The organism is Oerskovia jenensis (genome assembly GCF_016907235.1).
In the GTDB taxonomy this organism is placed as follows: Bacteria; Actinomycetota; Actinomycetes; order Actinomycetales; family Cellulomonadaceae; genus Oerskovia; species Oerskovia jenensis.
The window spans coordinates 1-115,343 of sequence record NZ_JAFBBO010000001.1 but is presented as its reverse complement, the minus strand read 5'-3'; the positions used below and the strand labels follow the sequence as shown (position 1 = coordinate 115,343).

103 protein-coding genes (1 of these 103 running past the window's edge) are annotated in these 115,343 nt (G+C 71.8%); 46 read left to right on the top strand and 57 right to left on the bottom strand.

What is annotated here, in order from left to right; all coding sequences use genetic code 11:
• The 5 genes from JOD49_RS00515 to JOD49_RS00495 all read right to left on the bottom strand — a co-directional run.
• On the bottom strand, positions 1-1,650 hold the 5' portion of the coding sequence (locus tag JOD49_RS00515) for an HAD-IC family P-type ATPase (RefSeq protein ID WP_307822285.1). Its footprint begins 852 nt before the window's first position; 1,650 of the gene's 2,502 nt are visible here — the first part of the coding sequence; its start codon is at positions 1,648-1,650; the stop codon falls past the left edge of the window.
• Positions 1,651-1,716: 66 nt separating this feature from the next.
• On the bottom strand, positions 1,717-2,733 hold the full coding sequence (locus tag JOD49_RS00510; protein WP_205305508.1) for a magnesium and cobalt transport protein CorA: 1,017 nt from the start codon (positions 2,731-2,733) through the stop codon (positions 1,717-1,719).
• An 83-nt stretch (positions 2,734-2,816) separates the two neighbouring features.
• Positions 2,817-3,953, bottom strand: coding sequence for a glycosyltransferase (locus JOD49_RS00505; RefSeq protein ID WP_205305507.1), 1,137 nt, complete (start codon positions 3,951-3,953; stop codon positions 2,817-2,819).
• A gap of 247 nt (positions 3,954-4,200) precedes the next feature.
• Positions 4,201-5,478: a class I SAM-dependent RNA methyltransferase gene (locus tag JOD49_RS00500; protein WP_205305506.1), complete on the bottom strand. Its 1,278-nt coding sequence runs from the start codon at positions 5,476-5,478 to the stop codon at positions 4,201-4,203.
• A 125-nt stretch (positions 5,479-5,603) separates the two neighbouring features.
• Positions 5,604-7,616, bottom strand: a complete 2,013-nt coding sequence (locus JOD49_RS00495; RefSeq protein ID WP_205305505.1) for an APC family permease — start codon at positions 7,614-7,616, stop codon at positions 5,604-5,606.
• A 160-nt stretch (positions 7,617-7,776) separates the two neighbouring features.
• On the opposite strand from JOD49_RS00495, the gene JOD49_RS00490 reads away from it, so the two are divergent.
• Positions 7,777-8,430 (top strand): potassium channel family protein, encoded by a 654-nt coding sequence (locus tag JOD49_RS00490; protein WP_205308703.1) that lies wholly within the window; start codon positions 7,777-7,779, stop codon positions 8,428-8,430.
• Positions 8,430-9,149: a potassium channel family protein gene (locus tag JOD49_RS00485; RefSeq protein ID WP_205305504.1), complete on the top strand. Its 720-nt coding sequence runs from the start codon at positions 8,430-8,432 to the stop codon at positions 9,147-9,149. Before JOD49_RS00490 ends, JOD49_RS00485 begins: the two co-directional genes overlap by 1 nt.
• Before the next feature lie 58 nt (positions 9,150-9,207).
• Here the strand turns inward: JOD49_RS00485 and JOD49_RS00480 are convergent, their stop codons facing one another.
• The 4 genes from JOD49_RS00480 to dut all read right to left on the bottom strand — a co-directional run bounded on the left by JOD49_RS00480 (position 9,208) and on the right by dut (position 11,939).
• Positions 9,208-10,122, bottom strand: coding sequence for a DUF3159 domain-containing protein (locus tag JOD49_RS00480; RefSeq protein WP_205305503.1), 915 nt, complete (start codon positions 10,120-10,122; stop codon positions 9,208-9,210).
• A 34-nt stretch (positions 10,123-10,156) separates the two neighbouring features.
• Complete coding sequence (locus tag JOD49_RS00475) at positions 10,157-10,525, bottom strand: OB-fold nucleic acid binding domain-containing protein (protein WP_138824289.1); 369 nt, start codon at positions 10,523-10,525, stop codon at positions 10,157-10,159.
• 2 nt (positions 10,526-10,527) lie between these two features.
• Entirely contained in the window at positions 10,528-11,286 is a 759-nt protein-coding gene (locus JOD49_RS00470) for a DUF3710 domain-containing protein (protein ID WP_205305502.1), read from the bottom strand.
• Positions 11,287-11,435: 149 nt separating this feature from the next.
• Positions 11,436-11,939, bottom strand: coding sequence for a dUTP diphosphatase (gene dut / locus JOD49_RS00465; RefSeq protein ID WP_307822665.1), 504 nt, complete (start codon positions 11,937-11,939; stop codon positions 11,436-11,438).
• A 153-nt stretch (positions 11,940-12,092) separates the two neighbouring features.
• Between dut and JOD49_RS00460 the strand changes: the two genes are divergently transcribed.
• Positions 12,093-12,623 carry a DUF3093 domain-containing protein gene (locus JOD49_RS00460; protein ID WP_205305501.1) on the top strand — a complete coding sequence of 177 codons (531 nt, stop codon included), beginning with the start codon at positions 12,093-12,095 and terminating at the stop codon, positions 12,621-12,623.
• A gap of 71 nt (positions 12,624-12,694) precedes the next feature.
• Here the strand turns inward: JOD49_RS00460 and JOD49_RS00455 are convergent, their stop codons facing one another.
• From JOD49_RS00455 to JOD49_RS00445, 3 genes are all read right to left on the bottom strand, one after another.
• Positions 12,695-12,994 (bottom strand): DUF4193 domain-containing protein, encoded by a 300-nt coding sequence (locus JOD49_RS00455; RefSeq protein WP_030152516.1) that lies wholly within the window; start codon positions 12,992-12,994, stop codon positions 12,695-12,697.
• A gap of 239 nt (positions 12,995-13,233) precedes the next feature.
• Entirely contained in the window at positions 13,234-14,091 is an 858-nt protein-coding gene (locus JOD49_RS00450) for an inositol monophosphatase family protein (RefSeq protein ID WP_307822284.1), read from the bottom strand.
• A 3-nt stretch (positions 14,092-14,094) separates the two neighbouring features.
• Positions 14,095-14,745 (bottom strand): trimeric intracellular cation channel family protein, encoded by a 651-nt coding sequence (locus JOD49_RS00445; protein WP_307822283.1) that lies wholly within the window; start codon positions 14,743-14,745, stop codon positions 14,095-14,097.
• A 133-nt stretch (positions 14,746-14,878) separates the two neighbouring features.
• Here JOD49_RS00445 and sepH point away from each other — a divergent pair, with 133 nt between their 5' ends.
• Complete coding sequence (gene sepH, locus JOD49_RS00440; protein WP_205305499.1) at positions 14,879-16,207, top strand: septation protein SepH; 1,329 nt, start codon at positions 14,879-14,881, stop codon at positions 16,205-16,207.
• Between the two features lie 40 nt (positions 16,208-16,247).
• Here sepH and JOD49_RS00435 read toward each other — a convergent pair whose 3' ends face one another.
• The 4 genes from JOD49_RS00435 to JOD49_RS00420 all read right to left on the bottom strand — a co-directional run bounded on the left by JOD49_RS00435 (position 16,248) and on the right by JOD49_RS00420 (position 21,865).
• Positions 16,248-16,916 (bottom strand): thymidine kinase, encoded by a 669-nt coding sequence (locus JOD49_RS00435; protein ID WP_205305497.1) that lies wholly within the window; start codon positions 16,914-16,916, stop codon positions 16,248-16,250.
• Between the two features lie 82 nt (positions 16,917-16,998).
• Positions 16,999-18,171 carry an alkaline phosphatase family protein gene (locus JOD49_RS00430; protein WP_205305496.1) on the bottom strand — a complete coding sequence of 391 codons (1,173 nt, stop codon included), beginning with the start codon at positions 18,169-18,171 and terminating at the stop codon, positions 16,999-17,001.
• Positions 18,168-18,767, bottom strand: coding sequence for a DUF5998 family protein (locus tag JOD49_RS00425; protein WP_205305495.1), 600 nt, complete (start codon positions 18,765-18,767; stop codon positions 18,168-18,170). Before JOD49_RS00425 ends, JOD49_RS00430 begins: the two co-directional genes overlap by 4 nt.
• A 98-nt stretch (positions 18,768-18,865) precedes the next feature.
• Positions 18,866-21,865, bottom strand: coding sequence for a GNAT family N-acetyltransferase (locus JOD49_RS00420; RefSeq protein ID WP_307822282.1), 3,000 nt, complete (start codon positions 21,863-21,865; stop codon positions 18,866-18,868).
• Between the two features lie 181 nt (positions 21,866-22,046).
• Between JOD49_RS00420 and JOD49_RS00415 the strand changes: the two genes are divergently transcribed.
• Positions 22,047-24,530, top strand: coding sequence for a DNA gyrase/topoisomerase IV subunit A (locus tag JOD49_RS00415; RefSeq protein ID WP_205305494.1), 2,484 nt, complete (start codon positions 22,047-22,049; stop codon positions 24,528-24,530).
• A gap of 228 nt (positions 24,531-24,758) precedes the next feature.
• Here JOD49_RS00415 and JOD49_RS20640 read toward each other — a convergent pair whose 3' ends face one another.
• The 3 genes from JOD49_RS20640 to JOD49_RS00400 form a co-directional block, all read right to left on the bottom strand.
• Positions 24,759-27,746 carry an RNA 2'-phosphotransferase gene (locus JOD49_RS20640; protein WP_205305493.1) on the bottom strand — a complete coding sequence of 996 codons (2,988 nt, stop codon included), beginning with the start codon at positions 27,744-27,746 and terminating at the stop codon, positions 24,759-24,761.
• Between the two features lie 234 nt (positions 27,747-27,980).
• On the bottom strand, positions 27,981-28,718 hold the full coding sequence (locus JOD49_RS00405) for a lysoplasmalogenase family protein (RefSeq protein ID WP_307822281.1): 738 nt from the start codon (positions 28,716-28,718) through the stop codon (positions 27,981-27,983).
• Positions 28,719-28,808: 90 nt separating this feature from the next.
• Entirely contained in the window at positions 28,809-29,903 is a 1,095-nt protein-coding gene (locus JOD49_RS00400; protein ID WP_205305492.1) for a GNAT family N-acetyltransferase, read from the bottom strand.
• Between the two features lie 92 nt (positions 29,904-29,995).
• On the opposite strand from JOD49_RS00400, the gene metH reads away from it, so the two are divergent.
• Entirely contained in the window at positions 29,996-33,574 is a 3,579-nt protein-coding gene (metH, locus tag JOD49_RS00395; protein ID WP_205305491.1) for a methionine synthase, read from the top strand.
• A 90-nt stretch (positions 33,575-33,664) separates the two neighbouring features.
• On the opposite strand, the gene JOD49_RS00390 is transcribed toward metH, so the two are convergent.
• From JOD49_RS00390 to JOD49_RS00380, 3 genes are all read right to left on the bottom strand, one after another.
• The gene (locus JOD49_RS00390) at positions 33,665-34,474 is read right to left on the bottom strand and encodes a carboxypeptidase regulatory-like domain-containing protein (RefSeq protein WP_205305490.1); all 810 of its coding nucleotides are present in this window, start codon (positions 34,472-34,474) and stop codon (positions 33,665-33,667) included.
• Between the two features lie 486 nt (positions 34,475-34,960).
• A complete protein-coding gene (locus JOD49_RS00385) occupies positions 34,961-35,725 on the bottom strand; it encodes a hypothetical protein (RefSeq protein WP_205305489.1) in 765 nt (254 codons plus the stop codon).
• 146 nt (positions 35,726-35,871) lie between these two features.
• On the bottom strand, positions 35,872-36,441 hold the full coding sequence (locus JOD49_RS00380) for a 3'-5' exonuclease (protein WP_205305488.1): 570 nt from the start codon (positions 36,439-36,441) through the stop codon (positions 35,872-35,874).
• Between the two features lie 87 nt (positions 36,442-36,528).
• On the opposite strand from JOD49_RS00380, the gene JOD49_RS00375 reads away from it, so the two are divergent.
• From JOD49_RS00375 to JOD49_RS00360, 4 genes are all read left to right on the top strand, one after another.
• On the top strand, positions 36,529-37,065 hold the full coding sequence (locus JOD49_RS00375; protein ID WP_205305487.1) for a hypothetical protein: 537 nt from the start codon (positions 36,529-36,531) through the stop codon (positions 37,063-37,065).
• A 232-nt stretch (positions 37,066-37,297) separates the two neighbouring features.
• The gene (locus JOD49_RS00370; RefSeq protein WP_205305486.1) at positions 37,298-37,975 is read left to right on the top strand and encodes a dihydrofolate reductase family protein; all 678 of its coding nucleotides are present in this window, start codon (positions 37,298-37,300) and stop codon (positions 37,973-37,975) included.
• Entirely contained in the window at positions 37,972-38,412 is a 441-nt protein-coding gene (locus JOD49_RS00365; protein WP_205305485.1) for a VOC family protein, read from the top strand. Before JOD49_RS00370 ends, JOD49_RS00365 begins: the two co-directional genes overlap by 4 nt.
• A gap of 173 nt (positions 38,413-38,585) precedes the next feature.
• A complete protein-coding gene (locus tag JOD49_RS00360; protein ID WP_205305484.1) occupies positions 38,586-38,963 on the top strand; it encodes a VOC family protein in 378 nt (125 codons plus the stop codon).
• A gap of 90 nt (positions 38,964-39,053) precedes the next feature.
• Here JOD49_RS00360 and JOD49_RS00355 read toward each other — a convergent pair whose 3' ends face one another.
• From JOD49_RS00355 to JOD49_RS00345, 3 genes are read right to left on the bottom strand one after another with little or no spacing between them, the layout of a single operon-like run.
• Positions 39,054-39,629: a DUF6580 family putative transport protein gene (locus JOD49_RS00355; protein ID WP_205305483.1), complete on the bottom strand. Its 576-nt coding sequence runs from the start codon at positions 39,627-39,629 to the stop codon at positions 39,054-39,056.
• Positions 39,608-40,045, bottom strand: a complete 438-nt coding sequence (locus JOD49_RS20635; RefSeq protein WP_205305482.1) for a DUF4430 domain-containing protein — start codon at positions 40,043-40,045, stop codon at positions 39,608-39,610. The genes JOD49_RS00355 and JOD49_RS20635 overlap by 22 nt, the downstream gene beginning before the upstream one ends.
• A 58-nt stretch (positions 40,046-40,103) precedes the next feature.
• Positions 40,104-42,230 (bottom strand): DNA gyrase/topoisomerase IV subunit B, encoded by a 2,127-nt coding sequence (locus tag JOD49_RS00345; RefSeq protein ID WP_205305481.1) that lies wholly within the window; start codon positions 42,228-42,230, stop codon positions 40,104-40,106.
• Positions 42,231-42,396: 166 nt separating this feature from the next.
• Here JOD49_RS00345 and JOD49_RS00340 point away from each other — a divergent pair, with 166 nt between their 5' ends.
• Complete coding sequence (locus JOD49_RS00340) at positions 42,397-42,603, top strand: DUF7455 domain-containing protein (protein ID WP_030152534.1); 207 nt, start codon at positions 42,397-42,399, stop codon at positions 42,601-42,603.
• 1,149 nt (positions 42,604-43,752) lie between these two features.
• On the opposite strand, the gene JOD49_RS00335 is transcribed toward JOD49_RS00340, so the two are convergent.
• The 3 genes from JOD49_RS00335 to JOD49_RS00325 form a co-directional block, all read right to left on the bottom strand.
• Positions 43,753-45,309 (bottom strand): RNA polymerase sigma factor, encoded by a 1,557-nt coding sequence (locus JOD49_RS00335; protein ID WP_205305480.1) that lies wholly within the window; start codon positions 45,307-45,309, stop codon positions 43,753-43,755.
• Positions 45,310-45,745: 436 nt separating this feature from the next.
• The gene (locus tag JOD49_RS00330; RefSeq protein WP_205305479.1) at positions 45,746-46,141 is read right to left on the bottom strand and encodes a universal stress protein; all 396 of its coding nucleotides are present in this window, start codon (positions 46,139-46,141) and stop codon (positions 45,746-45,748) included.
• 116 nt (positions 46,142-46,257) lie between these two features.
• A complete protein-coding gene (locus tag JOD49_RS00325; RefSeq protein ID WP_205305478.1) occupies positions 46,258-47,448 on the bottom strand; it encodes a DUF4192 domain-containing protein in 1,191 nt (396 codons plus the stop codon).
• A 110-nt stretch (positions 47,449-47,558) separates the two neighbouring features.
• Here JOD49_RS00325 and JOD49_RS00320 point away from each other — a divergent pair, with 110 nt between their 5' ends.
• Positions 47,559-48,137, top strand: coding sequence for a hypothetical protein (locus tag JOD49_RS00320; RefSeq protein ID WP_205305477.1), 579 nt, complete (start codon positions 47,559-47,561; stop codon positions 48,135-48,137).
• 14 nt (positions 48,138-48,151) lie between these two features.
• The gene (locus JOD49_RS00315; protein WP_205305476.1) at positions 48,152-49,276 is read left to right on the top strand and encodes a polyprenyl synthetase family protein; all 1,125 of its coding nucleotides are present in this window, start codon (positions 48,152-48,154) and stop codon (positions 49,274-49,276) included.
• Between the two features lie 162 nt (positions 49,277-49,438).
• Here the strand turns inward: JOD49_RS00315 and JOD49_RS00310 are convergent, their stop codons facing one another.
• A complete protein-coding gene (locus JOD49_RS00310; RefSeq protein WP_205305475.1) occupies positions 49,439-49,858 on the bottom strand; it encodes an Rv2175c family DNA-binding protein in 420 nt (139 codons plus the stop codon).
• Between the two features lie 127 nt (positions 49,859-49,985).
• Here JOD49_RS00310 and pknB point away from each other — a divergent pair, with 127 nt between their 5' ends.
• Positions 49,986-52,004 carry a Stk1 family PASTA domain-containing Ser/Thr kinase gene (pknB, locus tag JOD49_RS00305; RefSeq protein ID WP_205305474.1) on the top strand — a complete coding sequence of 673 codons (2,019 nt, stop codon included), beginning with the start codon at positions 49,986-49,988 and terminating at the stop codon, positions 52,002-52,004.
• A gap of 262 nt (positions 52,005-52,266) precedes the next feature.
• Here the strand turns inward: pknB and JOD49_RS00300 are convergent, their stop codons facing one another.
• From JOD49_RS00300 to JOD49_RS00290, 3 genes are all read right to left on the bottom strand, one after another.
• Entirely contained in the window at positions 52,267-53,619 is a 1,353-nt protein-coding gene (locus tag JOD49_RS00300; RefSeq protein WP_205305473.1) for a class II 3-deoxy-7-phosphoheptulonate synthase, read from the bottom strand.
• Between the two features lie 7 nt (positions 53,620-53,626).
• Positions 53,627-54,865: a pyrophosphate--fructose-6-phosphate 1-phosphotransferase gene (locus JOD49_RS00295; protein ID WP_205305472.1), complete on the bottom strand. Its 1,239-nt coding sequence runs from the start codon at positions 54,863-54,865 to the stop codon at positions 53,627-53,629.
• Positions 54,866-54,953: 88 nt separating this feature from the next.
• Positions 54,954-55,745, bottom strand: a complete 792-nt coding sequence (locus JOD49_RS00290; protein ID WP_239525112.1) for a lysophospholipid acyltransferase family protein — start codon at positions 55,743-55,745, stop codon at positions 54,954-54,956.
• 60 nt (positions 55,746-55,805) lie between these two features.
• On the opposite strand from JOD49_RS00290, the gene JOD49_RS00285 reads away from it, so the two are divergent.
• A complete protein-coding gene (locus JOD49_RS00285) occupies positions 55,806-56,378 on the top strand; it encodes a hypothetical protein (RefSeq protein ID WP_205305471.1) in 573 nt (190 codons plus the stop codon).
• Between the two features lie 237 nt (positions 56,379-56,615).
• Here JOD49_RS00285 and JOD49_RS00280 read toward each other — a convergent pair whose 3' ends face one another.
• The gene (locus JOD49_RS00280; RefSeq protein ID WP_138824257.1) at positions 56,616-57,563 is read right to left on the bottom strand and encodes an ROK family glucokinase; all 948 of its coding nucleotides are present in this window, start codon (positions 57,561-57,563) and stop codon (positions 56,616-56,618) included.
• A 261-nt stretch (positions 57,564-57,824) separates the two neighbouring features.
• On the opposite strand from JOD49_RS00280, the gene JOD49_RS00275 reads away from it, so the two are divergent.
• Entirely contained in the window at positions 57,825-59,636 is a 1,812-nt protein-coding gene (locus tag JOD49_RS00275; protein WP_205305470.1) for an AMP-dependent synthetase/ligase, read from the top strand.
• A 176-nt stretch (positions 59,637-59,812) separates the two neighbouring features.
• Here JOD49_RS00275 and JOD49_RS00270 read toward each other — a convergent pair whose 3' ends face one another.
• Entirely contained in the window at positions 59,813-61,492 is a 1,680-nt protein-coding gene (locus JOD49_RS00270; RefSeq protein WP_205305469.1) for an NYN domain-containing protein, read from the bottom strand.
• Between the two features lie 129 nt (positions 61,493-61,621).
• On the opposite strand from JOD49_RS00270, the gene JOD49_RS00265 reads away from it, so the two are divergent.
• Together JOD49_RS00265 and JOD49_RS00260 are read left to right on the top strand one after the other, a co-directional pair.
• Positions 61,622-63,472, top strand: a complete 1,851-nt coding sequence (locus JOD49_RS00265) for a DEDD exonuclease domain-containing protein (protein ID WP_205305468.1) — start codon at positions 61,622-61,624, stop codon at positions 63,470-63,472.
• On the top strand, positions 63,466-63,747 hold the full coding sequence (locus tag JOD49_RS00260; protein ID WP_138824253.1) for an Lrp/AsnC family transcriptional regulator: 282 nt from the start codon (positions 63,466-63,468) through the stop codon (positions 63,745-63,747). Before JOD49_RS00265 ends, JOD49_RS00260 begins: the two co-directional genes overlap by 7 nt.
• An 81-nt stretch (positions 63,748-63,828) precedes the next feature.
• Here JOD49_RS00260 and trpD read toward each other — a convergent pair whose 3' ends face one another.
• Both trpD and JOD49_RS00250 read right to left on the bottom strand, forming a co-directional pair.
• Positions 63,829-64,887 (bottom strand): anthranilate phosphoribosyltransferase, encoded by a 1,059-nt coding sequence (trpD, locus tag JOD49_RS00255; RefSeq protein ID WP_205308697.1) that lies wholly within the window; start codon positions 64,885-64,887, stop codon positions 63,829-63,831.
• 83 nt (positions 64,888-64,970) lie between these two features.
• The gene (locus JOD49_RS00250; RefSeq protein ID WP_239525111.1) at positions 64,971-65,429 is read right to left on the bottom strand and encodes a hypothetical protein; all 459 of its coding nucleotides are present in this window, start codon (positions 65,427-65,429) and stop codon (positions 64,971-64,973) included.
• A 336-nt stretch (positions 65,430-65,765) separates the two neighbouring features.
• Between JOD49_RS00250 and ctaE the strand changes: the two genes are divergently transcribed.
• The 6 genes from ctaE (at position 65,766) to JOD49_RS00220 (ending at position 72,008) form a co-directional block, all read left to right on the top strand.
• Positions 65,766-66,416: an aa3-type cytochrome oxidase subunit III gene (gene ctaE, locus JOD49_RS00245; RefSeq protein WP_205305467.1), complete on the top strand. Its 651-nt coding sequence runs from the start codon at positions 65,766-65,768 to the stop codon at positions 66,414-66,416.
• 81 nt (positions 66,417-66,497) lie between these two features.
• Complete coding sequence (qcrC, locus tag JOD49_RS00240; RefSeq protein WP_205305466.1) at positions 66,498-67,277, top strand: cytochrome bc1 complex diheme cytochrome c subunit; 780 nt, start codon at positions 66,498-66,500, stop codon at positions 67,275-67,277.
• A complete protein-coding gene (gene qcrA, locus JOD49_RS00235) occupies positions 67,274-68,305 on the top strand; it encodes a cytochrome bc1 complex Rieske iron-sulfur subunit (protein ID WP_307822280.1) in 1,032 nt (343 codons plus the stop codon). Before qcrC ends, qcrA begins: the two co-directional genes overlap by 4 nt.
• Positions 68,302-70,014 (top strand): cytochrome bc1 complex cytochrome b subunit, encoded by a 1,713-nt coding sequence (qcrB, locus tag JOD49_RS00230; protein WP_307822279.1) that lies wholly within the window; start codon positions 68,302-68,304, stop codon positions 70,012-70,014. The genes qcrA and qcrB overlap by 4 nt, the downstream gene beginning before the upstream one ends.
• Before the next feature lie 176 nt (positions 70,015-70,190).
• The gene (locus JOD49_RS00225; protein WP_205305465.1) at positions 70,191-70,817 is read left to right on the top strand and encodes a superoxide dismutase; all 627 of its coding nucleotides are present in this window, start codon (positions 70,191-70,193) and stop codon (positions 70,815-70,817) included.
• Between the two features lie 327 nt (positions 70,818-71,144).
• The gene (locus JOD49_RS00220; protein WP_205305464.1) at positions 71,145-72,008 is read left to right on the top strand and encodes a hypothetical protein; all 864 of its coding nucleotides are present in this window, start codon (positions 71,145-71,147) and stop codon (positions 72,006-72,008) included.
• A 192-nt stretch (positions 72,009-72,200) separates the two neighbouring features.
• Here JOD49_RS00220 and JOD49_RS00215 read toward each other — a convergent pair whose 3' ends face one another.
• The 3 genes from JOD49_RS00215 to ctaC are packed head-to-tail and all read right to left on the bottom strand — an operon-like array spanning position 72,201 to position 75,324.
• A complete protein-coding gene (locus JOD49_RS00215) occupies positions 72,201-72,599 on the bottom strand; it encodes a cytochrome c oxidase subunit 4 (protein WP_205305463.1) in 399 nt (132 codons plus the stop codon).
• The gene (gene ctaD / locus JOD49_RS00210) at positions 72,596-74,413 is read right to left on the bottom strand and encodes an aa3-type cytochrome oxidase subunit I (RefSeq protein ID WP_205305462.1); all 1,818 of its coding nucleotides are present in this window, start codon (positions 74,411-74,413) and stop codon (positions 72,596-72,598) included. Before ctaD ends, JOD49_RS00215 begins: the two co-directional genes overlap by 4 nt.
• Positions 74,413-75,324, bottom strand: coding sequence for an aa3-type cytochrome oxidase subunit II (ctaC, locus tag JOD49_RS00205; RefSeq protein WP_205305461.1), 912 nt, complete (start codon positions 75,322-75,324; stop codon positions 74,413-74,415). Before ctaC ends, ctaD begins: the two co-directional genes overlap by 1 nt.
• Before the next feature lie 341 nt (positions 75,325-75,665).
• On the opposite strand from ctaC, the gene JOD49_RS00200 reads away from it, so the two are divergent.
• Both JOD49_RS00200 and JOD49_RS00195 read left to right on the top strand, forming a co-directional pair.
• The gene (locus JOD49_RS00200) at positions 75,666-76,832 is read left to right on the top strand and encodes a cysteine desulfurase family protein (RefSeq protein WP_307822278.1); all 1,167 of its coding nucleotides are present in this window, start codon (positions 75,666-75,668) and stop codon (positions 76,830-76,832) included.
• Positions 76,829-77,137, top strand: a complete 309-nt coding sequence (locus JOD49_RS00195; protein ID WP_205305459.1) for a sulfurtransferase TusA family protein — start codon at positions 76,829-76,831, stop codon at positions 77,135-77,137. The genes JOD49_RS00200 and JOD49_RS00195 overlap by 4 nt, the downstream gene beginning before the upstream one ends.
• 106 nt (positions 77,138-77,243) lie before the next feature.
• On the opposite strand, the gene JOD49_RS00190 is transcribed toward JOD49_RS00195, so the two are convergent.
• Entirely contained in the window at positions 77,244-77,594 is a 351-nt protein-coding gene (locus JOD49_RS00190; RefSeq protein ID WP_030153043.1) for a HesB/IscA family protein, read from the bottom strand.
• A 156-nt stretch (positions 77,595-77,750) separates the two neighbouring features.
• Positions 77,751-78,971 carry a glycerate kinase gene (locus tag JOD49_RS00185; RefSeq protein ID WP_205305458.1) on the bottom strand — a complete coding sequence of 407 codons (1,221 nt, stop codon included), beginning with the start codon at positions 78,969-78,971 and terminating at the stop codon, positions 77,751-77,753.
• 185 nt (positions 78,972-79,156) lie between these two features.
• Here JOD49_RS00185 and nadA point away from each other — a divergent pair, with 185 nt between their 5' ends.
• Entirely contained in the window at positions 79,157-80,356 is a 1,200-nt protein-coding gene (gene nadA / locus JOD49_RS00180; protein WP_205305457.1) for a quinolinate synthase NadA, read from the top strand.
• 77 nt (positions 80,357-80,433) lie between these two features.
• Positions 80,434-81,021 (top strand): DJ-1/PfpI family protein, encoded by a 588-nt coding sequence (locus tag JOD49_RS00175; protein ID WP_205305456.1) that lies wholly within the window; start codon positions 80,434-80,436, stop codon positions 81,019-81,021.
• A gap of 20 nt (positions 81,022-81,041) precedes the next feature.
• Here the strand turns inward: JOD49_RS00175 and JOD49_RS20440 are convergent, their stop codons facing one another.
• Positions 81,042-81,455, bottom strand: coding sequence for a DUF3817 domain-containing protein (locus tag JOD49_RS20440; protein WP_307822277.1), 414 nt, complete (start codon positions 81,453-81,455; stop codon positions 81,042-81,044).
• 205 nt (positions 81,456-81,660) lie between these two features.
• Between JOD49_RS20440 and JOD49_RS00165 the strand changes: the two genes are divergently transcribed.
• Together JOD49_RS00165 and JOD49_RS00160 are read left to right on the top strand one after the other, a co-directional pair.
• A complete protein-coding gene (locus JOD49_RS00165; protein ID WP_205305454.1) occupies positions 81,661-82,185 on the top strand; it encodes an acyl-CoA thioesterase in 525 nt (174 codons plus the stop codon).
• Positions 82,186-82,211: 26 nt separating this feature from the next.
• Positions 82,212-82,538, top strand: a complete 327-nt coding sequence (locus JOD49_RS00160) for an antibiotic biosynthesis monooxygenase family protein (protein WP_205305453.1) — start codon at positions 82,212-82,214, stop codon at positions 82,536-82,538.
• On the opposite strand, the gene JOD49_RS00155 is transcribed toward JOD49_RS00160, so the two are convergent.
• From JOD49_RS00155 to JOD49_RS00140, 4 genes are all read right to left on the bottom strand, one after another.
• On the bottom strand, positions 82,510-83,334 hold the full coding sequence (locus JOD49_RS00155) for a DUF8817 family protein (RefSeq protein WP_205305452.1): 825 nt from the start codon (positions 83,332-83,334) through the stop codon (positions 82,510-82,512). The genes JOD49_RS00160 and JOD49_RS00155 overlap by 29 nt on opposite strands.
• Before the next feature lie 110 nt (positions 83,335-83,444).
• Positions 83,445-83,855, bottom strand: coding sequence for a VOC family protein (locus JOD49_RS00150; RefSeq protein WP_205305451.1), 411 nt, complete (start codon positions 83,853-83,855; stop codon positions 83,445-83,447).
• An 85-nt stretch (positions 83,856-83,940) separates the two neighbouring features.
• A complete protein-coding gene (locus JOD49_RS00145) occupies positions 83,941-84,366 on the bottom strand; it encodes a helix-turn-helix transcriptional regulator (protein ID WP_205305450.1) in 426 nt (141 codons plus the stop codon).
• A gap of 95 nt (positions 84,367-84,461) precedes the next feature.
• Positions 84,462-85,862, bottom strand: a complete 1,401-nt coding sequence (locus tag JOD49_RS00140; RefSeq protein ID WP_205305449.1) for a dipeptidase — start codon at positions 85,860-85,862, stop codon at positions 84,462-84,464.
• An 85-nt stretch (positions 85,863-85,947) separates the two neighbouring features.
• On the opposite strand from JOD49_RS00140, the gene JOD49_RS00135 reads away from it, so the two are divergent.
• The 3 genes from JOD49_RS00135 to JOD49_RS00125 all read left to right on the top strand — a co-directional run bounded on the left by JOD49_RS00135 (position 85,948) and on the right by JOD49_RS00125 (position 88,676).
• A complete protein-coding gene (locus JOD49_RS00135; RefSeq protein ID WP_205305448.1) occupies positions 85,948-86,550 on the top strand; it encodes a DUF3043 domain-containing protein in 603 nt (200 codons plus the stop codon).
• A 69-nt stretch (positions 86,551-86,619) separates the two neighbouring features.
• On the top strand, positions 86,620-87,624 hold the full coding sequence (locus JOD49_RS00130; RefSeq protein ID WP_205305447.1) for an aldo/keto reductase family protein: 1,005 nt from the start codon (positions 86,620-86,622) through the stop codon (positions 87,622-87,624).
• Between the two features lie 212 nt (positions 87,625-87,836).
• Complete coding sequence (locus tag JOD49_RS00125) at positions 87,837-88,676, top strand: siderophore-interacting protein (protein ID WP_205305446.1); 840 nt, start codon at positions 87,837-87,839, stop codon at positions 88,674-88,676.
• Positions 88,677-88,919: 243 nt separating this feature from the next.
• Here the strand turns inward: JOD49_RS00125 and yczE are convergent, their stop codons facing one another.
• Positions 88,920-89,675, bottom strand: coding sequence for a membrane protein YczE (gene yczE / locus JOD49_RS00120; protein ID WP_205305445.1), 756 nt, complete (start codon positions 89,673-89,675; stop codon positions 88,920-88,922).
• Between the two features lie 61 nt (positions 89,676-89,736).
• Here yczE and yczR point away from each other — a divergent pair, with 61 nt between their 5' ends.
• The gene (gene yczR / locus JOD49_RS00115) at positions 89,737-91,239 is read left to right on the top strand and encodes a MocR-like transcription factor YczR (protein WP_205305444.1); all 1,503 of its coding nucleotides are present in this window, start codon (positions 89,737-89,739) and stop codon (positions 91,237-91,239) included.
• A 138-nt stretch (positions 91,240-91,377) separates the two neighbouring features.
• Here yczR and JOD49_RS00110 read toward each other — a convergent pair whose 3' ends face one another.
• The 5 genes from JOD49_RS00110 to JOD49_RS00090 form a co-directional block, all read right to left on the bottom strand.
• Positions 91,378-92,190, bottom strand: coding sequence for a 2-phosphosulfolactate phosphatase (locus JOD49_RS00110; RefSeq protein ID WP_307822276.1), 813 nt, complete (start codon positions 92,188-92,190; stop codon positions 91,378-91,380).
• Positions 92,191-92,258: 68 nt separating this feature from the next.
• Positions 92,259-92,468: a hypothetical protein gene (locus JOD49_RS00105; RefSeq protein ID WP_205305443.1), complete on the bottom strand. Its 210-nt coding sequence runs from the start codon at positions 92,466-92,468 to the stop codon at positions 92,259-92,261.
• Positions 92,465-93,562: a quinone-dependent dihydroorotate dehydrogenase gene (locus tag JOD49_RS00100; protein ID WP_205305442.1), complete on the bottom strand. Its 1,098-nt coding sequence runs from the start codon at positions 93,560-93,562 to the stop codon at positions 92,465-92,467. Before JOD49_RS00100 ends, JOD49_RS00105 begins: the two co-directional genes overlap by 4 nt.
• Complete coding sequence (locus JOD49_RS00095) at positions 93,559-94,074, bottom strand: hypothetical protein (RefSeq protein WP_372441174.1); 516 nt, start codon at positions 94,072-94,074, stop codon at positions 93,559-93,561. Before JOD49_RS00095 ends, JOD49_RS00100 begins: the two co-directional genes overlap by 4 nt.
• Before the next feature lie 11 nt (positions 94,075-94,085).
• Positions 94,086-94,442, bottom strand: a complete 357-nt coding sequence (locus tag JOD49_RS00090) for a hypothetical protein (RefSeq protein WP_138824228.1) — start codon at positions 94,440-94,442, stop codon at positions 94,086-94,088.
• Positions 94,443-94,537: 95 nt separating this feature from the next.
• On the opposite strand from JOD49_RS00090, the gene JOD49_RS00085 reads away from it, so the two are divergent.
• The gene (locus JOD49_RS00085; RefSeq protein ID WP_205305441.1) at positions 94,538-96,043 is read left to right on the top strand and encodes a leucyl aminopeptidase; all 1,506 of its coding nucleotides are present in this window, start codon (positions 94,538-94,540) and stop codon (positions 96,041-96,043) included.
• A gap of 304 nt (positions 96,044-96,347) precedes the next feature.
• Here the strand turns inward: JOD49_RS00085 and JOD49_RS00080 are convergent, their stop codons facing one another.
• Positions 96,348-96,692 carry an oxidoreductase gene (locus tag JOD49_RS00080; RefSeq protein ID WP_205305440.1) on the bottom strand — a complete coding sequence of 115 codons (345 nt, stop codon included), beginning with the start codon at positions 96,690-96,692 and terminating at the stop codon, positions 96,348-96,350.
• A 252-nt stretch (positions 96,693-96,944) separates the two neighbouring features.
• On the opposite strand from JOD49_RS00080, the gene lpdA reads away from it, so the two are divergent.
• The 3 genes from lpdA (at position 96,945) to JOD49_RS00065 (ending at position 101,156) form a co-directional block, all read left to right on the top strand.
• Positions 96,945-98,327 (top strand): dihydrolipoyl dehydrogenase, encoded by a 1,383-nt coding sequence (gene lpdA / locus JOD49_RS00075; protein ID WP_205305439.1) that lies wholly within the window; start codon positions 96,945-96,947, stop codon positions 98,325-98,327.
• A gap of 28 nt (positions 98,328-98,355) precedes the next feature.
• Entirely contained in the window at positions 98,356-100,134 is a 1,779-nt protein-coding gene (gene sucB / locus JOD49_RS00070; RefSeq protein WP_205305438.1) for a 2-oxoglutarate dehydrogenase, E2 component, dihydrolipoamide succinyltransferase, read from the top strand.
• Positions 100,135-100,265: 131 nt separating this feature from the next.
• The gene (locus JOD49_RS00065; protein WP_205305437.1) at positions 100,266-101,156 is read left to right on the top strand and encodes a TIGR01777 family oxidoreductase; all 891 of its coding nucleotides are present in this window, start codon (positions 100,266-100,268) and stop codon (positions 101,154-101,156) included.
• 75 nt (positions 101,157-101,231) lie between these two features.
• Here JOD49_RS00065 and JOD49_RS00060 read toward each other — a convergent pair whose 3' ends face one another.
• Both JOD49_RS00060 and JOD49_RS00055 read right to left on the bottom strand, forming a co-directional pair.
• The gene (locus JOD49_RS00060) at positions 101,232-102,851 is read right to left on the bottom strand and encodes a hypothetical protein (RefSeq protein WP_205305436.1); all 1,620 of its coding nucleotides are present in this window, start codon (positions 102,849-102,851) and stop codon (positions 101,232-101,234) included.
• 159 nt (positions 102,852-103,010) lie between these two features.
• On the bottom strand, positions 103,011-104,069 hold the full coding sequence (locus JOD49_RS00055; protein WP_205305435.1) for a Gfo/Idh/MocA family protein: 1,059 nt from the start codon (positions 104,067-104,069) through the stop codon (positions 103,011-103,013).
• Between the two features lie 111 nt (positions 104,070-104,180).
• Here JOD49_RS00055 and JOD49_RS00050 point away from each other — a divergent pair, with 111 nt between their 5' ends.
• The gene (locus JOD49_RS00050) at positions 104,181-104,909 is read left to right on the top strand and encodes an HNH endonuclease family protein (protein ID WP_239525109.1); all 729 of its coding nucleotides are present in this window, start codon (positions 104,181-104,183) and stop codon (positions 104,907-104,909) included.
• A 117-nt stretch (positions 104,910-105,026) separates the two neighbouring features.
• On the opposite strand, the gene JOD49_RS00045 is transcribed toward JOD49_RS00050, so the two are convergent.
• Positions 105,027-107,324, bottom strand: a complete 2,298-nt coding sequence (locus JOD49_RS00045; RefSeq protein WP_205305433.1) for an MMPL family transporter — start codon at positions 107,322-107,324, stop codon at positions 105,027-105,029.
• Between the two features lie 51 nt (positions 107,325-107,375).
• Here JOD49_RS00045 and JOD49_RS00040 point away from each other — a divergent pair, with 51 nt between their 5' ends.
• From JOD49_RS00040 to JOD49_RS00015, 6 genes are all read left to right on the top strand, one after another.
• Positions 107,376-107,813: a MarR family winged helix-turn-helix transcriptional regulator gene (locus JOD49_RS00040; protein ID WP_246857616.1), complete on the top strand. Its 438-nt coding sequence runs from the start codon at positions 107,376-107,378 to the stop codon at positions 107,811-107,813.
• Positions 107,814-107,822: 9 nt separating this feature from the next.
• Positions 107,823-108,524, top strand: coding sequence for a lipoyl(octanoyl) transferase LipB (gene lipB / locus JOD49_RS00035; protein ID WP_205305432.1), 702 nt, complete (start codon positions 107,823-107,825; stop codon positions 108,522-108,524).
• A gap of 134 nt (positions 108,525-108,658) precedes the next feature.
• The gene (locus JOD49_RS00030; RefSeq protein ID WP_205305431.1) at positions 108,659-110,017 is read left to right on the top strand and encodes an MFS transporter; all 1,359 of its coding nucleotides are present in this window, start codon (positions 108,659-108,661) and stop codon (positions 110,015-110,017) included.
• A gap of 64 nt (positions 110,018-110,081) precedes the next feature.
• Complete coding sequence (gene lipA, locus JOD49_RS00025; RefSeq protein WP_205305430.1) at positions 110,082-111,083, top strand: lipoyl synthase; 1,002 nt, start codon at positions 110,082-110,084, stop codon at positions 111,081-111,083.
• A 143-nt stretch (positions 111,084-111,226) separates the two neighbouring features.
• Positions 111,227-111,958, top strand: a complete 732-nt coding sequence (locus tag JOD49_RS00020) for a DUF4191 domain-containing protein (protein WP_205305429.1) — start codon at positions 111,227-111,229, stop codon at positions 111,956-111,958.
• 110 nt (positions 111,959-112,068) lie between these two features.
• Positions 112,069-112,710, top strand: coding sequence for a class I SAM-dependent methyltransferase (locus tag JOD49_RS00015; protein ID WP_205305428.1), 642 nt, complete (start codon positions 112,069-112,071; stop codon positions 112,708-112,710).
• Positions 112,711-112,760: 50 nt separating this feature from the next.
• Here the strand turns inward: JOD49_RS00015 and JOD49_RS00010 are convergent, their stop codons facing one another.
• A complete protein-coding gene (locus JOD49_RS00010) occupies positions 112,761-113,201 on the bottom strand; it encodes an RDD family protein (RefSeq protein WP_205305427.1) in 441 nt (146 codons plus the stop codon).
• A gap of 237 nt (positions 113,202-113,438) precedes the next feature.
• Between JOD49_RS00010 and glnA the strand changes: the two genes are divergently transcribed.
• The gene (gene glnA / locus JOD49_RS00005) at positions 113,439-114,863 is read left to right on the top strand and encodes a type I glutamate--ammonia ligase (RefSeq protein WP_205305426.1); all 1,425 of its coding nucleotides are present in this window, start codon (positions 113,439-113,441) and stop codon (positions 114,861-114,863) included.
• Positions 114,864-115,343 lie beyond the last annotated feature (480 nt).

Below are 115,343 nucleotides of genomic sequence, written 5' to 3'. Positions count from 1 at the left end.
CTCGGCGAGGCGGCCCGGGTCCGTGGGCAGGTCGCGCGCGTCGAAACCCTCGACCGGGACGCCCGGCCCGTGCAGGGCGACCTTCGTCGCGATGGCCGCGACCGTGTCCGGGTTGTCTCCCGAGATGACCTTGGCCCGCGTGCCCTGGCGACGGAAGTACTCAAGGGTCTGCGCCGCGTCCGGGCGGATGCGCTCCCCCAGCACGGCGAGCAGCGCGGGGGCGAGGTCGGCCGGGAGGGGCGCCTCCGCCGTCGGGAGCGCTCCCGGGGCGTGGGCGAGAAGCACCACGCGTGCCCCCGTGCCCGCAGACTCCCGCACCTCGGCGAGCGCGGCCGCCGCCGGGGCGTCGGTGCGCCCCGCGAGCAGGATCTCGGGGGCGCCCAGGACGAACGCTCCCGCGTCGGTGCGGACCGCGCTCCACTTGCGCGCCGACGAGAACGGGACGGTGTCGCGCACGGCTGCGGGCTCGGTGTCCGTGAGGCCCTCCGCGAGCGCCGTGGAGGTCGCGTTGCCGTCCGGGTCGGCGGCGAGCGCCGCGAGCGCCGCGCGAGCTCCCTCGACGGCGGCCAGGGGCCGCAACGCGGTCAGGGCGACGTGCCCGTCCGTGAGGGTGCCCGTCTTGTCGAGGCACAGGACGTCGACGCGCGCGAGGATCTCGACCGCGGGCAGCTCCTGGACGAGGACCTGCTGGCGAGCGAGCAGCGTGGCCGCGATCGCGAAGTTGAGCGAGGTCAGCAGGACCAGGCCCTCGGGGATCATCCCGACGACGCCCGCGACCGCGGCGACGACGCCGTCGCGCCACGTCCCGTCCGCGATCGACTCGCGCACGCCGCCCGTGTAGTAGAGCTGGCTCCAGAACAGCAGGAGCGAGACGGGCACGATCCCGATCGAGACGACCCGCAGGATCTTGTTCACGCCCTCGCGCAGCTCCGAGCGCACGACCGAGAACTTCTTGGCCTCGGACGTGATGCGCTGCGCGTACCCTTCCTCGCCCACGCGCACCACGCGGCACACCGCGGCTCCCGCGACGACCGCCGAACCGGAGAGCACCTCGTCACCGACGGCCTTGTGCACGGGGCGCGACTCCCCCGTCAGCATGGACTCGTCGACCTCGAGCCCCGTGACGTCGAGGACCTGGGCGTCGGCCGGGACCTGGTCCCCCGTCCCGACGAGCAGCACGTCGTCCAGGACCACGTCGTCGAGCGCGACGTCCTGCTCGACGCCGTCGCGCCGCACGCGCGCGGACGGCGCGGTGAGGATCGAGAGCCGGTCGAGCGTGCGCTTGGCGCGGTACTCGGTCACGATCCCGATCGCCGCGTTCACGACGACCACGAACCCGAAGACCGCGTCGGGCCAGCGGCCCGTCAGGAGCACGAGCGTCACGGCGACCGCGAGGATCAGGTTGAACAGCGTGAAGACGTTCGAGCGCAGGATCGCCGCCAGGGAGCGGGAGGTCGCGCGCGAGGTGCGGTTGGTCTGCCCGGCCTCGACCCGCGCGGCGACCTCCCCCGCGCTCAGCCCGGGTCCGGCGACGGGCTGCGTCGCCGCGGTGACGCCGCTCGCCGGTCGCGTCCCCCGGCCCGACGACGCAGCGCCCGCCGGACCGTCAGGTCCGGTCGCGGAGGAGGCGTCGTCGGCGAGACTGCTCACCCGTCGATTGTGCCCGTCGGTGGTGCTTTCGCCCTGTCGAAGCCGTGCCGGGCCCGGCCGGGGCCGTCACAACCACTTGTGCCGCTTGAAGATCAGGTAGAGCGCGAACCCCATGGCGACCATCGCCGCGACGGCCGCCGGGTACCCGAGGCCCCAGCCGAGCTCGGGCATGCGCTCGAAGTTCATGCCGTAGATCGTGCCGACGAGCGTGGGCGCGAAGAGGATCGCGGCCCAGGAGGAGATCTTCTTGACCTCCTCGCCCTGCGCGAGGCTCGTCTCGGACAGCCTGCGCATCTCCTCGTTCTGGTGCTGCGCGACGAGCGTGGCCTGGACCATGAGCGCGTTCTGGAGCAGCACGCGGAACGAGTCGGCCTGCTCCGCGAGGCGGAGCGAGTGGTCGAGCACGTCCCGCAGGTTGCGTTGGAGCTCGATGTCGACGCCGTACTTCTCGAAGCCGCGCTCGAGCGCCTGGAGGATGCCGACGACCGGGTGCGTGGCCCGCTGGAAGGAGATGACCTCGCGCGAGAGCTCGTAGATGCGTCGCGAGACGGCCGGGTCGCCGCTGAAGAGCTGGTCCTCGATCTCGTCGATGTCGTTCTGCAGCCCCTCGACCACCGGGGCGTACTCGTCGACGACCTGGTCGAGCACGGCGTACAGGATGGCTTCGGGCCCGAGGCGCAGGAGCTCGGGCGTGGCCTCGAGGCGACGGCGGACCGCACCCACGTCCGGGGACTCCGCGTGGCGGACCGTCACGACGTAGTCGGGCCCGACGAAGACGTGCAGCTCGCCGAACTCGACCCGCTCCTCGGCGTCCAGGTACCGGGCGGGCCGCAGCACCACGAAGAGGTTGTCGTCGTAGCGTTCGAGCTTGGGCCGCTGATGGGCCGCGATCGCGTCGTCGACCGCGAGATGGTGCAACGAGAACTCGTCCGCGACCGCGCGGATCTCGGTCTCGCTCGGCCGGTAGAGGCCGATCCACGCGAGCCCGTGCCGTTCACGCAGCGTCTCGAAGGTCTCGTCGAAGCTCGACGGGTTGGCCGTGCGCAGCCCGTCGACGTAGACCGCGTTGTCGACGATGCCCATGCTGGCCTTCCTCCGGTCGGTCGCGTCCGAGCGGAGCGCGGCGACCATCATGGCAGGTCGGGGCCCACGGGCCGGCCGGGCGGCTACTGGTCGTCGTCGGAGGCCGTGCTCGTCGGTTCCTCGATCAGCGGGGCGACGCGCTCGGGGACGTTCGTGCGTGGCCGGTAGACGACCTGGGCGTGGAAGACGAAGCGCAGGAGGAACGCGACCACCAGGGTCAGTGCCTGGGCCAGGACCGGTGGCATGCCGGTCAGGACCACGAGCCAGTGCAGGAACGGCAGCCGCACGGCGGCCTCGATCCCGTTGAACGTGAAGGACTGCGCCGCGCGCTTCCACACGCTGCGCCCCTCCGAGCGCAGGTCGTGGAACACGAAGTGCTCGAGCAGCAGGAAGTTGGTGACGATGGTGACCGCGGCCGAGACCACCGCGGCAGGCATGTAGTGCACCCCGAACTGCTCCAGGCCCCACATGATCGCCAGGTTCATGACCGCACCGAACGCTCCGACGAGCGCGAACGTCGAGAGCCGCCCGAACCGCAACGCCGTGAGCTGTTGCAGGTACCGCAGCCCGTTCGCGAGCGTCGCCTTGGACTCGCCGGCGAACCGCTCCCCGAACACGAACGGCTCCTCGACGACCTCGACCTTGTTGCGGGCCAGGATCTCCAGGAGGATCTTGAACCCTCGGGGACGCAGCCCCGCCAGGTCGATCGACGCGGTGCGCACCGCGAAGAACCCCGTCATCGGGTCCGTCACGTTGCGCAGCCGCAGGGGGAACATCGACCTCGCCAGCAGGGAGGACGCGGTCGACACGAGGTGACGCCACCGGCCGTCGAGCCCGCCCGCATCACCGCCCCCGACGTAGCGCGAGGCGACGACGACGTCGGCCGCGGTCTCCCTGGCCGTCTCCAGGAGCACCGGGACCATCTCCGGGGGATGCTGCAGGTCCCCGTCCATGACCACGACCCACTCGCCCCGCGCAGCACGCAGGCCCTCGACCACGGCCCCGCTCAGACCCCCGTCCGGCTCCTGCCGGTGCAGCAGCCGCACCGGCAGCCGCGAGGTCGTGGCCACGCGTCGGATCTCGTCGGGCGTGTCGTCCCTCGAGTCGTCGACGAACAGCACCTCCGCGTCGAGACCCTCGACCGCGTCGCCGAGACGACGCACGAGCTCGCGCACGTTCGGACCCTCGTTGAACGTCGGAACCACCACGGTGACCTGCATGCGCCCTCTTCTGCTCATCAGGCCGGCGGGACCCGGCACGTCCACCCATCGTCTCCCGAGATGTGCCCGGACGACAGGCGAACGCCCGTCGCCCCCGAGCCCTTCGTGCGGCGCTCGTGCGTCGTCCGTGCGGCGACGAGCCGAGGCGGGCACCACGCGGACCGGCCGCGCGCGCGACGTCGTACGGACGTCTCGGCGGTCCGTCCGCACGAAGGTACAGGTCAGAGGCCGACGACGCCCCCAGGGCTCACCGGGTCAGGACGGCGATCGCCTCGACGTGGTGGGTGTGCGGGAACAGGTCGTACCCGGTGACCGACTCGACCGAGTAGCCGTGCTTCGCGAAGTAGGCGATGTCGCGGGCCAGGGCCGCGGGGTCGCACGCGACGTAGACCACGCGGGGGGCCTGGAGCGCGGCGACGGCGTCGACGACCTTGCGACCGGCGCCCGTGCGCGGGGGGTCGAGGACCACGACGTCGGCCGTGGGAGCCGCGTGGTCCTTGGCCGCGAGCACCTTCTCGACCGGTCCGTGGTGGAGCTCGACCTGCGGCTTCTCGAACGCGTTGCGGCGAGCATCCTTGACGGCGCGCTCGTCGCCCTCGATCGCCACGACGCGCCCGGTCTCGCCGACGGCGTCGGCCAACGGCAGCGTGAAGAGTCCGGCGCCCGAGTACAGGTCGACCACGGTCGCCTCGTCGAGCGGTCCGGCGGCCCGCAGCACGGCCTCCGCGAGCAGCGCGGGTGCCTCGCGGTGGACCTGCCAGAAGCCGTCGGCGGCCACGCGGAACGAGTGCTCGGTCCCGGCGACCGTGACGGTCTCGGTCACGGCGCGACGTGCGTGGGGGCGACGGTCGATGTGGCCCGAGTGCCACACGACGCCGTCGACCAGAAGGATCGGGTCGGCGCCGCCTGCGGGGGCGACGAGCTCGAGCGTGGTCCCCGGACGCCAGCGGCGCGTGAAGACCTCCTCGGCCTCGGCGAGCGCGGCGACCTCGGGGGTCGCGAGCGGCATCTCGTCGAGCGCGACGACGTCGTGCGAGCGGAACACGCGCATGCCCGCACGGCCCTGGTCGTCCGCGACGAGGTCGATGCGGGTGCGGTAGCCGAGGCCACCCCGCTCGTCGTCCCCGGGCGCACCCTCAACCTCTACCTGAAGGTCAAGGCCGGCGAGGCGCTTGAGCTGCTCCTGGAGGACGGCGGCCTTCCACCGGCGCTGCGCCGGCAGCGAGACGTGCGAGAGCTCGCCACCGCCCGCTCCCCCGGGTCCGGCTGCGGGCCAGGCCGCGGGGACCCGGTCCTCGGAGGCGTCGAGGATCTCGACGGCGTCGGCGCGCCAGAACTTCGCGTCCTGCCCGTCGTCGGTGATCCGGGCCAGCACCCGCTCGCCCGGCAGCGCGTGCCGGACGAAGATAACGCGCCCGTCGAGTCGCGCGACGCAGTGGCCGCCGTGCGCGACAGGTCCCACCTCGAGCTCGACCAGAGGTTGAGACTCGGGGGCGGTGGACGTGGGGTTCAGGGTTTCAGACACCCCCCTAGTATCCCGGACGCGAACCGCTCCGGGCTCCGGACCGTTCACCGACGGGGCGTGGGACCGCACACGTTCGGTCACCGGCAGCGCCCCGGTCCAGCAGCCACGACCGCGCCGGGGGCCCCTCAGTACCGGCGGTTGATCCGCTGCTGGGCCGCGAAGTTCTCCTTCTCGAGCCCCGTCTGCCCCTTGGTCGACGAGAGCTGCCACGGCACGGAGGCCACGACGACCCCCGGGGTGAACAGCAACCGGCCCTTGAGCCGCAGCGCGCTCTGGTTGTGCAGCAGGTGCTCCCACCAGTGCCCCACGACGTACTCGGGGATGTAGACCACGACGAGGTCGCGCGGGCTCTCCCGCCGGATCGAGCGCACGTAGGACAGGATCGGCCGGGTGATCTCGCGGTACGGCGAGTCGAGGACGCGCAGCGGGACCGGGAGGTCGAGCGCCTCCCACTCCGCGGTGAACTCGGCGACCTCCTCGGGGTCCACGCCGACCGTCACGGCCTCCAGGACCGAGGGCCGCGACGCGCGGGCGTAGGCGAGCGCGCGCATGGTCGGCTTGTGCAGCTTGGAGACCAGGACGAGCGCGTGGACGCGGCTCGGCAGCGCGCGCGCCGCCGCGGGGTCCTCACCGAGCGTGAGCTCCTCGCTCACCGAGTCGTAGTGCTTGCGGATCGCCCGCATGAGCACGAACACCACGCCCATCGCGAGGATCGCGATCCACGCACCGTGCGTGAACTTGGTCAGCAGGACGATGATCAGGACCGTGCCCGTCATGCCGAAGCCGATCGCGTTGACGACACGGGACCGCTTCATCTTGGTGCGGAAGCGCGGGTCCGGGGTCGTGCGCAGCTCCCTGGTCCAGTGCTTGATCATGCCGAGCTGCGAGAGCGTGAAGGACACGAAGACGCCGACGATGTAGAGCTGGATCAGGCGCGTGACCTGCGCGTCGAAAGCCCAGATCAGGGCGATCGCCGCGACCGCGAGGGTCACGATCCCGTTCGAGAACGCGAGCCGGTCGCCGCGCGTGTGGAGCTGCCGCGGGAGGTACCCGTCCTTGGCCAGGATCGAGCCGAGCACGGGGAACCCGTTGAACGCCGTGTTCGCCGCGAAGACGAGGATGAGCCCGGTGACCGCGGCCACCAGGTAGAAGGCGATCGGGAAGCCCTGGAAGATGGCCTGGGCGAGCTGGCCGATGACCGGGTCCTGCACGAAGTCGTCCGGGACGGGCTGACCGTTGATCGTGAGCTGCTCGGCCGGGTTCTCGGCGAAGTGCACGCCCGTCTTCTGCGCGAGGAAGAGGATCGCCATGATCATGACCGCGGAGATCGTGCCGAGCAGTGCGAGCGTGGTCGCCGCGTTGCGGGACTTGGGCTTCTTGAAGGCCGGCACGCCGTTGCTGATGGCCTCGACACCCGTGAGCGCGGCACAGCCCGACGCGAAGGCGCGCGCCACGAGGAACGCCCCCGCGAGCCCGGTCAGGCCCTGGTCGAAGTGGCTCTCCGCGACGAGCTGGTAGGACGCACTCTCGGCCATGGGCAGGGTTCCCGTGGCGTACCGGACGAAGCCCACCACGGCCGTCATGCCGATCGCGAACATGAACAGGTACACCGGGATCGCGAAGAACGACCCCGACTCCTTGACCCCACGAAGGTTGACGAGCGCCAGCAGGATGACGAGCGTGATCGCGAACGCAGCCTCGTGGCCCCGCAGGAACGGCATGGCCGCGGCCGCGTACTGGGCCCCCGAGGAGATCGACACGGCCACCGTGAGGACGTAGTCGACCATGAGCGCCGAGGCGACCCCCACACCCGCCGTGGGGCCGAGGTTGACCGTGGCGACCTCGTAGTCGCCGCCGCCCGACGGGTAGGCGTGCACGTTCTGGCGGTACGACGCGACCACCGTCAGCAGGACCACGACGACCGCGAGACCCACCCACGGGGAGATCGTCGTGGCCGCGAGGCCCGCGATCGACAGGGTCAGGAGGATCTCGTCGGGGGCGTACGCCACCGAGGAGAGCGCGTCCGAGGCGAAGACCGGGAGCGCGATGCGCTTCGGCAGCAGGGTGTGCCCCAAGTCGTCGCTGCGGACAGGGCGTCCGAGCAACAGGCGTTTGGCGGCATCAGCGATATCCGACACGTTGGCCCATGCTAGGCCCTCTCGGCACCCTTGACCCCTCCACCGCCCCGACGGATCTCGACGAGAGCGTCCCGTCGCGTCCCGGACCCACCGCCCCGCCCGCGCCGGTACCGGCCGGGGACGGGCGCGCGGTAGCGTTTCGTCCGTGCACTTCGTGATCATGGGATGTGGCCGTGTCGGCGCCACCCTCGCCCAGTCTCTCGAGAACCGCGGCCACTCGGTGGCCGTGGTCGACCAGAACCCCGACGCCTTCCGACGGCTGTCCTCGGAGTTCTCCGGCAAGAAGGTGACGGGTCTGGGCTTCGACCGGGACACCCTGATCCAGGCGGGGATCGAGGACGCGTACGCGTTCGCCGCGGTCTCCGACGGGGACAACTCCAACATCCTCGCCGCGCGCGTGGTCCGCGAGACCTACGGCGTCGACAACGTCGTGGCCCGGATCTACGACCCGCACCGCGCCGAGATCTACCAGCGCCTCGGCATCCCGACCGTGGCCACGGTCCGGTGGACCTCCGACCAGGTGCTGCGCAGGATGCTCCCCCTCGGCGCGACCGACGAGTACCGCGACCCCTCCGGGCAGGTCAGGCTCGCGCAGACCGACTTCCACCCCGAGTGGGCCGGGCGGTCCGTGGCGACGATCGAGTCGGTGACCGGGGCGCGCGTCGCGTTCCTGGGCCGGTTCGGCGAGGGCGTCCTCGCGACCCCCGGCACGGTCCTGCAGGAGAACGACGTGCTGCACGTGCTCATGCGTGCCGCGGACGCACCGACGGTCGAGCGTCTCCTCACGCACGCCCCCAAGATCGAGGAGAACTGATGCACGTCGTCATCGTCGGAGCAGGCTCGGTCGGCCGCTCGATCGCCCGCGAGCTGCTCAGCCACGACCACGAGGTCATGATCATCGACAAGCAGCCGGCCGCGATGCGGGTCGCGCAGGTCGCCGACGCCGACTGGCTCCTCGCGGACGCGTGCGAGCTCTCGACCCTCGCAGAAGCCAAGGTCGACGAGTGCGACGTCATCGTCGCGGCCACGGGTGACGACAAGGTCAACCTCGTGGTCTCGCTCCTGGCCAAGACCGAGTTCGGGGTCCCGCGGACCGTCGCGCGCGTCAACAACCCCAAGAACGAGTGGATGTTCGACGAGTCCTGGGGCGTCGACGTCGCGGTCTCGACCCCCCGCATCATGACGTCCATGGTCGAGGAGGCCGTCGCGGTCGGCGACCTGGTCCGGATCTTCACGTTCCACCAGTCGGGCGCTGACATCCTCGAGCTCACGCTGCCCCCCGACTCGCCGCTCATCGGTACCCGCGTCGGCCAGGTGCCCTGGCCCCAGGACACCGTGCTCGCGGCGATCGTCCGGGGGACCCAGCCCATCGCCCCGAGCATCGACGACACCCTCGAGGTGGGCGACGAGCTGCTCATCGTCACGGGCCGCGACGTCGACGAGGCCGAGCTCCTGCGGGTCCTGATCCATCCGTCCCCGGACGAGGACACCGGGATCGTCGACGAGACGACCGGCCTGCCCGTCCGAGGGTGACCGACGGCCCCTACCGTGACTGCGGCCTCCGTGCTGCGGGCACGGTAGGGCCGCGGACTCACCCGTTCGCGGGGACCGGCTCCGCCACGTGCGGGCGGCGGACCAGCAGCCAGGTCAGCCAGAGGGTCAGCGCCCACAGGGGAATGCCCATCACGAGGCGGGCCGTGCCCAGCCAGGCGACGGCGTCCTCGCCGGCCAGGAACAGCGGGACCTGGACGGCGAGGCGCAGCGCGAACATCCCGACCCACAGCCACGTCGCCAGCGCGTAGCGCCGCATGAGCGCCGCGTCCTGACGCCAGCGCTGGGACCAGGCCCGGAACGCGCCGGGAGCCGGCTCGTCCTGGTCGCCTCCAGCACTGCCGGCGCCGTCCTCGGCACGCTCCCCCGGGGCGACGTGCGCGGCCGAGGTCGTGGCGCCGTCGGGCACGTCGCTCGCCGCGACCGCGGCCTTGACCTTGTCCCCGTCCGTCCACCCGCTGCGCAGCGCCTCGACCACGAGGCCCACCACGGGCCACCGCACGAGCACCGAGACCGCCATCGCGACCAGGTAGGCCGCGTTCGTGAGCAGCCCCGCCGCGTAGTAGTTCTGCGCCTCGCCCGAACGCCACGCCCACAGGACGCCGATCGCTACGCCCAGGAAGCCGCCGAACGCCTGCGTGATGGGCGTGCGCTGGACCAGACGGGCCGCCACGGCCACGAGCGCGACCGCGACCGACGCGATGAGCGCAGGCCGCAGCGTGTTGCCCGTCGCGATGAACACGACCACGAACACGAGCCCGGGAGCCATGGACTCCACGAGACCGCGCACCCCGCCGATGGTCTCGGCGAGCGAGAACGACTCCCCCGCCAGGGCGCGCACGCCGCGGGCCGCCCCCTCGTCCGGAGGGACGACGTCGTCGATCGCCTCGGCGACCTCCTCGACCTCCAGGGCGGGGTCCACCGGGCCGCGCTCACGGGTGGGCTCGTGCGTCATGTCGTCTCTCTCGCCTGCGGGAAGGGTCACGGACTCACTCGCCTGCGCGGGGACGCAGCTCGTAGCGGGGGTTGAACATGGTGCGACGGCCCGCGATCTCGCAGACCAGACCCTCGACGCGCACGCGCCGACCGGGCTCGACGCCCGCAATGCGGCGACGACCGAGCCAGACCAGGTCGAGCGAGCCCGACCCGTCGTAGAGCTCGGCCTCGACCGTGGGGACGCCCTCCCGCGGGCGCAGGATGACCGAGCGCATCACGCCCGAGACGGTCGCGCGCTTGCGGTTCGCGAGGTCGGAGACGGCCGAGCAGCCGACCTGGCTGGCCGAGTCGTGACGCTCCTCGTCCGCGGCGATCTCCTCCTGGGAGGCCAGCACGGAATGCAGTGCCTGGCGCAGCGTCATGGTCAGCGCCTCTCGGTGATCTCCGGCCCGCGCGTGAGCGGGTCGAAGGCGGGGAGCGAGGGAGCCGCCCCCTCCGGTGCGGCCGCGGGCCGCGGTGCCTGGCCCGGCAGGTGCATCGCGAGGAGGTCTCGCGGCGGACGGGCGTTCTGGTCACGGACGACGACGATGTTCGCGAAGACCGACTCGAGCAGCCGGGCCGCCTCCGGGTCCGCCGCGGCCTTGCCCGTTAGGACCCCCCGCAGGAACCAGCGCGGGCCGTCGACCCCGACGAACCGGGCCGCGCGGAAGCCCTGCTGACCGTCCGGGCCCGTGGCCGGGAGCTTCGCGAGCAGCTCGCGACCGAACGTGCCGGGGATGTCGTCGACCGTCCCGCCCTGCTGGCGCACGGACTCCGCGATCTCCTCACGGATCTCGTCCCAGATGCCCATGGTCTTGGGAGCCGCGAACGCCTGGATCTGCAGCGCGGAGCCGTTGACCGCCACGGCGGCCCCCGTGATCTTCTGCGTCTTCTTGTCGACCTCCATGCGCAGCTCCATGCCGGGGACGCCCGGCAGCCAGATGGCGCCGAGGTCCGCGCGGGCACCGAGCTCGCTCACCTGCGAGGAGTCGAACGGCCCGCGAGCACCCACCGGGGGCGCGACCGAGACCTGGGGTTCCTGGGTACCGACCGCCTCTGCTGCGCTCTCCTCGGTCCCGGAGACCTCGGCGGCGACCGCCTCGTCGCTCGACTTCTGCGACGCACTACGCCGGAACAAACCCACGGACGTTCTCCTTCAGCTCTTCGCCGCGTCGACCATCGAGCACGACTGGTTCGGGACGGCAGAACCGGCCCCTGCTCCTACCACCCTAGACCGCTGCGTCACACCTGTGACCGTCCTCGGCCACAGGCGAACACCCTGCTGCGCAGGGCTCACTGCGCGGCGACCCACCCGCCGCTGGAACCGAACCCGCCCTCGCCGCGGTGCGAACCGGGCAACCGCTCGGCCTGCAGGAAGCGCGCGTGCTCGACCTTCTGGATCACGAGCTGCGCGATGCGGTCGCCCCGGTGGAGCACGACCGGGACCTGAGGGTCCGTGTTGTGCAGGATCACCTTGATCTCACCGCGGTAGCCCGCGTCGACGGTGCCGGGCGCGTTGACGATCGTCAGGCCGTGCCGGGCCGCGAGGCCCGAGCGGGGGTGGACGAACGCGGCGTACCCGTCGGGCAGCGCGATCGCGAGCCCGGTCGGGACGGTCGCCCGGCCCTGCGGTGCGATCTCCACGTCCACCGTCGTCACGAGGTCCGCACCGGCGTCACCCGGGTGGGCGTAGGCGGGGACCGGGGTCACGTCGTCGAGGAGCTGGACCAGCACCTCGACGTCGCCCGGTCGGGCGGGCACGGGAGCGAGGGCGGTCGGGGCCGCCTGTTCGTCGATGGGCACCCGCAGAGCCTAGTCCGCGCCGGGCGGACCCGCGAACACCCGCGAAACCCGCCACCGGCGGCGCCCGGGCGCGCGGGGCCGGGACGGGTCCGGTGCGGGCTCCGGATGGGCGACGACCACGGCCCGAGTTCCTGGGATGATAGGCGCATGCCTCAGCCTGCCCCTGCCTACAGCGAACGCCTGCTCCCCGGCCCCGGCGGGTGGTCCGCTGCCGCCGCCTTCGCCGTCATCCTCGGGGTGGCGCTGTGGCCCGTCGACGACGTGCTGTCGATCAGCACGGCGGTCGTGGCCCTCGTGGTCCTCCTCGCGCTCGCATGGTGGACCTCCCCCGTGGTCTCGGTCGGTCCCGGTCCGGAAGGGGTCAGCGTGCTGCGGGCCGGGCGGGCCACGATCCCGACGTCGCTCCTGGGCACGGTCACGGTGCTCGACCGCGCGGCCATGACGCGAGAGCTCGGCCCGTCGCTCGACGCCCGGGCCTACGTCTGCCTGCGCGCCTGGGCCCGGACCGGTGTGCGCGTCGAGCTCGTCGACCCGGCCGACCCGACCCCGTACTGGCTCGTCTCCACCCGGCACGCGACCGACCTCGCCGCGGCCCTCGCCGCGAGCACCCCGGCACCCGGGCCGGGCAGCGCGGGCAGCGCCGGCACCGTGTCCGACGCCGGGCCGACCCACCTCTGACCGACCCCGGACGCGCGGACGGCCGCCACCCCTCGAGGGGTGGCGGCCGTCCGTCGTTGGGGCTCAGGCCGTCAGGCCGCGCACTCCGAGCAGATCTGCTGCCCGTTCTTCTCGTACGCGAGCTGGCTGCGGTGGTGCACGAGGAAGCAGCTCGAACAGGTGAACTCGTCAGCCTGTCGAGGCAGCACGCGGACCGAGAGCTCTTCACCGGAGAGGTCCGCGCCCGGGAGCTCGAACCCTTCGGCCGCTTCGGTCTCGTCTTCGTCCACAACGCCCGAGCTCTTGTCGGAGCGACGAGCCTGCAGCTCTTGGATCGAGTCCTCGCTGAGATCCTCTTCGCTCTTGCGGGGGGCGTCGTAGTCAGTTGCCATCTGTGGGGTCACACTCCGGAACGTCGTGGTCGAACATGGGGGTCGTTCGGTCCGGCGAAGGCCGTCGAACAGGCACTCCGTAGGACGTGTTGCTGGACGTCCTGACTGGTGTACGCGGTGTAATGCTCTGCTGCCGGGAATTGTTCCCGGTGGCGAACGGATTCTGCACCATTTACCGGGCGAGCGCACCCTCAACGCGGGTGTTCCTCGTCACCCCTCACCAGGCCCGACGGTTTCCCTCACCGGGTGCCGTCGGAATCGGCACCGGACGCCTCCAGGATCGCGACCAGGTCCGACACCGCCCCCGGTGCACCGGCGACCGTCATCTCGACCCCCGCGGCGCGCCCGCGCAGCCCCGTCACCCGCGCGCCCGCCTCGTGCGCGACGAGCGCTCCCGCAGCGAGGTCCCAGGGGTTGAGGCCACGCTCGTAGTAGAGGTCCAGGCTGCCGGTCGCGACGAGGCACAGGTCGATCGCGGCCGAGCCGAGGCGGCGGATGTCCCGCACCTGCGGCAGCACGTCCACGAGCACCTGCGCCTGGTGGCGCCGCCGGTCGGCGTCGTACCCGAAGCCCGTCCCCACGAGGGACGTCGCGAGCGGACCCGCAGGGTTGACGGCCACGGGCTCGCCGTCGAGGGTCGCGCCGGCGCCGAGCCCGGCCGTCCAGGTGCGGCCGTCGACGATCGAGTGCACCGCGCCCGCGAGCACGGTCCACTCGGCCGGGTCGGGCGGGCCGGCCACGACGGCGACCGAGATCGCGTACGAGGCGACCGAGTAGAGGTAGTTCACGGTGCCGTCGATCGGGTCGATGACCCAGGTCAGCCCGGACGTGCCGGCCGACGCCCCCTCCTCCTCACCGAGGATCGCGTCGTCGGGACGCTCGCTCGCGATGATGCGCCGCAGCAGGGCCTCCGACTCGGCGTCCATGGCGGTGACGACGTCGACCGCGCTCGACTTGGTCGCCGCCACCTCGACGTGCTCGGGACGGCCGTCGCGCACGAGCGTCCCGGCCTCGCGGGCCAGTCGCTCGGCGAGGGCTCGCAGCCCCGCGATCGTGACGTCGTCGGGCAGGCGGGGGTCATCGATGAAGAAGGTCACGCCTCACATCCTGCCCGACCCCGCGCCGCCCCGACGACCCGACCACGGCCCCGGGACGGTCCAGCCGAGCCGCAGCGAGACCAGCCGGAAGCCGAAGACGAGCGCGATCGTCGCGAGCTGGGTCCATCCCGTGAGCCAGCCCTCGCGCCACAGGACCGCCGTGATGAACGCGCCCACGATCGCGGGTACCGCGTAGAGCTGGCGGTCCTGGAGGATGAGCGGGGCCTCGCTCGTGAGCAGGTCGCGCAGGATCCCGCCCCCGATCCCCGTCAGGGTGCCGACGATCACCGCGGCCATGAGGCCCACCCCGTAGTCGAGCCCCTTGGTCGTCCCGACGATCACGAACAGCGCGAGCGCGCCCGCATCGAGCACGACGATGCCGCGCCGCATCTTCTCGAGGCGCGGGTGGAAGAAGTAGATGACGACGCCCGCGGCCAGCGCCGCCACGACGAGCCGCCAGCTCGAGATCCCCACGGGAGGTGTCGCGCCGATCAGCACGTCGCGCAGGATCCCGCCCCCCAGGCCCGTCGCCCAGGCGAGCACGAGGACCCCGAAGATGTCGAACGACTTGCGCATCGCGGACAGGCCGCCGGACAGTGCGGCGCAGAACACGGCACCCAGCTCGAGGACGTCGTCCATCGGGAACTCGATCACGGGGAGAATCATCCCAGCAGACCCCGGAACGCGGCACACCGAGCCGCCTGCGCCGAGACGGCGATCCGGGATGGCACTCTCGGGAGTGCAGGCCCACCGGCGACGAGCCGGTCTGCACGGCGTTGGAGGATGCATGAACGAGCTCGAGCTGGTGAGGTTGCACGAGGACGGGGAGACCCTCGTCCTCGCCGGAGCGGACGGTGCACGGTTCACGCTGCCCATCGACGACGCCCTGCGCGCTGCGGTGCGCCGCGACCGTACCCAGCTCGAACAGCTGCGGGCCCAGGCCCCCGGGGTCCTGCCCGTGCGGGAGATCCAGTCGCAGCTGCGCGCGGGCCACAGCGCCCGGGAGGTCGCCGAGAAGGCGGGCATCGCGATCGAGCAGGTGCGCCGCTTCGAGGGACCCGTGCTCGCCGAGCAGGAGTTCGTCGTCGAGCAGGTGCGCAAGAACCGCCTCGGGCACGACGACGGCTCCCTCACGCTGGGTGAGCTCGTCACCGAGCGGCTGACCGCGCGCGGCGTCGAGCCCGAGGACGTCGAGTGGTCCGCCGCACGCCCCCACGGCGCCGCGTGGACCGTCACGGCACTGTTCCTCATCGGGGACCGCGCTCGCAGCGCCCGCTGGTCCTACGACCCCTCGACGCGCGAGCTGCACGCGCTCGAGGACGAGGCCCGCTGGCTGTCCGGGGCCCAGCCCGAGGCGGAGCCGGTCCGTGGCGTCCGGGGGGCGATCTTCGACCATGCGGCGCGCGGAGGGGGGCAGGCACCGTCGTCGCCGTCACCGTCGCCGTCGCCCGAGCGGGAGCCGGACACCGGCGGGCCCGGCGAGCCCACGCCGGTCGTCGAACCCTTGCCGCTGCACGACGAGACGACCTCGATCCTCGACGACCTCAGCCAGCGGCGCGGGGTGCGCCAGCACCGCGACGACGACCCGGTCTTCGAGGGCTTCGGCCCGCCGCAGACGTTCGACCTGGGCGATCGCTCGTCCCGGCGCGACGACACGCGCTCCGAGGACGAGTCCGCGGGCGCCAAGGTGTTCACGCTGGGTCAGGGCGCCCGCCAGGGCGGCACACACCACCGGCCCGACGACGGCGCTCACCCCTCTCGGGCAGCCCGCCGGGACGCGGGCCGGGACAGCGGTCGCGACCCGTCCGAGGAGCCCCCCGACCAGGCCTCACGCGATGCGCACCCGGCGGGGTCGGGACACACCCAGGACGACCGCTCCCCGGCTTCCTCGTCCACCGACGCCGGCTCCGGCTCCGGCTCCGGCTCCGGCTCCGGCTCCGGCTCCGGCTCCGACGACCGGGTACCCGCTCGTGCCGCACGCGCCCGACGCGAGGACGCAGGAGAGCACACCGAGGCCGTGACGGCCCCCGCCGAGCCTCGCCGCAGCGGCCGCAAGCCACGGGCGAGCGTCCCGAGCTGGGACGAGATCGTCTTCGGGGCCAAGCCCGAGCACTGAGCCTGGACGGTACGGGCCGCGTGGACGACCGGCCGCGTCCTCAGCGCGCGGTCGGGCCGTCGGTCAGGTGCAGAGCCAGACCGTCCCCGCTCGTCGAGCGCAGCCGCGCCGAGGAGGAGGTCATGCGTCGCATGTGATGACGTCGGCACAGGACCTCGTACGCGACCTCGCTCTCGCTGTCCCCCGTGTCGCCCACGACGACCTGCGCGCCCTCGACGACCATCCACCCGTCGACCGTGCGCGCGTTGTGGGTCGCGCGTGCTCCGCACCAGCACAGCGCCTGCACCTGGAGCACCTCGACCCGGTCCGCGAGCTCGATGAGCCGCGCCGACCCCGGGAACAGGTACGACCGGAAGTCCGCCGTGATGCCGAACGCGAAGACGTCGATCTCGACCTCGTCCACCAGGCGCGCGAGCTGCTCGACCTGGGTCGTGGAGTAGAACTGTGCCTCGTCGCAGATCAGGTAGTCCACGGTCTCGCCGTGCCGGCGCGCGTCGACCACGAACGACCAGAAGTCGGTGTCGTCCCGGACCTCGTGCGCGGCGACCTCGAGACCGAGGCGCGAGGAGAGCCGGTCCGTCCCTGCGCGGTCGTTGCGGGAGAACGTGAGCCCGGTCCGACCTCGCGCCGAGTGGTTGTGGTCGAGCTGCAGGGCGAGGGTGGACTTGCCGCAGTCCATCGTGCCGGAGAAGAAGACCAGCTCTGCCACGGTCGTGTGCCTTTCGTGAGCGGGGAACTGTCCCCTGAGGGAGCCCGGGCGCGCACCGCGACCGGGCCGGAGCGGATCCTGGTCAGACGGTCGTGACGAGCAGCGGCACCTGCATCTCGGTGCGGGTCAAGGACCCGTGCACGCCCACGAGCTGGAGCGACGCCGCGGTCTGGGTGCGGGAGTCCACGACGGTGGCACGCCCACGCATCGCGACGACGACGTCGCCGATCGCGGGCAGCACGTGCTCGGCGACGGGACCGAACCAGCCCGCTGCCACCGCGTCCTCGCGCAGCGCCACGATCGCCTGGTCCCCCAGGACCGACGACCAGCGCGCCGCGACCGCAGGGGCCTGGTCCGGGCGGGCGTAGACGTGCACCGCGCGGGGTTCGCCGCCCACGAGCTCGACGCCGCGTCCCAGCTCCGGGGTCTTCGCGACGTCCCAGCGCTTGGAGCGGTCGACGTCGACCATCCCGTGATCTGCTGTCACGACGAGCAGGGTGCCGTGCGGCAACGAGCGGGCGAGGCGCCCGAGCTCACGATCGAGGTCCGACAGCGCGTCCCCCCACTGGCGCGAGCGCCAGCCGTGGTGGTGACCGGCCTTGTCGACGTCGCCCCAGTACAGGTAGACCAGGCCGGGGGCCGTGAGCTCGAACGCCACCGTGTCGACGCGGTCCGCGATGGACTCGGCCGCGAGGTAGCGGGCGCCCCGCAGCGCGGCCACGGTCATGCCCGAGCCCGCGAACCGTGCGGGGCCGACCGAGGACACCTCGATGCCCGCGTCGGCCAGGCGTTCGAGCACGGGCTGCTCCTGCTGGAGGGTGCGGGGATCGCCGGCGCCCTCCCACGAGACCATGTTCGCGAGCCGGCCGGAGACCACGTCACGCTGGGTGTAGCCCAGCATGCCGGTGCGGCCGGGCGAGGTCCCCGTACCGAACGTGCCGATCGCCGCGGCCGTCGTGCTGGGGAAGCTCGACGTCAGGACGCGCGAGGATGCCAGCAGCGACCGCAGGAACGGCGCGTGACCGGCACGCTCCGAGAGGTTCGCGTGGCCCAGGCCGTCGACCAGCACGACGCACACCCGGTCGGCCGCGGGCAGTCCGAGGTCCGCGCGCGCCTGGAACGAGCCCGTGCCGGTCGCGGTCGTGAGGTCCACGCCCAGGGCGCCCGCCGCGCCGGGCAGGACCGAGCTCAGGGCGAGCCCGTCGTAGCGTGGGGCGAGCAGCCCGTCCGGGAGGACCTCCGGCAGGACCGTCACCGGCTCACCCGGCCCACGCCGTGGGCCGTCGCTGCCGACAGTGCCTTGGCGAAGGCGAGGGCGTTGCGCACCGCGTCACGCCCTTCCGCCTCGGCGCTCACCCGCACCACGATGTCGTCGGGCGTGATCTGTCCCGTCAGGCCGTGGTCCGCCTCGCAACCGGGGTCCGGGCACTGCGCCGGCTCGAGGTCCACCCGCGACACGGCCCCCCAGCCGATCGCGAGGGTCACCTCGATGGGCGGCGTGCCGCTGCGGTGCTTCTCCGGGTCCACGACCACGTGCGACAGCGAGACCGAGCGCAGCTCGGAGATCGGCACCGACTCCGTGGTGGCCGCGGCCGACGCGGACGGGTTCTCGCTGTCCGCGGGGTGGTCGTCGACGTGCGCGGTGATCAGGCGGGTCGGGGTGAGGACCAGGACCGTCAGGTGGCGGCGGACCTCGACGTCGAACGTCGTCTCGACGTAGACCAGGTGGGACACGAGGTCCTCACCGGCGATCGCGACGTCGAGCACGTCCTGCACGAGCTCCGGGTAGTAGCCCGCGCGGCGCAGCTGGGAGGTCAGGTCGGTCCGGGAGGGGGATTCAGCAGATGGCACGCGGGCATTCTCCCACCGCACGGCGCGCCGGGGCCACCCCGCCCCGCATGCCTGTGCAGCGCACGGCGCCTGTGGACGGCCCCGCGTCCGCGGATCGCTCAGCCCGGGAGCGCGCGTCGCAGGGCGTCGGCGCGCTGCGCGCCCGCCACCTGGACCCGAGCGCTGAGCACCGCCGCGCCGTGCTCGGCGACCACGACGGGGTAGAGCTCGACGCTGCGCAGCTCGGGGAGCTCGTCGGCCATGAGCGACATGCGCGCGAGCAGGTCCTCGAGCGCCGCGGTGTCCGCCACGGGCGCCCCCATGTACCCGAACAGGCGGGGAGCGGCGCGGATCGAACGCACCATCGTGGCGACGTCGACGTCGGTGAGCGGGGGCACGCCGTAGCTCACGTCGCCCAGGAGGTCGACCGCGTCGCCCGCGAGGCCGAACGAGACGACCGGACCGAAGAGCTGGTCCTCGGTCGAGCGCACGACGCACGCCACGCCCGCGTCGGCCATGCGCTGCACCTCGAAGGGCGCGGGCCCCGACCTGTCGGCGTCGCGGTCGCCGGTCTCCCCCGGCGCGGTCCGCCCGGGGTTCCCCACGGGCAGCACGGCCGCGAGCGAGGCCCGCATCTGCTCGACGTCGTCGCGCAGCTCGTCCTCGTCGCCGATGTCGAGGCGCACTCCCCCGAGGTCCGCGCGGTGGCGGAGCGACTCGGCGGTGCTCTTGAGCGCGACGGGCCAGCCGATCTCGTGCGCCGCGGCCACGGCCTCGTCGGCCGTGCGGACGCGGCGCGAGGGCCACAGGTCGATGCCGTAGGCCGCGAGGAGCGCCGACGCGGTGTCGGCGTCGAGGTCGACCACGGAGTCCCCCGCGAGGGCGCCCTCGACGATCGCCCGGGCCCCGTCCGAGTCGACTCCGGCGGGACGGTCCACCATGCCGTGGTCGGCCTCGCGCCAGCGGGCGTAGCCCACGACCGCGCCGACGGCCGCGACCGCGTCCTCGGGGGTCGAGTAGGCGGGCACGTGCAGGCGCGGCCCGTCGGGGTCGGCCGGGTTCGGGGCACTGAGCTCGGCCGCGAGGCCGTGCAGCCCCAGGACGCTCGCGACCGTGGTGCGCCCGCTCGCCGCGGCGGCCCGGGCGACGGCCCGCGAGACGGTGCCGACGCGAGGACGGACGGTGGGGACGTGCACAGCCACCACGACGTCGCACGCGTCCGGGGCGTAGAGCGCGGCGACCGCGCTCTCGATCTGCTCGTCGTCGGCGTCCTCGGGCAGGAAGCTCGACCGGTCGGAGACCACGAGCCCCGCCGACACCACGGCCTCGGCCACGAGAGCGGTCAGCGCGGCCGAGGACGCGAGGATCCCGATCCGCCGCCCCGACGGCAGCGGCTGGTTCGCGAGGAGCTGGGCGATGTCGACGAGGTGGTGCGTGTTCTCCGCGTGGATCACCCCGGACTGGCGCAGCATCTCGTCGAGGGTGCGGCGCGGCGCGCGCGTCGAGCGGACCGCGTGCCCCGGGGGCACGACCTGCCCCGAACGCCCCGCGGTCACGACCACGACGGGCTTGACCGACGCGAGACGGCGCGCGATGCGCGAGAACTTGCGCGGGTTCCCGATCGACTCGAGGTACAGGCACACGACCTCGGTCTCCGGGTCGTCCTGCCAGAACTGCATGAGGTCGTTGCCCGAGACGTCCGCGCGGTGGCCGGCCGAGACGAACGACGAGATGCCGATCCCGCGCCGCAGGGCCGTGGCCAGGAGCGTGACGGCCGTCGGCGCGGACTGGCAGAAGATCCCGATGCTGCCCGCGAGCGGCTCGACCTCCGCGAGGCTCGCGTTGAGCCGGTGCCCGGCGTGCGTCGTCAGGAGCCCGTACGTCGCGGGGCCGACCACCCGCATGCCCGCGGTGTGCGCGGTGCGCAGGAGGTCGCGCTGGAGCGCGAGCCCGTCGGGTCCGGTCTCGGCGAACCCTGCCGAGAGCACGACGACGGCGCGCACCCCGAGGCGTTCGAGCTCTGCCGTCGCGGCGATCGCCTCGCGCGGGGGCAGCGCCAGGAGCGCGAGGTCGACCGGACCGGGGACGTCGGCGATGCCGGCTCGGAATCGGACCGACGGCAGGGCGGGCGCGCCGTCGAGCTCCTCGACGAGCTCCTCGACCAGCTCCGCGGCCGCCGCGGCGTCGTGCAGGTGCCCGCGCTCGTGCCCGCCGTGCCCCTCGCCGGCGCGGAAGTCGCGGTGGGCACGATCGTCCTGTCCGAGGGCCTCGTCGCGATCCGAGGTCGCGGGGTGCTCGTCAGCCGTCGGGACGGGCGCGGGCGAACCCGGCGGGGCCGTGCCGACCACCTCGAACGTCGCGTCACCCGGGTCCCGCAGCGCCGTGGTGAGCACGCGCTCGGCCAGGAGCCGCTCCGCGGTGCCGGGCGCCGCCGTCGGGCCCGGACCCACGAGCAGGACCCTGCGAGCGGTCAGCAGGCCGTGCATGGACCGCGCCTCGGCGCGATGCTCACGGTCCGCCATGACCTCGCGCGACCGGTCCGTCGGGTCGAGGTCGACGCTCACCGCCACGATCCCGTCGTCGACGTGCTGGCTCACGACGTAGCCCGCCTCCTGGAACACCGCGAGCATCTTGCCGTTCTGCGGCAGCACCTCGGCACTGAACCTGCGCACCCCTCGCTCGCGGGCCGCCGCGGCCAGGTGCTCCAGCAGGACCGACCCGAGACCGCGCCCCTGCTCGGCGTCGGCGATGTTGAACGCGACCTCGGCCTCGTGCGGAGCGACCTTGTCGAAGCGCGCGACCCCCAGGATGTCCTCGCGCCGGTCCTCACCCACGCGCTTGACCGCGACCAGGGCCACGCGCTCGGAGTGGTCGACGACCGTGAAGCGCTCGAGATCCCGGTCCGAGAGCCGTTCGATGTTCGCGAAGAAGCGCAGGTACGTCGACCGCTCGCTCTGACCCATGTGGAAGCGCTGGAGCGCCGGGGCGTCGGAGGGGCGGATGGGACGCACGTGGGTCGTGGTGCCGTCGCGCAGCACGACGTCGGCCTCCCACTCGACCGGGTACTGGTCCGGCTGCGGCGCCGGGTCAGGGTCGGCCGGGACGTCGTGTCCGTTCACCCGCCCTAGGCTACTGGTCGGAGCGACGCTGGTCAGCGGCGCGCCCGGCGCGCGGGAGAATGAGGGCCCGGATGTCGGTGGGCCGCGCTACCGTTCGCCGACGAGCACTCGTGCCCGGCCGTCCGGCCCGCCGACCGCACCGAAGCACCCGACCCATCGACCCGCAGGAGCCCGACGACCCATGGCGCGCAGACCGTCCGCCTCGAAAGCCCCGCTCGACCCGAGCGAGGTCCACGAGAAGATCATCGACATCGACGTCACGGCGGAGATGGAGGGGTCCTTCCTCGAGTACGCCTACTCGGTCATCTACGCCCGTGCCCTGCCGGACGCTCGCGACGGGCTCAAGCCCGTCCAGCGACGCATCCTGTTCCAGATGTCCGACATGGGGCTGCGGCCCGAGCGCGGGCACGTGAAGTCGGCGCGCGTCGTCGGCGAGGTCATGGGCAAGCTCCACCCGCACGGCGACACCGCGATCTACGACGCCCTGGTGCGACTGGCCCAGCCGTTCTCGTTGCGCCTGCCTCTCGTCGACGGCCACGGGAACTTCGGCTCGCTCGACGACGGGCCCGCCGCGCCCCGGTACACCGAGGCGCGCCTCGCGAGCGCCGCGATGGCCATGACGACCGGGCTGGACGAGGACGTCGTCGACTTCATCCCGAACTACGACAACAAGCTCACCCAGCCCGAGGTCCTGCCCTCCGCGATCCCGAACCTGCTGGTCAACGGAGCCGCCGGCATCGCCGTCGGCATGGCGACCAACATGGCCCCGCACAACCTCGTCGAGGTCGTCGCAGCAGCCCAGCACCTCATCAAGCACCCGACCGCGGACCTCGAGGCGCTCATGCGCTTCGTCCCCGGGCCGGACCTGCCGGGTGGCGGCAAGATCGTGGGCCTCGACGGCATCCGCGACGCCTACCGCACGGGCCGCGGCTCGTTCCGCACCCGGGCCACCGCACGCATCGAGAACATCACGGCCAAGCGCAAGGGCATCGTCTTCACCGAGCTCCCCTACCTCGTGGGACCGGAGAAGGTCATCGAGAAGATCGCCGAGGGCGTGAAGTCGAAGAAGCTCGTCGGCATCACCAACGCGACCGACCTCACGGACCGCGCGCACGGGCTGCGCCTCGTCGTCGAGATCAAGACGGGCTTCAACCCCGAGGCCGTGCTCGAACAGCTCTACAAGGTCACCCCGCTCGAGGACTCGTTCGGCATCAACAACGTCGCGCTCGTCGACGGCCAGCCCCGCACGCTCGGTCTGCGCGAGCTGCTGCAGGTGTGGGTCGAGCACCGCATCGACGTCGTGCGCCGCCGGAGCTCCTACCGCCTCGCCAAGCGCAAGGAACGCCTGCACCTGGTCGAGGGCCTGCTGCTCGCGATCGTCGACATCGACGAGGTCATCCAGGTCATCCGGTCGAGCGACGACGCCGAGACCGCGCGCACCCGTCTGCGCGAGGTCTTCGACCTGTCCGAGCCGCAGGCCGAGTACATCCTCGAGCTGCGCCTGCGCCGCCTGACGAAGTTCTCCCGGCTCGAGCTCGAGAAGGAGCAGGAGGCCCTGCGCCTGGAGATCGCCCAGCTCGAGGAGATCCTGGGCGACGACGTCAAGCTCCGCGCGGTCGTCTCGGCCGAGATGAAGGAGGTCGCGAAGGTCTACGGGACCCCGCGACGCACCATCCTGCTCGAGTCGGCGGGCGCCTCCCCCACGTCCGCGCAGGGCGTGATCGGCACCGTCTCGGCCGTCCCGCTCGAGGTCGAGGACACCCCGTGCTGGGCGCTGATGTCCGCGACCGGCCTCCTGGCCCGCACGGGCGACGCGACCGAGCCCGGTACGGGCGGGCGCCGCCACTCGCACGACGCCCTGAGCGGCGCCGTGCGGGCCAGCGTGCGCAGCGACGTCGGGCTCGTGACGAGCGCGGGCCGCGTCGTGCGGCTCTCGGTGCTCGACCTGCCGGCCCTCCCCCCGACCGACGGCGCCCCGAGCCTGTCCGGCGGCGTGCCCCTGAGCGAGATCGTGAGCCTCGAGCCCGGTGAGAAGCCGCTGACCATCGTCTCGCTCGACCCCGACGCCCCCACGCTCGCGCTCGGCACGGCGGGCGGCGTCGTCAAGCGCGTCCTCGCGGGCGACATGCCGACCAACCGGGACGCGTGGGAGGTCATCTCGCTCAAGGACGGCGACAGCGTGGTCGGCGCGGCCCCCGTCACGGACGCGGACGAGCTCGTGTTCGTGAGCTCCGACGCAAGCCTCCTGCACTTCGACGCATCGGCCGTGCGTCCGCAGGGCCGCAGCGCGGCGGGCATGGCGGGCATCAAGCTCGCCCCCGGCCAGCAGGTCACGTTCTTCGGTGTCGTCGAGGCCACGAGCCGCGACCTCATGACGGTCGTCACGGTCTCCGGGTCGTCCGATGCCCTGCCGGGGACCCAGCCCGGGTCCGGCAAGGTCACGCCCTACGAGCTGTACCCGGGCAAGGGCCGTGCGACGGGCGGCGTGCGCGCCCAGCGGTTCCTCAAGGGCGAGGACACGCTCATCCTCGCGTGGGTCGGCCGCGGGCCGGGCCGGGCCGTCGGCTCGGCGGGGCAGCCCGTCGACCTGCCCCCCGTCGACCAGCGCCGTGACGGCTCGGGCGCTCCGCTCGACGTGCCGATCGCGGCGATCGGCGTCGGCTGAGCCCGCCCACCGTCTCCGGGCGAACGACCGTGGGGTCGACCGGTTCCTCCGGTTGGCCCCACGGAAAGAAACCCCAAAAGGTCGATCCAAGCACGCACACTAACAGCTGACCCGAGCGACCAACTCTTAGCATTGCAGCAATCTCCATCGGCCCACTCCAGGCTTCGATCCCAGCCGTCATAACCGCCTAAAGCTCTCGTTTCAAAACCACAAACGCGAACGACATGTTCATTCATGCTCTCCAAGTCGAACAAGGCTCGCAACAGGGGGCACCTGCGCCCATACATAAGAGAGTGGGACAACTCGCAACCTATCAAAGGCAATAGCTGGCGAAAGAAGAGTGTGATCAGACGCCTGCAGAACGAGCATGCCCGGATCCACCGGCACTCCATAGACAAGCGGATGCCCCTTTCTTACGCCCGCGCGAAACGCCTCCTTCAGATCAGAACTCAAGTGAACAAACCGTCTTCCCATCACTGATATTCCTTGCCTGTCGTGGATGACATGATTCGCCTGAATCCAGGGAGAGGCGTGATAAAGATACGACTCCGGTCGAGCCGTCAAAAAGTCAAGTTCAACCGGAACCGAATGGCCGTACTTGGCACGGATGCTCCCCGCGGCAAACTCGAAACGGGATTCGGATCTGTGTGTCACGACTGCGGCAATCTCGTCGAGTGTCACGCCCTCGCCAAGAACGTCCTGAACTTGATCGATACTCGACCAGCCTCCCCCATCCCTCTCGAGTTTCTCATTGTGCCGCAAGTGATACGCAATCGACTTGCTCAACCTCACACGACCCGCTCCGACTGTGCGCTTTGTGGAAATAGTCGCTCGGGATTGGCCCCGACTCCGAGTCCAACTCGAAAGGACATCTCGCGCGATTACTGCAACTTCGTCTAGCGGTGCAGTCTGGGCAAATATCTCAAGACGTCCCGCCGGGGACTCCACACTACTTCCCACACCTTCGGGGGCAGTCAACGCCCAGACCAACCTAGCCAGTATCCCCGCCTGGAACCCCCTCCAAGCACTCGCCTCTTCCTCTCTCGTAAATCCGCGAACCGCGCAATATGCCTCAAATATCGCAACGCGGGCTGCCCAATTGCCTGGATCAATAGCTGAATGATCGTCGGTGATCTGAGCCAATTCGTAGCCAACCGGCCGAGCCCCCTTCGACTCAAGGTCGATCGCGACAATCTTCCCGTCGTCACTTTGGAGCCAGTTGTCCAGGTGCGCGTCGCGCTTCTTAAGAACCTCGCAATCCTCCACCAAACTCCACCATCGATCGAAGTACTCTCCGCCCCTTTGAGGGTCAACAATTCTAAACCATCGGCCAACATCGCGCGTCTTTAGGTTGCGACGAACACTCGTAGCCTCCGAGATCCCCTCGCAATTGTTGATATGCGCAAGAAACTCTGAAGCCTGCGTAAGCAGTTCAATTTGGCCACCTAGATCGCGCAAATGGACGATCTGCGAGAGCGGTCTTCCCTGAACGTAGTGGCGGGCGACGACTGCTTCATCTTCATCTTCCCTGGCGTAAGTGGCGAGCGTTCTCGATACCCCAAACGAACTTAGAAGGCCACGCTCCGCCAGATGCGACTCAATCGAGCCCGACCGGCATCTTTCATGCACCGCAAGTTCCACCGGCTCGCTTTTGAAGACAAAGGTCTCACTACTAAGCCCATAGTAGTCGGCGACCGAGTAGACCCCGCTCCGTCCGCCCAGGTCTTGCACCGATAGGTCAGGACTCGCAAGCGCTCGTCCACCCGCCTCCTCATAGAGCCCTTCGATCTCACCCAGAGCAACCCTCCGTAGCGCCATGGCGGACAGGCGGGGAGTGCCGACATCTATTGGGAGCGGAAACCTTCCATTATTCTCCAGGTCACGTGCGAGGATCAACAGCGGGGAAGGATCCCTGGCATCAGAATTTGCCAGTTCCGCAAGTGAACGTACTGCGCGCTCCCGCAAATTGCGATCGTTTGTCAAACCAGCCAGGTCAAGCTGATCCCGGCCACAAAGGAGCCGGGAACGCCTATCCGAGAGATTTGCCCCGTCCGATCGCAACGACACGACCTCCCTCAGCACGTCCACGCGCGACATGCCCAGTCGCTCTCCGGTCAAAATCAAGTAGTCGGCCGCAATACCCACGACGAGGGGGTCCCGAGCTTTAGCAAGCCCCTTCAATGGCCCTTCGATATGATTTGCAGCATTTACCAAGCTCTCCGCTCGAAAACCTCCTCCGACTCGAAGTCCGAAGGGAATACGAGCATGCTTTACCCCCAAAGCCAAGTCCCCGACCTCGAGTATCCAGTCGGCAATACCAATGAGCAGTACGGCGCGAACGCGATCCTCCGCATTCTGTGGCTCCGTACTTCTAACCCGAGTCCGTGCTTCACTTATAGCGATTCGGTCCAGTTGCAGCCGCCACGGTGCTGTGCCTGACCGGAGCAGCAATTCCGCTAGACCATGCTGTAGCCTGACACTTTGGACAGCTAGCAGTGCGACTTCAGCAGCCTCAATGGCTTGCTCTAAAAGAAGCTTGTTGGGCTCCAAGTCGTAGATCCCGCAATGCACTTCGGTTAGATACTCATGCGCGGCAACATCGTCGTTGCCCTGAACGATTGACTCACGCAAGGCAGTCTTCGCCTCATTGAGATCCCGAAGGGAGATCTCGTCGAAGCGAGACATCAGAGCGGTGGATACACCGAGCCTTCCAGTAAACTCTTTTCGATAGTCTTCCCGAAGTTCGGCTTGATTACCAACCGCGTCGCGCAAGTATGCTCGGGCAATCCTCAAAAGCGCGACAAAGTGCACCGGTCGCCGCCAGTTGACGCCCTGTGCATGGCTATAGAGAGCTAATCCAACTCGTTGACGGATGGTTAGCAGCGTTTTCGAGTATGTTAGTGGCCAAGGAAGCGCATCGACCACCTTCGCTACGCCAATTGAGAACCAGAACTCAACGAGGATCAAATCAACTAGGGATGATTCACGGGATTCCCTGAGCACCTGGCCCCAATAGTCGACCAGGTCGCTAGCGCGAACGTGGTCAGCTAATAGAAACTCCTCCGCAATGACCTCATTCTCTACTCCGCTCTTGACGGTTACCGGCACGACGCCGAGTTCGTTCCAAAACTTGGCCAGTCTGGCTGATTCTGAAACTCGAGGGCGAATCACGCCATCGTTGTGATCTTGAACATCCCTGGGGGATTTGATCTTCACGTGCCCTCATTTCTGTTTCTTTGCTGTGTGCTCGCAGCCATGCCTACCGTGTTGATGTTCGGCGGTCTGCTATCAGATTTCATTCGGTCGCATGTGTTCGACGACGCTTATCGCGCTCGGCGACTCGTCCCTTCAGCGGTCCAACCTGACGTCCCTGTAGGTGCGCAACGCCGGGACCACGCTAGCGCCTCTGCCCAAACCCGCAGCGTGGTCGGAGCATGTGCGCTATTCAAGTCACGGGACAGATGTTTGCTCGATCTGGCTTGCGTCCCGGCGCAGGATCCCGACGACGAGCAGCGCCTGCCCGGCGAGGTAGGTGAGCATGACCCAGAACCCGGACGAGAACGGCCCAGGGACCTCGAAGCCCGGCACGAAGGCCCCGAGCGCGATGAGCGCGTCCGAGACGAGGAAGATCGCGCCGCCGACGCCCGCGACCCGGTTCACCCCGGTCGACAGCACCGCCATGACCGTCAGGCACACGCCGTAGACCATGACCGGGACGAGCAGAGCGCCCGCGTGCGGGGCGCACACCGCGACCAGGGCGCCGAGCGCGATCCCGTAGGGCACGAGCAGGAGCGGACGGCGCAGCAGGCTCGCCCCGCCCCGTGGCCAGAACGCGGCCGCGTACGCGAGCTGGGCGAGCAGGAAGAACCCGACCATGGTCAGGAACGAGGCGTCGCCGCTCGACAGGTCCGGCGCACTGTCGCCGAGCCACGAGAAGCCCAGTGCGACGAGCGTCCACCGCACGAGGCGCGACCGTCGGCCGCCGGCCGTCGCCGCCCACACGACGAGCGCGAGCAGCGGCATGACGAACCACTGCGTGACCTCGGCGAGCCGCTCGGCCCCGGCCAGGTGCGCGGCGAGGTGCACCACGGAGAGCAGGAGGAACGCCCCGGCCGCGAGCGCCGCAGGTCGACGACGGAGCAGGGGCGAGGCGGGCGCGGGCGAGACGCGCGAGGTGGAGGCAACCACGGTGTTCCCTTCGAGGCGAGCAGCACCCGCATCGCGGGTGCCCAGCGGCGTGGCATCGTTGCCACGCTGCGCTGGGAACACGGTAGAGCCTCAGAGCTCGATCGAGTACATCCGCGAGCCGTCGGTCTTCTCGTAGCCGAGGCTCGCGTAGAGCCCGTGGGCCCCCGACGGGTTCTCGGTGTCGACGTCGAGCTCCGCGAAGTCGACACCGCCCTCCTTGTAGGCGGCCATGCCGGCACTGAGCAGGGCGACCGCGATCTTGCGCCCGCGGTAGGCGCGGCGCACGCCCAGGGTCTCGGTGTACCCGCTCGAGTAGCCCTGGACGGGCCAGTCGTGCTCGTAGCGCCCCGACAGCAGGTACCCGGCCACGACCGGACCCTCGCCCGTGCTCCCGGCGGGAGCGACGTCGTCGGGCAGGCGCGGGGCGGGCGAGTCGTCCACGACGAGGACGCTCCACCCGGGGGCGAACATGCTCCGTCCGTGCACCCAGGACTCGGGCGTCGCGGGCTCGCTGCCCCAGTGGTCACGGAACGCGTCGTTGTGCGCGAGGCGCGTGGCCTCGTCGAGCTCGGGCGACCACGGCACGAGGCGCAGCCCCTCGCCCAGCGCGACCTCGGGCACCGGCAGCGACAGGTCGCGCCGCAGGTTCGAGTAGAAGCGGTTCGCGGTGAAGCCTGCGGCCTCGAACAGACGTCGCTCGAGCTCGTCGTCGTCCTGGGCGTAGCCCGCGATGCGCGCGGGCAGCTCCTTGCCCGAGGCCGCGAGGAGCTGACGAGCGCGGGCCGTCGACCAGGCGATGACCTGACGGCCGACGCCCCGACCACGCCACTGCGGGTGCACCGCGCCCTGGACGAACGCGCGCACGACCGTCGTGTCCCCGGGGCGGGTCTCGACGGACGCGTACGCGCGGGCCTCACCGTCGGCGTCGAGCCCGACGAGGGTGTCGCGGGGCAGGTCGCGCCAGTCGCCCTCGAAGATCTCCTCGGTCTCCTCGAGCGCGGTGCGGTACGGGTGCTGGTCGTGCTCCTCGACGGCCGCGATCAGGCCGAAGAGCGCGGCAGTGTCCTCGACGGTCAGCGGCCGCCACGTCAGGCCGTCGACCTGCGGGACGGGCACGACGTCGGGTGCGGCGACGCGCTCCGCGATCGGGGCGAGGGTCGGGCGGGTGGAGGGTGCTGAGCTCATGGGCACCACGCTAGGGTCGCGCGCCGGACGCGGCACCCTGTTTTTCCGGACGCCCCGACGGCACGTGCTCGGCCGGCGTTACAGTTCCGTCCATGTCCCACGACGCCGCCGACGCCCGATCCGCCGCCTTCGCCGAGGCCCTGCGCACCCGCGTCGTCGTGGCCGACGGCGCGATGGGCACCATGATCCAGGAGCAGGACCCGAGCCTGGACGACTACCAGCAGCTCGAGGGCTGCAACGAGATCCTCAACGTCTCGCGCCCCGACATCATCGCGGCCGTGCACGACGCGTACCTCGCGGTCGGAGTCGACTGCGTCGAGACCAACACGTTCGGCGCCAACTGGTCGAACCTGTCGGACTACGACATCGAGGACCGCATCCGCGAGCTCGCCGCCGCGGGCGCACGCATCGCCCGCGAGCGCGCCGACGCGTGGTCGACGCCCGAGCAGCCCCGCTGGGTCCTGGGCTCCATGGGACCCGGGACCAAGCTCCCCAGCCTGGGGCACACGACGTACGCGAACCTGCGCGACACGTTCGCCGAGCAGGCCGCGGGACTGCTCGACGGCGGCGTCGACGCGATCCTCGTCGAGACCAGCCAGGACCTGCTCCAGGCCAAGGCCGCGATCAACGGCTCGCGCGCCGCGATGCGCGACGTCGGGCGCTCCGTGCCGGTCATCGTGCAGGTCACGGTCGAGACCACGGGCACCATGCTCATGGGCTCGGAGATCGGCGCCGCCCTGACGACGCTCCAGTCGCTCGGCGTCGACGCGATCGGCCTCAACTGCGCCACGGGGCCCGCCGAGATGAGCGAGCACCTGCGCCACCTGTCCAAGCACGCCGAGATCCCCGTGACGTGCATGCCCAACGCGGGCCTGCCCGTGCTGGGCAAGAACGGCGCCTCCTACCCGCTCACGCCGAGCGAGCTCGCCGCGGCGCACGCCCAGTTCGTCACCGAGTTCGGCCTGGGCCTCGTGGGCGGGTGCTGCGGCACGACGCCCGAGCACCTGCGCCAGGTCGTCGACGCCGTGCGCGCCCAGCCCGTGACCCCGCGCAGCCCCGCGCGCGAGATCGGTGTCGCGAGCCTGTACTCGCACGTCGACTTCGACCAGGACGCCTCGTTCCTCGCGATCGGCGAACGGACCAACGCCAACGGGTCCAAGGCGTTCCGCGAGGCCATGCTCGCCGAGAACTGGGACGAGTGCGTCGCGATCGCGCGCGCCCAGACGCGTGACGGCGCGCACCTGCTGGACGTGTGCATCGACTACGTGGGGCGCGACGGCGTCGCGGACGCCCGCGCGGTCGTCTCCCGGCTCGCGAGCGCCTCGACGCTGCCCCTCGTGATCGACTCGACCGAGCCGCCCGTGATCCAGGCGGGTCTCGAGCTCATCGGCGGGCGCGCGGTCGTGAACTCGGTGAACTTCGAGGACGGCGACGGCCCCACCTCGCGGTACGCGCGGATCATGCCGCTCGTCAAGGAACACGGTGCCGCGGTCATCGCGCTGACGATCGACGAGGACGGCCAGGCCCGCACGGCCGAGACCAAGGTCGCGATCGCCTCCCGTCTCATCGACGACCTCGTGGGCACCTGGGGCATGCACATCGAGGACATCGTCGTCGACACCCTGACCTTCCCCATCGCGACCGGTCAGGAGGAGACGCGCCGCGACGCGATCGAGACCATCGAAGCCATCCGCGCGCTCAAGGCCGCCTACCCCGGCGTGCACACCACGCTCGGCGTCTCCAACGTGTCGTTCGGCCTCAACCCGGCCGCGCGCGTCGTCCTCAACTCGGTGTTCCTGCACGAGGCCGTCGCGGCCGGGCTCGACTCCGCGATCGTGCACGCGGCCAAGATCCTGCCGCTCGCGAAGATCCCCGACGAGCAGCGCCAGGCCGCGCTCGACCTCGTGTGGGACCGCCGCGAGTTCGACGCCGAGGGGAACATGACGGTCGACCCCCTGGCCCGCCTGCTCGACCTGTTCGCGGGCGTCGACTCGGCGTCGCTCAAGGACGCCCGCGCGGCCGAGATGGCCGCCCTGCCGCTGGGCGAGCGCCTCGAGCGACGCATCGTCGACGGCGAGCTCAAGGGGCTCGACACCGACCTCCAGGCCGCGCTCGACGAGGGCTGGAAGGCCCTCGACATCGTCAACGACCACCTGCTCGAAGGCATGAAGGTCGTGGGCGAGCTGTTCGGCAAGGGCGAGATGCAGCTCCCGTTCGTGCTGCAGTCGGCCGAGGCCATGAAGACCGCCGTGGCCTACCTCGAACCGCACATGGAGAAGTCCGAGGACGCGAGCGGCCGGTCCAAGGGCACCATCGTGATCGGCACCGTGCGCGGCGACGTGCACGACATCGGCAAGAACCTCGTCGACATCATCCTGACCAACAACGGCTACACCGTGGTCAACATCGGCATCAAGCAGCCCATCGCCGCGATGATCGAGGCCGCCGAGGCCCACGACGCCGACGTGATCGGCATGAGCGGGTTGCTCGTGAAGTCGACCGTCGTCATGAAGGAGAACCTCGAGGAGCTCAACGCCCGCGGGTACGCGCAACGCTGGCCCGTCCTGCTGGGCGGTGCGGCCCTGACCCGCACGTACGTCGAGGACGACCTCGCCGACGTCTACCAGGGCGAGGTCCGCTACGCGCGCGACGCGTTCGAGGGCCTGCGACTCATGGAGCCGCTCGTCCGCGTGGCGCGGGGAGAGGCGCGCGACGCCGTCGGGCTGCCTCCCCTCAAGAAGCGCCGGCACGCGACCGTGACCGTGACGCAGACCCCCGAGGAGGACCTGCCCGCCCGCTCCGACGTCGCCGCGGACAACCCCGTGCCCACCCCGCCCTTCTGGGGCACGCGCATCGTCAAGGGCATCCAGCTCGCCGACTACGCGGCGTTCCTCGACGAGCGCGCGACGTTCATGGGGCAGTGGGGGCTCAAGCCGGGGCGCTCGTCCGGTACGGAAGGCGCGGCCGGAGCGTCCTACGACGAGCTCGTCGAGACCGAGGGACGCCCGCGCCTCAACGCGTGGCTCGAGCAGGTCCGCACCGACGGGATCGTCGACCCGTCCGTGATCTACGGGTACTTCCCGGTGTGGTCCGAGGGCAACGACGTGGTCGTCGGGCACCACGACGGGCCCGACGGCGGCTCGGGCGGCCCGGTGGGGACCGAGCGGTTGCGCTTCACGTTCCCCCGGCAACGTCGCGACCGACACCTGTGCCTCGCGGACTTCGTCAAGCCGCGCTCGTGGGTCGAGGAGACCGGACGCTACGACGTCCTGCCCGTCCAGCTCGTCACCATGGGCGACACCGTCGACGTGCACACGGCCAAGCTCTTCGCCGCGAACAAGTACCGCGAGTACATGGAGCTGCACGGCCTGTCCGTGCAGCTCACCGAGGCGCTCGCCGAGATGTGGCACTCCCGCGTGCGCTCCGAGCTCGGGTTCGCGGGCGAGGACCCTTCCGACGTCCAGGGGATGTTCGACCTCAAGTACCGCGGGGCGAGGTTCTCGCTCGGCTACCCCGCGTGCCCCGACATGGAGGACCGTCGCAAGGTCGTCGAGCTGCTGAAGCCCGAGCGGGCCGGTGTGGTGCTCTCGGACGAGCTGCAGCTGCACCCCGAGCAGTCGACGGACGCTTTCGTGTTCCACCACGCGGAGGCGAAGTACTTCTCGGTGTAGTCCCGCTCGCCGCGTAGGGACCACCCTCGACCTTCGCGCGTCGCTCGCCCCAGGCCGTCCTGCCACGGGTCGTAGACGATCCCGACCTCGCTACGGGGGCGTGCACCCTCCGCCGATCTCGACGGCGCTGGTGGTGGTGAGCGCGATGCCGGTCACGTCCGCGGTGGTCACGTTCGCGACCGCAGGGGTCGGCAGGAGCCACGCCGTCCTGGTGAATGACAGCGCGCAGTCGTCGCCGTTGGCACCGATCCAGGACCATACCCCGTAGTCGATCGGTCCTGGGTCGGGGACGGCGTCGACCCTGACGGTGTAGGTGCCGGGCGCCTGGCCGGTGAACTGGAAGCCTCCCGCGGCATCGGTGATCGTCGTCGCGACGACAGATCCGGCGTCGTCGAGCAGGCTGATACCCGCCCCGGCCATCGGGCCCTCGTCGGGAGCGATCGTCGGGAGGGACCACGCGGTGCCGGCAGGGATTCCCGGCGGCGGGTTCGTCGGTGCTCCCGAGGTGTAGTCGCCCGGGGGATCCGCGATCACCCCCTGCTGGCCCAGCCGGACCACCGTCCCCGAGATCGCGAACGTCGGAACAGGCGTCGGAGTCGGAGCCGGAGTCGGAACTGGAGTGGGGGCGGGGGGCGGGGCCGGGTTGACCACCGCGGCCGGGGCGGAATTCGTCGTCGGCGGGCAGTCATCGTCCGTCGCGGCCCGCGCGGACGGGCCGCCTGCGACCGTGAGCCCGACGGCGAGGACCGCGACCAGCGCGATCACCCCCATCGCGTCCCCGCGGGCCAGGTCGCGGCGACGGCGCACCATCACCAACCACACCCCCGCAGCCACCAGGACCAGGGCCACTCCTGCGATCCACGCGGCGGACGCCCCCGTCGCAGCTAGGCAATCACGCATGCTGGCTCCTCGCTCGGTCCCACCCGACGGCACACACCATCCGGGCTAACGCACGAAATCCGCACAACTCACACACGTTCCGACCAAGAATGGCCCCCATCAAGCAGCACCGCACCTCGGGCGGGTGCAACCCGCTACAGCCGAGCAGACGCCTCGAACGTATGCTCGAGGCCTCTGAAGGCGTCGGCAGCTCGACCGGGAGCACGTCCTTCCCCAAGCGGGCGAGGACCCTGAGCGTGAGGCAGTACGGGCGCGAGGTCACGACGCCGGAGACGCCGATGCCGGTCCGGGCATGGATCGTGACGAAGGAGGGCGACGAGCTAGGCCTCCTCGCTCGGCCCCAGCCACCGAACTAGAACGCCATAGCGGCCGGACCGAAGGGCCAATGGGAGCGCCCCGACATCCGGAGCGCCGAAGCCCGCCCGCGCGTCTGGCGCCACCGCGAGGAGTGCTTGAGCGTGTGAGCGCACGTTCTGACCGCGCCGGTCAGCTCCACTGCCACGTGTCGACGACCTGCTCGATGAGCTCGTCGCCGTTGTCGTAGGGGGTGACGATGCCGATCACGAAGAACTGGACCGCTTCCGTGCCGGGTGTGAACGGCTCGGGGGCGAAGACCGTGATGAACGCCTTCGTCTGCGTCGCGTCGACGCTCCCCTCGACCCGGGTGATGTTCGCCGGAACACCGTCGAGGGTGATCGGCTCGTGCAGGCTGATGACCTTTCCGTAGTGCGCGAAGTACGAGTCCGCAACCGCGTCGACGGCTCCGCCGACGTCGGTCCCGACCATCCAGGAGTCGGACGTCGAGACTCGCACCGGTTCGACGCTCACCTGTCCGTGGATTGCGCCGACGCCGGTCGGCACCACCGTGCCGTCCCTGACCTCGCCCCAGAGCTCGAGGGCGCCTGCGCACAGGCTCTCCTCCTGGGACGAGATGTTGTTCACGAAGGTCTGCGGACCGTCGTAGGACCAGCACGGCGTCTCGATCGGTTGGCCCGAGACGATCGAGCCGTCCTCCGATGGCGCCGCGAGGGCTGGCGGCACGGCCTCGCCCCGCGACGTAGCAGCATCGCCGGGCACGTCGGCCACGTTGTCGGACGGCAGCGCGCAGCCGCTCAGCACGACGAGGACGCTGATGACGGCCAGACCCGAGATCCCCTGACCGACGGTTGCGCGGCGACGAGTCGCCCGAAGCCAGCCGGCGCAGCGCTGCGCCGTCGTGGGAGCGGTCAGGGACAGGCGCGAGTCATGCACGATGATCCTCCTGGGCATGGGTTTGTGGCCCACATGCTAGGCCACGCGCCCACCGCGAGCCCGGAGTTTTCCACAGGCGTAGTGCCCTCAGAGAACGTTGAGAATCCCACGCTTGGCGAGGGACCCCGAGCGAGCCCGTACGGATCTCACGCGAAGCGCACATGACTCCGCACCAGGTCGCGCCAGGTCGATCCTCGTCGACGGCACAACTCGACGAGGACCAGCGCGCACTGGCGTGCGTCCGCTCCCGCGTCGTGGTGCGCATGGGCGGGGATGCTCAACGCAGCCGAGACGTCGGGCAGCCGATACGAGGGCAGGTCCAGCACCGACTTGGCGGCATCGCGAGTGCACAGCCACTGCGACGGGGAAGCGCGGATCCCGTAGACCTCGCTCGCCCGCGCCATGACGGAGCGGTCGAAGGAGGCGTTGTGCGCGACCAGCGGGTCCCCGCCGGCGAACTCCATGACCTTCGTGTGGACGACGTCCCAAGCCGGCGCGCCCACGACGTGGTGCGCCTGGATCCCGTGGACACCCACGTTGCGATAGTTGAACGACTCATGACCGGGTGGGGGCTGGACCAATGTCTCGAGCACGTCCACCACCGCACCGTCCCGTACCTTGACGACGCCCACCGAACAGACCGAAGCCCGCTTCTCGTTGGCGGTCTCGAAGTCGATCGCGGTGAAAGACAGGCCTGGCAACGCGACATGGGGCATGCCGGACATAGTAGACGAGACGCCCACGGCGCAGCGACGGTCTCCGGCTGGCCGTGAAGTCGACCCGCCCGTAGCTGCCTGCGGTTCGTGTCCAACGATCTCGGCTTCGGCGTCCCCATGTCCCGGCGAAATCTCACGGCGCTCCGGAGCGCCCTCGAAGCGCTAGAGCCCGGCACTGTCGTCGTGGCGAGATTCCGCGTCACCGGACATGGCCAGTTCACTGTCACCGGCCCTGTCTGGCGAGATCTGACGGAGACCGTGCTGAAGGTCGGGTGGTGGGACCTGACCAACGGCAAGAAGGCCGAGCCGGTCGCGGAGCTCCAGAGTCTGACGACTGCGGCCGAGGATGACGCGTCGGTGCCCGATCACGACGATCTCGGGCCCTTCGTCGCGGGTCTCGAAGCCGGGGACATCGTCGCCGCCCAGTCTGATGTCGAAGGATGCGGCGCCTTCGCGATCTCTGGCGGGGTCCGACGGGACGAACACGGCACACGATGGGTCCTCGCCGGGCACCACCTGACCCTCGGCGATTCCCCCGCGCCACGCCGTCGCTGCCTCGCCGTCGAGCACAGGGCCGACTCCCTCGTCACAGCCGCAGGTTCCCACGACCTGTTCGCCGGTTAGCACCTCGGCACGCCCCGGCGCGCAAGCCACTCGTTCGCCTCGCTGGTCGTCCGACCGCGACAGCATGGTCCGAGCCATGCGGGCAGGCCCGGGGACTCACCGATCCCGGCGGGTGCGGGTAGGCGCCTGTGCGCCGCGCCAGCCAGCAGCCCCAAGGCGGATCCGCCGATGAGTTCTCCCCCGCCATCCGGTCCACCCCCATGACCCTGCCACCGACCCACCGGAGCACATCATGGGATCGATCGAGATCGAGCTGTTCACGACCCTGGACCTCGTCGGGCAGGCGCCCGGCGGCCCCGACGAGGACCCCGCGAACGGGTTCCCGTTCGGCGGGTGGCAGGCTCCCCTGCTGGACGACGTCGCCGGGGAGCAGGTCGCCGCCGCGTACGAGGGCACCGACGCCCTCCTGCTCGGCCGCCGCACGTACGACATCTTCGCCGCCTACTGGCCTCACCAGGAGGGCGGTCAGGACGACGACTTCGCCGCGCTCTTCAACCGCATTCCCAAGTACGTCGCGTCTCGGGGCACGCCCGACCTCTCCTGGGCCGGGTCCACGCACCTCGGCCCCGACCTCACGACCGCTGTCCGAGAGGTGCGCGACCGGCACGAGCACGTCAAGGTCGTCGGCAGCCTCGACCTGGTGCAGACGCTCCTGCGCGAGAAGCTGTTCGACCGCCTCGACCTGTGGGTCCACCCGATCGTCCTCGGCGTCGGGAAGTCCGTGTTCGACGGTGGCGCGGTGCCCACCAACCTCGCTCTCCTCGAGCCGCCGCAGGCCAGCCCGAAGGGCACCGTGCTCCTGCGCTACGGCCTTGCCGACGGTATCCCTGGCACGGGTGACATGGCCGAGCCCGATCGAGGCGTGGAGCGTGCCGACGACCGCTCCGGCGGCGAGGCCGAGCGGCCATGACGATCCAGCGGATGGACAACGTCGGCATCGTCGTCGCCGACCTCGACGCCGCGGTCGCGTTCTTCGTCGAGCTCGGGATGGAGCTCGAGGGGAGGACACCCATCGAGGGGACCTGGGCCGAGAGCGTCGTCGGGCTCACCGGGATGCGATCGGAGATCGCGATGCTGCGCGTCCCCGGCGGTCCCGGGCGGCTCGAGCTGGCCAGCTACCGATCACCGGTGGCGGTCGACGTCGGACTGGGCAGCGCGCCGTCGAACACCCTGGGCCTGCACCGCGTGATGTTCGCAGTCGACGACCTCGACGACACGGTCGAACGGCTCCGCGGGCACGGCGCGACACTCGTCGGCGAGATCGCCCAGTTCGAGGAGGCCTACCGACTCTGCTACCTCCGCGGACCGGAAGGGATCATCGTCGCGCTGGCCCAGCAGCTCGGGTGACCGCACGGCTCGTGGTCGCGCCTCTCGCTGTCCGACGACGTCACCCTCGCCGCGGGACTCCGTCACCCTCGGCGTCGGGTTGCGTCGGGTCGCGTCGCCCTCGGCGGCACGGGCCGGCGCGCACCCCGGAATTCGCCTGACGTGACCGCCGTCACCTTCGTAGACTGCGACGCATGGCATCTCGCATCAGTGAACTCGTCCTGGACTGCGCCGACCCCGAGCTGCTCGCGCGGTTCTGGAGCGGAGTCCTCGGCTACGTCGAGCTCGGTCGGGAGGAGGGGGCGATCGAGATCGGGCCGGCCGGCGTCGGGTTCGGCGGCCTCCAGCCGACCATCATCCTGAGCCCCAGCGACGACCCGAGGACGGGCAAGCTCCCTCTGCACATCGACGTCAACGCGACCGACCGCGACCAGGACGCCGAGCTGGCACGCCTGCTGGCCCTGGGCGCGCGTCGTGCGGACATCGGGCAGACGGGCGACGAGTCGTGGCACGTGCTCGCCGACCCCGAGGGCAACGAGTTCTGCCTCCTGCGCAAGCGACTCGACCCCTGACGCCCCTACGGAACGAGGAGGGCCCCGGCGTGCGAGATCGGCCTCCGAGAGGCCCGTCTCGCGCGCCGGGGCCTCCCCGGGCGTGACGATCTACGCCGCCTGCGGCACCGCCGCGAGCCCGTGCGAGCGTTCGAGCCGCTCCACGAGCAACGTCCCGGCAGCCACGACCGGCAGGAGCACGAGGTTCCCGATCAGCATGGTGCGCAGGAACGGCAGGCCCGCGACATAGCTCGCGACGAGTCCGTCGAGACCGGCCGGGTACCAGACCCCACGCCCCTGGAACCAGACACCGAAGTTGGTCCAGAAGAAGAACCACAGCGACCCGCCCACGCCCAGCCCTGCGGCCGCGCCCACGCGGCCCCACCCGGAGGTGTTGCGGGTCAGGAGCGCCGCGAGCCCGACCACGAGCCAGGCGCTCCACGTGAACAGCGCGATCGACGTGTTGCCGAGCACCAGGTCGGAGACCACCGCGACGAGCAGCGGCGCCAGGAACGCCAGGCGGTGCCGGACGAGGACCGCGGCGACGAACGCGGCCGAGGTCACGAGCTCGAGGTTCGGCGGGGCGCCGATCTCCTCGCGCACGAGGCGGAACACGATCGCGAGCGCGACGAACGCCACCGCGATCGCGGGGCGCCACCAGCGGGTCAGTAGGTCTCGAGCTTCCATGCGATCTCGTCTCCCGTCTCGGTCACCAGGGCCCCGGCACCGACCTGGGCCATCTCACCGTTCACGTACAGGGCCCAGAACTCCTTGGCGGAGTCCTGCGCCTCGCGGCCGTCGATCCCGGTGACGAACGCGTTCTCGCCCTCGCCCTGGACGACGGCGGTCGGGTCGGCTGCGACGAGCAGCTCGAGCGCAGTCTTCCCGGCGACCCCTTCGTAGGTGAACTCGACGTCGTCGGTCGAGTCGTCGGGGGCGTCGGTCGAGTCGTCGTCGGCAGCGACCGACGACGACGCCGAGGTGTCGTCCGCCGGGGCGTCGTCGCCCGCACCGCAGCCGGCCAGGAGGCCGACCGCGAGCAGGAGGGACGTCAGGGCGGTCAGCGAGCGTGCCGGGGTGGCACGAAGAGTCTGGGGGTTCACACCCGGCAGTCTACGAACGCTCGCCGCCCGGCCGCGCGGGCGCCCAGCAGACGGGACGTCACGCGTCGATCCGCGCCCGGTCCAGGCCCGCGGCCCCCGCGATGATGAAGTCCTTGCGCGGCGCGACGTCCGAGCCCATGAGCAGCTCGAACACGCGCTCGGCGGACTCCGCGTGCTCGGCGGTGACGCGACGCAGCGTACGGTGACGCGGGTCCATGGTGGTCTCCGCGAGCTGGTCGGCGTCCATCTCTCCGAGGCCCTTGTAGCGCTGGATGTCCTCCTTGTAGCGCTTGCCCGACTTGTCGAGCTTCTTGAGGACGTCGCGCAGCTCGGCCTCGGAGTACGTGTAGATGTACTCGTTCTTGCGCGAGCCCGCGCCGATGACCTCGACGCGGTGCAGCGGTGGCACGGCCGCGTACACGCGCCCGGCGTCCACGAGGGGGCGCATGTACCGGAAGAAGAGCGTGAGCAGGAGCGTACGGATGTGCGCTCCGTCGACGTCTGCGTCGGTCATGAGCACGACCTTGCCGTAGCGCGCGCCCTCGAGGTCGAACGACCGGCCCGAACCGGCGCCGATGACCTGGATGATCGCCGCGCACTCGGCGTTGCGGAGCATGTCCGTGACCGAGGCCTTCTGGACGTTGAGGATCTTGCCGCGGATGGGCAGCAGCGCCTGGAAGTCTGAGCTGCGCGCGAGCTTGGCCGTGCCGAGCGCCGAGTCGCCCTCGACGATGAAGAGCTCGCTGCGCTCGACGTCGTCGCTGCGGCAGTCCGCGAGCTTGGACGGCAACGACGAGGTCTCGAGCGCGTTCTTGCGGCGCGAGATCTCCTTCTGCTTGCGCGCCGTGATGCGGGCGCGCATCTCGGCGACGACCTTGTCGAGGAGCAGGGAGGCCTGCGTCTTCTCGTCGCGCTTGGTCGAGGTCAGCATGGCACCGAGCTGCTGCTCGACGACGCGGGACACGATCGCACGCACGGGGGCCGTGCCGAGCACCTCCTTGGTCTGGCCCTCGAACTGCGGCTCGGCCAGGCGCACGGTCAGCACGGCCGTGAGACCCGCGAGGACGTCGTCCTTCTCGATGCGCTCCGACGCGTCCTTGGTGGAGACCTTGAGGCGGCGGGCGTTCGTCTCGACGCCCTTGCGCAGGATCTTGAGCAGCCCCGCCTCGAAGCCCGCGAGGTGCGAGCCGCCCTTGGGCGTCGAGATGATGTTGACGAAGGTCCGCAGCTCGGTGTCGTAGCCCGTGCCCCAGCGCAGCGCCACGTCGACCTCGCAGTCACGCGTGACCTCCTGCGGCGTCAGGTGACCGCGCTCGTCGAGGACGGGCACGGTCTCCTTGAACGTGCCCGACCCGGTCAGGTGCCACGTCGCGGTGACGGCCGGGTCCGGGGCGAGGAAGTCGACGAAGTCGATCGTGCCGCCCGAGTGCTGGAAGCTCTCCTCGACCGGTCCGTCGGCGCCCGGCGTACCGGCCAGGCCGCGCTCGTCGCGCAACGTGATCTTGAGTCCCGGCACCAGGAACGTCGTCTGACGCGCGCGCGTCACGAGCTCGTCGTACGAGAACACCGCAGTCTTGGGGAAGACCTGGCGGTCGGCCCAGTAGCGCACGCGCGTCCCGGTCTTGCCCCGCGGCGCCTTGCCGACCACGGCCAGCTCGGAGCGCTCGACGAACGGCGTGAACGCAGCGTCGGGGTCCGGCCCGCTCTTGGGGTCGGCGAAGATGCCGGGCTCGCCCCGGTGGAAGGTCATGCGGTAGGTCTTGGAACCGCGGTCCACCTCGACGTCGAGGCGCGAGGACAGCGCGTTGACGACCGACGCCCCCACACCGTGCAGACCACCCGACGCGGTGTACGAGCCACCGCCGAACTTGCCGCCCGCGTGCAGCTTGGTGAAGACGACCTCGACACCGCTGAGGCCCGTCTTGGGCTCGATGTCCACGGGGATGCCGCGCCCGTTGTCCTTGACGGTGACCGAGGTGTCCGCGTGCAGCACGACCTCGATCGCGTCGCAGTTGCCCGCGAGGGCCTCGTCGACCGAGTTGTCGATGATCTCCCACAGGCAGTGCATGAGTCCGCGCGAGTCCGTGGACCCGATGTACATGCCGGGTCGCTTGCGGACGGCCTCCAGACCTTCGAGGACGGAGAGGTGCCGCGCGGTGTAGCTGGACTCAGAGGTGGTCGTCACGAAGGGAAAGCCTAGACGCTGCCACCCACAGGATCGGTCAGCCGGGCCGCTGCGGTCCGGACCTCCACACGATCCCGACGTATTCCCGGAACCGTGCGGCTACGCGGGTAGCGAACCCTGGCCTTTTCGGTACGAGGATCTGGGCCGGAGATGATTACATGGTCACGTGACTGCTACGACGACTCCATCGCTGACCGTGGCCGACCGTTGCGACCGCTGCGGCGCTCAGGCCTACGTGCGCGTGACCATGCCCAGTGGGGAGCTGCTCTTCTGCGCCCACCACGCACGGGCGCACGCCGCTGCCTTCGCGGACATCGCGACGCACGTCCAGGACGAGACCGACCGCCTGCTCGCCGAGCACGGCGCTCGCTGACACGACCCGGCGCGCCCTCGTGGCGCGCCGCACTCCTGAACCCCGGACGGTGAACTCACCGGCCGGGGTTCTTTCGTCCCCCGGCGACGGGTCGCGCTCTCGCGTCGCCAGCGCGCGCCTCACCAGCGCTCGGACAGGAATAACCTGACCGGGATGCCGAGAGGCCCGCGCCCTTGCGTGGCGCGGGTCTCTCGGCATTGCGGGTGGACCGATCAGTCCCGCAGGACCTGCGAGCGGCTTGGTTGACACCCACCTAAGGAACGAGGATGTTCTGTGGGTGCGCTCAGATCGACCGGACGAGAATGCGAGCACCAATCGTTCCCATGCCAGGCTCCGGTACGTCTGGCTGGCGCGCGGACCGACGTGCCACACTTCCGCCCATGACGACATGGGCGGCAGACAACGCGGTGGCACTGCTGGCGCTCGGGCTGTCCGGATTCGCCCTGTGGCGACAACGGCGACGTACGTGGCTGTCGGTGCGATTGGCCACGATGGCTATCCCCCAGCCGGATGGGTCGGTACTCAACACGCCGTATGTCAGAGCCACTGTGACGAATGAACACAAGCCCGCCAGCGTGACCTTCATATGCCTGGAGCATGTCGGGCCCTTGCCGCCTGGGCAGGGGCTGCGATCAGAACCGCTCGCGGTTCCGAGATTCATGCGCGACCACCCACATCTGGAGGCCGGCTTCGGGGCGAGCTGGGCGAACCTGCCTCGGTTGCTCCAAGACGGCTTACCCGTCACCTGGCACATCGTGCCGAGGGCCACCGCTGGAATTGTCAGCGCCGACGGGTCGGTGCACGTACGAGTGGTCGTCGACCTCTCCACCGGCCGGACTCTCACGTCCAAGCCCGTCTGGGTGCCAGTCGAGTTCCTTGCCGAAGCACCCTCGTCCTAACCCTCAAGGATGCGCGGACGAGGTCGAATCGGACAAACCTAAGAGGCTAATCAGGTTCGTCTTGCCGGACCCAGGGGGATCCACAAACACAACCCGGCTCAGGCTAGGTCAAGCGTAAATGTGGGCGCTACTCGACGGACGGGTCGGCCCGGTTTCGGCCACTTCGCGGGGGTGGCACCGGAGCAGAAGACAAGAACCGCAGGCCAGAAAGGTGCTCTGACCTGCGGTTCTGCTTCTACGCGGCTGGAGGTCAGTCCAGGTAGTCGCGCAGGACCTGCGAGCGGCTCGGGTGACGCAGCTTCGACATGGTCTTGGACTCGATCTGACGGATGCGCTCACGCGTCACGCCGTAGACCTTGCCGATCTCGTCGAGCGTCTTGGGCTGCCCGTCGCTCAGGCCGAAGCGCATCGAGACCACGCCGGCCTCACGCTCGGAGAGCGTGTCGAGGACCTGGTGCAGCTGCTCCTGGAGCAGCGTGAAGCTCACGGCGTCCGCGGGGACCACGGCCTCCGAGTCCTCGATGAGGTCACCGAACTCGCTGTCACCGTCCTCGCCGAGCGGCGTGTGCAGCGAGATGGGCTCGCGACCGTACTTCTGGACCTCGACGACCTTCTCGGGGGTCATGTCGAGCTCCTTGGCGAGCTCCTCCGGGGTGGGCTCGCGGCCCAGGTCCTGGAGCATCTGGCGCTGCACGCGAGCCAGCTTGTTGATGACCTCGACCATGTGCACCGGGATACGGATGGTGCGGGCCTGGTCGGCCATGGCGCGCGTGATGGCCTGACGGATCCACCACGTCGCGTACGTCGAGAACTTGTAGCCCTTGGTGTAGTCGAACTTCTCGACCGCACGGATCAGACCGAGGTTGCCCTCCTGGATCAGGTCCAGGAACAGCATGCCGCGGCCCGTGTAGCGCTTGGCGAGCGAGACGACCAGACGCAGGTTCGCCTCGAGCAGGTGGTTCTTCGCCCGGCGCCCGTCCGAGGAGATCCACTCGAGCTCACGGCGCAGCTTGGGCTCGAACGTGTCCCCCGAGCCCAGGCGCTCCTCGGCGAACAGGCCGGCCTCGATGCGCTTGGCGAGCTCGACCTCCTGCTCGGCGTTCAGCAGCGCGACCTTGCCGATCTGCTTGAGGTAGTCCTTGACCGGGTCCGCCGTGGCACCCGCGGTCACGACCTGCTGGGCCGGGGCGTCGTCGTCGTCCGCGTCGGAGTACACGAAGCCGCGCGACTCGTCGGCCTCCTCGCCCGGCTTGGCCGCAGGAGCAGCGGTCTCGGTCTCCTCGTCGGCCTCGACCAGGTCCTCGGCCACGACCTCCTCGGAGTCCTCGTCGTCCTTGGCCCCGCGCTTGCGGCGCGTGGTCGCTGCGGCCTTGGGCGCAGCCGTCTTGGCCGTCGCGGCACGCTTGCGGGTCGCCGGGGCCTTCGCCGCAGGCGCAGCAGCCTCGTCCGAGGGCGCATCGGCCTCGGCGGACGCCGCCGCGGTACGCGTCGTGGTGACGGCGCTCGCACGCGGCGTGGTGGCCTTCTTGGTCACAGGCTTGACGGCGCGCGAGGTCGTCGTGGAACGCGACGACGTCGCAGCGGCGACCTTGGTCGCGACGGGGATCTCGACCTCGACACCGGCACCGGCCAGTGCGCGGAGCACGGCCTTCAATCGCTTGGGGTCGCCGATCGTCGCGCTCTCGCAGGCGTTGCGGAAGCTCTCGGCGTCGACCCGACCGTTCTCACTCCCCTTGCGCAGGAGTTCCTGCAGGGCGGGGTGTTCGAACTCGTGCGGGAGAGCGGGGTTCTGTGAAGAGGGCGCCACAAACCGACCTTTCGGCAATCACTGGAGGGGCGTGCCCGGGAGATCGGAGGACTCTCGGATCATGAGCGGACACCTATATTGTACCGGCCGATCCGTCAACGGACGCCGTGAAGAATGTTCCGACGCGGGTGAGTCGCCGCCGACAGGCCTGCGCACGTCCATCCCGCTGGATGTCGTCCCCTGGTCAACGCCTCGGCGCTGTCGAAGATTCCCTCCCCCGGGATTCGCGTCACACCGTCCGGGAGAACCCGCGAGCCGACCCGCGGGACGTCCGGTCGCACGTCCGGTGGCACGTCCCACCGCCCACGGCCGCCACCGCGGCACGGTCGGCCCCGTCGCCCACCTGCATCGCCGGACGGGCCCGGCGCCGTCGACCCCGCCACACCCTTGTGGAGAGGCCCGCAGTCCGGCCCGATGCGCCGGACCTGCTTGCCGGTCAGGGCCGGACGGGCTTGACCGCGAGGACGGGGCAGGGCGCGTCGAGGAGGATGCGCTGCGCGTTCGAGCCGAGGATCAGCTTGCCGACGGGGCTGCGTCGCCGCAGACCGATCACGATGAGCTCGGCCTGGTTCGCCTCCGCGGTCCCGACGAGGTCCTCGGCGACCTCGCCCGTGCCGGTCACGACGCGGTGGGCCAGGCCCGCGGCGTCGAGAGGCGCCGTGATCCGGGCGATGGCCTCGATCCGCTCGCCCTCCTGCTCGGGCAGCGTCTGGCCGCTCTTGTCGCTCACGACCACCAGCAGCTCGCTCCGGCGGGCGATGGCCTCGTCGACCGCGGTCGCGAGCGCTTCGCTCCCCTCGGGGGTGGACAGGTAACCGACAACGACTGTCATGGGATTCCTCCGTCATGCCTGGGCATGCCTGGTGACGCGCGTGGAGCGGGTGGCGCTCGTACCGCGATCCGGGACCACCCCGGCACGTGCGACGGTACCGGAACCCCTCTCGATCCTCACGTCGCCCGCCGGGCTGGTCGATCGGGCCGCCGCGCCCACCCCGGTGCGAGCCCCGCCTCGAGCGCGCGCTCGACGAGCTGCGCCAACCGGTAGCCGGGGTCGGCGGCCAGGGCGGCCGCGAGCCGATCGGTCGCGAGCACGCCGTCGCCCTCCCACCACGCGAGGAGCGCCAGGAGCGTCAGCGCGGGCGCCTGCCCACCGCGCCGCCCCGCCCCGGCGACGGCTTCGAGGACCTCCCGTGCGCACCGTGCGCGCAGCGGGTCGGGCGGCAGTCCCGCGTCAGGGTCGACGACGGCCGCGAGCGCTGCCGCAGTCCCCGCCTCGACGTGCTCGCCCGCGACGGTCGCGGCGGTGAGCGCGGCGAGCTCGTCGTTGCCGGCGACGAACGAGAGCAGCACGGCGTCGCGGACCGGGACGCACTCGAGCGCGACCTCGAGACGTCCCAGGACGCCGGCCGGGAGGGCGTCGGCGACGAGGTCGCGGGAGCCTTCCTCGGCCGTGCGTCGGCGCTCGGCGACCTCTGCGGTCGCCGTGCGCCACGCGTCGAGGCCCTGCTCGCGCCAGGCCGCGATCGCGTCGTGGTCGTGCGTCGCGAGCGCGACGTCCCGCCGGGCTCGCCAGCGGGCGGCGGCCCGGGACGTCCTGCGGCGGAGCGCCGTGTCGAGCACGGGGACGGCGGTGGCCTGCGCCCTGTCCGGGGCCACCGTGGCACCGGCGAGCACCATGTGCGCACCGACCTCGGTGGACTCGAGGTCAGCGAGCGGGCGGCCGTCGGCCGGGCAGCACGTCTCGTCCGAGCAGTCGGCGCCGTAGTACCCCGTCGACCGGACGACCCAGACCTCGGGCGCACCGAGGAGCCCTTCGGCAGCCTCGGTCCAGTGCTCGACGGCGGCCCGCTCTCGCGCCGCGGGCGCTCCCTGCGAGCGCAGCTCGACGTCGGCGTAGACCACGAGGACCGCGCGCGTGGCGCCGTCCGAGCAGAGATGGGACACGAGCGTCCGGGCCACCTGGGGTCCGTGCTCGAGGTCGGCCAGGTCGTCGAGGTCCACCCGAGCGACGAGTCCGACCCGACCGCGGGAGGTGCGCAGACTGACCAGGACGCCGCTGTCCTGCGGGCGGTAGCCGAGGCGGAAGGGGATGTAGGCGAGGAGCTCTCGTGGCCCGCGGGCCCGGATGGTCGTTGTCATGCCGCCATCCCAGCGTGGGCGCGGCTCGTGCAGGGTCGCCGCGGGAGCCCTGTGGACGACCGGGTGGACTGTGGTCGGGCTCCGTGCCCTGCACTGACTACGGTGTGGGGGTGCGTCGCTCTTCGCCCTCCTCCGAGAAGCTGCCGGGTCGTCCTCGTCCGGCACCGGCCCTCGTCGTCTCGACCTGCCTCCTGGTCGCTGTGCTCGCGGGCTGCACGGCCCCTGCCGACCGGTCGGACGAGCCGGACGCCGGGGCCAGGCCGCCGTCGTCCGACCCGGTCGTTCCCGCCGACGGCCCCGTGGCCGAGACGCCCATGCCGACGTTCGACGACTCCTCGGTCGCGGGCTCGCTCGTCGAGGGCTTCCCCGTCGACGTCGTCCCCGTCCCACCGGACGCCGAGGTCCTGGCCAGCTCCGCGACGGACGTCGAGGGCGCGCCCCTGCGCCAGGTGACGCTCAACCTCTCCTCCCCCGCGGCCGTCCAGGAGATCCTGGACTTCTACACGCAGTCGATGACCGCCGCGGGCTTCGCGGCCCTGCCCGGCAGCGTCCCCGGGGGGCTCAGCGGCCAGGCTGCGTTCAACCGGGCCGCGGCCGACGGCGCGACCGAGACGCTGTCCGTCGGGGTCCTCGACACGACCGACTCCCGCCTGGTCACGATCAGCGGACAGGTCCTCCCGCCCGCGTGACCTAGGCTGCCCTCATGCCTGCCGACGCCACCGCGCCCGCTCCCGCCCTGCCCGTCGACCGCGAGAACCTCCGCCCCGACGTCGACGCCGCGCTCCGCGCCTTCCTCGACGACCAACGGGACCGGCTCGCGTCCCTCAGCGCGGACGCCGCACCGCTCGCCGAGGCGACCGCGGCCCTCCTCACGGGCGGCAAGCGTCTGCGGGCCGCGTTCTGCTACTGGTCCTGGCGGGCCCATGGCGGCCAGGTCGACGACGGCAGGCGGGACGCGGCCGTCCGCACCGGCGCGGCGCTCGAGCTGTTCCAGGCCGCGGCGCTGTTCCACGACGACGTCATGGACAACTCGGACACGCGCCGCGGTGCCCCCGCGGCCCACCGGGCGTTCGCGGCCCGCCACCGCGAGGCCGGCTGGTCGGGCAGCGACGTGCAGTACGGCTCGTCGAGCGCGATCCTGCTCGGGGACCTGTGCCTCATCGCGAGCCAGGCCGAGATCCGCGCGGGGCTCGTCGGCCTGCCCGAGGACGTCGCGCTGGCCACCCGCGCGCTGTTCGACGACATGCAGACCGAGGTGACCGTCGGCCAGTACCTCGACGTGCTGGCCCAGGCCGTGCCGTGGGGCACGGACCTCGACGCCGACGAGGCCCGGGCGCGCGCGGTGATCCGCTCGAAGTCCGCCCGCTACAGCGTCGAGCACCCCCTTGCGCTCGGCGCTGCGATCGCCGGGGCCCCGGCCGAGGCGCTCGCCACCGTCCCGACGTACGGACTGCCGCTGGGTGAGGCGTTCCAGCTCCGCGACGACATGCTGGGCGTCTACGGCGACCCGTCGGTCACGGGCAAGCCCGCGGGCGACGACCTGCGTGAGGGCAAGCGCACGGTGCTCGTCTCACGAGCCCTGCGCACGGCGACCCCGGCGCAGCGCGCACTGCTCCTGGAGTCTCTCGGGAACCCCGACCTCGACCGGGACACCGTCGACGCCCTGCGCGGCGTGCTGGTCGAGACCGGAGCCGTGGACGCGGTCGAGCAGCTCATCACGGACCTCACGGACCAGGCCTTCGCCGCGCTCGACGCCGCCGACCTGGCATCGCCGGGCACCGAGATGGTCGCCGAGCTCGCACGCGCCGCGGTGCAGCGCTCGGCCTGACCGGCCCACCGCCGTCGGGCCCGCGACCACGCACCGGCACGAAGGCCCGGCGGCGGGACGGTCGGGCCTCGTGGGCGCCCGGGCCGCAGGCTCTCCGTGCACGCCCGAGGGCCCGGACGTCCCGCCCCGGAGGAACGCCGCGCCGTCAGCGCGGCGCAGCCGTCAGAGCAGCGCCTGCGCCACCCGCCGGACCTCGCCCTTGCGCCCCGCGCGCAGGGCGGCCATGGGGGTGGTCCCGAGCCCTTCGTCGTGCGAGAAGAGCCACTCGAGGATCTCGACGTCGGAGTATCCGAAGTCGGTAAGCAGGGCGATCGTGCCCTGGAGCGACATGAGGACGACCTGGCGCCCCTCGTCGGGGTTCTCGGGGGCGGGCTTGGCGTTGGCCGGGTTGGCCAGGTGCGCGGGGACCACGAACGCAGCGGGCACCTGGAACGAGGCGCGCTCGCCGCGCTTGACGCCGACCACACGCCTGTCCTGGACGATGCTGCGGGCCTGGGTCAGGTCGGTGCCGAGCACCTCGGCGAGGTCGGGAAGGGTCAGCCACTCGGTCACGAGCGGCTCGAGGTCAGTCACGTCAGTCACGGGTCAAGCCTACGTGGCGCGAGGCCCCGTGCCCGCCGGGGCTCCCTCACACGTCGTCCGCACGACCCGCACGCCGCCCGGGCACGACCTCACCGGTTCCGCGTCCCGAGGCGCCTAGACTTCCGATGTGGCAACTGTGACGTCTGATCCGTTCGTCGGCCGCCTGGTCGACGGGCGCTACCACGTCGTGTCCAAGATCGCCCGGGGCGGGATGGCGACCGTCTACCTGGCCGTGGACCGGCGTCTCGACCGCGAGGTCGCTCTCAAGGTCATGCACCCGCACCTCGCGGAGGGCACCGACGGCGAGGAGTTCGTCGCGCGCTTCCGCCGCGAGGCGCGCGCGGCCGCGCGCCTGGCCCACCCCGGCGTCGTCGCGGTCTTCGACCAGGGGGTCGACGGCGAGACCAGCTACCTGACGATGGAGTACGTGCCGGGCACGAACCTCCGCCACGTCCTGCAGGACGAGGGGACGCTCGGCGTGGGGCGCACGCTCGACCTGCTCGAGCAGATCCTGGACGCCCTCGCCGCGGCCCACCGCAAGGGCCTGGTCCACCGCGACGTCAAGCCGGAGAACGTGCTCCTCGACGAGTCGGGGCGGGTCAAGGTCGCGGACTTCGGCCTGGCCCGCGCCGTCAGCGAGGGCGCGTCGACCGCGACGAGCACCATCCTCGGCACCGTGGCCTACCTCGGGCCCGAGCTCATCGCGTCGGGCCGGTGCGACGCCCGTACCGACGTGTACTCGGTGGGCGTGCTCGCGTACGAGATGCTCACGGGTCGCCACCCCTTCACGGGCGAGACCCCCCTGCAGGTCGCGTTCCAGCACGTCAACTCGGACGTCCCGGCGCCGTCCGACCTCGAGCCGTGGATCCCCGCGGAGGTCGACGTGCTCGTGTGCGCCCTTGCCGCCCGGGCCCCCGAGGACCGGCCGGTCGACGCGTCGGCGGCCCTCGCGCTGGTGCGTCAGACGCGCCAGGCGCTCGACCCCGCCGTGCTCGACCGTCGCTCGTCGACCACGAGCAGGGCCCCGTCGAGCACGGCCCCCGGCGCGGGCTCGCCCGACACGGCCGTGCTCGGCGTCGCGACCGCAGCAGCCGTCGTCGGCGCGCGCGCGGACGGCACCGCCACGGACGCGCAGCACACGCTCGCGCTCGACCGTACGGCGGTCGCCGCGCACGGAGCCGGTCCCGGCACGAGTCCCGGCTCCGACTCCGACGACGATCCGCTCCCCCGCTCCGGCCGGCGACGTCGTCGCGGCTGGTGGTGGGGCCTCGCGATCGTGGTGCTGCTCGCGGGTGCCCTCACGGGCGCCTCGTGGTGGTTCCTCAGCGGTCCGGGAGCGTACACGGTCGTGCCCGGCGGCCTCGTCGGCGCGCCCCGGGCGGGGGCCGAGCAGACTCTCGTCGCGGTCGACCTGCGCAGCAAGGCCACGGAGGCCTACGACGACACCTTCGCCGCCGGGACGGTCATCTCGACCGAACCCGAGGCGGGCAAGAAGGTCCGCAAGGACGGCGAGGTGCACCTCCTGGTCTCGCTCGGCGTCAAGATGATCGAGATCCCGACGGGCCTCGTGGGCGCCCCCGTGGAGCAGGCCACCGAGGCGTTGAAGGACGCGGGCTTCACGGTGGGAGACCCGGTCGACGCGTACAGCGACACCGTCCCGGCCGGCACCGTCATGGGCGTGTCCGAGCCCGAGGGCAGCTCCGTGGCCCACTCGACCGTCCCCGTGCTGACCGTCTCGCAGGGCCCTGCCCCCGTGACGGTCCCGCAGGTCGTGGGCGTCGAGAAGGATGCCGCGCTCGCGACCCTCACCGGCCTCGGCCTGGACCCGAGCTCGACCGACGACTACTCCGAGACCGTGGCGGCGGGCCTGGTCATCAGCCAGTCCCCCGAGAACGGCACCGAGGGGCACCGCGGTGACAAGGTCGCGCTCGTGGTCTCGCTGGGCCCGCCGCTCGTCGAGATCCCCAACACCTACGGGCGCAACGTCTCCGAGGCCGAGAAGATGCTCAAGGACGCGGGGTTCACGGTGGAGATCCGCCACCCCCAGGGGATCAGCCCGCTCAACATCGTCTACGCGCAGGACCCGGGCGGCGGTGCGGGGAAGACCGCGCCCAAGGGGTCGACGATCGTCATCAACGTCTTCTGACGTTGCTCGGCCGCCGGACCTGCTCGGTCCTGTGCCCCCAGCTCGGCCACCTGGCAGTTCGCGAGGTAGAGGGCTCGCGTCGAGGTAGAGGATTGCACGCCTCTACCTCGACGGTTCCCCTCTACCTCGCGGCCCGCTCCGGGCCCGTCGACCTTGCGCACGCCCTCTCCCCCGGCACGAGACAGCCCGACGGCGGCGCACCTGCGGGTGCGCCGCCGTCGGGCTGCGTGGGGTCGGGCCGGGCCCGCACGCGGGCGACGGCTCAGCGGGCCTGGAGCATCTCCGCGACCTGGAAGGCCATCTCGAGCGACTGCTGGTGGTTCAGGCGCGGGTCCACGAGGGTCTCGTAGCGCAGGGCCAGGCCCGCGTCGTCGATCTCCTCGCTGCCGCCCAGGACCTCGGTCACGTCGTCGCCCGTGAGCTCGACGTGCAACCCGCCGGGCACCGTGCCGAGCGCGCGGTGGACCTCGAAGAAGCCGCGCACCTCGTCCAGGACGTCCTCGAGGCGGCGCGTCTTGTACCCGCTGTCCGAGGTGATGGTGTTGCCGTGCATGGGGTCCGTGACCCACGTGACGGGGGCGCCGGACTCCCGCACGGCCTCCACGAGCGCGGGCAGCGCGTCGCGGATCCTGCCCGCGCCCATGCGCGTGATGAACGTCAGACGGCCCGGGATCGCGTCCGGGTTGAGCTTGTCGATGAGGCGCAGGGCGTCGTCGGGGGCCGTGGTCGGCCCGAGCTTGACCCCGATCGGGTTCGCCACACGCGACAGGAAGTCGACGTGCGCGCCGTCGAGCTGGCGCGTGCGCTCCCCGATCCACAAGAAGTGGCCCGAGGTGTCGTACGCGTCGCCCGAGCGCGAGTCGATCCGCGTGAGCGAGCGCTCGTAGTCGAGGATGAGCGCCTCGTGGCTCACGAAGAACTCCACTGTGCGCAGCGCGTCGAAGTCGACGCCGCACGCCTTCATGAAGCGGATCGCGCGGTCGATCTCCGCGGCCGTGCTCTCGTAGCGCGCGTACGCGGGGTTGCGCATGAAGCCGCGGTTCCACTCGTGCACCTGACGCAGGTCCGCGAACCCGCCTCCCGTGAACGCCCGGACCACGTTGAGCGTGGCCGAGGAGATCCGGTACGCCTGCATGAGCCGCTCGGGGTCCGGGACCCGGTCCTCGGGCGTGAACGCGTGCCCGTTGACCATGTCGCCCCGGTAGGCGGGCAGGGTCACGCCGTCGCGCGTCTCGTCGTTCGAGCTGCGCGGCTTGGCGTACTGGCCCGCGAGCCGGCCCATCTTGACGACGGGCATGCTCGCGCCGTGCGTGAGGATCACGGCCATCTGCAGGATGGTGCGGACCTTGTTGCGGATGCGCAGCGCGTTCGCGTCGGCGAACGTCTCGGCACAGTCGCCGCCCTGCAGGAGGAAGGCCTCGCCCCGGCCCGCGGCGGCGAGCCGCGAGCGCAGGGAGTCGGCCTCGGTGGGGACCACGAGCGGCGCGGAGGCCGCGAGCCGCGCGGACACGTCCGCGAGGGCCGCGGCGTCGGGCCACGTGGGTTGCTGCTGCGCGACGAGGGAACGGAACGCGTCCAGTCCCTGGGTGATCTCCGCGCCGGTCGTGGTCGCCATCAGCGGATCAGTGCGCCGTGGGAGCAGCGGGCACGAGCGGCTGGCCGATCTCGCCCAGCAGGTCGCCGAACCACGGCTGCGAGACGTCGAACGCCTTGCCGCCCGCGATGCGGGGGAACTCGATCGCGCGCAGGCGGTCGCCGTTCTCCTCGTCGTGGCCGATCACGCCGGACTCGCCCTTGAACGCGCAGTCGACCGCGAGGTCCGTCATCGACTTGATGAGGCGCAGGTCCTCGGCGTTCGCGGCGGCCGCACGCGAGTAGTAGCCCGACTTCTGGACCATGGTCTTCTCGGCGCCCAGCTTCTCCGCGAACTGCTTGGCGAACCAGGCACCCGGGTTGATGGTGTCGAGCTTGACGTGGCCGAACGGGTCCCGCTCGACCGTCTCGCCCGACGCCTCGAGCTGCGCGACGATCTCGTTCATGCCCGCACCCTCCGACAGGAAGATGTTGACGTTGCCGACCTCGTCCATGACGGTGCGCAGACGCGCGGCCTCGGCCTCGATGTCGAGCGCGAGCTCGGGGACGAAGACCGCGTGGATGTCCCACCGCTCCTTGGTCAGACCGATGCCCGGGACCCACTCCTGCGTGTCGAGCCACTTGCGGTACTCGGCCGCCGAGGCGGCGGTGAGCCACCCGCAGTGGCGGCCCATGACCTCGTGCACGATGAGCATGCGCGGGCCCGAGCGGTGCTCGCCGATGATGTTGCGCGCGAACCCGGCGGCCTCCTCGGCAGCGGTCCAGGCACCGAGGGACTGACGGATCGGGATCACATCGTTGTCGATCGTCTTGGGCAGGCCCACGACCGTGAGCTCGTAGTCGTTCTCGTGGAGGTAGGCCGCGAGGTCTGCCGCCGTGGTGTTCGTGTCGTCGCCACCGATGGTGTGCAGGACGTCGACGCCGTCGGCCTTGAGCTGCTCGGCCGCGACCTGCAGCGGGTCCTGGCCCTCCTGGACGAGGCCGCGCTTGACGCAGTCCTTCGCGTTCGTGAGCTTGACGCGCGAGTTGCCGATCGGCGAGCCGCCGAAGCGGTGCAGGACGCCCGCCTTCTTGCGGGTCTCCGCGTCGACGACGATCTTCGTGCCGGTCAGCAGGCCGTGGTAGCCGTGCTGGTAGGCGATGATCTCGACCTCGGGGGCGAGCTCGGTGTAACGCTCGATCAGGCCACCCACGGCGGAGGACAGGCACGGGGCGAAACCACCGGCCGTCAGGAGTGCGACGCGACGGACCTGCCGACGATCAGACATAGCAAAGGAGCCTCTCGTTGAAGGATGCCGCCGTGCCTGCGTCGAGAGACGCCGGGGATCACCCGGGGCAGCGGGACGGCCTGCTCCCTCAGTCTACTGACGGCGCGGGCTCCTCCTGCGGCGGTTCCGGAACCTGGACGTCCGGGACCGGCCTGCCGCCAGGCGCAGCAGGGGAAGCCGGAGGTGTGGTAGCGGCTGGTCCGGCCGCGAGGCGCGCCTTGGCCGTCGCGGCGTAGATGTCGACGTACTCCTGGCCCGACAGGCTCATGATCGCGTACATGATCTCGTCCGCGACCGCCCGCAGGATGAAGCGGTCGTTCTCCATGCCCTGGTAGCGGCTGAAGTCGAGCGGCTCGCCGATCACGATCCCGATGCGCATGGGCTTGGGGATGACCTTGCCGATGGGCTGGGCGATGTTCGTGCCGATCATCGCGACGGGGATCACGGGAGCTCCGGACTCGAGGGCGAGCCGCGCGACACCGGTCTTGCCGCGGTACAGGCGCCCGTCGGGGCTGCGGGTGCCCTCCGGGTAGATCCCGAACAGCTCGCCCTCACCGAGGACGCGCAGGCCCGTGGTCAGCGCCGCCTCGCTGGCCTTGCCGCCCGCGCGGTCCACCGGGATGGTGCCCACGCCGCGCATGAACCCGGCCGTCAGGCGCCCTTTGACGCCCTTGCCCGTGAAGTAGTCGGACTTGCCGAGGAACTGCACCTTGCGGTTCAGGACGAGGGGCAGGATGAAGGAGTCGATCACCGCGAGGTGGTTGCTCGCGAGGATCGCGCCGCCCTCGTCGGGGACGTTCTCGACGCCGCGCGTCCACGGACGGTAGAGCAGCCGCAGCAGGGGGCCGACCATCACCTGCTTCATGAACCAGTAGAACAACGTTCCTCCTTGGTGGCCCTCGCGAACACGAGGCGCTCTTCCGACTCTAGAGTGAACCCCATGGCCGCACCGAATGCAGGACCGCAGGGTGAGAACGACGGGAAGGACGACGCGATCGACCCGACCGAGCCGGGACCGACCGACGGGTCGAGCACGCCCCACGACGACCTCCCCGACGTCGAGGCCCGCTGGGCGGACATCGTCGCGGACCTCTCCGACGTGTCGGCGGCGGCGGAGTCCGCAGCCTCCGAGGACGGCCCGGACGCCCGCACCCCCGCTGCCGGCCCGCGCGACCTGCACGAGACCTTCCCCGTCGCGCCCTGGGTCCAGGCCACCGGCCCACGCGACTGGCCCGCGACCCCCGAGGTCGAGGACCTCGAGGACGCCGAGAGCCACTTCACTCCCCCGGACCCCCAGATCGACATGGGCCGCGACCCGCTCATGACCATGGCCTGGGGCCTGGTCGCGGGCATCCCCGTGCTCCTGCTCGTCGGCATGGTCGTGCTCCGCCCCTTCCCGACGATCGTCGCGCAGGTCGCGGGCGGGCTCTTCCTCGTGGGGCTGGCCGTGCTCCTGTGGCGCATGCCGCACCGCCGCGAGGACGACCACACGGGTCCGGGCGCCGTCGTCTGAGGGCGCGCTGCGCCGTCGGGTGCCGTCGGGTGCCCTCGTCTGACGACGCGCTGCGCCGTCGGTGCCGTCAGGTGCCGTCCGTGCGCGGGGCGCCCCGTCCTCCTGCCCGACGGCGTCACGCACCTCGGTACGAAGGCTCGGCGGGCCGCGTCCCGCCGGAGCGGTCGTGCGACGCGGGCGCCTCCGGGCGCGCGCGGCACGGCCCCGACCCCACGAGGAGCCGGGGCCGGTCGGTGACTAGCTGCGGGCGAGGTCCGCCGCGCCGACGATGCCCGCCTCGTTGCCCTGCTGGGCGAGGTCGATCTGCGCCTCCGGACGGTGGCCGCGGGCCGAGAGCTGGTCCGCGAAGGCCTTGCGCACGGGCTGGAGCAGCAGGTCGCCGGCGGCACCCACGCCGCCGCCGATCACGATGAGCTCGGGGTCGAGCAGGGCCGTGACCGACGCGGCTCCCTCGCCGATCCAGCGGCCCAGGGTCGCGAGCAGCTCGATCGCGAGCTCGTCGCCCGCCTGCGCGGCCTGCGTGATCTGGGGACCGTTGAGCTTGGACGGGTCGCCGCCCGCGAGCTCGAGGAGGGCTCCGGCACGGTCGGGCTGGGCGATGAGCGCGGCCTGGCCGTCGCGCACGAGCGCGCTGCCCGAGGCGTACTGCTCCCAGCAGCCCTCGTGGCCGCAGCCGCAGTAGTGACCGCCGGGCACGACGCGCATGTGGCCGACCTCGGCCGCCACGCCCCAGCGCCCGCGCACGAGCTTGCGGTCGACGATGATCGCGCCGCCCAGCCCCGTGCCGACCGTGAGCATGAGCATGTCGGAGGCGTCGCGGCCCGCGCCGAACGCGAACTCGGCCCAGCCCGCCGCGTTGGCGTCGTTCTCGACGACGATCTTGACGTCGTCGTCGCCGATGAGCGTGCGGACCTTGTCGGCCAGCGGGTACTCGCGCCACGCGATGTTGGGTGCGAAGAGGACGGACGTGCGGTCGGGGCTGACGAAGCCGGCCGCGGCCAGGCCCATGGCCTCGACCTGGAACTCCTTGGACAGCTCCGCGTAGACGTCCGCGACCGCCGCGTCGATGCTCGCGACGTCGTCGGGCTCGGTGTCGCGACGCGTCTGCGCGAGGATCGTGCCGTTCTCGTCGACCACACCCGCGGCGATCTTCGTTCCGCCGATGTCGACTCCGATGGCATGCATGTCAGGTCCTCACTCACGTAGCGGTCTGGAACTCCCGATGAGAACACCAGCCGGTAACGGTTGTGCACCGCCTCGGCATCGGTTCTGCGTACGTCCGTCGGCTCCGACGTCGGGTCGCTCCCGGTCTTCACCCAGGTACGGCCTGAAATCTTGCGCAACAGCGCACAGCACCATGAAGAGTACCGACTCGGAGGCGGTCAACGACACTTGCGACCTGTGGGTACTGTTCTCACACCGTCGACTTCTGCCACTGGAGCCAGCATGGACGAGTTCAGCGCACCGCGCATCATCGATGTCGATCCCCTCGACAACCTCAACGACCTCTTCGCGACCCGCGTCGCCGCCGGTCCAGACCTCCCCATGATCGAGGTCAAGAGCGGGCCGGGCGCCCCCTGGAAGACCCTCTCGGCACGGGAGGTCGACACCGACGTCGTCTCCGTGGCCAAGGGCCTCGTCGCGATGGGCATCGAGCCCGGCGACCACGTGGGCATCATGTCCCGCACGCGCTACGAGTGGACGCTCCTCGACTGGGCGACCTGGGCGGCGGGAGCCGTGCCCGTACCGCTCTACGAGACCTCGAGCGCCGAGCAGGTCCAGTGGATCCTCTCGGACGCGGCCGTCAAGCTGCTCGTCGTCGAGTCCCCCGCGCACGCCACGACGGTCTCCGAGGTCCGCGAGCAGGCTCCCGAGCTGCGCGACGTGTTCGTGATCGAGGACGGCGGTCTCGACGCGCTCAGGGAGGCGGGCAAGGACGTCAGCGACGACGAGATCGCCCGCCGCCGGGGCCTCGCGAACCTCGCCGACGTCGCGACGATCATCTACACGTCGGGCACGACGGGCCGCCCCAAGGGCGCCGAGCTCACGCACGAGAACTTCTACTCGCTCACCGTCAACGCGGTCGAGGCGCTGCCCGAGGTCTTCGCCGAGGACAACGGTCGGACGCTGCTCTTCATGCCCCTCGCGCACGTGTTCGCACGCTTCATCGGTGTGCTCGTGGTCGCCGGGGGCACGGTGCTGGGCCACACCCCGGACACCAAGACGCTCCTCGAGGACCTGGGCGAGTTCAAGCCGACCTACATCCTCTCGGTGCCCCGCGTGTTCGAGAAGGTCTACAACTCCTCGGAGCAGAAGGCCGCCGCGGGCGGCAAGGTCAAGATCTTCCACTGGGCCGCCGCGACCGCGATCGCCTGGTCGCGCGCGCTCGACACCCCCCAGGGTCCGGGCCTCGGCCTGAAGATCCAGCACAAGGTCGCCGACGCCCTCGTCTACAAGAAGCTGCGTGCGGCCCTCGGCGGGCAGACCAAGTGGGCCGTCTCGGGCGGCGCGCCCCTCGGCGAGCGCCTGGGCCACTTCTACCGCGGCATCGGGGTGCGCATCCTCGAGGGCTACGGCCTGACGGAGACCACCGCACCGACGTCGGTCAACCGCCCCACGGCGACCAAGATCGGGACGGTCGGCCCTCAGCTCCCGGGCTGTGGCGCCAGGATCGCCGAGGACGGCGAGATCCTGCTCAAGGGCCACCACGTCTTCCGCGGCTACCACAACAACCCGCAGGCCACGGCCGACGCGTTCGTCGACGGCTGGTTCCGCACGGGTGACCTGGGCTCGCTCGACGAGGACGGGTTCCTGCGCATCACCGGGCGCAAGAAGGAGATCATCGTGACCGCGGGCGGCAAGAACGTCGCCCCGGCCGTGCTCGAGGACCGCATCCGTGCGCACGCGCTCGTGAGCCAGTGCGTGGTCGTCGGCGACGGGCAGCCGTTCATCGGCGCGCTCGTGACGCTCGACCCGGAGGGCCTGCCCGGCTGGCTCGCGATGCACGGCAAGGAGCCCATGAGCGTCGACGCCGCGGCGCTCGACGTCGACGTCCTCGCGGCGCTCGACACCGCGGTGGACCGCGCCAACAAGGCCGTCTCGCGCGCCGAGTCGATCCGCAAGTTCACCATCCTGGCCACGGACTTCACGGTCGAGAACGGCTACCTGACGCCGTCCCTCAAGGTCAAGCGCAACGTCGTGCTCAAGGACTTCTCGGTCGAGGTCGACGCGATCTACTCGGGCGTGCCCGCGCAGTGACCTGACACGACCCGAGGCGCCTGCACGACGGGCACGCACGGCCGGTCCCCACCCGGGGGCCGGCCGTCGGCGCACGCGCACCGGCCCGTGGACGATCAACGTCCTGGATGACGAGTCCCACCCGCGGAGGGTGACGCTCCCGCCGGGGGCGACCTCCGCAGCCCCGAGGGTGACGCTCAGAGCCGCGCGAGCCGCCCCACGAGCGCGGGCGAGCCGATCGCGACGGCGCCCATGGCCTGGACGTCGTCGGCCACCTCGCGGTCGCTCGTGACGACGGCCACGGGTCGGCCCTCGGGCTCGGCGGCGACCAGGCGCCGGATCAGGTGGTCGGCGATCTCCCCGGACGAGAACAGGACGCGGACCCCGCGCGTGCTCGCGGGCGGCATGTGCCCCAGCTCCTGGCCGTCGAAGCAGCACGTGACCTCGGCGCCCGTGCGGGACGCGATGCGCACGAGCCCGTCGACGAGCCGTCGCCTCTGCTGCGCGAGCGTGAGCGTGCCGAAGCCCGACTTGCTGACGTTGTACCCGTCGACGATCAGGTGCATCTGGGGCACGGCGAGCACGTCGTCGAGCAGCGCCGGGTCGTCGCCCGCGCGCCCGCGCGACCCCGGTCGCGTCGTGCCGCTCGTGCCGTGCCCGGCGGCGTCGACCTCGACGGGGGCCACGGTGTCGCCCGGACGGAGGGTGGTCGGGGGGATCCCGAGCTCGCGGCGCAGCCCGACCGCCGCGTCGACGACCGTCTCGAGCAGCAGGCGTGCCCGCGCGTTGGCGAGCTCGGCCCCCGTGTGCGTGAGGGTCCGTGCCTCGTCGCGGGCCGCGTGGGCGCGTTCGAGAGCGACGGCGGCCTCGCGTCGCTCGACGGCGGCCTGGGCGACGAGCGCCTCGGCGGCCTGCGTCCGCGCATCGGCCTCGGCGCGGGCGGCGCGCGCCTCGGAGCGGGCCCGGTCGGCGTCCGAGCGCAGCCTGCGCTCGTTCCGGCGCAGGGCCGAGATCTCCGCGCGGGCCTCGTCGAGCGCGACCTTGTCGGCTGCTGCGGCCGCCCTGGCCGCGTCGAGCTCGGCAAGGGCCTTGTCGCGCTCGGTGACGGCCCGTTCGGCCTCCTGGGCCCGGCGCTGCTCCCTCTCGCGCTCCTGGACGTCCTGGGCAGCTCGTTCGAGGTGTTTCTCCCAGCCGTCCGGGCGCAGCAGGTACGCCCCGACGGCCAGGTCCACGGCGCGCCCGGTCCCGCCGGGGACCGCCTCGACCGTGGGGGCGGGACGGGCGTCCTGCCCGACGGCGTCGCTCGCCCCGGGCGAGGACGTGCGGTCGGTCTCGGGGCTGGGCTCCGGCGCCCCCTCACGCACCGACGAGAGCTCGGGCGACGTCCCGGTGGCCGTCGCGGCGGTCCCGATGCCGCCGGGCCCGCCGTCCTGCAGGACGTCGCTCTCACCCGGCGCGTCCGCGACGGTGTCACCAGCCGCCGCGATGTCACCCGTCTCGGGCGAGGCGTCGGTGCCCGTGCTCGCCGTGGTCGTGGCGTCGTCGGGCGCGAGGTCGCGCGCCAGGCTCGGGTGCGCCGCGCTCCAGGCCGCGGCGACCCCGGACCGGAAGGACGGGCTCGTCTCGAGCGCATGCCAGAGCGGCACCGCACCGGAGGCGGCGCGCCGCCGCGGCGCGAACGTCCGGACCCTGCGCAGGGCGACCGGGACGGTCGCGGGGTCCCACGTGCCGAGCACGCGGGCGGCGAGGTCGACGAGCTGGGTGCGCACCTCGGGCGGGACCGGTGCCGCAGGGGTGTCCGGGACCGGCGGAGCGTCCGGTGGCGCGTCGTCCGTGCGGCGCGCAGCGTCCTTGTTGTCCCGACTCGTCCCCACCATGGGTCAACACTACGGGCCGACCAGGGGACGGCCCCCACGGCGCGGCGCGCGCGGCCCACCGAGGTCTCGCGGCTCCCCCGGCGCCGGCGGACCCGAGGGCTGTCGGTGCCCCCGGGTACGTTCGGGCCCATGTCGCCCCCGACCGCCGCGGCCTCGGCCGCTCCCGCGCAGCTCTCGGTCCGTTCGTTCACGCCCGACGTCGTCCCCGGGAGCACACCCGTCCAGCTCGGCCTCGACGAGCTCGGCACCCCGCTCCGGGACGTCACGTTCGTGGTCGTGGACCTCGAGACGACGGGTGGCTCGCCCGCCTCGTCGGGCATCACGGAGATCGGCGCGGTCAAGGTCCGCGGCGGCGAGGTCCTCGGCGAGTTCCAGACCCTCGTCAACCCCGGCACCCCCGTGCCGGCGTTCATCGCCCGCCTGACCGGGATCAGCACCGCGATGGTCGCGACCGCGCCCCCGATCCAGGCCGTGCTGCCCTCGTTCCTCGAGTTCTCCCGGGGAGCGGTCCTGGTCGCGCACAACGCACCGTTCGACATCGGCTTCCTCAAGGCGGCCGCGCGTGACGCGGGCTACGACTGGCCGGGCAACCAGGTCCTCGACACCGTCCCCCTCGCCCGACGGGTCGTGACGCGCGACGAGGCCCCCAACCACAAGCTCTCGACGCTCGCCGCGCTCTTCCACGCGGCCGTGACCCCCGAGCACCGGGCGCTGGCCGACGCACGTGCCACGGTCGACGTCCTGCACGCCCTGCTCGAACGGCTCGCCCCGTTCGGCGTCACCCACCTCGAGGACCTCGCGACCGCGACGGACCCCGTCCCGCCGGACGTGCGGCGCAAGCGCACGCTCGCCGACGGCCTGCCCGACGCCCCCGGGGTCTACCTGTTCCGCGGGCCGGGTGAGGAGGTCCTGTACGTGGGCACGTCGACGTCGATCCGGCGCCGGGTCCGCAGCTACTTCACGGCCGCGGAGAAGCGCGGCCGCATGACCGAGATGGTGCGCATCGCGCACGCCGTCACCCCCGTCGTGTGCGCGACCGTGCTCGAGGCCCAGGTCCGCGAGCTGCGACTCATCGCCGAGCACTCGCCCCGCTACAACCGTCGCTCCAAGTTCCCCGAGCGCATGAGCTGGGTGCGTCTGACGCGCGAGCACCACCCGCGGCTCTCGATCGTCCAGGAGGTCAGACCCGACGCCGCGCACATCGGCCCGTACTCGTCGCGGCGCCAGGCCCAGCAGGCGATCGACGCCCTGCACGACGCGCTCCCCCTGCGCCAGTGCACACCCCGACTGCCGCTGGTCCCCGCCCCCGGGGCGAGCGCCTGCGCGCTCGCGGAGATGGGGCGCTGCGGGGCGCCGTGCACCACGCCCCAGGAGCCGCACGACTACCCGGCCGTGGTGGGCCGCGCACGGGCGACGCTGCTCGCGGACCCGCGCGACGTCGTCGAGCCCCTGACCGCGCGGATCGCCGTGCTCGCCGCCGACGAACGCTACGAGCAGGCCGCCGAGGTCACCGCGCGCCTCGAGGCGTTCCTGCTCGGGGCAGGGCGCGCGCAGCGGCTCGCCCCGCTCGCGGAGTGCGCCGAGCTCGTCGCCGCCAAGCCCCTCGCCGGCGGCGGGTGGGAGATCGTCGTCGTGCGCCACGCGCGCCTCGCCGCGACCGGGGTCTCGGCGCCGGGTGCCGACCCGTGGCCCACCATCGAGGCACTCGTGGCGACGGCCGAGGAGGTCGCAGCGCCCGTCGCCCCCGCGCCCGCGTGCCACCCGCACGAGGCCGAGCTCGTCCTGGGCTGGTTGGAGCAGCCCGGCGTCCGGCTGGTCGACGTGACCCATCCGCAGGCATGGCCCGTCCGCTCCGCCCGCGCCTACGCGGACCGCGACCGCACGGCGCAGCGCGTCGCCCAGCACGTCGAGGCTAGATTGGACCCCGGTTCGTCGAACGACGAGCCCCGCGCCTCGGACCCGACGGAGGACCCATGCTGACCGCGATCGTGCTGATCGACACCGAACCGAACCTCATCCCCGAGGTGGCCTCGCAGGTCGCCTCGCTCCGCGGTGTCAGCGAGGTCTACTCGGTCACCGGGAAGGCCGACCTCGTGGCCATGGTCCGCGTCAAGGAGCACGACGACCTCGCCGACGTGATCGCCGACCGGGTCAGCAAGATCGAGGGCGTGCTGCGCACCGAGACGTTCATCGCGTTCCGCGCCTACTCCGACGTCGACCTCGAGCAGGCGTTCGCCCTGGGGCTCGACGACTGACCCGCGCGACGAGGGCGGGGCGCGGACGGCTTCCCGTCCGCGCCCCGCCCTCGTCGCCGTGGTCGCCCTACCGGCCGCTCGTCACCGGGCCGACGCGGCGACCCAGCGCTCCAGGACGCCCTGCGCCGCGCCCGAGTCGATGCTCGTCGCCGCGTGCGCCATGCCCGCGCGCAGCCGTTCGACGAGGGTTCCCTCGGCGGTGCCGGGCAGGCTCGCGTCCGCGACGAGCGCGGCCGCGGCATTGAGCAGCACGGTCTCCCGGACCGGTCCACCGTCGCCGGCCAGCACCCGACGGGCGACCTCGGCGTTGAACGCCGCGTCGGCCCCCCGCAGGTCCTCGACCGTGATCGGCTGCAGGCCCAGCTCGGCCGCGGCGTCGAGCGAGCGGGTCGTGACGGAGCCGTCACGCACCTCCCACACCGTCGAGGTGCCGGTCGCCGCGAGCTCGTCGAGCCCGTCGTCTCCGCGGAACACGAGGGCCGAGGTGCCGCGCGACGCGAAGACGCCGGCCACGAGCGGGGCCATGCGCGCGTCCGCGACCCCGACAGCCGTCGCGGCGGGCTGCGCGGGATTCGTCAGGGGCCCGAGGAAGTTGAAGGCCGTCGGGACCCCGAGCTCCTTGCGCGCGACCGCCGAGTGCCGGAACGAGGGGTGGAAGACCTGCGCGAAGCAGAACGTGATGCCGACCTCGTCGATCAGCTGGGTGACCCGCTCCGGGGACTGGTCGAGGCGGATGCCCAGGACCTCGAGCACGTCGGCCGAGCCCGACGACGACGACGCGGCACGGTTGCCGTGCTTGACCACGCGGACGCCCGTCCCCGCGATCACGACCGCGGCCATGGTCGAGACGTTGACCGTGTGGGCTCGGTCCCCGCCCGTCCCGACGATGTCCACCGCGGGGCCCTGCACGGTGAACCGGGTCGCGTGGGCCAGCATCTCGTCGGCCAGCCCGCGGAGCTCGCCCACGGTCTCGCCCTTGGAGCGCAGCGCGACGAGGAAGGCCGCCAGGCGCACAGGGCTGACCTCGCCCGACAGGACCAGCCCCATGGCCCACGCCGTCTGGTCGGCGCTCAGCTCGTGACCGGCGATGAGCTCGGTGAGGAGCCCCGGCCACGACGGCGCCGTCTGCTCAGGCACCAGGGACGCGCCCCGGGGTGCGCGGACGGACGGAACATGTGCCGGAGTGCCCGGGGTCGTGGTCACGGGACCTGCCCTTCATGAGGTCATTCGATCAGCGAGACGATCGCTCGCTGCAGCTCGATCGCGTCGAACGGCCGGGGGACGGCCTCGTCGGCGAGCGACCACGATGCTAGCCAACCGTCCTGGGGCCTGCCGGTGAGGACCAGAACCGGGGGGCAGCGGAAGATCTCGTTCTTGAGCTGGCGACACAGGCCCATGCCGCCCGCCTTGTCCGCCTCGCCGTCGAGCACCAGGAGGTCCCATCCGCCGGCGTCGGCCGCGGCCACGACCGCGGCGGAGGTCGCGACCTCCTTCCAGACGATGTCGGGCGCACCTGCTCGGACGCGACGCCCGACCGCGAGGCGCACCTGCTCCCGCACGGTCACGTCGTCGCTGTAGAGCAGGATGTGCGGCGCGCGCGCGGCCTGGACCTGCCCGACCTCGGACAGCGTGTCCTGCTCCGGGGTGGTGGTCGTCGTCAGGTCGCTCGTGGTCGACGTCATCGTCGCCTCCTTCTGGGTCGGGTCTCGTCCGGTTCCGGTCGAGCCTGCTCGTGCGCACCGGTCGTCCGGTGGGAGACCACCGTGATCGCCGAGCCGGAGGCACAGCACTCCTGGGCATCTTGGCACGTCGGACGCCCGCGCGACATCCTCGCGCGCCGCGACGGACGCGGGCATTCCAGGCCCTGGTCACGACCCCCGAATTCCCGCCGTTTCATGGCACTTGACCGTGATCCGTCACGAAGTGCAGGGGTTGGTGGGAGAATCTGGAGAGTTTGTGAGATTCGCCGCGCGCCACCTCTCGATCCAGTGGTCCAAATCGCTCCGACGTCGGCCATAATGGCTGATGTGTCGACCGCAACGGCTGCCCCCCACGCCCACCAGCACGTGAGCGTCAACCGACCGAACCCTGTCTCGGTCGGGACGATCGTGTGGCTGGCCAGCGAGCTCATGTTCTTCGCTGGACTGTTCGCTATGTACTTCACCGCTCGATCGGTGATACCCGCCGAGGAGTGGGCTTCTCAGACCGAGAAGCTCAACATCCCCTTCGCCGTGATCAACACGTCGATCCTGGTGCTGTCCTCCGTGACGTGCCAGCTGGGTGTCCTCGCGGCGGAGCGTTTCCAGCCCGTCCGCACCGGATCGATCTTCCAGGTCAACCGGTGGGGGATGAACGAGTGGATCACGCTCACGTACCTCATGGGTGCGTTCTTCATCGGCGGTCAGGTCTTCGAGTACGCCGAGCTCGTGCACGAGGGACTCACCATCTCGTCGCACCCCTACGGCTCGGTCTTCTTCCTGGCCACAGGCTTCCACGGACTCCACGTCGTGGGTGGCCTGATCGCCTTCCTGTTCCTTCTCGGTCGGTCTTTCTCCGCCAAGAACTTCGGGCACCACGAGGCCACCACCGGCATCGTGACGTCCTACTACTGGCACTTCGTCGACGTCGTGTGGATCGCACTGTTCTTCGTGATCTACATCCTCCGCTGACGCGGTGACGTCCGTGGCACCGATGCCCGGACAACCACATCTGCCCCCTGCACCCCCCACTTGCGAGACGAGGATCATTTCGTGAAGGCACTCGCCGCCCGCAGACACCACCGCTTCGCACCGGTCGTGCTGCTGCTGCTGGCGCTGCTGGTCACCGGCGGCGTCTACGCCGCCTTTGCCCCGAGTCCAGCCAGCGCTGACACCGCCAGCACCGAGGACATCGAGTCAGGCCAGAAGCTTTTCCAGGCGAACTGCGCCACCTGCCACGGCCCCAACGCCGAAGGGTCGGACACCGTGCCGTCCCTCGTCGGCGTCGGAGCGGCCAGTGTCGACTTCCAGGTGTCGACCGGTCGTATGCCCATGCAGATGGAAGGCCCTCAGGCCATCCAGAAGCCGCGTCAGTTCGACGAGGAGCAGACGGCGCAGCTCGCTGCCTACGTCGCCTCCCTGGGCGCCGGCCCGGCGATCCCCACGGACGAGCAGGTCGACGCCTCGCTCGGTGACCCGTCGAACGGTGCTGCGGTCTTCCGCACCAACTGCGCGATGTGCCACAACGCCGTCGGTGCGGGCGGTGCCCTGTCCGAGGGCAAGTTCGCGCCCCCGCTGTGGGACACCTCGGAGCGCAACATCTACCAGGCCATGCAGACCGGACCGCAGTCCATGCCGGTGTTCAACGACATGAACATCACGCCCGACGAGAAGCGCGACGTCATCGCGTACCTCGTCGAGCAGCGTGACGGCTCCGCCGGTGGGCTGTCCCTTGGTTCTCTCGGCCCCGTCAGCGAGGGCCTCTGGGTGTGGATCGTGGGCATGGGCCTGCTGATCGGCGCCGCTGTGTGGATCGGAGCGAAGTCGTCGTGAGCGACAACCAGAACTCGACGGACCTGACGAAGCAGGACGGGCACGAGCTCGACCGCTTCCAGGATCCGGGTATCCCGGCTCACAAGAGCCGGATGGCAGACCGCGACCCCCGGGCCGCCAAGCGTGCCGAGACGCAGGTCGTGATCCTCTTCACGATCTCGATCATCGGCACCATCGGCATGCTGGTCGCGTTCTTCGCACTGCCCGAGGACACCTCCGTCGCGGGGATCCGGACGGCCAACCTCGTCATCGGGCTCGGCCTCGCCTTCGCCCTGCTGGGCATCGGCCTCGCTGCCGTGCACTGGGCCAAGACCCTCATGTCGGACCACGAGCACGTCGACGAGCGGCACGCCCAGCGCAGCTCGGACGCCGTCCGGGCCGAGGCCGTGCAGGCCCTCACCGAGGGCGCACAGGACTCGGGCATCGCCCGTCGTGGTGTGCTCAAGGGCGCGGTCGTCACCGCTCTCGCGCTCTTTCCGCTCGCGATCGCTGTTCCCCTCGTGGCCGAGGTGGGTGGAGACTGGAACGTCAACAAGTTCCGCCACACGCTCTGGAAGCCCAAGATGCGCCTCGCGCTCGACCCCTCGGGCCGCCCGATCAAGGCCGAGGACGTCACGATCGGCAGTGCTGTGCACGTCATCCCCGACGTGCCCGAAGAGGTGCGCACCTCGCACGAGTGGATCTCCGAGAAGGCCAAGGCGATCGTCCTCATGGTCCGCCTCGACCCGCGCGACCTCACGGAGGCGGAGGACCGCAAGGACTGGTCGTACGACGGCATCGTCGCGTACTCCAAGGTCTGCACCCACGTCGGTTGCCCGGTCGCGCTCTACGAGCAGCAGACCCACCACCTGCTGTGCCCGTGCCACCAGTCGACCTTCGACGTCGCGGACGGCGCGAAGGTCGTCTTCGGCCCCGCCAAGCGGCCGCTCCCGCAGCTGCCGATCACCGTTGACGACGAGGGCTACCTGATCGCTCAGAGCGACTTCCTGGAGCCCGTCGGACCGAGCTACTGGGAGCGCCTCAAGTGAGCACCAGCACCGCGGGACCCGCTGAAGCGACCGCAGACTATCTGGACCAGCGGACCGGTATCGCCGGGGCCGTCAAGGAGTTCGCCCGCAAGGTCTTCCCTGACCACTGGTCGTTCCTCCTGGGCGAGATCGCGCTCTACTCGTTCGTCGTCCTCATCATCTCGGGCTTCTTCCTGACGATGTTCTTCGTGCCGAGCATGGGCCTGGTCACGTACCACGGCGAGCCCGCCACGATGGACGGCCAGCTCATGTCCGAGGCCTTCGCCTCGACGCTGCACACCTCGTTCGAGGTGCGCGGTGGGCTCCTGATGCGTCAGATCCACCACTGGTCGGCGCTGCTGTTCATGGCGGCGATCGTGACCCACATGATGCGCGTCTTCTTCACGGGTGCGTTCCGCAAGCCGCGTGAGCTCAACTGGATGGTCGGGTTCCTCCTGATGATCCTGGGCCTCGCCGCGGGCTTCACGGGCTACTCGCTCCCCGACGACGTCCTGTCCGGCAACGGTCTGCGCATCACCGACGGCGTCGTCAAGTCGATCCCGATCATCGGGTCGTACATGTCGTACTTCATCTTCGGTGGCGAGTTCCCGGGCGAGCACATCATCCCGAGGCTCTTCACGCTGCACATCCTCGTGGTTCCCGGCCTCATCCTGGCCCTCGTCGCCCTCCACCTGTTCTTCGTCGTGCTGCACAAGCACACGCAGTACCCGGGTGGTGGCCGCACGAACGCCAACGTCGTCGGCTTCCCGCTGTTCCCCGTGTACGTCGCCAAGGCCGGTGGCTTCTTCTTCGTGGTGTTCGGCGTCATCGCCGCGATGGGCGCCACGATGGCCATCAACAACGTCTGGAACTACGGACCGTACGACCCCTCCCCCGTCTCGGCCGGTGCGCAGCCCGACTGGTACATGCTCTTCCTCGAGGGTTCGCTACGACTCATGCCGGGGCAGACGGAGTACGTGATCGCGGGCTACACGCTCTCGCTCAACATCCTGATCCCGGCGGTCGTGATCCCGGGTCTGCTGTTCACGTTCCTCGCGGTCTACCCGTTCCTCGAGGCGGCCGTGACCAAGGACAAGCGCGAGCACCACGTGCTCGACCGTCCGCGCAACGTCCCCGTCCGCACCGGTCTGGGAGTCGCTTTCCTGACGGCGTTCATCATCCTGGCTCTCGCCGGGTCGAACGACCTCATCGCGACGCACTTCCACCTGTCGATCAACGCGATCACGTGGGTCTTCCGCGTGCTGCTCTTCGTCGGCCCGGTGATCGCCTTCTGGATCACCAAGCGCATCTGCCTCGGGCTCCAGCGCAAGGACCGCGAGCTCGTCCTGCACGGCCACGAGACCGGACGCATCGTGCGCTTCGCGCACGGTGAGTACATCGAGGTCCACCGTCCGCTCGACGACCAGGAGCGCTGGCTCCGTGTGAACTACACGGCGCACGCCCCCCTCGAGATCGAGCCGGCGACCGACTCTCGCGGTGTCCGCCGCAAGGGCTACAAGAAGGACCGCCGGATGCAGCGCCTCTCGCGCTTCTTCTACGAGGACCGGGTCGAGCCCGTGACCCCCTCGGAGGTCGCAGCGTCCCACTCGCACGGCGAGCACGACGCCCTCGGCGCCGCGGACACCACGCACGCCGTGGAGTCCGGCTCGGCAGTGGGTGGCGGCAGCCACATCGTCAACCCTGACGACACCGGCAGCACCAAGCACTGACCCGCTCCCCGCGAGCACGACGACCCGTGAGACTGCCCGGCGCACGCCGGAACAATCTCACGGGTCGTCGGCGTTCCAGGGGTGTCGTGTTCGCTCGGTTTTGCACCGACCGAACATGTTCGCCACAGTTGTCGCACTGATCCCGGCGCGACACCCGACCCAGGAGGCCTTCCGGTATGGCTGTCTACACCCTTCCCGAGCTGTCGTACGACTACGGCGCACTCGAGCCCCACATCTCCGGCCGCATCATGGAGCTGCACCACTCCAAGCACCACCAGGCCTACGTGACCGGCGCCAACACCGCGCTCGACAAGCTCGCCGAGGCCCGCGACTCGGGCGACCTCGCCGCGGTCAACCTCCACGAGAAGAACCTCGCGTTCAACCTCGGCGGCCACGTCAACCACTCCGCCTTCTGGACCAACCTCTCCCCCGAGGGCGGTGGCGAGCCCACCGGCGACATCGCCGCAGCCATCGCCGAGGACTTCGGCTCGTTCGAGAAGTTCAAGAAGCACTTCGCCGCCGTCGCCGCAGGCGTCCAGGGCTCGGGCTGGGCCATCCTCGCCTGGGACACCCTCGGCAAGAAGCTCATCATCGTCCAGCTCTACGACCAGCAGGGCAACATCGCCCTGGGCCTGGTCCCGATCGTCCTGCTCGACGTCTGGGAGCACGCCTACTACCTCGACTACCAGAACGTGCGCGCCGACTACGTCACCGCCTGGTGGAACCTCGTCAACTGGGCCGACGCCGACGCACGCCTCGCACGCGCCCGCACCCAGGGCGAAGGCCTCATCATCCCCGCCTGACCCCCCGCGTCGCCCCACGGGCCGCACAGCCCCCTTCTCGGGGTGTCTGTGCGGCCCGTTCGTGCTGTGCGTGACGCACGACGCGTGACGCGTGACGCGTGACGCGTGACGCGAACCGCAGGGTCTCGCCGCGTCACATGCCTCCCCGGACGTCGACGCGCGAGCTCGTCGGTCTGCGTCAGCCACGCACACGCCGACCGCATCGGTGCGTCCTTCCCCGCCGGACAGCGCCACGGCCGCGGCCACGCACCCTTCCAGCACCACCGGGAGGCGCGGACAGTCCCGTACCGGGAGGATGGGCGCGGAGCGGCGAGAGGACGACTGGCCATGGCTGTGGTCGCGGGAACTGACGTCTGGGCCACCGGGGTCCTCGTCGCGTCGCGAGGGCGCCACGGCCTGCTCCTGGAGCACGCGACGCGTGGTCTCGACCAGGTGCCGCCCACTCTGGATGCGCCGTGGGTGGTGGCGCTCACGGGGTCCCGGCCCGCCCGCGACGCGCTCGGTACCGTCGTGGAGGTCGTCGGGGTCTGGACCGGCGACGAGATCCTGGTCGCTCACGTGACCGTCCTCGACCGTCACAGGGACCGCACGACCCAGGACGAGGCCGGAGCGGTCGGCGAGCCCGCCGATCCAGCTGGGACGCCTGCGACGGCGCCTGCTGCGGCTGCGCCTGCTGGGGCGGCTTCGATGGCGGCGCCGCCGCCGGCACGGTCGATGATCGGGCGTCCGCCACCGCAGCTCACCGCAGGCACCAGGGACATCCTGGGTGCCCTCGACACGCTCGGTCTCGTCGTTGCCCTCCAGACGGGTCCTGGCACCGAGACCTGCGCCGAGGAGGAGAGCGCGAGCGGTGTCACCGTCCGCGTCACGGTCGCCGACGTCGACGCGGCCGTCCGGATCGTCCGACATGCAGGCGTGCACGGACGTGGGACCCAGGACCGGATCGTGCTCGTCCCGAGCCGGTGGTCCGCGGTCGAGGTCGCGGCCGCACGGTGCCTGCACGAACAGGTGCCGGAGGGCCTGCTCGTCGCCTTCGGGGAGTCGGTGACGGAGGACGACCAGCTCGAGGTCCTCCTCACGGTCACGTACGTGACGCCCGCGCTCGAGGCCCTGGTCGCACGGCTGCCTGGCGGGATCGTCGACGTCACCGCCCTCGTCCAGGAGCGGTCCTCGGCTGCGCACCGGGTCTGAGGTCAGTGGACGAGCGGGTGGCGGTCTCCGCCCTTCGCTGCCCGAGACCACGCACTCCCCCGCGCCCCGCACTCCCCGCACGCCATCTCCCAGTGCCCCCGCACCCCATCGTCTCGTGCCCCCGTGCCCCGAGAACACGAACGGGCCCCGCCTCCCAGGAGGGAGACGGGGCCCGTCGTGTCGTGCGGTCGATCAGTGCGCGTGCTGTCCGCGAGAGAACTCGAAGACCCAGCCCACGAGGGCGACGGCGCCGAGGACGACGCCGACACCGAGGATCCACCAGCCGAGCGCGAGGCCCAGGAAGGCGATCGCGGCGGAGGCCGCGATGGCCAGCGGCCACCAGCTCCAGGGCGCGTACACGCCCTGGTCGCCGGCGCCCTGCTCGATGAGGCCGTCCGGGTCGTCCTCGGGGCGGGAGTCGATGCGCTTGGCCGTGAGGGCCAGGTAGCCACCGATCATCGCTGCGAGCCCGAAGGTCAGGAACAGCGATGCGGAGCCGACCGGCTCCCAGTGGCTCCAGAACCCGTAGACGAGCGCCATCAGGAGGAAGAACGGTGCGAGGAAGAGGTGGAGCCTCGATTCGACCTTCACTTGCCGTCCTCCTTCTGGCCGTCGCGCGGCTCGTCGATGATCATCGTCGAGGACTTGGCGCTGGGGTGCTCCGTGCCCTCGACCCGGTCCGCGGCGACCTGCTGCTCACCGCGGCGGTCTGCATCGCCGTAGATCTGCTGCAGGACGTTCGGGTTGGGCTCAGCGTGGTCCATGGCCGCGACCTCGGGGTGGTGCAGGTCGAACGCGGGGCGCTCGGAGCGGATCCGGGGCAGCGACGTGAAGTTGTGTCGCGGCGGCGGGCAGGACGTGGCCCACTCGAGCGAGGCACCGTAGCCCCAGGGGTCGTCCACGGTGACCTTGGGCGCGTTGCGCCACGTCGTGTAGACGTTCCAGAGGAACGGCAGGGTCGAGGCGGCGAGGATGAACGCACCGACCGTCGAGACCTGGTTCATCCACGTGAACCCCTCCTCCGGCATGTAGTCCGCGTAGCGACGCGGCATGCCGGCCACGCCCAGCCAGTGCTGGACGAGGAAGGTCGCGTGGAAGCCGATGAAGAGCAGCCAGAAGTGGATCTTGCCGAGCTTCTCGTTGAGCATGCGGCCGGTGAACTTGGGCCACCAGAAGTAGAAGCCGGCGAACATCGCGAACACGACGGTGCCGAAGACCACGTAGTGGAAGTGCGCCACGACGAAGTAGGAGTCGGAGAGGCTGAAGTCCAGCGCAGGGCTCGAGAGGATGACGCCCGTGAGACCACCGAAGAGGAAGGTCACGAGGAAGCCGATCGACCAGAGCATGGGCGTCTCGAACGTGAGCTTGCCGCGCCACATCGTGCCGATCCAGTTGAAGAACTTCACACCGGTCGGTACCGCGATGAGCATCGTCATGAACGCGAAGAACGGGAGCAGGACAGCGCCGGTCACGTACATGTGGTGCGCCCACACCGTCACGGACAGCGCGGCGATCGCGATCGTCGCGTAGACGAGGCCCTTGTAACCGAAGATCGGCTTGCGGCTGAAGACCGGCAGGATCTCGGAGACGATGCCGAAGAACGGCAGGGCGATGATGTAGACCTCGGGGTGCCCGAAGAACCAGAAGAGGTGCTGCCAGAGGATGGCGCCACCGTTCTCCGGGTTGAAGATCTGCGCGCCAAGGCGACGGTCGGCACCGAGCGCGAACAGCGCGGCGGCCAGCGGGGGGAACGCCATCAGGACCAGGAGGCTCGTGACGAGCGTGTTCCAGGTGAAGATCGGCATGCGGAACATCGTCATGCCCGGGGCACGCATCGTGATGATCGTCGTGATGAAGTTGACCGCACCCAGGATGGTCCCGAAGCCCGCGAGGGCGAGCCCGAAGACCCAGAGATCCCCACCTGCCCCTGGACTGAAGGTCGTGTTGGACAGCGGCGCGTACGCGAACCATCCGAACGACGCCGCGCCCTGCGGGGTGAAGAACCCGGCCGAGGCGATGAGCCCGCCGAAGAGGTAGAGCCAGTACGCGAACATGTTCAGTCGCGGGAAGGCGACGTCAGGGGCGCCGATCTGCAGCGGCATGATGACGTTCGCGAAGCCCGCGAAGAGCGGCGTCGCGAACAGCAGCAGCATGATCGTGCCGTGCATCGTGAAGAGCTGGTTGTACTGCTCCTTGCTCTGCACGATCTGGATGCCGGGCTCGAAGAGCTCGGCCCGTATCACGAGGGCCATGAGGCCACCGATGCAGAAGAAGATGAACGACGTGATCAGGTACATGTACCCGATGGTCTTGTGGTCGGTCGAGGTGACCCACTTGATGACGGTTCGTCCGAGCGTCTGGCGCTTCGGGGCGAGACCGGGAACGACTTCGGCCTGCGCGACCATCAGTTCTCACCTTCCGTGACGACGGGGGGGTTCGGGTCCTGGAGGCGGTTCAGGTCGAGACCGAGCTCGCCGATCTGGCCCTTGTCCTCGAGCTTCTGCATCTGTGCGTCGTACTCCGCACGGGAGACCACGGCGACGTTGAAGAGCATGCCGGAGTGGTGCTCACCGCAGAGCTCGGCACACTTGCCGGCGTAGACGCCCTCACGCGTGGGGGTGACCTGCCACTCGTTGGTGCGCTCCGGGATCATGTCCATCTTGAAGAGGAACGCGGGGATCCAGAACGAGTGGATGACGTCGCGGGAGTCCAGCTTGAACCGGACGACCTCGTTGACGGGCAGGTACAGCGTGGGCAGCGACGTCGCGGTGCCGGGGGCACCCTCGATCTCGTCCTCGGACCGGAGGTCGCCGACGTTGGCCTCGTGCTGGCCCGACTCGTAGACGTCGTCCGTGAGGTAGTTGAAGTCCCAGCTCCACTGCTTGCCGATGACCTGGATCTCGACGTCGGGCTCTCCGGAGAGGTCCTTGATCGCCGTCATGTCACGGTCGGTGTAGTAGAAGAGCACGAGCACCATGACGATCGGCACTGCCGTGTACATGATCTCGAGGGGCAGGTGGTAGCGCGTCTGCACGGGCAGGACGTGGTCGTCCTTGCGCTTGCGGTAGGCGGCCACGCACCACAGGATCAGTCCCCACGTGATGACACCGACGATGAGTGCTGCGAGCCAGGACCCGTTCCACAGCGACGTGATGCGGGCGGTCTGGTCGGTCACCTCACCGTCGGAATATCCGGGGAGAAATCCGCGCTGAACGGTCTCACTGGCACAACCGGACGCCACCGCTGCGACTGCGACGGCGGAAGCCGTCGCTCGCAGGATGGTTCGCCGTGTGCGGCTAGGGGATTGCGAGTGCAAGGGGGGCCTTTCACTTCAACGTTCGACAGGGGGGCTCGATCTTCTCCACGAGTTCCCCGCAGAACCTTCGTCCTCGACCCACAGAGCCTAGCGCGCAAATGCCCTCTCTCGCGCCGTCAACTCGGCTTCCGAGCGTGACGAATCCGCCAACTTCCCGCAAGATCCCGGGGTTCGGCACACCCTCGGCGCATCTGTCAGATCGTCGCTTCCCGTGCCGCCCGCGCTACGGTGCACGGTGTGGGTCGCGTCCACGGCACATTCGGCGCGTCTGCAATGAAAGTTCGCCGATCGGCGGTCCGGGGCCCCTCCCCCGGCCGCCTCGCACGCCTCCTGGAGCTCATGTGACCGACACCACGACGCCCCCGCGTCGGGTCTACCTCGACAACGGCGGTCGGGCGACCCTGCACCCCCTCGCACGCACGGCCCTCGCCCAGTCGATCGACGACGGGTGGGCCGATCCCCGCCGGCTGTACGCCGAGGCGCGCCGCGCCGCCGTGCTCCTCGACGGCGCCCGGGAGGCGATCGCCGCGGCGCTCGGCACCCGGACCGAGGAGGTCCACCTCGCGCCCTCGCACGTCGCAGCCCTGCACGCCGCGGTGGGTGCGGTCTCGCTCGGGCGGCGGCGCACGGGGCCGGGGATCGTCGTCCCGGCGGTCGAGCGCGCGGCCGTCCTGCACGCCGCCGAGCTCGCGGTCGCGACCGCGGGCAGCCCTGGCGCCCTCGTGACGATCCCGGTCGACCTGCTCGGCCGCGTCGACGAGGCGGCCATGACGGCCGCGATCGGCGCAGACGGCGTCGCACTGGCCGCGCTCCAGGCAGCGAACGGCGAGGTGGGCACGGTCCAGCCCGTCGACGCGGTCCACGCGGCCGCGCGCCGCGCGGGGGTGCCGCTCCTCGTGGACGCGGGCGCCGTCGTCGGGCACGGGGAGGTTCCGGGGGGCTGGGACCTGCTGGCCGCCGACCCCGCCGACTGGGGCGGCCCCGCCGGGGTGGGCGTGCTCGCGGTCCGCAACCGGGTGCGCTGGCGCCGCAACTGGCCCGAGGACGCCGAGCCGTGGTTCCCCGGCGGCGTCAGCGTCCCGGCTGCATTCGCGGCCGCCGTCTCGCTCCAGTCCGTCGTGGCGGACCGCGTGGCCCAGGACGCACGGCGTCGGGCGATCGTCGACAAGGTGCGCACCGTCGTCGGGCAGATCCCCGACGTCGAGGTCGTGGGCGACCCCGACGACCGGCTCCCCCACGTCGTGACGTTCTCGTTCCTGTTCGTCGACGGCGAGGCCCTGGTGACGGAGCTCGACCGGGCGGGGTTCGCGGTCGGGTCGGGCTCGGCCTGCACGTCGAGCACGCTCGAACCCAGCCACGTCCTGGCCGCCATGGGTGTCCTGACGCACGGCAACGTCCGCATCGCCCTCGACCGGTCGACCACGGAGCACGACGTCGACCGCTTCCTCGCGGTCCTGCCCGGGGCCGTCGCCCGCGTGCGCGCCTCGCTCGGGGTGAGCGGGCTGTGAGCGACACGCCCGCCCTCGTCGACGCGCGCGGCCTGCGCTGCCCGCTGCCCGTCATCCGGCTCGCGGCCGCGGCGCGCGACCGTGCGCCGGGTGATGTCCTGACCGTCTGGTCGACCGACCCGGCGGCCCGTCACGACGTGCCGGCCTGGGCGCGCATGCGCGGCCACACGGTCGTGGAGAGCACCGTCGTGGAGAGCACGGTCGTGGAGGGTGCCGAGGGGCAGGACGCGGACGCCACGGACTCCGGCAGGAGCACGCCCGACGGCGGCACGACCTGGGCGATCACCGTCCGCCTGGGTGGGTGACCACCCAGGCACCGCCCCCACGGACACGAACGGCCCGGCCACCGTGAGGTGACCGGGCCGTCGAGGTCCTTCGGCGTCGCGCAGCCGGGCTGCCGACGCTCGCGGATCAGCCGAACGAACCGCCGCACGCGCAGGCGCTGCCCGCGTTGGGGTTGTCGATCGTGAAGCCCTGCTTCTCGATCGTGTCGGCGAAGTCGATCGTGGCGCCGTCCAGGTAGGGGACGCTCATCTTGTCGACGACGACCTCGACACCGTCGTAGTCCTTGAGGGCGTCGCCGTCCAGGACACGCTCGTCGAAGTAGAGCTGGTAGATCAGGCCCGAGCAGCCACCGGGCTGGACGGCGACGCGCAGACGCAGGTCGTCGCGGCCCTCCTGCTCGAGGAGGCTGCGGATCTTGCCGGCCGCGAAGTCCGTCAGCAGGACGCCGTGGGTGGCGGTCTCGGTGGTCTCGCTCATCGTGTTCTCCGCACAGTCTTCGGTGGGCTCTCGCCCCGTGGTGTGCCGTCGGTCTGCGGCTCCCGCTCCCGGGCAGGCCGATCGGTCCTCAGGCTTGTCGCATACCCGTCAACACGACGGGAGATGGTTCTGTTCCCGAGTGTACGACGCCTGAGCTCACGTGCCGCTGCCTCCCCAGGTACGGGCCACCCGAGCGACCCTCGCGCGCGCCGCCCCCGCGTCCGCGCCGAGCTCGTAGGCGCCGCTGATGCCCGCGGCCGCCTGCTCGCGCCGCCCGGCGAGGATCTCGCGCGCCAGCACGACGACAGGGACCCCGAGCGCGCCGGCCCGGCGCGCGACCTCGGGCAGGGCGCCGTCGTGCGTCGTCGACGCGTCGAGCCGGTCGACGACCACGACCGCGACGTCGGCGCCCTCGACCCGTGCGCCCAGCCCGACGACGTCCGCGACCAGCGACGTCCCGGGCAGCAGGCGACCGCCGGCGGCGGCGATCCCGAACCCCAGTCCCCCGCCCGCGCCCGCGCCGGGCAGCCCGGTCAGCGCCCGGTCGGCGGCCGCGCGCGCCGCGACCCCGACGGCGGGGCGTGCGCCGGGGGCGAGCGACGCCGTCGGGCCCGAGAGCCCGGACAGCAGGTCGCGGCGGGCCGTCCCGTCGAGGGCTCGCGTGACCTCGTGCGCGAAGTGGCCGTGCGCCCGCTCGAGCTCCTGGGCGAGCGTCGCCAGCGCGGGCCGCGCGGCCGCGAGCGCCCCACTCGCCCCGTGCAGGCCCAGCAGCGGCAGGTCGGACTCGACCGCCCCGACGAGCTCGACCGTCGCCAGCGCGTCCCGGGCATTCAGGGCGACCAGGGCGTGCTCACGCGTGATCGCGCCGAGCGCGCCCCCGCCGCGGGTCAGCGGCCCGTCGTCGGTCCCCGCGAGAGCCGCGAGCATCCCGGCCCCGGCGTCGTGCGCACCGCCGTCCCCGGTCGCCACGACCACGCGCGACGCACGCCGGGCCGCCAGGGCGACCACCTGCCCGACGCCGTAGCTCGTCGCCGCGCCCAGCCCGCCGTCCGCGAGGCTTCCGGAGGTCGCCGCAAGACGGAGGAACGCGGCCTCGACGTAGGCCGTGCGTGCCCCGGTCGCCGACGGGGGGCCGAGGCGGAACGTCACGGGCACGTCCTCACCGGCCACCCCGCGCGCGATGACGGCCACGTGCTCGGGGGCGTGGCTCGCGAGCGCACGCAGGAAGCCGGCCGCACCAGGGTTGAGGACGCACGGGTCCACGTCGGCGCGCACCGTGGCCGTCCAGGTCTGCGCGACCAGGGCGCACGCGTCCTCGGCGGACAGGGGCCCGTCCGACAGGGCGAGCGGTTCCGCGGCGGCGAGGAGGAGGCGCATGCCGCGATTGTGCCAGGTCGGCGACACGCCTCACCCCGGCGCCGTGGGCCCACCGGACGGCCCGGCGCCGCGGCAAGCGCGCGGGCGTGGGGGCCGCGCGCGCAGGGCGTGGACCGAGCGCACGGCACCCCCGCAGGTCGCTGCGGGGCTGCTCGACCGGCCGACCGTTGTGCGACGATGGTCCCGTGAGCACCCTGTTGGACAGCGCCTTCGCGGAACCTGCCCCCTCCCCCCTCCTGCTCCTCGGACAGGGCCGGGACCTGGCCTCCGAGCGAGGAGTCGAGTGCACCGGCGAGCTGCCGGCGGCCAGCGACCCCGACCTCGTCGAACGTGCCCGTGCGGCCCGCGCCGCGCTCGGCTCGCGAGCCTTCGTCCTGGGCCATCACTACCAGCGCGACGAGGTCATCGACTTCGCCGACGTCACGGGCGACTCGTTCAAGCTCGCACGCGAGGCCGCGGCGCGCCCCGAGGCCGAGTTCATCCTGTTCTGCGGCGTGCACTTCATGGCCGAGAGCGCGGACATCCTCACCACGGACGCCCAGCAGGTCGTCCTGCCGGACCTCGCCGCGGGCTGCTCGATGGCCGACATGGCGGCGATCAACCAGGTCGAGGACGCGTGGGAGGTCCTCCAGGACGCCGGGGTCGCCGACGTGACGATCCCCGTGACCTACATGAACTCGAGCGCCGCGATCAAGGCGTTCACTGGCCGCCACGGCGGGACCATCTGCACGTCCTCGAACGCGGAGGTCGCGCTGCGGTGGGCGTTCGATCAGGTGGGGGGCGTCGACGGCACGGGCAAGGTGCTGTTCATGCCCGACCAGCACCTGGGACGCAACACCGCGCTCCGGGGCCTCGGCATGTCCCCCGCGGACTGCGTGGTCTTCGATCCGCGCAAGCCCAACGGCGGCCTGACCGACGCCGAGCTGCGCGACGCGCGCATGATCCTGTGGCGCGGGCACTGCTCGGTGCACGGGCGCTTCTCCGAGCGGAACGTGACCGACATCCGCGCCGCGGTGCCGGGCGTCAACGTGCTCGTGCACCCCGAGTGCAAGAACGAGGTCGTGGAGGCCGCGGACTACGTCGGCTCGACCGAGTACATCATCAAGATGCTCGACGCGGCCGAGCCCGGCTCGTCGTGGGCGATCGGCACCGAGCTCAACCTGGTGCGGCGCGTCGCCCGCGCGCACCCGGACAAGCAGGTGCACTACCTCGACTCGACCGTCTGCTTCTGCTCGACCATGAACCGCATCGACCTGCCGCACCTCGTGTGGGCCATGGAGTCCCTCGTCGCCGGGCGCACGGTCAACCGCATCGTGGTCGACGCCGACGACGCCCACTGGGCGCGCGTCGCGCTCGACCAGATGCTCGCCCTGCCGGGGCTGTAGGACCACCCGTCGGGTCTGCCACCGTGCGGTGGCGGGCCCGACGGTCGCACCATCGCATCGACCCTCGGGGGTGACGGATGACGACCGGGAACGGTCTGAGCGTCGGGATCTTCGTGTTCGACGGCGCTGAGGAGCTCAACGTCGCGGGACCCTACGAGGTGCTCACGACGTGGCGCGAGCGCTCGGCCCTCAAGCCGCGGGTCTCGACGTTCTCGTGGGACGGGCGCGGCGTGCGGCTCGCGCAGGGCCTGCACATGGTCCCCGACGGGTCGGCCGAGGACGTCGACCCGCTCCAGGTGCTCGTGCACCCCGGCGGTCCCGGCGTCCAGCGGCTGGTCGGGGACCGGGCGCACCTTGCCTGGTTGCACACGATGCGCGCCCGGACCCCGCTGCTGACGAGCGTGTGCACGGGCTCGCTCGCGTACGCGGCGGCCGGGCTGCTGGCCGGGCGTCCCGCGACGACCCACTGGGACCACGTGGACGAGCTCGCCCGCCTCGACCCAAGCATCCTCGTCGACACCGAGACCCGGTTCGTCGACGACGGCGACGTGGTCACCTCGGCCGGGGTGTCGGCCGGGATCGACATGGCGCTCCACCTCGTCGAACGGCTCGAGAACGCCGAGGTGGCCGAGGAGGTCCGGCGCGCCCTGCAGTACGAGGGCTGAGGTCTCCCCCGCTCGGCGGCTCAGGCGCTCGTGCGCTCCTCGTAGCGGCCCGAGCGGTGCGCCCACCGGTCGAAGAAGACCGTGAGGAACGGGGGCAGCGTCGCAGCCAGCGCGAAGAAGACCGTCAGCAGCGACCAGCGCTGGCGAACGGCCACGACGAGCGCGAGCGCGACGTACGCGACGACCAGGCCACCGTGGACGGGGCCGAAGATCTTGACGCCGAGCTCGGAGATCTCGGCGATCCACTTGACGTACATCCCCACGAGCAGCCCGGCCCAGGAGAAGGCCTCGGCGATGGCGACCACGCGGAACGCGCGGACGGTCCAGTGGTGCGAGGTCGAGGGCTTCGTCGAGGACGTCGCCGGGGCGTCGGGGGCGGTGCCGACGTCGGGCGTGGAGGCTTCGGGGACAGGGGCGGCGGTTCGGGAAGTCACGGGGGTCATCCTCACACGGCTCCCTGGACGGGCCCGAACCCACCGGCGGGTCCCGCGGCGGGGCTCGGCGTGGGCACGTCCGACGGGTCACCGGGGTACGGCGACGGCGCGCGCAGTGGCGGCGCGCGCTGCGTGGCCCGGGCGGGCGCCCGCTGCGCGGCCCGCGATACCTGATACCGACCGTGCTCGGTAGTAGCCTGCGACGGTGACCCGACAGATCCAGCTCACGATCGCCAGCACCCTGCCCCGCAAGGCCGTCCCCGGTCGCGGGGTCCTCGACCCCTCCGTGACCCGCATGCGCGTGCGCCCCGGCGACCTCGACTTCTACCTGCACGTGAACAACGGCGTGTACCTGCAGATGATGGACGTGGCCCGCAGCAACTTCCTCGCCGACCTCGGCGCCTTCGGGCTCCTGCGCGACAAGGGCTGGTACCCCGTCGTGGCGTCGTCGACCGTGAAGTACCGCCGCTCGCTCCAGCTCTGGGACCGCTTCGAGATCACGACGCGCGTCCTCGGCTGGGACGACCGTGTCGTCTACCTCGAGCAGGTCTTCACGCGCGGCGGCGACCTGTGCGCGCGTGGCCTGATCGCGGGCCGGTTCCTCTCGAAGGCCGGCGACCGCATCCCGGGGCCCGACGTCGTCGGCCTCCTGGGCACCTCGACCGTGAGCCCCGAGCTGCCGGCCGACGTGCGCGACTGGGCCCAGGCCGTGGACGTCGCGGCACGCTGAGCCCGCGCCGCCCTACGCTGCGGACCATGACGGACGAGGTGCTCGAGCACGCCCTGCTGCACGTGGTTCCTGGTCGGGAGGCCGCCTTCGAGGAGGCCTTCGCGCACGCGCGGACGATCATCTCCGCGATGCCCGGCTTCGGCGGGCTCTCGGTGTCGCGGTGCGTCGAGCGCCCCTCGACGTACCTGCTGCTCGTGCGCTGGGACAGCCTCGAGGCGCACACCGAAGGCTTCCGCGGCTCGCCCGACTACCTCCGGTGGAAGGCGCTGCTGCACCACTTCTACGACCCGTTCCCGGTCGTCGAGCACTACCGCGAGGTGTCCGTCATCCCTGGGTCGACAACCACGCCCTGACGTCCTCGAGCTGGACGAGGACCGTCGTCAGGTCCTGCGTGAGGTGCTGCCCCCGGGCCGAGGCCACGCACCGGTCCACCTCGTCGACCATGCGCCGGGCGGTCGCGGCGTCGTCGAGCCGGACGGCCAGCTCGGCACGGAAGGCCTGGGCCTCGACCCGGTCGCGAGCGGAGGCCCCCAGATCCCCGGCCTCGGCGTCTCGGCGCAGCGCGCCGTCGAGGATCTTCACGGCCTGCCCGACGTCGCCGCGCGAGTCCGCCTGGACCACCGCGTTGGCCACGGCCAGCAGCAGGCGCGACTCCCCCGGTGGGCCGTCGGCGGGGCCGGCGTCCTCGCCCGGCCCCGAGGGCTCCCCAGGCGTCCGGGTCGCCGACGAGCCGGAACCCGTCCCCGTCGCTGCCTGCTCGGGCCGCCGCACGACCCGCAACCAGTTCCCCGCGGGGTCCACGAGGCTGAAGCCGCTGAGCCCACCCGCGTTCGCCCGACGACGGGGCCGCGTGATGCGCGGGAACCCGCTCAGCGGCAGCCTCCCGTACATCTCGCGCAGCCCCGCGGCCCACGCCTCGTACAGGGGCTCGGTGTCGTCGACCACGACCAGGCACGAGCCGTACGAGTCCTCGGGACGGAAACCGTCCATCGCGAAGTAGTGCAGGTCGATGCCGCCGCGACGCAGCGCGAGGTACGGGTTGGGCCGGGACTGCCGGTAGGTCACCTCGAACCCGAGGGCCACGGAGAAGTCGTGGATCTCGTCGATCGACGCGCAGGGCAGGAGGGGGACCATCGTCTCGTTCGCCATGTCCCCATCCCACCACCCGGCGCGCGCGACGACCACGGGCAACGTCGGTTCCACCAGCCGTCAGGCCGCAACCACTCGCCCCTCGTCAGGCCGCAACCGCTCGCCCCTCGTCAGGCCGCAACCGCCTGAGCGATCCGGACCAGGTTGCCCGACGGGTCCCGGAACGCGCAGTCGCGCGGACCCCAGTCCTGGTCCATGGGCTCCTGCAGGACCTCGGCACCCGACGCCCGGACGGTCTCGAAGAGCGCGTCGACGTCGTCGGTCGCGAACACGAGGATCGGCAGGACACCCTTGATCATGAGCTCCTGGAGCGCGTCGCCGTCGGCCTGCGAGCGACCCGCGTGCGGCGCCGAGAGCACGATGCCCAGCCCGGGCTGGGCGTCCGACCCGAGCGTGACCCAGCGGAACCCCTCGGAGCCCACGTCGTTGTGCACCTTGAGCCCGAGCGCGTCGCTGTAGAAAGCGATCGACTCGTCGACGTCGTTGACGGTGATGTTGCAGAACTTCAGTGAGATGGTCATGACCGCGACTCTAGGACGGGCCTCGTGCGCCCGCTTCTCCGATCCTGCTCGATGCGGGCGGTCCCCTTCGGGGGCTGCGCCGTGCTCAGTGCGCGGTGGTCCTGGTGGCGGCGGCGCCGCGTGCCGGCCGCGTCAGGACCTGGGCCACGCACGGCGGCATGGCCTTGACCGCGGCGTGCTCGCGGCTGCGGTACGCCGAGGGCGTCTCGCCCACGATCTCGGTGAACTTCGAGCTGAACGAGCCGAGCGACGTACACCCGACCGCCATGCACGCGTCCGTGACGCTCGCACCGCCCCGCAGCAGGGCCATGGCCCGCTCGATCCGGCGCGTCATGAGGTAGCAGTACGGCGTCTCGCCGTACGTCGCCCGGAACCGGCGCGAGAAGTGCGCGGGAGACATGAGGGCCTTGCGCGCCATGGTCGGGACGTCGAGCGGTGACGTGTACTCCCGGTCCATGAGGTCCCGGGCGCGGCGCAGCAGCACGAGCTCCTCGATCTCCTGCGGGGTCATGCTCCGAACGTAGCACCGGGGTCACCGGCTGCCGAGAACGAGCGTGCGGTCGCCATCGAGCCGATGGCGACCGCAGGCCCGTTCTCGGCGACGACTCAACCGCGCGCGAGCCGCGTCAGCAGGAGCGCCTCGGCCAGCACGACCTTCTCGAGCTCGCCGAGGTGCACCGACTCGTTGGCACCGTGCGCGCGCGAGTCGGGGTCCTCGACACCCGTCACGAGGATGGCTGCGTCGGGGAAGACGTCGAGCAGGTCCGCGATGAACGGGATCGAGCCGCCGATGCCGATGTCCACCGGCGCCGTGCCCCACGACGTCTCGAACGCCCAGCGCGCGGCCTGCATCGCGGACGAGTCGGTCGGCGCCTGGAACGGCTTGCCCGTCTCGCCGTCGTGCACCGTGACCTGCGCGCCGAACGGCGCGTTCGACTCGAGGTGCGCGCGCAGCGCCGCGAGCGCGGCCGCCGGGTCCTGGCCGGGCGCGATGCGCAGCGAGAGCTTGGCCGTCGCGCGCGGGGTCAGCGTGTTGGACGCGTGCGCGACGCTGGGTGCGTCGATCCCGATGACCGACAGCGCCGGCTTGGTCCACAGGCGGCCCGTCAGCGTCCCCTCGCCCGCGAGGCGGACACCGTCGAGCACCGAGGAGTCCGCGCGGAAGTCCGCCTCCTCGTAGTCGACGGTCGGGTCCGGTGCGGAGACCAGGCCCTCGACCGCGACGTTGCCCTGCTCGTCGTGGAGGGTGGCGATCAGGCGCGAGAGCAGCGTGAGCGCGTCGAGCACCGGACCGCCGAACATACCCGAGTGCACCGCGTGGCCCAGCACCGCGACCTCGACGTCGCAGTCGACCAGGCCGCGCAGGCTCGTGGTGAGGCCTGGGACGCCGACCTTCCAGTTGGCGGAGTCCGCGACCACGATCACGTCGGCCGCGAGGAGGTCCTTGTGCTGGTTCAGGAACGGCAGGAAGCTCGGCGACCCGACCTCCTCCTCGCCCTCGACGAAGACCGTCACGCCGATCGGCAGGTCGCCCAGCGCGGACAGCGCCCGCAGCGCGCCCACGTGCGCCACGATCCCGGCCTTGTCGTCGGCCGCACCACGACCGAACAGCCGACCGTCGACCTCGGTCGGGACGAACGGGTCCGTGTCCCACGCGGCTGCGTCCCCCGGGGGCTGCACGTCGTGGTGCGCGTAGAGCAGGACCGTCGGGGCGCCCTCCGGGGCCGGGCGGCGCGCGACGACCGCGGGCGCACCGAGCGGACCCGCGACGCCCGTGGCGTGCAGGATCTGCACCTCGGGCATCCCCGCTCCGCGCAGGAGCTCGGCCACGGCCTCGGCGCTCGCCGCGACGTGCGCCTGGTCGAACGCGGAGTTGGACACCGACGGGATGCGCACGAGCGCCTCGAGGTCCTCGCGCAGGGCGGGGAAGAGCTCGGCGACCCGGGCGCGCAGGTGAGCGACGTCGTCGGGCTCGGAAAGGGTGCTGGTTCCAGGTGTGCTGTTCACCCGGGCAACGCTACCCGCCGGTACGCCTCCGCTCCTGCCCACGACCCGTGCCGAGGCAGCCCCCGTCCTCGACTACGCTGGACCTGTGTTCTCACGCAACAAGTCCTCCGCGCCCTCGTCGAACGACGCCCCCGACCCGGTTGCCGCCGCAGCCGAGATCGAGAAGGCCGGCAAGGGCAGGCCGACGCCCAAGCGCAAGGTCGCCGAGGCCGCCAACAAGCGGCCGCTCGTGCCCTCGGACCGCAAGTCCGCGTCCAAGACCGCGCGCCAGCAGCAGCGTGAGGCACGCGACCGCCAGTTCCAGGCCATGCAGACGGGCGACGAGCGCTACATGCCCGCCCGCGACAAGGGCCCGGTCAAGCGCTACGTGCGCGACTACGTGGACGCCCGCTGGAACCTCGGTGAGTTCTTCCTGCCCGTCGCCCTGGTCTTCATCGTCCTGACGTTCGTGTTCTCCCAGAACCTGAACATGGCGACGATCATCATCTTCGTGCTCTACGGGATCGTGCTCATCACGATCATCGACGCGTTCATCATGTGGCGCTCGCTCAAGAAGCGCCTGGTCGCGAAGTTCGGTCCGGACTCCCCCAAGGGCAACGCGATGTATGCCGTGATGCGCGCGTTCCAGCTGCGCCGCGCACGCCTGCCCAAGCCCATGCACAAGAAGCACGGCTCCTTCCCCGCGTAGCCGCTCGCGTCCGGTCCGCCGGACGGCCCCAGTTCCCCGAGGTGCCCCGGGCAACCTAGTGTTGTCCCCATGCCCAACTACCGCTTCCTCGGCAACTCCGGCCTCAAGATCTCCGAGATCACCTACGGCAACTGGCTCACCCACGGCTCGCAGGTCGAGAACGACGTCGCCACCCAGTGCGTCCACGCCGCCCTCGACGCCGGCATCACCACGTTCGACACCGCGGACGTCTACGCGAACACCAAGGCCGAGCAGGTCCTCGGCGACGCCCTCAAGGGGCAGCGCCGCGAGTCCCTCGAGATCTTCACGAAGGTCTACTGGCCCACGGGCCCCGGCGGGGCCAACGACTCGGGCCTGTCGCGCAAGCACGTCATGGAGTCGATCGACGGCTCGCTGAAGCGCCTCGGCACCGACTACGTCGACCTCTACCAGGCGCACCGGTTCGACCAGTCGACCCCGCTCGAGGAGACGATGCAGGCGTTCGCCGACATCGTCCGCCAGGGCAAGGCGCTCTACATCGGCGTGAGCGAGTGGACCGCGGACCAGATCCGCGCGGGCCACGCCCTCTCGAAGGAGCTCGGCTTCCAGCTCATCTCCTCCCAGCCCCAGTACTCGATGCTGTGGCGCGTCATCGAGGACGAGGTCGTCCCGACCTCGCGCGAGCTGGGCCTGTCCCAGATCGTCTGGTCCCCCGTCGCGCAGGGCGTCCTGAGCGGCAAGTACCTGCCCGGCCAGCCCGCCCCCGCCGGGTCGCGCGCCACCGACGCCAACGGCTCGCGCTTCATCCAGCAGTTCATGACCGAGGACGTGCTCACGCGCGTCCAGCAGCTGAAGGCCGTCGCCGACGAGCTGGGCCTGACCCAGGCGCAGCTCGCGGTCGCGTGGGTCCTGCAGAACGACAACGTCGCGGCCGCCCTCATCGGCGCCTCGCGCCCCGAGCAGGTCGCCGAGAACGTCAAGGCGTCCGGCGTGGTCATCCCCGCCGAGCTCCTGGCGAAGATCGACGAGATCCTCGGCGACGTCGTCGAGCGCGACGCCGGCAAGACCGCGGCGGGAGCCCCCGGGCCGCGCTGACCCGGCGTCACCGGGGACTCGTCCCCCCTGACCGGCCGACCCGCTGACCGGTCGCCGACGACCCCGGGTGCTCACCGAGCACCCGGGGTCGTCGGCGTCACGCCTTCTCGTGGCCCCCGCGCGCCGCCGGCCCGACCGGACGTCCCTCCGGTGGCCGGTTCGCGCTACATCCTGTCCCCACAGCACCCCATGCCCCGGCCTACCGTGGCCGGATGGCTTCTCCTTGCTTCCCGGCCCGCGTCGTCACGGCGACGCGCCTCACGCCGCACATGGTCCGTGTCCACCTCGAGGTCGTCGGCGACTGGACGTGGACGACCGACGGACAGGGCGACGAACGCATCGACCTCGCGTTCCCGTTCCCCGGTGAGACCGTCGCCGAGATCGAGTTCTTCAACCAGGACGACTACGGCGTCGTGCCCGTCGAGGGCACCGAGCCGCCGTGGCGCCACTACACGGCCCGCCGGGTGCACGACGAGGGTCGCACGATCGTGGTCGACCTCGCCGTGCACCCGGGCGGCCTCGCGTCCGACTGGGCCGAGCGCGCCGAACCGGGCCACGTCCTGGGAGTGTTCGCGGGCGGCGAGTCGCGCAGCTACTACGACGCCCCGGCCGACGCCGAGTGGCGCCTGCTCGTCGCCGACCCGACCGGACTGCCCGGGCTCGGGCGCATCGTCGAGGAGCTCCCACCGGGCGGCGTCGCGCACGCGGTCGTGGAGGTGCCGACGCTCGAGGACCGTCAGGAGCTCGAGACCCGCGGCGACGTGACGTACACCTGGCTCGTGACCCCGGAGGGCGCACGCCCGGGCGCGGCGCTCGTCGAGGCCGTGCGCGCCCTGCCCGTCCTGGAGACCCCGGGCTACGCGTGGGTCGCGTGCGAGAGCGCCGCGAGCCGTGACATCCGCCGCACGCTCCGGTCCGCGTGGGGCATGGCCCGCGACCGGCACCAGGTCGTCGGGTACTGGACCGCCGGGAAGGTCAACGTCCGCGCGGACCGCGACGCCGAGGACGCCCACGACCACGACCATCATGCGGAGCCGGCGCACCAGCACTAGTCCGCAAGGCGCGTCCGGCTGTCACCCGCCGGTCGTCCGCCGGTCACCCGCCGGTACGGGCGCCCGCACGGCGCCCGCCCCTGGCCGCCCGACGGCGGAGCGCACCCGGGCATCCGGGCGCGCTCCGCCGTCGGGCCTCGAGCCGGGTCCCGCCGAGTGCGCGTCCCGGGCTGTTCGGAGGGGGCACGGACGAGCCCGAGCTCCCGCTCGGCGACGGACGCGACCGTCCGAGCGGGCACCGCTCTATGCCGCGTTCGGCTCGGGCTCGCCCGGTACCTCTCCCCGGCCACCCGCGCCGGGAGCACCACCCGCGTCAGAGGAACCCTCGCCCGGGGCGACGTGCCCCGGGAGGTGCGCGGCGCCGTCGGGCGACGTGGAGAACGGTACGACCGCCGGCCGCAGGTGCGGCGCGAGCCACCGCGCGGCCACCTGGACGACGGGCCCCACGCCCAGCGCGTACAGGACCGTCGCCCACCCGAGCGTCCCGCCGAGCGCGAAGCCGATCGCGACCACGAGAACCTCGATCGCGGTCTTGACCCGCCGCACGGGCCAGCCGGTGCGGGCGACCAGTCCGGTCATGAGGCCGTCACGCGGGCCCGGGCCCAGGCGCGCCCCGAGGTAGGCCGCGGTCGCGACGCCGTTGAGGGCCACACCCGCGACCGCGAGCGCCACTCGTCCTGCCGTGGAGGGGTCGGGGTCGACACGCTCGAGCAGCAGCAGGAACGGGTCGAGGGTCGCGCCGATCACGACGATGTTGGCGATCGTGCCGATCCCGGGGCGCTGGCGCAGCGGGATCCACAGCAGCATGACGACGACGCTCGACGCGACGACGACGACGCCGAGCGCGAGGCCGGAGCGCAGGGCAACGCCCTGGTGGAAGACGTCCCACGGCATGGCGCCCATTCCTGAGTGGATGAGCATGGCCATGGTCAGGGAGAAGCCGAACAGTCCGAGCGTGAGCTGGACCGTCCGGCGCAGGGGGCTGAAGTTCGTCGACACTCCCCTACTGTGCACCCGCAGTGGACTGGTGATCCATAGCCAATTCGGGAAGAGTGGCCTCATGGCCACCTCGCTCGCCACCTCGCTCGACACCGCTCCCGCCGTCGCCCCACCCCATCCACCCGTCCACCGTCGCCTGACCGCCCCCGCGCTCGCCGCCCTCGTCGCGGGGTGGCAGACCGACGGTCCCGCCTACGTCGCGCTCGCCGACGCCGTCCGCGGCGCGGTCCTGTCCGGCACGGTCGCCCCGCACACGCGGCTGCCGAGCGAGCGGGACCTGGCCGGGGCGCTCGGCGTCTCCCGGACGACCACGGCGGCAGCGTACGCGGCGCTGCGCGAGCGGGGCTTCGTCACGAGCCGCACGGGGGTCGGGACCGTCGCGGTCCTGCCCCGACCCACGCGCCGCGCCCAGCCACGGTGGTGCGGCGGCGACGCGCCCGTGCCGGTGGGCGTCGAGCCGCCCGAGGACCTCGTCGACCTGGGGCAGGCCGCCCCCGCTGCCCCGCCCCAGCTCCACGCGGCCTACGGTCGCGCGCTCGAGGCCCTCCCCGGCTACCTGTCGGGCCGCGGCTACGAGCCGCTCGGGCTCGAACCCTTGCGCGAGGCCGTCGCGCAGCGGCTCACCGAGCGCGGCACCCCCACGACGCCGGACCAGGTCCTCGTGACCACGGGCGCGCAGCACGCGATCTCGACGCTCGCGCAGTCCTACCTCGGGCCGCGCGACCGGGTCGTGGTCCAGTCCCCCACGTACGCGCACGGCATCGAGACGATGGTCGCACGCGGGGCACGCGTCGTCGGGTTCCCCGTGGGGGCGGGCCTGCCGGGCGACGGGCCGGGCTTCGACGTCGCGCTCTTCGAGTCGACGGTCCGCGCCGCGACCCCACGCCTCGTCTACCTGATCCCCGACTTCCACAACCCCACGGGGTACAGCCTCACGCCCGACGAGCGCGCAGCGGTCCGGCGGGTCGCGCTGCGGCACCGGGTCACGGTCATCGGTGACGAGACGCTCACCGACATCGCGCTCGACGGTCCCGCGCCCGAGCCGCTCGCGGGCGACGGGTCCGCGACGAGCCACGTGCTCACCGTCGGGTCGGCCTCCAAGTCGTTCTGGGGCGGGCTGCGCGTGGGCTGGGTCCGCGCGCATCCCGACGTCGTCGCGCACCTCGCGCGCGTCCGCGGCGCGAGCGACATCGCGACGTCGGTCCTCGAGCAGCTCGCCGTGGTCGAGCTGTTCTCCCGGCGCGAGGAGGTCCTCGCCGGACGGCTGCCCCTCCTGCGCTCGCAGCGCGACCTGCTGCGGTCGGCGATCACGGCCGCGATCCCGTCGTGGCACGTGACGGCGCCCGCCGGCGGGCTCTCGCTGTGGGTCGACCTGGGGCGCCCGCTCGCGCACGCGCTCGCCGCGGCCGCCGCGGTGCGGGGCCTGGTCGTCAACCCGGGCCCGTCCCTCACGCCCGACGGCGCCGCGACCTCCCGCATCCGGCTCACCTTCGCGCCCGACGCCGAGGCGATCGGCCGGGCCGTGCCCCGGCTCGTCGCTGCGTGGGAGCACGTGGCGGGCTAGCGGCCCCTCGGTCGCTCCTCGGTCGCTCCTCGGTGCCGAGCATGCGGTTGACGTCGCGATTCGGCGAATTCTCGACGACAACCGCATGCTCGGTGGCGCGCCCGCCCGGGACGCGGATGGCTGGCCAGAAGCCTGCTGTCAGCGCGGCTCGCCTGCCCGGTGCCCCACGAACCGACCGTCCACGAGCACCGGCACCACGTCCGAGGCGTCGACCTCCGCCGCGATCTCGACGTCCGCCCCGAACCCCTGGTCGACGAGCTCGCGCCCGCTCACGCAGCGCCGGAGCCGGTCCCGCAGAGCAGCGGGTCCGGGACGACCGTCGTGTCCGACGCACGCCGACCGGTACGCCGCCGCCGCGACCTCCGCCTCGGGTGCCAGGTCGTCGTCGTGCCCTGCGATCGCGGCGACGACCGCGCCACCTCCCCAGAGGTCCTCGACCGCCGGGCGCAGGGATCCGTCCGGCCACCGTTCGCCCCCCGCGACCACCGCGACGACGTGCCCCGGGTCCTCGTCGAGGAAGCTCGTGACGTGCGCGCCGACGGCAGCCGCGTTGCGCAGGCAGGCCGCGACCACCGGCACACCGTCCTCGGCGAGCGAGAGCGAGATCGTCGACCCGTTGGGCGAGGGCAGGACGACCCGAGCGAGCCCGGGGGCGTGGCGCAGCGAGGCCGGGGACAGACTCACGTCACGCTCGGACCGGGCCCGTGCGAGCGTCGCCCCGTGCCGCGCCGCATGGTCGGCGGCACGCTCGTCACGCCACGGGAAGGGGAAGACCTCGACGCCTCGGTCGACGGCGACGCTCACGGAGGTCGTGAACGACAGCACGTCGACCACGACGACCAGGAACCCTCCGCGCTGCGGCGGAGCCGTCCCGCGCAGGGCTCGCGCCCCCGTCAGCCCCCAGTCGAACCGGATGCGCGCGCCGCCCTGACCGAACACCGTGTCGTCCACGGTCCGCGAGTCTAGGCGGCTCAGGCCGCCGTCGGCTCCGGTCGGCTCCCCCTCAGCACGGCCCAGCCCTACGCCGTGCGCAGCTCCACGGTGGCCGTGGCCTGGGTGCCGTCGTTGAGCAGCCGGGCGGCTGCGGCCCCCTGCGCCGCGAGGTCTCGCCACGTCTCACCGAGCCACTGCTCGGCGTCGTACTGGTTGGTGAACGCCGGGCTCACGGGCTTCGTGAGCGCGCGCCCGTCCGCGTCGTCGAGCTCCCACACCCACTGGGGTCGGATCATCGTGCGCCTCCCTCGTGACCGCCCCGCGCAGCGCCACGCGACGAGTCGCGCACCAGGGACCGGTTGATGCTCGCGGCCCAGAACGGGCCGTTGTAGATCATGCCCGTGTAACCCTGCACGAGGTCGGCACCGGCCGCCAGGTAGGCGCGCGCGTCGTCGGCCGTCGAGATGCCGCCCACGCCGACGATCGTGACGTCGGGGCCGAGGCGGCCACGGAGGCGAGCGACGACGTCGAGCCCCCGCGCGAGCAGCGGCGGGCCCGAGAGCCCGCCGGGGCCCAGGTCGTGCCCGATCGTCGTGTTGACCGCGACGACACCGTCGAGGCCGAGCTCGAGCGCGAGGTCGGCGACGGCGTCGACGTCCTCGTCCGCGAGGTCCGGGGCGATCTTGACGAGCAGCGGGACGCGCCGGACGCCGGCCGCACGCGTGGCGTCGTCGGCGGCCTCGCGGACCGCCTGGAGGATGGGGCGCAGGGCCTCGGTCGACTGCAGGTCGCGCAGGCCCGGGGTGTTGGGCGAGGACACGTTGACGACGAGGTAGTCGGCGTGGGGCGCGAGGAGCGCGGCGCTCGTCGCGTAGTCGCCCGCGGCGTCCTGCGCCGGAGTGACCTTGGTCTTGCCGATGTTCGCGCCGATCACGATCGCTCGACCCGACGCCGACCGGCGCAGGGCCTCGAGGCGCTGCGCCGCGGCGGCCGCCCCCTCGTTGTTGAAGCCCATGCGGTTGCGGATGCCGCGCAGCGACAGCTCGCGCCACATGCGCGGCTTCTCGTTGCCGGGCTGGGCGTGCGCGGTCACGGTGCCGATCTCGATGAACGCGAAGCCCAGCATCGTGAGCCCGCGGATCGCCTTCGCGTTCTTGTCGAACCCGCCCGCGAGGCCGAACGGCGCGGGGAACGAGCGGCCGAGCGCCTGGACGCTGCCGGGGCCGTTCGCGCCGCGGCCCAGGTACGGGGCCGCTGCCCCCTGGATCACGTCACCCACGACGGGCGTGCGACCGGCGAGGGAGATGAGCGGGAACACCACCTCGTGCGCCTTCTCGGGGTCCATGTGCTTGAAGACGCCGTTGAAGAGGAGGGAGTACAGCCGGCTCATGCGGTTTCCTTCGGTTCGGTGGTGGAGGTCTGGGGCGGGCGCGTGCGCCACAGCCAGGTGAGGCCCACGACCGGCAGGACCAGCGGCACGAACCCGTAGCCGATCCCGAAGTCGGACCACACCGTGGGCTTCGGGAACGCGGCCGGGTCGAGCAGCGACCAGGCGCCGACGGCGAGCACCCCCACGAGCTCGACCGTCACGGCGGTCCAGGCGACCGTCCGTGACGTCGCCGACCCGCGGGCGAGCGCGATCGTCGCCACGATGTAGACCACGGCCGCGAGCGCCGACAGCCCGTAGGCGACGGGGGCCTCGTGCCAGTCGCGCAGGAGCTGGATCGAGGCGCGCGCGGTCGCGGAGATCGCGAAGATCCCGTACACGAGGACCAGCACGCGACCGAAGCCGCTGCCCGTCCTGCGGGGCGCGTCGGGGACGCCCTGGGCGTCGGGGGCGCCCGACGGCGGCACACCCGTCGCCGGGTCGGGTGCGGTCTCGGGGTTCTCGGGGTGGGTCACGCCATCTCTCCTCAGGCGGTCCAGATCTGCCACAGGCGCCACTCGAGGAACGCGACGGTGATCGCGGCGACCGCGAGCACGACCGAGCTCCAGCGGGAGCGTTCGGCGAACGCCCACACGGCGGCGACGGGCAGGATGAACAGGGCGGTGATCAGGTAGCCCCAGAGCTTCACGGGATCGCTCGCCGAGCTCCCCGTCGCGGCGAGGACGCCCGCGACGATCATCTGCAGGACGATCGCGCCCTCGATGACGGCACCGCCCCAGAGCTGCTTGAGGATCACGGCACGGTCCCGGGCGACGAACCACCCGGCCCAACCGGTGAGGGCCGCGCACAGCGCGACCACGAGGAGGACGAGGGGGAGGACCACGACGCCGAGCCTACCGGCGTCCGGCCCGCGGGCAGGAATCGCCCGCCGCTCGCCGTAGCGGTGGCCTCGTTGCGCGCAGCGGATAGCATCGAGCCGTGGCTGAACTCACTCTCTCCAGCAAGAACCCGACCGGCGTGAAGGTGGATGCGCTCGTCGTCGGGACCCAGACGACATCGGACGGCGTGGCCGTCGTGGGGGACGACCTCCCCCGCGAGGTGGTCGCCGAGCTCGAGTCCCTCGCCCCCGTGCTGGGCATCACCGGTGCGCGCGACGAGGTGCGTACGGTGCCCGCGGGCTCGCACCTCAAGGCCGGTGTCCTGGTCCTGACCGGGCTCGGTGCGCGCGACGAGTCGGGTTCGTTCCCGGCCGAGACGCTGCGGCGCGCGGCCGGAGCCGCGGTGCGTGAGCTCAAGGGCGCCACGTCCGTCGCGGTGGCGCTGCCTGCCGCGGACGAGGCCGAGGTCGCCGCGATCGCCGAGGGCGCTCTCCTCGGGGCGTACTCGTTCACGCGCTACCGGGACGTGCCGGGGACCGCCGGGGCAGCCAAGGCTTCGGGTCCCGTCGCGACGATCGAGGTCCTCACGTCGCTCGCCCGCGGGGCCAAGGCGAAGGCCGCGGTCGAGCGGGCAGCGACCATCGCCGCCGCGGTCCACGCGACGCGCGACCTGGTCAACACCGCCCCGAACGACCTGTTCCCCGCTGCCTTCGCGGACATCGCCAAGGCGGCCGCCAAGGGCACGGGCGTCAAGGTGTCCGTGCTCGACGAGAAGGCCCTCGCGGCCGGAGGCTACGGCGGCATCCTCGCGGTCGGGCAGGGTTCCTCGCGCGGCCCGCGCCTGGTCAAGGTGTCCTACTCCCCCTCGCGTCCGCACGCCAAGGTCGCGCTCGTCGGCAAGGGCATCACGTTCGACTCGGGCGGCATCTCGATCAAGCCCGCCAAGGGCATGGAGGCCATGAAGTCCGACATGGCCGGCGCGGCCGCCGTCCTGCACACCGTGCTCGCGGCCGCGAGGCTCGGCCTGCCCGTGGCGGTGACCGGCTGGCTCTGCCTCGCCGAGAACATGCCGTCGGGCACGGCCCAGCGCCCCTCGGACGTCATCACGATCCGTGGCGGCAAGACCGTCGAGGTCCTCAACACCGACGCCGAGGGTCGCCTCGTCATGGCCGACGGCCTGGTCGCGGCGATCGAGGAGAAGCCCGACGTCGTGCTCGACGTCGCGACCCTCACGGGCGCGCAGATGGTCGCGCTCGGCACGCGGGTCTCGGCCGTCATGGGGTCCGACGACGTCCGCGGCGAGGTCGTCGCGGCGGCCGAGGCCGCGGGCGAGCAGTTCTGGCCCATGCCCCTGCCCGAGGAGCTCGGCGCGTCGATGAGGTCGAAGGTCGCGGACATCGCGAACATCGGCGACCGGTTCGGCGGGATGCTCGTCGCGGGCCTGTTCCTGCAGGAGTTCGTCGGGACCACCCCGTGGGCTCACCTCGACATCGCGGGACCCTCGTTCAACGAGGGCTCGGCGTTCGGCTACACGCCGGTCGGCGGCACGGGCGTGGCGGTCCGCACGCTCGTCGAGCTGCTCGAGGCACGCGCGGCGAAGAAGTAGCCGCCCGGCGGCCGCGCCCTGCGTGGGCCGTCGCAGCGGCGGGAGCGAGCACGACAGGACGGGCGCGACCTTCGAGGTCGGGCCCGTCCGTCGTTCCTGCCTGCGGGTCCCGGCCACGCGCCGGTGTCGTCGGTCGCGGCTTCTGCGGCCGGTCGAGGAGTCGAGATGCGGCCATCCGGGGTCGAGGAGGGACGTCGACCCCCGTTGGCCGCATCTCGTCCGCAGGGAGCATCGGCCGCCCCGCGCAGCACGCACCTGAGGCAGGGTCGGTCCGTGACCGCTGAGTCAGCTCCCGCGGGCGGGCTCAGCGCTTGCGCTGCTTGGAGTTCCAGTCGCGCATGCGCTGGGGGTAGCCCGTGAAGTTCACGTCGTAGACCGGGAGCTCGAGCTGCTCGGCGAGCTTGCGTGCCGCCCTGGCGTCGGGGACACGGCGACGCGTCCACTCCCCCGTGGTCGCGATGAGCATGAGCGTGGTGGGGGTGTCGTTCGTCGGCGGCTCGATGTACGCCTCGACGCCCACGCGGGTGCGCGCGAAGTCGGCGAGGTGCTCGACGGTCGCGCGGCGCTGGTCCGCGGTCGACGGGGCACCGGCGGGCGCGCCGGCACCGTTCGCGGGCTTGCGGGAGAAGAGCTGCGACAGCCTGGACATGGAGGAAGAGTACTTGCTCCCCCTGGAGCGTTCCTGGGATCTGTCTCGGCCTCGGCGGTGGCCGGTGCGTCGCGAGATCGCCGCGCGCAGAGGGAGACGGATCGACGACGGGCCGGCCGGGCTCCTCCGCGTGGCTGTCTTGAGCATCACACGCAGGAGTGAGCGTTCCGATTGGGGTACGCGTGACCGAAGTGCCAAGATGTCACGAGAACATTGCTCTCCCTCTTTTCGTATGCCCCTAAGGAGTTGCACGTGGCCGAGACCGGCACACCTTTCGACGTCCTCGTCCTGGGCGGAGGCAGCGGCGGCTATGCCACGGCGCTGCGTGCCGCCGAGCTCGGCCTGAACGTCGCCCTCGTCGAAGCGCACAAGCTGGGCGGGACCTGCCTGCACAACGGCTGCATCCCCACGAAGGCGTTGCTGCACGCCGCAGAGCTTGCCGACAACGCCCGCGAGGGCAGCGCGTACGGCGTCCTGAGCCAGCTGCAGGGCATCGACATGAACGGCGTGAACGCGTACAAGGACGGCGTCATCGCGGGCCTGTACAAGGGCCTGCAGGGCCTCATCAAGTCGCGCAAGATCACGGTGATCGAGGGCCACGGCACGCTCGTCGCCGCGGACACGGTCGAGGTCGCGGGCCAGCGCTACACGGGCAAGAACGTCGTGCTCGCCACGGGCTCCTACGCCCGTTCGCTCCCCGGTCTGGAGATCGGCGGCCGGGTCATCACGTCCGACCAGGCCCTGACCCTGGACTACGTGCCCAAGAGCGCGATCGTCCTGGGCGGCGGCGTGATCGGCGTCGAGTTCGCGAGCGTCTGGAAGTCGTTCGGCGCCGACGTGCAGATCATCGAGGCCCTCCCGCACCTCGTCCCGAACGAGGACGAGTCGCTGTCCAAGGCTCTCGAGCGCGCCTTCCGCAAGCGCGGCATCGGCTTCACGCTCGGGGACCGCTTCTCGGGCGTCACGCAGGACGACTCGGGCGTGCACGTGACCCTCGAGTCCGGCAAGACCTTCGACGCCGACCTCCTGCTGGTCGCGGTGGGCCGCGGCCCCCGCACCGCCGACCTGGGCTTCGAGGCCCAGGGCATCACCATGGACCGTGGCTTCGTGATCGTCGACGAGCGCCTCCACACGGGCGTCGGCAACATCTACGCGGCCGGTGACATCGTCCCCGGGCTCCAGCTCGCGCACCGTGGCTTCGCCCAGGGCATCTTCGTCGCCGAGCAGATCGCGGGCCTCGACCCGACGCCCATCGTCGAGTCGGGCATCCCCCGCGTGACGTACTGCGAGCCCGAGGTCGCCTCGGTCGGTCTGACCGAGGCCAAGGCCAAGGAGCTCCACGGCGCCGACGGCGTCGAGACGCTCGAGTACAACCTTGCCGGCAACGGCAAGAGCAAGATCCTCGGGACCACGGGCTTCGTCAAGCTCGTCCGCCAGAAGGACGGCCCCGTCGTCGGAGTGCACATGGTCGGCGCGCGCGTCGGCGAGCTCATCGGCGAAGGCCAGCTCATCGTGAACTGGGAGGCGTACCCCGAGGACGTCGCCGCCCTGGTCCACGCGCACCCCACGCAGAACGAGGCGCTCGGAGAGGCCCACCTGGCCCTCGCCGGCAAGCCGCTGCACGCCCACAACTGACCCAACGATCGAAGGAGACCGAGAGGTCATGTCTGACAACGTGCAGATGCCCGCACTGGGCGAGTCCGTCACCGAGGGAACCGTCACCCGCTGGCTCAAGGCCGTCGGCGAGACCGTCGCGATCGACGAGCCCTTGCTCGAGGTCTCGACCGACAAGGTCGACACCGAGATCCCCTCGCCGTTCGCCGGCGTGCTCGAGCAGATCCTCGTCCAGGAGGACGAGACCGTCGAGGTCGGCACCGACCTCGCCGTGATCGGTTCCGGCGCGGGCGCAGCCCCGGCCGCTGCCGAGGCACCGGCCGCTCCCGCCGCCGAGGCCCCCGCCCCGGCCGCCGAGCCCGCCCCCGCCGCCGAGCCGGCCCCTGCGGCCGAGGCACCGGCCGCGGCACCCGCTCCCGCTGCCGAGGCGCCCGCCGCCTCCGGTGGCGAGGAGATCAAGCTCCCGGCGCTCGGCGAGTCCGTGACCGAGGGCACCGTGACCCGCTGGCTCAAGGCCGTCGGCGAGACGGTCGAGGTCGACGAGCCCCTGCTCGAGGTCTCGACCGACAAGGTCGACACCGAGGTTCCCTCCCCCGTGGCGGGCACCGTCCAGCAGATCCTCGTCCAGGAGGACGAGACCGTCGAGGTCGGCACCGTCCTCGCGATCGTCGGCTCGGGCGCAGCAGCACCGGCTCCGGCCGCCGCCGCTCCGGCTCCCGAGGCCGCTCCGGCACCCGAGCCCGCTCCGGCTCCGGCACCCGAGGCCGCTCCGGCCCCGGCTGCTCCCGCAGCGCCCGCTCCGGCTCCGGCAGCAGCCCCCGCCCCGGCCGCTGCTCCGGCAGCAGAGGCACCCGCGGCTCCCGCAGCGCCCGCCTCGCGCGCCACGTCGGGCGCGACCGGTGGCTCGTACCTGACCCCGCTCGTGCGCAAGCTCGCCGCGGAGAAGGGTGTCGACGTCGCGTCCCTCACGGGCACGGGCGTCGGCGGCCGCATCCGCAAGGAGGACGTCCTCGAGGCGGCCGCCAAGGCGGAGGCCGCCAAGGCCCCGGCACCTGCCGCCGCGCCCTCGGGCTCTGCGCCCAAGGCCGCCAGCGTCCCGGCCGTCTCGCCGCTGCGCGGGACGACCGAGAAGATGTCGCGCCTGCGCAAGCTCGTCGCGACGCGCATGGTCGAGGCTCTGCAGACGCAGGCCCAGCTCACGACGGTGGTCGAGGTCGACGTGACCAAGGTCGCCAAGCTGCGCGCCAAGGCCAAGAACGACTTCAAGGCTCGCGAGGGCGCCAACCTCACGTTCCTGCCGTTCTTCACGCTCGCCGCGGTCGAGGCCCTCAAGGCCTACCCGAAGATCAACGCGAGCATCGACGGCGACTCGGTCGTGTACCACCCGCAGGAGAACGTCGGCATCGCGGTCGACACCGAGCGCGGCCTCGTCGTGCCGGTCATCAAGGACGCCGGTGACCTCAACCTCGCCGGGATCGCCCGCAAGATCGCCGACCTCGCCGGCCGCACCCGCATCAACAAGATCGGGCCGGACGAGCTGGGCGGCGCGACGTTCACGATCACGAACACCGGCTCCGGTGGCGCGCTGATCGACACGCCCATCGTCCCCGGCGGCCAGGTCGCGATCCTGGGCACGGGCACGATCGTCAAGCGCCCGGTCGTCGTGACCGACGCGGACGGCAACGAGTCGATCGCGATCCGGTCGATGAGCTACATCTTCCTGTCGTACGACCACCGCCTGGTCGACGGCGCGGATGCAGCCCGCTTCCTGGGTGCGATCAAGAACCGCATCGAGGAGGGCGCCTTCGAGTCCGAGGTCGGTCTCTGACCCTCGGAGCTCGCTGAGCCCACCAGCCGCAGGCCCCTCGACCCGTCCGGGTCGGGGGGCCTGCGGCGTTCGCGGCGGTCTCCGACCTGACGAGTGGCGCGCGGTGCTCCCGGGGGCCGTACCGTGGTCGCATGGACATCGTCGTGGCCGGGTCGCACGGCCTCATCGGTACGGAGCTGCTCGAACGCCTGCGCGAGCGCGGGGACACCGTGCGCCGTCTGGTGCGCCGGCCCCCGCAGACCGCGCACGAGCACTTCTGGGATCCCGACGAGGACGCCCTGGACCCTCGTGCGCTCGAGGGCGCGGACGCCGTCGTCAACTTCGCGGGAGCGGGCGTCGGTGACCACCGCTGGACGACCGAGTACAAGCGCACGATCCTCGAGTCCCGGACGCGCACCACGAACCTGCTCGCGCGCACGCTCGCCCACCTGGACGCTCCCCCGCCGGTCTTCCTCCAGGGCACGGCCGTGGGCTACTACGGCGACCGGGGCGCCGAGGTGCTCACCGAGACGTCCGGGCCCGGCAGGACGTTCCTCGCGCGCGTGGTGAGCGAGTGGGAGGCCGCGACGCGCCCTGCGCAGGACGCGGGGGTGCGGGTCGCTCACCTGCGCACGGGCATCGTCCTGTCGCCCGACGGCGGAGCCCTGTCCCGCATGCTGCCTCTCCTCCGGCTGGGCGTGGGGGGGAAGCTCGGCAGCGGGGCCCAGTACTGGAGCTGGATCACGCTGCGCGACCACGTCTCGGCCGTGCTGCACCTGCTCGACACCGACGTGCACGGCCCGGTGAACCTCACGGGCCCGGCGCCCGCCACGAACGCGGAGGTCACCCGGGCCCTGGCCGCGGCCCTGCACCGACCGGCCGCGCTGCCCGTCCCCTCGGTCGCGCTCAAGGTGGTGCTGGGCGAGTTCGCGTCCGACGTGCTGGGGTCGCAGCGAGCCCTGCCGCGCGTGCTCGAGGCGAGCGGTTTCACGTTCGAGCACCAGGACCTGGCGTCCGCCGCGGAGTGGGTCGTCGCCGGCTGAGCGGGCCGGTCGCCCGGTGCCGGCACCGGCCCGGAGCGCGCGAGCGGAACCGCTTCCGATCAGGTGCGGTCTCGCTCATGCCACGTCGCTCACGCGCCACCCGGCGTCCGTCCACCGCAACGTCAGGCGTGCCGTGGACGGTTCGGTCGCGGCGACCGTCGTGGCCGTGCCGTCGCTCGCCCGCTGGGTGTGCGCGGAGACCGAGTAGGTGACCTCGACCTGGGTCTCGGCCCCGGGTGAGGGGCTCGGCCCCGGGCCGGGCGCAGGGTCCTGAGGATCCTCGCCCGTCTCGACCCGCCGGGTCTCCACCACCGAGGCCCTGGCCCCCTCGATGACGAGCCCGGACGCGGTGACGCGGGCCAGGAGGTCTGCGTCCACGGCCGCGGCGGGAGACCCGGGGGCCAGCACCTCGGCGGGCTCGCGCTCCCCCGTGAGCAGCTCGATGCGGCGTTCGGTGAGCTCGGCGGCCGCGCCGGCCGGGTCGCCCGCCCGCAGGGTGGGGTCGGATCGAGCGTCGTCCGCGGCGTCGACGTGCTCGGCGTCGTGCCGGGCCTGCGCGCCGGCGTCCTCGTCCGCGAGGTGCGAGCGCACGACCAGCCCGCCCCCGACGAGCACCGCGCACACGACCAGGACGAGGCCCGCGACGACCGCGGGGTGTCGCCGAGGCCCAGGGGCCGAGCGACCGCGACCGGCACCGTGCCCTCGCCGTCGCAGCGGCCCCTGCCCACCCGGACCTGCCGGCTCGCGTGCCGTGGGCGACCCCCCGGGCGTGCCCGGGGGGCGCAGGACGGTGTCGTCGGTCGGCCCGTCCGGGCCGGTCGACGACACCACCCGGCGGGGCGAGCCGGTCCTCGGACGCGCGGCGATGGCCGCCGCGGCGAGGCGGGCCCCGTCGGGCATCGCGATCGGCCTCGGGGGCGCCGCCTCGTAGCACAGGGCCCCGAACGTCCCGACCTCCGGACGGGTGCGGGGATCCGCGCGGCAGGCCGTGGCGAGCTCGGCGTGCAGCGCCTCGAGGTGCGGGTCCGACGTCTCGGTGGCGACGTGACCCGGAACCCTCGCGGCGGCAGGGGGTGGCAGGACGCCCGCGACGAGCTCGGCGAGCGAGGCGACGTCGTCGGGCGCGGGCCGTGCGCACAGGTCGAGCGGTGTCCGCAGGACGGCCCGGCCCTCGGCATCCACCAGGACGTCCGAGGCCCCGACCCCACCGTAGGAGAGGCCGCACGCGTGCAGTGCCGCCAGCGCCCGCGACAGCGGCACGAGCAAGGTCACGGCCTCCCCCGCGTCGAAGGGGCCCCGACAGCCCAGCAGCAGCCGCAGGCTGCCTCCAGGCGGCCTCCTGGAGACCAGCACGAGGGCCCCCTCGCCTCCTTCGAGGATCTCCTCGACCTGAGCGAGGTGCTCGTGGTCGAGCAGCCGCAGGGTGTCGAGCCGCTCGACGAGCACGTCCCTCGCCGCAGGCTCGGCGGGGACCGGCACGAGACCCACGTCGTAGGAGCACCCCGCGCCGTCGGAGACGACCCAGCGACCCGGCCGTCCCCGGTCCGGGTCGGGTTCCTCCCCCTGCTCGACGACGACCCACCCTCGTCGTGCCAGCAGCTCCGCGACGGCCGGTGGGGGTGCCGACGGGTCGGCTCTGCCCCGGCCGTTCGCGCGGTAGGGCCGGGGTGCACGCGGCGTGCGGGCGCTCGACATGGCTCCCATCCCAGCAGAGCCCGGCGGTGCGGGGCGGGTTGTCCACAGCCCTGTCCCGCTGCGCTCCGCCCTCCCGGGGCGGTCCTGGCAGGTGCCCGCCCCGTGGGTCCCTGGTGCCCCCGCGCCCGCCCCGTGGGCGTCCCTCGGTGCGGACCCGCGTCAGACCTCGAGGCGCCGCCCGGTCCGCGCGCTCTCGCGCGCCACGTCCAGGACGTGGGCGGTGCGTACCGCGTCGGCGGGATCGACGGGCACCGGCCCGCCGGCCAACCAGGCGGCCACCGCACGGTAGAAGTCCGCGTGGCCCCCCGGCGCACGCGGCACGGGGCTCCGCTCCCGTCCCCGCGTGATCCATCCCTCGGTCCCCTCGGGGGCCGCGTCGTCGAAGACCTCGAAGGGCGACGCGTCGTTCTCGAACGTCGTCACGACGTAGGCCCCGGCGTCGCCGAGCACTCGCGTCCGCGGTCCGGGGGCACCCACGACCGAGGCCGCCCAGAGCCTGCTGACCACCTCGTGCCCGTCCGACGGCGCGTGGTGGAGCGTCAGGAAGACGTCGTCCTCGGTCGGGGTCGTCAGGGCGCGCAGCTCGGCGTACACCGAGCGGACCGGGCCGAAGAGCTGGGTGGCCGAGTCGACGAGGTGCGGGCCGAGGTCGAGCAGGAGCCCGCCGCCCACCGGGTCGTTCTCCTTCCAGCGCTGCTGCGGCACGGGTCGCCACCGTTCCCAGCGACGCTCGAAGGTGTGCACCCGGCCGAGCTCTCCTGACGCGAGCACCGACTGCAGCGTGAGCTGCTCGGGATCCCAGCGTCTGTTCTGGAACACCGTGAAGGGCGTGCCCGCGGCGGTCGCCGTCTCGACCACGTCGGCGGCCTGGGCGCCATCGAGCGCGATGGGCTTGTCCAGCACGAACGGGACCCCTGCGGCGCTGACCTGGGCCGCGTGCTCGGCGTGCAGGGCCGACGGGCTCGCGATCACCACGACGTCGTAGGTCTCCCGGTCGACGAGCAGAGCGGCCAGGTCGTCGTGCAGCCGGACCCCGGGCCAGTCGTCCACGGCCGCGGCGCGCCGCTCGGGGTTCCGGGCGACGACCGCGGTCACGACGAGACCCGCCTCCCGGACCAGGCGGGCGTGGATGCCTCGGCCGGCCCCGCCGTACCCGACCAGTCCGACCCGCGTCGGCCCGCTACCGGGCACACGGTCCTGCGCAGTGGTTGCACTCATGCCGCCCAATCTAGCCGCCGTCCCGGAGCACTCCCGAAGGCTGGCAGAATGTACCGAATTCTCCTGGAACTGTCGTTCTCGGCACGTGTCCGAGTTCGGGAAGGTCGTCCGTTGAGCACCCAGAGCAAGAGCTCGAAGAGCACGAGGAGTGCGCGCCTGCGTCGCGTGCTCCGCATCACCCTCATCGCCCTGGCGTTGGGGATCGTCATCGCCAACGCGGTGAACCAGCCGACGATCGAGGCGAACGAGGCCCCCGCGACAGGGTCCGCCCTGGCGGCTCTCGAGACGCTCGAGGTCAAGGGCGTGGCGGCAGCGACCGGCTACGAACGGGAGAACTTCGGGTCGGCCTGGGCCGACGTGGACGCCAACGGGTGCGACACGCGCAACGACATCCTCGCGCGCGACCTCACCGACCTCACGTACTCGACCCGGGACAAGGGGTGCGAGGTGCGCACCGGGACCTTCGACGACCCGTACACGGGTGAGACGATCAGCTTCGTGCGGGGCAACAGGACGAGCTCCGCGGTCCAGATCGACCACGTCATCCCGCTCATGGACGCCTGGCGCAAGGGCGCCCAGTCCTGGGACGACGAGACCCGTCTGCGCTTCGCGAACGACCCGCTCAACCTCCTCGCGTCCGACGGGTCGGCCAACCAGTCGAAGGGGGCGCGCGACGCGTCGGCGTGGCTCCCGCCCAACCACGGGTTCCGCTGCACGTACATCGCGCGCCAGATCGCCGTGAAGGTGACCTACGAGCTGTGGGTCACACCGTCCGAGCACGACGCGATGGCCACGGTGCTCGAGGGCTGCCCGTCCGAGCCGCTGCCCGCCGGGTCCTGACCGACCCGACGTCGGCGCCCGTGGTGGGGTGCCACGTCGCCGCGCGACGACCCGCACCGTGAAGCGGGTCCCGGGCGAGCCACCTGACGCGAGGCGGCCCGCCCGGGCCCGCAGCTCTCAGGGCGCGCTGCGCCGGAGCGCACCCGGCCACCAGACGACCCGTCCGGCGTCGTGCACCAGGGCCGGGACGAGCAGGCTGCGGACGATCAGGGTGTCGACGAGGACACCGAACGCGACGATGAACGCGAGCTGGGCCAGGAAGAGCAGCGGGATGACGCCGAGCGCGGCGAACGTCGCGGCGAGCACCACGCCCGCCGACGTGATGACCGACCCCGTGACGGCGAGCGCGCGCAGCGTGCCGCGGCGGGTGCCGATGATCCCCGACTCCTCGCGGACGCGGGTCATGAGGAAGATCGAGTAGTCGACGCCGAGCGCCACGAGGAAGCAGAACGCGTAGAGCGGGACGGTCGGGTCCGCACCGGGGAAGTCGAGCACGTGGTTGAACACGATCGCGGACACCCCCAGGGCCGCGCCGAACGAGAGCACGTTGGCGGCCATGAGCAGGACCGGCGCGAGGATCGAGCGCAGCAGCAGCATGAGGATCAGCAGGATCACGACCAGGACGACGGGCACGATGACGCGCAGGTCGTGGTCGCCCGCGATCTGGGTGTCGAGGCGCTGGGCGCTCGCTCCGCCGACGAGGGCGTCGGGAGAGACCTGGTGGACGGCGTCGCGCAGTGCGGCGACGGTCTGCGTCGCGGCGTTGGTGTCGCTCGGGTCCTCCGTCACGACGTCGACGCGCACGTCGCCGTCGATCACGAGGGGCGGGCCCTGTGCGGGGGCACCCGGTGCCCCGCCCGTGCCGCCCTCGGTCACGGCGGCGGCCGACGCGACGCCGTCGGTCGCGGTCGCGGCCTGCAGCACGGCGTCGAGGTCGGCCTCGGGGGCGATCACGATCGCGGGCTGGACGCCCACGCCCCCGAAGTGCTCCTCGAGGACCTGCTCGCCGTCGACCGAGTCGACCTGGGTGAGGAAGACGTCGGAGTCGCTCGTGCCATCCGCCTGGAAGGTCGGGACGAAGGCAGCGCACCCCGCGAGGACGAGCGCGGTGACGATCCACACCGCGCGGTCGCGGCGCCCGACGAAGCTCGCGACGCGGGACCAGATCCCGTGGCCCGCGACGTGCACCTCGACGTCGTGGCTCGCGGCGAGCGCGACGTCACGGGCCGCGGCCCCGGTGACGACCGCTGCGGGACCGGCCTCGACCGCCGCGGGGGCAGCGTCCTCGTCTGCTGCTGCGGGGTCGTAGGCGGGCTTGCGGGGCCAGAAGATCCCGCGCGAGCGCTTGCCCCCGACCACGAGCAGCGCGGGCAGGAACGTGAGCGCGCCGAGGAACGCGGCCGCGATGCCGATGGCCCCGACGGGTCCGAGGCTCCGGTTGGACCCCAGGTCGGACAGCAGCAGGCACAGCAGGCCCGCGATGACGGTCCCGGCCGAGGCGGCGATGGGCTCGATCGAGGCGCGCAGCGCGCGGCGCACGGCCGCGTACGGGCTCTCGACGACGCGCAGCTCCTCGCGGTAGCGCGCCACGACAAGCAGCGAGTAGTCGACCGCGGCGCCCACGACGAGGATCGAGAGGATGCCCTGCGCCTGTCCGTTGAGCGTGAGCGTGCCCGCGTCGGCCAGGAGGTAGACCACGAGGCCCGCGAGGCACAGCGCGAAGACCGCGGTGAGGATCACCATGAACGGCAGGATCGGCGAGCGGTAGACGATCGCGAGGATGATCAGCACGGCGCCGAGCGCGACGAGCAGCAGGACCGTGTCGATCCCGCCGAACGCGTTGACGAGGTCCGCGACGAAGCCCGCGGGTCCGGTGACCCAGGCCTGGAGGCCCGAGTCGGCCAGGACGGTCTCGAGCTCCGCGCGGATCTCGGCGACCACGGCGTTGTTGACGCGCTCGTCGTCGGCCATGAGGTCGGAGGACTGCGACGCGTCGAGCGACGCGACGATCATCGCGGCCTCGCCGTCCTGCGAGGGCACGACGACGGGGGGTGCGGTGAGCGTGTCACCGACGGTCTGGGGGTCCCCCGGTCCGGCGCCGGGCAGCGGGAGCGAGGGCAGGTCGGCGGCGACCGTCCGGAGCGTCTCGAGCTGGGCGGGGGTGACGGCTCCGCCGTCGGTGGGGACCGCGACGACGAGTGCGGGCAGGGACTCGTCGGACACGAACGCCTGTGCCTTCTCGGCCGCACGCGTCGACTCGGCGCTGGACGGCAGGAAGGCCGCGGAGTCGTTGGTCTGGACGGTGCTGAGCTTGCCCTGCGCCTGGCCTCCGACCGCCCCGATGGCGAGCCAGACTCCCAACACTGCGACAATGACCAGGCCTCGGAGCACACCACTCCAGCGATTACTCAGCATGCTGAGTACTATTGACGACGGAGGTCTCAGAAGCAAGTGGACGCAAACCCGGTGAGCAGGGAACCGAAGGACTGGCCGACGGGTCGGCTCCTGTCGGCGGTGACCCGCCGGATCGAGCGTGAGTGGAACCACCACCTCGACGGCTGGGACCTCAACCACGCCTCGATGCCTGTCCTGCTGCACCTCCTCGCGGGCCCCCGCACCCAGCGCCAGCTCGCCGCCGAGTCGCACATCACCGAGCAGACCATGAGCCGCATACTGGCCCGCCTCGAACGCTCGGGGTACGTCACCCGCGAGGACGACGTGAACGACCGGCGTCGGCGAGCCGTCGCGATCACCCCGAGCGGCCGCACCGCCGCGTTCGCCGCCGCGAGCCCGCGTCCCGCCGAGGAGCTGAGCACCCGGGGCCTGACCGACGAACAGATCGCGACCCTGCGTGAGATCCTCATCACCATGGTCGAGGCCCACCCCCGACCGGGTGAGGGCTAGCCTGACCGCATGCACCTGCGCACCGAGGGCCCCGGTCTGACCGACTACCAGGACGCCTGGGACCTCCAGCGCCAGGTCCACCAGGACGTCGTGGACGGGATCGCGCCGGACACCGTGATCCTCGTGGAGCACCCCAGCGTCTACACCGCGGGCAGGCGCACCAACCTCGCCGACCGGCCCGACGACGGCACGCCCGTCGTCGACGTCGACCGCGGCGGGAAGATCACCTGGCACGGGCCGGGACAGCTCGTGGCCTACCCGATCGTCCGGCTCGCCGAGCCCGTCGACGTCGTGGCCTACGTGCGCGCGCTCGAGTCCGCGGTCATGGACGTCTGCACCGCGCTGGGCCTGGCGACCCACCGCGTCGAGGGGCGCAGCGGCGTGTGGCTCGCCGCGACCCCGACCCGGCGCGAGCGCAAGGTCTGCGCGATCGGCGTGCGCGTCGCACGCGGCGTGACCATGCACGGGCTCGCGCTCAACTGCTGCCCCGATCTCGGGGAGTTCTCCCGGATCGTGCCGTGCGGCATCTCCGACGCCGACGTCACGTCCCTGACGCTCGAGACCGGCCGACGGGTCACGATCGACGAGGCCACGCCGCTCCTGGTCGCCGCGCTGCACGAGCACCTGGGACCGCTCCTCGCGGCCGCCGAGGCGACCGCCGCGACCGACACGCCCCCCACGCCCGTCCCCGCTGCCGGCTCGGCCGGCTAGCGCACACCAGGCGCGTCGCCCTCTCCCCTTCGGGGGCCGTCACCGCTAGAATGGGCCTCACCTCAAGGGAAACAGTGCGCAACCGGAGTACGGGTGGGTCGGTGCGCGGAACGGTTGACCCCTGAAGGACCCTCATGACCCGCACTCCCAGTCCCCTCGCGCCCGCGCGCCCCGACGTCACCGGCGGCGCGCCCGGCGCCCCCGCACAGGCTCCCGAGCCCTCGGAGCCCCGCCGCGGCACGCTCGCCACGTACGGCGAGCTCCCCCGCCTGGCCGGCAAGGCGTTCCTGCCCATCGCGTTCCTCGCGCGCCTGCCGTTCTCGATGATCACGATCGGCACCCTGCTCCTGGTCACGACGACCACGGGCTCGCTCGCTCTCGGCGGGCTCGCGAGCGCGGCCGCCGCGGTCGGCACCGCGCTCGGCGGCCCGACCCAGGGATCCCTCGCGGACCGGGTCGGGCAGCGCACGGTGCTCCTCGTCGTCGTGCCGCTGAACGTCCTGGCCGTCGTCGCGCTCGTCCAGGCTGCGAGCACCGGCGCTCCGTCGGGCGTGATCCTCGGCGCCGCGGCGCTCGTGGGCGCGTTCGCCCCCCAGGTGGGGCCGCTCGCGCGCGTGCGCTGGATCGCCATGACCCAGCACCGCCCTCGCACGCTGCTCGCCGCGATGGGCTACGAGAGCACGGCCGACGAGATCGGCTTCGTGCTCGGCCCGGCCCTCGTCGGCATCCTCGCGAGCGTGTGGTCCCCACAGGCCGCGATGCTGTTCGCCGCCGCGGTGTGCGCGATCTTCGGCCTGGCCTTCGCGCTGCACCCGACCGCGACCCCCGGCGCCCCTCGCCCCTCGCACGCCGAGCAGCTCGCCTCGGGCGCAGAGCCTCATGGCTCGTTCGTCGGCCTGTTCCGGCGTGTCCTGGTCCCGGTCCTCGGGATGCTCGCGATGGGCATGCTGTTCGGCAGCACCCAGACGGCCGTCACGTCGTTCATGCGCGATGCGGGCGCCGAGGAGCAGGCCGGCCTGATCTACGCCGTCCTGGGCTTCGGGTCGGCCATCACGGCGCTCGCCGTGGTCGCTCTGCCCGCCCGCTTCAGTGCACGCTCGCGCTGGGTCTCGTTCGCCACGGGTCTGACGGTGACCGCGGTCCTCCTGCTCGTCGCGGGCGGCAGCGGGTCGCTCGGGACCCTCATCGGTGCGCTCGCGCTCCTGGGTCTGTTCGTGGGGCCCGTCATGGTCACGATCTTCACGGTCGGCGGCGACCTCAGCCCGAGCAGCCGCAGCGGGGCCGCGATGACCATGCTCGCGAGCGCGAACGTCGTGGGCGTCGCGCTCGGCGCGAGCGTGGGCGGCCAGATCGCCGAGGGCGTCGGGACCGCGGCCGCGTTCGCACTGCCGGCCGTCGCGGCCGTGCTGCTCGTCGTCACGGGCCTGTCGCTCAGGTCACGTCCCGCCCGCGTGGACACCACCGCCCTCCCGGAGGCTCCTGGCGTAGTCTGACTTTCACCCGATACCGGGCACGACTCCAGGGGGCCACCGCCCACCACGGACTGGGAGACACCGCGTGACGATCGCACCTGAAGGGCGGCGCATGCTGCGGGTCGAGGCCCGCAACTCTGCGACACCCATCGAGAAGAAGCCCGAGTGGATCAAGACTCGAGCGACCATGGGACCCGAGTACACCGAGCTCAAGGGCCTCGTGCGCAAGGAGGGCCTGCACACGGTGTGCGAGGAGGCGGGCTGTCCCAACATCTTCGAGTGCTGGGAGGACCGGGAGGCCACGTTCCTCATCGGCGGCGACCAGTGCACGCGGCGCTGCGACTTCTGCCAGATCGACACGGGCAAGCCGGCCGACTTCGACGCGGACGAGCCGCGCCGCGTCGCCGAGTCGGTCCAGGCCATGGGTCTGCGCTACTCGACCATCACGGGCGTCGCGCGCGACGACCTGGCCGACGGCGGCGCGTGGCTCTACGCCGAGACCGTGCGCCAGATCCACGCGCTCAACCCGGGCACGGGCGTCGAGCTGCTCATCCCGGACTTCAACGCGATCCCCGAGCTGCTCGACGCGGTCAACGAGTCGCGTCCCGAGGTGCTCGCGCACAACGTCGAGACCGTGCCGCGCATCTTCAAGCAGATCCGGCCGGGCTTCCGCTACGAGCGCTCGCTGTCCGTCATCACGCGGGCCCGTGAGGCCGGTCTGGTCACCAAGTCGAACATCATCCTCGGCATGGGCGAGACGATCGAGGAGGCGAAGGAGGCGCTCCAGGACCTCCACGACGCGGGCTGCGACCTCATCACCATCACGCAGTACCTACGCCCGTCACTGCGCCACCACCCGGTCTCGCGCTGGGTCAAGCCCGAGGAGTTCGTCGAGCTCTCGGACGAGGCCGAGCGCATCGGGTTCCTCGGCGTCATGTCCGGCCCGCTGGTCCGTTCCTCGTACCGCGCGGGCCGCCTGTGGGGCCAGGCCATGAAGCGTCGCGGCATGGAGATCCCGGCCGCGCTCGCGCACCTGACCGAGCCCACGACGGCCCGCCAGGAGGCCGCGAGCCTGCTGGCCCGCTGACCTCCCGGGGTCCTGATCGGCCCGAGCCGGGCCCCGCTCCCGTTCCCCCGCCGACGTGCGAGAGAATCGGGGGCGGGGCCCGGCCCGCCGCCGTCCCCGCCCCTTCACCGGAGCACTCTCCGCCACCACTAGACTGAGGCACCATGGCCCGCAACAAGAGCACCGACCCCTCGACCGGGGTCGACGGCACCAAGCCGAAGAAGCAGAAGAAGCAGCGCTGGTACCACCAGGTCTGGGACGCGTACAAGATGACGCGCGCCGAGGACCCGGCGGTCACGTGGATCATGCTCGGCGTGTTCGTCGGCATCCTCGCGGTCGCGATCGGTATCGGTCTGGCGTGGGGCCCCTGGGTCTACACCCTCATCGTGGGTCTGCCGTTCGCGTTCCTCGGCTCGCTGTTCGTCCTGACGCGTCGCGCCGAGACCGCGGCCTACAGCCGTATCGACGGCCAGCCCGGTGCGGCCCGCGCCGCGCTCGGCACGATCCGCCGCGGCTGGACGTTCGACGACGAGCCCGTCGCCCTGACCCCGCAGCAGGACTTGGTGTTCCGCGGCGTCGGGCGCCCCGGCGTCGTGCTCGTGGGCGAGGGCCCCACGCACCGCGTGACCAAGCTGCTCGACGGCGAGAAGCGCCGCATCACGCGCGTCCTGCCCAACGTCCCGGTCACCACGATCCAGTGCGGCAACGGCGAGGGGCAGGTCCCGCTCAAGAAGCTCGCGCGCACCGTGCAGAAGCTGCGCCCGACGCTCACGAAGCCGGAGACCGCGGAGGTCCTCAAGCGCCTCAAGGCGCTCGGCGGCGCCAAGCTGCCCATCCCCAAGGGCATCGACCCCACGCGCGCCCGCCCCGACCGCAAGGGCATGCGCGGGCGCTGAGCCCCGCACCGCCTGGCACCCGGCCCGTCCGTCACCTCCTGGTGGCAGGCGGGCCGTCGTGCATCTCCGTCCCGCGCCGACGGCGCCGCGCCGACGCCGCAAGGAGCCCCGTGCACGACCCGTACTGGAACCACAACACCCACTACCTCCCCGTCCTCGCGAGGCTCGTTGGCCCGGGGACGCGCACCGTGCTCGACGTGGGCTGTGGCGAGGGACTGCTGACGCGGCGCCTCCGCGCGGCCGGGGCGGGCTCGGTCCTGGGGCTCGACGTCGACGCCGAGCAGGTGGACCGTGCGCGCCGCGCCGCCGGGGGCTCCCCCGAGCAGACCGGGCTCGACTACGTCGCGGGCGACGTCCTGTCCCCGCTGCCCGAGCTCACCCGGCCTTTCGACCTCGTCACGAGCGTCGCGACGCTGCACCACCTCCCGCTCGACGCGGGACTTCGGCGCCTGCGCGACCTGGTCGCCCCGGGCGGGACGCTCGCCGTCGTGGGGCTCACCCGGCCGCGCACCGCCTGGGACCGGGCGGTCAGCGCGGCTGCCGTCCCCGCCGCGAGGATCGCCCGACGGCGCCGCGGCGAGTGGGAGCACGGCGCACCGATCGCGGAGGTCACCACGAGCCACGCCGAGGTGCGTGCGGCAGCACGGGAGATCCTGCCCGGTGCACGGCTGCGCCGCCGGCTCTACTGGCGGTACACGCTCGTGTGGCGCGCGCCCCAGGCTCGCGGGGGCTCGGGCGGGCCCGGTCGCTGAGGCGAGCGGCGCCGTCGGGCACCGTTCCCGGCATGCGCGGCGCGAGCGCCTCAGGCGCGGACGATGACCGTGCCCGCGGCCTTGTCGTGCATACCGCGACCGTCGCCGTCCCACACCACGGCCGGGACGACCAGGCACAGCAGGAACGTGCGCACGAATCCACGCCAGAGGCCGACCATGCGACCCTCGCCGCCCAGGACCCGCACCTGCAGACCCAGGACACGGTGGCCGACCGTGTAGCCGAGCGTGCTCACCAGGAGCAGGTTCTCGACCGCGAACACGCCCAGGGTCGCCATCGAGTTCGCGTCGAAGACCAGGTAGCTGATGAGCAGGCACAGCACCCAGTCGACGACGAGCGCGACCGCGCGACGGCCGACCGTCGCCAACGAACCGGGACCGTCGGACGGCAGGCCGAGGCGACCGCCTCGACCGCTCTGCCCACCGGTCGGCGTACCCTCGAGCCAGGAACCCACATCTTCACGCGACACCACGGCACCAGCCTACGTGCCGCCGCGAGGGGTTCCGGCGCCCGCCCGGTTCGTCCCCGTACAGGGAGCCCCACCCGGCCACGTCCACGGTCCACGCGGGCCCCGACGCGGCGACGTCACACGGCACGCCGCCGCGTAACACGGCCGAAACACTCGGTACACGGTGGGGAAACCCCTGGGGCCTAGGTTCGAGGCGCCACTGGAGGTACGGCCAGAGGACCCACTACCAAGGAGTTACGGATGTTCAAGAACGCGGAGGAGGCAATCGCCTTCACCCGGAACGAGGACGTCGAGTTCGTCGACGTCCGGTTCTGCGACCTGCCGGGCGTCATGCAGCACTTCAACATCCCGATCTCGCAGTTCGCCGAGTCCGCCTTCACGGACGGCATGATGTTCGACGGGTCCTCGATCCGCGGCTTCCAGGCGATCCACGAGTCGGACATGAAGCTCATCCCTGACGTCACGACCGCCTACATCGACCCGTTCCGCAAGCGCAAGACGCTCATCGTGAACTTCTCGATCGTGGACCCCTTCACCGACGAGGCGTACTCGCGCGACCCGCGCAACGTCGCCTTCAAGGCAGAGGCGTACCTGCGCAGCACCGGCATCGCCGACACCGCGTTCTTCGCCCCCGAGGCCGAGTTCTACATCTTCGACGACGTCCGGTTCAAGACGAGCCAGAACGAGTCGTACTACCACCTCGACTCCAAGGAAGCGGCCTGGAACACCGGCCGCGCCGAGGAGGGCGGCAACCTCGGCTACAAGACCCGCTACAAGGGCGGCTACTTCCCCGTCTCCCCCAACGACCAGATGGCCGACCTGCGCGACGAGATGTGCGCAGTCCTCGACCAGGTCGGCCTCGACGTCGAGCGCGCGCACCACGAGGTGGGCACCGCCGGCCAGCAGGAGATCAACTACCGCTTCTCGACGCTGACCGCAGCGGCCGACGACCTGATGAAGTTCAAGTACGTCATCAAGAACGTCGCCTGGGAGGCCGGCAAGTCCGCGACCTTCATGCCGAAGCCCATCTTCGGTGACAACGGCTCGGGCATGCACTCGCACCAGTCGCTCTGGAAGGACGGCGAGCCCCTCTTCTACGACGAGAAGGGCTACGGCGGCCTGTCCGACCTCGCCCGCTGGTACATCGGCGGCCTCCTCAAGCACGCGCCCGCGCTGCTCGCGTTCACCAACCCGTCGGTCAACTCCTACCGTCGCCTCGTGCCCGGCTACGAGGCCCCCGTCAACCTGGTCTACTCGGCCCGCAACCGCTCCGCGTGCATCCGCATCCCCGTGACGGGCAACAACCCCAAGGCGAAGCGCGTCGAGTTCCGCGTCCCGGACCCGACGGCCAACCCCTACCTGGCGTTCGCCGCCCAGCTCCTCGCGGGCATCGACGGCATCAAGAACCGCATCGAGCCGCCCGAGCCGGTCGACAAGGACCTGTACGAGCTGCCCCCCGAGGAGCACGCTGCGATCCAGCAGGTGCCCGGCTCGCTCGAGGAAGCCCTCGACGCCCTCGAGGCCGACCACGACTTCCTGACCGTCGGGGACGTCTTCACCCCCGACCTCATCGAGACGTGGGTCGCGTACAAGCGCGAGCACGAGGTCGACCCGATCCGTCTGCGCCCGCACCCGCACGAGTTCGAGCTGTACTACGACCTCTGATCGTCGGTGCTCGTGGTGGTAGTCGCGAGCTCCTGACCTGCAGTGATGGCACCCCGGCCGCCCGACGTGGCGACCGGGGTGCCACACTTGTGCCACACGATCGGCCGACGCCACATCTCACCCGGTCGGCGACTGCACCAGGGCACGGGACCGGCACCGTCCCCGCCATGCACCCCCGGACCACTCCCCTGCCCCCGGTCGAGCTGAGCGATCCCGTGTGGAGGCCCGCACCAGGCCGATCAGCGCGGCACGCCGGGCCCGCCCGGCGCCTGCCGTCCGACGGAGCGCTCACACGTCGCGCGCGCCGATGACGCGTGAAGCCGCACTCGCGGAGATCGCCGCAGGGCACCAGCGATGAGCAGCACCCGAACCCGCAGCACCGGCAGCCGGATCGGCGCCGGCCACGTCACCCTGTACTCGCCGACCGACCGGCGCCCCCACTGTCGACTGGACTACGTCGACCGCGACGGATGCCGCTGT

Bases quoted from the DNA above. Each gene is read 5' to 3' on its own strand.
- JOD49_RS00510 (WP_205305508.1), bottom strand. From the start codon at position 2,733: ATGGGCATCGTCGACAACGCGGTCTACGTCGACGGGCTGCGCACGGCC.
- JOD49_RS00505 (WP_205305507.1), bottom strand. From the start codon at position 3,953: ATGCAGGTCACCGTGGTGGTTCCGACGTTCAACGAGGGTCCGAACGTG.
- JOD49_RS00490 (WP_205308703.1), top strand. From the start codon at position 7,777: ATGGGATGTGGCCGTGTCGGCGCCACCCTCGCCCAGTCTCTCGAGAAC.
- JOD49_RS00485 (WP_205305504.1), top strand. From the start codon at position 8,430: ATGCACGTCGTCATCGTCGGAGCAGGCTCGGTCGGCCGCTCGATCGCC.
- JOD49_RS00480 (WP_205305503.1), bottom strand. From the start codon at position 10,122: ATGACGCACGAGCCCACCCGTGAGCGCGGCCCGGTGGACCCCGCCCTG.
- JOD49_RS00475 (WP_138824289.1), bottom strand. From the start codon at position 10,525: ATGACGCTGCGCCAGGCACTGCATTCCGTGCTGGCCTCCCAGGAGGAG.
- JOD49_RS00460 (WP_205305501.1), top strand. From the start codon at position 12,093: ATGCCTCAGCCTGCCCCTGCCTACAGCGAACGCCTGCTCCCCGGCCCC.
- JOD49_RS00455 (WP_030152516.1), bottom strand. From the start codon at position 12,994: ATGGCAACTGACTACGACGCCCCCCGCAAGAGCGAAGAGGATCTCAGC.
- sepH (WP_205305499.1), top strand. From the start codon at position 14,879: ATGAACGAGCTCGAGCTGGTGAGGTTGCACGAGGACGGGGAGACCCTC.
- JOD49_RS00415 (WP_205305494.1), top strand. From the start codon at position 22,047: ATGGCGCGCAGACCGTCCGCCTCGAAAGCCCCGCTCGACCCGAGCGAG.
- JOD49_RS00400 (WP_205305492.1), bottom strand. From the start codon at position 29,903: ATGAGCTCAGCACCCTCCACCCGCCCGACCCTCGCCCCGATCGCGGAG.
- metH (WP_205305491.1), top strand. From the start codon at position 29,996: ATGTCCCACGACGCCGCCGACGCCCGATCCGCCGCCTTCGCCGAGGCC.
- JOD49_RS00390 (WP_205305490.1), bottom strand. From the start codon at position 34,474: ATGCGTGATTGCCTAGCTGCGACGGGGGCGTCCGCCGCGTGGATCGCA.
- JOD49_RS00380 (WP_205305488.1), bottom strand. From the start codon at position 36,441: ATGCCCCATGTCGCGTTGCCAGGCCTGTCTTTCACCGCGATCGACTTC.
- JOD49_RS00370 (WP_205305486.1), top strand. From the start codon at position 37,298: ATGGGATCGATCGAGATCGAGCTGTTCACGACCCTGGACCTCGTCGGG.
- JOD49_RS00365 (WP_205305485.1), top strand. From the start codon at position 37,972: ATGACGATCCAGCGGATGGACAACGTCGGCATCGTCGTCGCCGACCTC.
- JOD49_RS00360 (WP_205305484.1), top strand. From the start codon at position 38,586: ATGGCATCTCGCATCAGTGAACTCGTCCTGGACTGCGCCGACCCCGAG.
- JOD49_RS00355 (WP_205305483.1), bottom strand. From the start codon at position 39,629: ATGGAAGCTCGAGACCTACTGACCCGCTGGTGGCGCCCCGCGATCGCG.
- JOD49_RS00330 (WP_205305479.1), bottom strand. From the start codon at position 46,141: ATGACAGTCGTTGTCGGTTACCTGTCCACCCCCGAGGGGAGCGAAGCG.
- JOD49_RS00325 (WP_205305478.1), bottom strand. From the start codon at position 47,448: ATGACAACGACCATCCGGGCCCGCGGGCCACGAGAGCTCCTCGCCTAC.
- JOD49_RS00315 (WP_205305476.1), top strand. From the start codon at position 48,152: ATGCCTGCCGACGCCACCGCGCCCGCTCCCGCCCTGCCCGTCGACCGC.
- JOD49_RS00300 (WP_205305473.1), bottom strand. From the start codon at position 53,619: ATGGCGACCACGACCGGCGCGGAGATCACCCAGGGACTGGACGCGTTC.
- JOD49_RS00295 (WP_205305472.1), bottom strand. From the start codon at position 54,865: ATGTCTGATCGTCGGCAGGTCCGTCGCGTCGCACTCCTGACGGCCGGT.
- JOD49_RS00285 (WP_205305471.1), top strand. From the start codon at position 55,806: ATGGCCGCACCGAATGCAGGACCGCAGGGTGAGAACGACGGGAAGGAC.
- JOD49_RS00280 (WP_138824257.1), bottom strand. From the start codon at position 57,563: ATGCATGCCATCGGAGTCGACATCGGCGGAACGAAGATCGCCGCGGGT.
- JOD49_RS00275 (WP_205305470.1), top strand. From the start codon at position 57,825: ATGGACGAGTTCAGCGCACCGCGCATCATCGATGTCGATCCCCTCGAC.
- JOD49_RS00270 (WP_205305469.1), bottom strand. From the start codon at position 61,492: ATGGTGGGGACGAGTCGGGACAACAAGGACGCTGCGCGCCGCACGGAC.
- JOD49_RS00265 (WP_205305468.1), top strand. From the start codon at position 61,622: ATGTCGCCCCCGACCGCCGCGGCCTCGGCCGCTCCCGCGCAGCTCTCG.
- JOD49_RS00260 (WP_138824253.1), top strand. From the start codon at position 63,466: ATGCTGACCGCGATCGTGCTGATCGACACCGAACCGAACCTCATCCCC.
- JOD49_RS00250 (WP_239525111.1), bottom strand. From the start codon at position 65,429: ATGACGTCGACCACGAGCGACCTGACGACGACCACCACCCCGGAGCAG.
- ctaE (WP_205305467.1), top strand. From the start codon at position 65,766: ATGGCTGATGTGTCGACCGCAACGGCTGCCCCCCACGCCCACCAGCAC.
- JOD49_RS00225 (WP_205305465.1), top strand. From the start codon at position 70,191: ATGGCTGTCTACACCCTTCCCGAGCTGTCGTACGACTACGGCGCACTC.
- JOD49_RS00220 (WP_205305464.1), top strand. From the start codon at position 71,145: ATGGCTGTGGTCGCGGGAACTGACGTCTGGGCCACCGGGGTCCTCGTC.
- ctaD (WP_205305462.1), bottom strand. From the start codon at position 74,413: ATGGTCGCGCAGGCCGAAGTCGTTCCCGGTCTCGCCCCGAAGCGCCAG.
- JOD49_RS00190 (WP_030153043.1), bottom strand. From the start codon at position 77,594: ATGAGCGAGACCACCGAGACCGCCACCCACGGCGTCCTGCTGACGGAC.
- JOD49_RS00185 (WP_205305458.1), bottom strand. From the start codon at position 78,971: ATGCGCCTCCTCCTCGCCGCCGCGGAACCGCTCGCCCTGTCGGACGGG.
- JOD49_RS00175 (WP_205305456.1), top strand. From the start codon at position 80,434: ATGACGACCGGGAACGGTCTGAGCGTCGGGATCTTCGTGTTCGACGGC.
- JOD49_RS00160 (WP_205305453.1), top strand. From the start codon at position 82,212: ATGACGGACGAGGTGCTCGAGCACGCCCTGCTGCACGTGGTTCCTGGT.
- JOD49_RS00155 (WP_205305452.1), bottom strand. From the start codon at position 83,334: ATGGCGAACGAGACGATGGTCCCCCTCCTGCCCTGCGCGTCGATCGAC.
- JOD49_RS00150 (WP_205305451.1), bottom strand. From the start codon at position 83,855: ATGACCATCTCACTGAAGTTCTGCAACATCACCGTCAACGACGTCGAC.
- JOD49_RS00145 (WP_205305450.1), bottom strand. From the start codon at position 84,366: ATGACCCCGCAGGAGATCGAGGAGCTCGTGCTGCTGCGCCGCGCCCGG.
- JOD49_RS00130 (WP_205305447.1), top strand. From the start codon at position 86,620: ATGCCCAACTACCGCTTCCTCGGCAACTCCGGCCTCAAGATCTCCGAG.
- JOD49_RS00125 (WP_205305446.1), top strand. From the start codon at position 87,837: ATGGCTTCTCCTTGCTTCCCGGCCCGCGTCGTCACGGCGACGCGCCTC.
- yczR (WP_205305444.1), top strand. From the start codon at position 89,737: ATGGCCACCTCGCTCGCCACCTCGCTCGACACCGCTCCCGCCGTCGCC.
- JOD49_RS00105 (WP_205305443.1), bottom strand. From the start codon at position 92,468: ATGATCCGACCCCAGTGGGTGTGGGAGCTCGACGACGCGGACGGGCGC.
- JOD49_RS00100 (WP_205305442.1), bottom strand. From the start codon at position 93,562: ATGAGCCGGCTGTACTCCCTCCTCTTCAACGGCGTCTTCAAGCACATG.
- JOD49_RS00080 (WP_205305440.1), bottom strand. From the start codon at position 96,692: ATGTCCAGGCTGTCGCAGCTCTTCTCCCGCAAGCCCGCGAACGGTGCC.
- sucB (WP_205305438.1), top strand. From the start codon at position 98,356: ATGTCTGACAACGTGCAGATGCCCGCACTGGGCGAGTCCGTCACCGAG.
- JOD49_RS00065 (WP_205305437.1), top strand. From the start codon at position 100,266: ATGGACATCGTCGTGGCCGGGTCGCACGGCCTCATCGGTACGGAGCTG.
- JOD49_RS00060 (WP_205305436.1), bottom strand. From the start codon at position 102,851: ATGTCGAGCGCCCGCACGCCGCGTGCACCCCGGCCCTACCGCGCGAAC.
- JOD49_RS00055 (WP_205305435.1), bottom strand. From the start codon at position 104,069: ATGAGTGCAACCACTGCGCAGGACCGTGTGCCCGGTAGCGGGCCGACG.
- JOD49_RS00045 (WP_205305433.1), bottom strand. From the start codon at position 107,324: ATGCTGAGTAATCGCTGGAGTGGTGTGCTCCGAGGCCTGGTCATTGTC.
- lipB (WP_205305432.1), top strand. From the start codon at position 107,823: ATGCACCTGCGCACCGAGGGCCCCGGTCTGACCGACTACCAGGACGCC.
- JOD49_RS00030 (WP_205305431.1), top strand. From the start codon at position 108,659: ATGACCCGCACTCCCAGTCCCCTCGCGCCCGCGCGCCCCGACGTCACC.
- JOD49_RS00020 (WP_205305429.1), top strand. From the start codon at position 111,227: ATGGCCCGCAACAAGAGCACCGACCCCTCGACCGGGGTCGACGGCACC.
- glnA (WP_205305426.1), top strand. From the start codon at position 113,439: ATGTTCAAGAACGCGGAGGAGGCAATCGCCTTCACCCGGAACGAGGAC.